Source organism: Micromonospora sp. CP22, from assembly GCF_009712475.1.
Lineage (GTDB): Bacteria > Actinomycetota > Actinomycetes > Mycobacteriales > Micromonosporaceae > Micromonospora.
The window spans coordinates 1-115,343 of sequence record NZ_VCJO01000010.1; the positions used below are offsets into that span (position 1 = coordinate 1).

The window sequence follows — 115,343 nt, forward strand, 5'->3', positions numbered from 1 at the left end:
CACCACTCCGCCGTCATTCCCGACGGCACGGGCGCGGTCGTCGGCCGTTCACCCGTCTACAACGCCCCCGACCCGCCACCCATTCCACCCCCAGCCAACCACCGCACCCGCTCCGCACAGCGCCAACCGGACACCCGACGCACCTGGTGCGAACCCACCCACGAACCAGGGTGCGGCGCGCACTGAACGGCACGAGCCGACCACACCCGCACCAGCCGGACAGGGCGGACCCAGACCACCCTTCGGCGACGGCTACGGCTCCCGGGGGGACACCGGACGGCAACGAAGATTTCTCATTTTCACCGGATCGAGGCCCAAGCCCACCTAGTGTTGGGCACACCGGTGCTAGTCACGGAGTTGGCCACCCGAACGACGTCCCACGCAGTCAGCGGACGAAAAGTGAGGGAAGACGCGTATGAAGGCAACAAGAGTTCTCATACCGGCAGCGGGCAGCATCGTCCTCGGCGCGCTGTTGCTGCCCGGCACCGCGCTGGCCGACACCACCGTGTCACCGGCCACCACGCCGGTCGGCGGAACCGTCGTACTGACCGCGACAACCTGCAACCCGGCGTCCGGCGACGCGATCTTCCACGTCACCGGGCCCGACCGCGACCAGAACGTCCGCTCCACCACCGCTGCGGCCGGCGGCGGCCTGAGTGCGGAGCTGTTCACCGCCGGGTTCACCCTCGGCACCTACACGGTGGCCGCCACCTGCGGTGACGGTACGCCCGATGGCAGCGCGACCTTCACGGTCACCCCGATCGGCGGTGCCGCGGCCGGTGGCCGTGACGGCACCGACGGAGCCGGGACGGTGGCCACCGGCGTCACCCTCCTGGCCACCGCGCTCGGCGGGGCCGTGATCCTGGCCCGGCGGCGTCGCCACGCCATCACCGCCGCGACACACTGATCCGCGGTTCACCCCATCCATCCTGCGGCGGGTGCCCGTACCGTGCTCCACGGTGCGGGCACCCGAGGTGAGGCCGCAGGCGAAGCCCTCCCCTCTCGCCCCGCCACGGCGGGCACCGGCGAACGGAGGTTCCCGTGCGGGCGTACCACCTGGGCAAGGTCCTGATCGTGGTGCTCGCGGTGGCGGGCCTCGCGCTGGTCGGCACGGGCGTGACCCGGTTGCCGGCCCGACCTCCGCAACCGTCCGGCGCGGCGGCTCCGCACCGGACGGCGCCCGCACCGGACCTGCCGCCGCTGTCCCGGGCCGACCCCGTCGAGGTGCGGATCCCCGCCATCGACGTACGCGCGCCGCTGGTCGCCGTCGCCGCCGACGCCGCCGGGGCGCTGGAGGTGCCGCCGCTGGACCTGCCCAGGGTGGCGGGCTGGTATCGGCCCGGCGTCAGCCCCGGCGAGACCGGCAACGCGGTGCTGGTGGGCCACGTCGACTCCCCCGCCGGGCCGGCCGTCTTCTTCCACCTGGGACGGCTGCGTCCCGGCGACATCATCGAGGTCGTCCGGACCGACGACCGGTTGGTGCGCTTCGCGGTGGACGGCGTCGAGGCGTACCCGAAGGATCGTTTCCCCACCGACCTGGTCTACGGCCCCGGCGAGGTGGCCGGGCTCCGCCTGGTCACCTGCGGTGGCCGGTTCGATCGGGACGACGGCGAGTACGTCGACAACGTCATCGTGTTCGCCACCCGGGCATCGTGAACCGCGTTTGACCGTCGGGCCCTCGGGAAGAACCGTCACCCCACGGCAGAAACCGAGGAGCGACGATGGCGCAGGCAGCACGGGCCACGAAGCGGACCGGCGCGAGCAAGGGCGGCCCGCCACCACGCAAGGTGGCGGCGAAGAAGGCGGCCACCAGGGCGAAGCGGGCCACCGGGGCCACCGCCGCGAAGACGCCCGACCGGAAGCCCACCCCGACGAGTACCCGCGTCGCCCGCAAGAAGGCGGTCTCCGCCACCGCCACCCCGGCCCGACGGCCCACCGCCAAGGCGACCGCAGCGAAGAAGACCGCTCCGGCCGGCAAGGCGCCCGCGAAGAAGGCGACGACACCGGCGAAGGCGTCCACCACGAGGGGACCGGCGACGAGCGCGAAGCGGGCACCGACGAGGAAGACCTCGGCCACCCAGGCCGCCGCCTCCCAGCCCCGTTCCGCCGGTACGGCACCAGCGAAACGGGGCAGCACGATGGAGACGTTCGGCAGCCGTCGAGGCGCTCGCAGCAGCGCCCGCTGACCCACCGCCCGAGGCCGATCGGCGGTCACACCGACGGATGGCGTGCGGTCGCCCCGATGCTCCCGGCCGACACCACGACCGGGAGGATGGTGCCGTGGCCAAGCGAGACAGACGAACAGGTGACCCGGCCGGGACGATCGGGACGTGCCCGTGCGGGCAGGGTCTTCCGTACGTGGACTGCTGCGGTCGGCTGCACCGGGGCGAGGCCGACGCGCCCACCGCCGAGGCACTGATGCGCTCCCGGTACGCGGCCTTCGCCGTGGGCGATACGGCCTACCTGCTACACAGTTGGCACTCGCGCACCCGGCCCCCACGGCTGCACCTCGATCCGGCCCAGCGGTGGACCCGGTTGGAGGTGCTCGACACCGAGGGAGGCGGACTGTTCGACAGCACCGGCACCGTACGGTTCCGGGCCCACTACCGGGAGGGACGCGAGCCGGGCACGGTGACCGAACGCAGCCGTTTCGTCCGCGAGGACGGCCGGTGGGTCTACCTGGACGACGAACCCGGCTGAAGCGAGTCACCCACCAGCGGCCTCCCGCCCGGCACGCGTCGTCTCCGGTCACCTCCCGCCAGCACCACCGCGATCACCAGGTACGGCACGGCGGCGACCGCGAACGCCACCGGGTTACCCGCCACGGTGGCGACCAGGCCGTACCCGGCGTACACGCCGATGACGGTCAGATCGGTGCCCATGCCGGCGAGCGAGGTGACGGTGGCCCGCCCCGGCCCGACGATCCGGTTCTGTAGCCGCGCCTCGGCCAGCACCGAGGCCAGTTGCAGGCCGCAGAAGGCCACCGCCAGCAGCCCGAAGGCGGCCGGGTGTCCGGCCAGCGCGCCGACGGCCAGGGCCACCGCCGAGCCGACCAGCAGCAGCGCGTACCCACGGTTGCCGAGGCGTTCCCCGGCCGGGGCGAGCAGACCGCCGATGATCTGCCCGACCGTGAGGACCAGGAGCAGCAGCGGCACGGTCGTCAGCGCGACGCCGGTGTCGCGGGCCAGCAGGGGCGTGTACTCGTCCAACGCGCCCCAGACCGCACCGACCCCCGCGACGAGCAGCACCGCCCGGCGCACCGACCGGTCGCCGCGCGCCTCGGCGATGCCCGCCCGGAGGCCCTGCCACCAGCCGAGTTCGTCCTCGTCCCCAGCCGGTGGCGCACCGGCGTGCGTCACCGTGCTCCCGGCTGTCGTCCCCGCCCCGCCTCCGACCGGGGCGGAGACGACGGTCCGACGGTGTTCCGGGAAACCCACGGCGGCCGCGCAGGCGAGCAGGCAGGCCGCGACGCTGGCCGCGCCCACCGCCGGATAGCCCCCGAACCCGAGCACCGGACCGGCGAGCACGATCGACCCCAGCACCCCGACGGTCCCGGCGGTACGCGCCCGGCCGATGACCCGGGCGTACCGGTCGGCGACACCGAGGCGGTCGAGTTCGTCGAAGACCAGAGCTTCTGTCGCGCCGGAGGCCAGCGCACCGCCGGCGCCCCAGAGGACGAACCCGACGGCGAACGCCGGATAGGACGGTGTGAGGATCCACAGGGCGAAGCCGGCAGCGGAGCACAGCGGCGCGAGGCAGAGCATCCGCCGTCGAGAGGTCGCGTCGGCCCAGGCTCCGGAGGGCACCTCGAGTGCGATGCTGGCCAGCGACCAGATGACGAAGAGCGAGGAGATCTGCCCTACCGACAGGCCGGTGTCGGCGAAGAGCAGCGCGTACACCGGGTAGAGCAGCACCAGGTCGGTGAGGAACGCGTACGCGTAGAGCGTGCCGGCCAGACGGCGGGCACGTGACATGGGCGAGGTCATCGAGGCCTTTCACATGGGACGGGTCACGGACGCCGGAGTCACGGTGCCCGTGGCGGCCCTCGGCCTCGGAGGTCGGATCAATGTCGCCAGGTCATGGCGCTGATGTTAGTGCATCCGGCGAACGGGTTTCACCCGCTGTCGCCCGCTGTCCGGGCGGAACGGGACCGCAGGTCGGCCCCGTTCCACCCGTCGGTCAGCGCTGCTCGTCGGCCTTCGGCAGGACGATGGTCGAGTCGCTGTCGGCGGCGTCCGGCTGCACCGGCACCGACGCGGGGGTGACCACCTGGGTCGCCTCCGGGTCACTCGCCGAGGCTGGCGACGAAGCCGGATTCTCGCGCGGCAGCGCCGTGGTCACGTCAGGGTCGGCGAGACGGTCGTGTTGCTCGGCATCGCCAGTGGCGTCCGGCTGCGTCGGCGGCGCGGAGGTGATCACCTGGGTCGCCTCCGGGTCACTCGCCGACGACACCGACGGCTGCGACGGAGCGGGATCCTGGCGCGGCAACAGCGTGGTCGGCTCGGGGTCGGGCCGGGTGACGACCTGGGTCGCCTCCGGGTCGGCGAGGTGGTCCACGGTGTCGTGACGGCCGGCGGAGTAGGCCCGGGCATGCTCGGCGATGGTCCGCGACTCCTGCTCGGCGCGGGCGAGCCAGGTCTCCCACCGGCTCTGCATCGGACGCACCAGACCGCCGCCGACCCCGACCACGAGGATGCCGCCGATGGTGGCCAGCACCGCGATCAGTACCGGGGTGGTCACCGCGGTGGCGACCCCGATCTGGTCGAGCGCGGCGATGACGCCGAGACCGATGATGAACGCCGAGGCGACGGTGGCCAGCAGCCGACCGTAGGACAAGCCGCCGAGAGCGGCGGAGATGATGTCCTTCACCGCACTGGCGATGGCGGCGGCGACGACCACGATGACGATCGCCACGAAGGCGCGCGGCAGCCAGGCGATGACCCCGCCGATCAGGTCGGAGATCGGGTTCGGACCCCAGATCCCGAAGGCCAGGTAGAGGGTGAGCAGCAGGATCCCGTAGTAGGCGAGCCGGGCGACGATGTCACTGGCGTCGTATCGGGATCGGGCCAGGGCCCGGCGGATGCCGCCGCGTTCGACCGCGCGGTCGAAGCCGACCCGTTCCAGCAGCCGGTTCACGACCTTCAGCGCGGCCTTGGCGACCAGCCAGCCGACGACCAGGATCGCCACGAAGGCCAGCGCCTTGGGCAGGAAGAGAAGTATCGAACGGAGGGTGTCCCCCACCGCGTCACCGAAGTTGTCTCGCATCGGATGGTCCTCCACAGGGGGCGGGTGACTCGTCTGGCCCGACCTACCCGACCGGCGGGAACCAGAAACACCGCCCCTCCGTGTGCGTCCGCCCGACTGACAGACTCCGACCCAGGACCGGGGTCCTGGGTCGGAGTCTGGGACGGGTCTTGTCGGGTGCCGATCAGACGAAGTTCACGTCACTGCACCACATGTAGGCCTGGTCGAGGTGCGAGGCCTGCCAGATGACGAAGACGATGTGGCGTCCGGTGTAACCGGAGGTCGAGACGTTGAACGAGATGTTCTGCGACGGCGCGTACCGGCCGGTCTGCGTGATGAAGTCGAGGTTGCCCCACCCGAGCTGCTGGGTGGTCGGGTCGAACCCCTGCTTGCTGACGTAGACGCGGAAGAAGTCGGCACCGTGGCTGGCCTGGTCGTACAGGTGGACGGTGAAGTTGCTGCCGACGTTGGTGGCCCGCCATGCTCCCGGCTGGTTCAGGCTGTTGTTGCGGGACAGCCCGTTGCTGCACAGCTGCCCGTCGGGCGTACGGGCCTCGAACTGCCCGCCGAGGCCGTCCCGCAGCGCGCTCATCCAGTTCCACATGGTGTCCGGGTTGGCCTGGAAAGCCTGGTAACACATCGGGTCCTGCTGCTGCATGTCCGGGTTCGTGTGCTGGCTGCCCCAGCTCTGCCAACACTGGTAGGCACGGGAGGCCGGGTTGATGATGGTGCCGTGCGCCTGGGCCGGGCTGGCCCACGGCAGCACACCGACGATCATCGCGAGCAGCACGGCAAACGCCCGAAGTGGCTGGCGGACGGCTGACCGGGATCCGCCGGTGTGATCGGGCCTGCGTGAACGCATGTGCGTCCTCCGTTCCTCGGTGGTATCGGTGTGGGAGCGCTTCCACCGACAGAGAAACATTGACGTACATGAATGTCAACAATGATCTTATTTGGTATCACTGTGGACTGAGGTGTCCCGAGTCGCCGCGAAAGCCCGCCAATGCCGCATCTACCTGCGACGATGGACCACTCCGACACCCTCTTAATCATCCGAAGAACTTCCAGGATCGAAACTTTCGGCGGTTGACTACGCACCGCCCATAGTGCATCGATCCGGCATCACCGTCCACCCGGACCCTGGACCCCACCCCAAGATCCGCGCAACTTCCCTGATGTTGCTGCATCAATAGGAGTTCAGGCAGCAACATCCCTGAAGTTGCGCGGATCTTGGGGTGGGGTGGGGTGGGGGTCAGCCTGGGCAGGTGTAGGAAACCTCGGTCGCCGCCTGCACGGGTGCCGGCGACACGATGTTCACCGTCGCGGTCTCGGTGGTGCTGCCCACCCCGGTGAAGGACCAGCGCAACGTCAACTCGACGCTACGCTGTCCCCACCCGACGCGCTCGGTGAGCAGGGCACCCGGCGCACTGCCGGTCCGCAACCACTGGTACTCGATCACCCCGGCGCGGCCGTTGGTCGAAACGGTGGCGACCACGTCGACGGTGACGTCGCAGCGCTCACCGGCCGGTCGGGGCACACTCGCGGTCACCTCGGTGATCTCCAACGGACTGAGCCGCTGCCAGATCCACAACCCCGCCACCACGAGCAGCGCGAGGCTCAGCACGCCGGAGAGCACGGCGGTCAGGCGGCGCAGGGTCGACGGCCGGCGCGGCGGCGGCGCGGCGACCGGCCAGGCCGGTGCCTCCGGTGGGGCCACCGGCACGCCGGGACCGAACCGCACCTCACCGCCGCCTACGCTGGTGGGTGCGGGAGCATTGCCGGTACGGGTGACGTCCGCCGTCCCCGCCCACGACGCCGTCGGCGCGCCGCCGCCACCCCACGCCGTGGTCGACCTGCCACCACCCGACGCTGTGGTCGGCTCCGCACCGCCAGATGACATGGTCGCCTCGTCGCCACCCCACGGCGTGGTCGACCTGCCACCACCCATCGCCACAGTCGGCTCGGCACGCCCCATCGCCGTGGTCGGCTCGCCGCCACCCCACGACACGGTCGCCTCGCCGCCACCCAACGCCATGGTCGGCTCGGCACCACCCATCGCCATGGTCGGCTCGGCACGGCCCAACGACACGGTCGGCTCGGTGGCGCCCCACGACATCGTGGGGGCCGGTCCGGAGGGCGGGTGTGCGGGCAGGGTGACGGATGGCTCGGCCGGCACCCGTTGGGTGGGCAGGGCCTGCGTGGCGTCGTCCGGCTGGTTCACCGCTGTCGTCTCCTGCGTTCGGTGGGTGCGTACGGGTTCCGGTCAGCCGGGCGTACAGAAGGAGTAGAGGGTCACGTACCCGGCCCCGCCGGTGGTGGTGTTCCCGGCAGCGTCGGTGGCCACGACCGACACCGGAATCCGAGTGCTGTCGCCGGGCCGAGGCAGATCACCGAGCACACCCCGGAACTGGCCGCTGCGCAGCGGAGCCATGCTCTGCTCGTACGCCCGCCCCTCCAGCGTGTAGCGCAGACGTACCCGCAGCTCATTCGGGCCGGTGGTGTCGTCGGCGACGAGCGCGGTGACCGTGCTCGAGGTCGGCCCGAACGGACAGCCCGCCGGATCCAGCTCGGTCGGACTCGCCGTGACCCGGTTGACGGTGGGCGCGGTGGTGTCCGACGGCGGCGCGGGGCTGGTCGACGACGTGGGCTCCGGCGTCGCGCTCGGGGTGGTGTCCGTCGGGCGTACCGACGGGCTCGGCTCGACCGACGTGCCGCCGGTCGGGACGGCTCCGGGGCCGGTCGGGGTGGGTGGAGCCGGGGTGTCGGCCGTCGGCTCGTCGACCGTGGGGGTGGGCTCCGGCGCGGCCGGAACCACGCCGGTCGGTGCGGTGGTCAGATCCGTGCGGGTCTCGGTGGACGCGGACCCGACCTCCGACGGGTCGTCCTTCGCCGCGTAGCTGAGCCCGGCACCACCGACCAGCATCGCGGCCACCAGGCCGGTGCCGACCAGGACCGCCCGGGACCGGCCGGTCCGCCGAGGTACGGACGGCTCGTCAACCGCCGTTGACGCTGCCGACGCGCTGAGGGTCGTGCTGGCCACGCTGATGCCGCCGCCGTTGCCGTCCGGGAACGGGAAGAGCGCCGCCAGCAGCGCCGCCCGACGCGCCAGCTCACGCCACCCGTGTTCCTCCCAGTCGGCTCCGTAGGCACCGACGGCCACCTCCTCCAGGTTGGCGAGGAAGACCTGCGCGGGTTGTGGCCGGTCATCGGGTCGTTTGGCCATCCCGGCGCGCAACAGGCCGTGCATCGGGCGCGGCGCCTGGTCGGCGGGAACCGGCGCGTTGAGGTGCTGCCCGCGCAGGGTGATCAAATCCCGCCCGTCGAACGGTGGGTGGCCGGTCAGGCATTCGAAGAAGGTGGCGGTGGCGGCGTAGATGTCGCAGGCCGGGCTCGCCGGGGCACCGGACCACTGCTCGGGGGCCATGTAGCGGGGGGTGCCGGTGACCGTGCCACCGGAGGCGGCACCGGTCGGCATGGCGATGCCGAAATCGGCGAGCTTGCTCGTGCCTTCGGCGGTCACCAGCACGTTCTCGGGTTTGTAGTCACGATGCACCACGCCCCGGGCGTGCGCCGCGCCGAGCCCGGCCAGGGAGCCCTTGAGTACGCAGAGCGCCGACTCCGGCGTGGTGGGGCCCTGCGCGCGCAGCATCTGGCGCAACGACACGCCGTTGACCAGTTCCATCACGATCGCCGCGCCGCCGGGTGCCTCGACGTACTCATACAGGCGACAGATGTACGGGTGGTCGATGTCGGCGAGCAGCCGCGCCTCGGCCCGGAAGTCGGCCCGCACCGGCTCGTCGTCAGCCGCCGCGGTCAGGTACTTGATCGCCACGGGAGTGCCGGTGGCGTCGTGGACGGCGAGGTCGACACTGCCGGAGGCACCGGCACCGAGCCGACGGACCGGGGTGTAACCGGATACCTGCCAACCGCTCATGTCGCCACTATCCGTCTCTGGCGCAAGTGGACACTGCCGCAGCACACGCGATCATTATCGTCACCGTCACCGGCGACGCCATCAGCCCGGTGGGTGTACCGACCCCACCGGGTGGCTGCTTGCTGACCCGTCCTGCGGGCACCGTGGCTGAGCTGCGGCGACACCTGCGGCACCGGCGGTTGACCGGGGTGTGCGAGCCGACCGGGGCCGCCCCGCACACCCACCCCGTCGACTCAGGACCCGACGCCGACTCGTCCGGCGGAGTCGGCGGCCACCACGACCGTCTCGGCCGGTACCGGCTGCCCGGCCGGTCGCACCCGCCGCGCCGGAAACGTGGACGGGTTGATCCCGACCGACGGGACCGGCCGCCACAGCAGGTTGACCCGGTGCCCTCCCGGACCCGACGGGCGTTGCCAGACCCGGTAGCCGAGTCGGCGATAGAGCCGGACGTCCTCGTCGCCGTGTACCTCCGCGTAGCTGGGCAGGCCGAGGCCGTCCATGTGCCGGTGACTGCCGGCGAGGACGGCGGCGGCCTGGCCGGCCCGGTCGGCGTCCGGCGGCGCGGCGAGGAACGCGAGGTGGTTGTGCGCCTCGACGGGACGCCGCGCCGCGAGGACGGTGTCGACCTGACGGAAACGCACGGCGTGCTCCCCGCCGACGTCGTCGAGGCGCTCGTCGTAGCGGGGCGGCGGCGGGATCGGGCGGTAGCGGTGGAACCAGACGGTGGCGGCGGTCCCGTCCTGGAGCAGGAACGCGTCGCCGAACAGCAGGGCGTGCTCGGTCCAGATACGTGCGACGGCGGCGATCACGGCGGGGCGTCGTCGCTCGTCGGGCACGAGCCAGGCGCCGAGCGAGGTCGGGGCGATCGTGGCGGTGAGCAGATCGACGATCCAGTCGAGATCGCACCATCGGGCACGGTTGACCGGCGGGGTGACGTGCATGGGCACTCCTGGGGAAGCGTGAGCTGGCGAGGACGTGGTTGTCCGGGCACCGCGCGACAGGCGGGTGGCCGGGACGGTCGGCGGCGTACGGCCGACGTGAGCTGGTGCCGCGCGACCGCGACGACGAGCCGGGCGGGCGCGCCGGTCAGGCCGGTCGGGTGTCCGGGCGTGGCGCGCGGGAGGGCCGGCGGCGGGTACGCGCCGACCGGGACACCCGACCGCTGAACGACGGCGGTGACCAGCCGGCCGCCGCCGTGTCCGCCGGGCCGTTGTGCGGGGTCGGGGTCTTGTCGACGCCGCTGCCGGCGGGTGCCGGGGACAGTGGCTTCTGGCCCGGCGAGCGCTCGGCCTGCCGGTCCCGGTCGGACTGGCCACCGTCGGCGACCTCGTCGCCGACCTGCGATCGGATGGCTGCTGCTGCCGGGACGACGCCGTGGCGGGTGACGCGGTCGGCGGACGGAGCCGGTGCGACGCCGCCTGGTCGCAGGTCGACCGGCCCCGGTGTGTCCGGCGGCGCGGGGCCGACTGCCGGTGCGCTCGACGCGGTGGGATCGGGTTGCGGGATCGGTTCCGTCGGCGTCGACGCCGGAGTGGGCTGGAGCGGGCCGACCACGGGTTCCAGGAGGTCGAGCACCGGCTCCAGCAGGTCGAGCACGGGCGTCAGGTCCGGCTGGCCCCGGGGCGGCTCGTCGGCCGCCTGGTCAGGCGGCGTTGCCCCGTCCCCCAACCCGGGGGCGGCCGGCACCACTGCCGGCTCCGACGGAGTCGGCTCGATCGACTGTGGATCGTGACGGGTCCGGTCGGGTAGTGGCGCGTCGTCCCGCGCCGGCTGCCCGCCGACAGAGCGCGTCGGCTGCTCTGCGGGCTCGGCGACGGCGGAAGGGCCGGACCGCTCCCCCGGCGGTGTCTGGTCGGAGGGCGGATCAAGCAGGACCCGGACGAGATCGGCAGCCGAGGTGGCCGGGGCGGCCGAGGTGGCCGGGGCCTCCGGCGCGGCGGCCGACGGATCCTCGGCGGCGTGGGCGGAAGAGGTCGCGGCGAGGTTGTAGGCGCACCAAGCCGCTGCGGCGACCACCGCCAGGAATCCAAGTCGGAGGATCACGGGTACGAGGCCACGCCGTCGTGTCGTCACCCGGCGCCTCCTGTACCCGAACAATCACCGCCCACCCGCGAGACACCCTAACTCACTGCGATCAAACGGTCACGGTCGATCGGCGTGTCGGTCATTGCGCCCCACTGGTACAACCAGTTGACGGGTTGATGTGTCCCGGGCCACACTGCGGAGCATGGAATTCGCCCCCGTGACTCGGGCCTCCGTCTCCGACCTCGTCTTCGGACAGTTGCGCGACGCCATCGTCAGCGGCGCCTACCGCACCGACGACCCCCTGCCCGGCGAGCGGGAGCTGGCGGCGGCCTTCCAGGTGAACCGCCACGCGGTACGGGAGGCCCTGCGCCGGTTGCAGCAGCTCGGCCTGGTCCGGGTCAGCCAGGGTGGCGCGACCCGGGTGCTGGACTGGCGGGTGCACGCCGGGCTGGACCTCGCCCTGTCGCTGGTGCGCTCCGGCGACGTCCTGCCGGTCGCCACCCTGGTCCGCGACATGATGGACATGCGCGCCTGCATCGGTGTGGACGCGGCCCGGCTGTGCGCCCGCCGCGCCGACGCCACCGCGCGGCGGCGGATCGTGGACGCGGTCGAGGAGTTCGCCGACCTCGCCCCCGACCTGACCGCCATGGGTGAGGCCAACATCGCCGTGTGGCGGCTCATCCTGGACGGCTGCGGCAACACCGCCTACCTGCTGGCCTTCAACAGCCTGGTGGCCGGTGCCCTGGCGGTGGCCGAGGTGCCACCGGCGCGACGCGCCACCGAGCTGCTCGACGTCACCGGGCACCGCCGGTTGGCCTCGGCCATCGCCGACGGCCGGGACGTCGAGGCCGCCGAGCAGGCCCGCTCCCTGCTCACCGCCCCGCTGACCGCGCCCACCAGAAAGGACAGTCGAGCATGATCCCCGCCGTGCTCTACGCCATCCCCGCGTTCCTGCTGCTCATCATCGTCGAGGCGCTGTCGTACCGGTTCGCGCCCGACGACACCGAGCGGGGCTACGAGGCCCGGGACACCGCCACCAGCCTCACCATGGGTGCCGGCAGTCAGGTCATCGGTGTGCCCTGGAAGCTGCTCACGGTCGGCCTGTACGCCGCCGCGTACACGATCTCACCGTTCAGCCTCTCCCCCGGCGACTGGTGGGTCTGGGTGCTGTTGTTCTTCGCCGACGACTTCGCCTACTACTGGTTCCACCGGGCCCACCACGAGGTCCGACTGCTCTGGGCGGGGCACGTGGTGCACCACTCCAGCGTGTTCTTCAACTTCTCCACTGCGCTGCGCCAGAGCTGGACGCCGATGACCTCGCTGCCGTTCTGGCTCGGCCTGGCCCTGCTCGGCATGCCGCCGTGGATGATCTTCCTTCAGCAGTCGATCAGCCTGCTCTACCAGTTCTTCCTGCACACCGAACGGATCACCGTGCTGCCCCGACCGATCGAGGCGGTGTTCAACACCCCCTCGCACCACCGGGTGCACCACGGCTCGAACACCGAGTACCTGGACCGCAACTACGGCGGCATCCTGATCATCTGGGACCGGCTGTTCGGCACCTTCCAGGCGGAGGGGGACACGGTCCGGTACGGCCTGACCAAGAACATCGGCACCTACAACCCGCTGCGGGTGGCGACCCACGAGTACGCGGCCATCTGGCGGGACCTGCGCACCGCCCGGTCCTGGCGGGAGCGGCTCGGTTACCTGCTGCGCCGCCCGGGCTGGCAGCCGGTCCGGTGAGCGCCGCGGTCGGCTCCGGCAACGGCCGGAGCCGACCGGCGGTGGTGACCACTGTGGGCTACCGGTGCCCCTGGTAGAGGGCGTCTATCTCGTCGGCGAAGTGCTCCCGCACGACCTCACGCTTGATCTTCAGGGTGGGGGTGAGTTCACCGTCGGCCTCGGTGAGATCCCGGGGCAGGATCCGGAAGGCCTTGACCTGCTCGGCTCGCGAGACGCTCCGGTTGGCCCGCTCGATCGCGGTCTCGATCTCCCCGCGCAGCGTCGGATCGTCGCGCGACGCCGCCACCGAGGCCCCGGAGCGTCCGTGCTGCTCCCGCCACCGCGTCCACGTCCGAGGGTCGACGGTGACCAGCGCGGCGACGTACGGGCGACCGTCGGCGACCAGCATCGCCTGGCTGACCAGCGGATGCTCCCGGATGCACTGCTCGATCGGTCCGGGGACGACGTTCTTGCCGGCGGCGGTGACCATGACCTCCTTCGTCCGCCCGGTGATCCGCAGGAAACCGTCGTCGTCGATGCGGCCGAGGTCGCCGGTACGCAACCACCCGTCGTCGGTGAACGCCTCCCGGGTGGCCTCGGGGTTGTTCCAGTAGCCGCCGAAGACCACTTCTCCCCGGGCCTGGACCTCACCGTCGTCGGCGACGCGGATCGCGACCCCGGGCAGTGGCCGACCGACCGTGCCGATCCGCATCGCCGTCGGCAGGTTCGCGGTCAACGCCGGTGAGGTCTCGGTCAACCCGTACCCCTCCAGGAGCGTGACGCCCGCACCCCGGAAGAAGTGCCCCAGCCGCTCCGCCAGCGGCGCGCCACCCACCATGGCCGTGCGGCACCGCCCGCCGAGGGCGGCGCGCAACCGGCGGTACGCGGCGAGGTCGAACACCAGGTGCGCCAGGCGAAGCAGCCCGCCCGGCCCGCGCGGCGTGTCCAACGCCCGGCTGTACCGCACGGCCACCCGCTCGGCGAGGCCGAAGAGCCATCCCCGGTGCGCGTCCTCGGCGGACTGTCGGGCATGGTCGTGCATCTTCTCGAACATCCGGGGGACGGCCAGGATGAACGTGGGTCGGAAACGGCGCAGCTGGTCGAGCACGCTGGAGAGGTCGGCGCTTTGCACCATCGTCGCCCGGATCCGCACCACCCCGATCTGGATCAGCCGGGCGAACGCGTGCGCCAGCGGCAGGAACAGCACCGTCGACGCACCCGGATGCAGCAGTTCGGGCAACACCGCGACGGCGTTACCGACGTCGGCCGAGAGGTTGCGGTGCGTCAAGACGCAGCCTTTCGGCGGCCCGGTGGTGCCGCTGGTGTAGACGATCGTGGCGATGTCGTCGCCGGTCACCGCGGTGCGGCGGGCGTCCACCTCGGTGGCGTCGACGGCACGGCCCCGCGCGACCAGGTCGATCAGGTCACCGGCGTCGATGCGCCAGGTCTGCCGCAGCTCGGGCAGCTCCGTCCGCATACCGGCGACTGCGGCGGCGTGGTCGGCGGTCTCCAGTACGCAGCCGACCGCGCCGGAGTCGCCGAGCATCCAGCGGATCTGTTCGGTGCTGGAGGTGTCGTAGATCGGCACGCTCACCGCGCCGATCGCCCAGAGGGCGTAGTCGACCATGCTCCACTCGTACCGGGTGCGGCTGAGCAGACCCACCCGGTCGCCCCGGGTGATGCCGGCGGCGACGAAACCTCGGGCCACCGCCAGCACATCGTCGCGGAACTGACGGCAGGTCACCGGCAGCGGGCCGCCGACGGAGCGGCGGACCGGCCACGACCGGGGGTCCGGGTCGGGCCGGATGAACTGCACCGCGTCCGGGTCCTCGGCCGCGTTGCGCCACACCTGCTCGGCCAGGCCGCCTTCGTCGCCCCTGACGATCGGCTCGACCGTTGTCTCCCGCACGCCCGTCCACCTGCCGTCGCGTCACCGCCGGCGTTGCCGCCACCGCCCTCCATGGTCGACCTCGACATCCCGCCGCGTCCCGGGAACCGGCAAACCCGGCCGCCCGCGCGGGCCTGCGGGCCGCCCCACCGCCCACGCCGCTGATCGCGCGGAGGGGGGCGTGGGCGGGGTGCGGGCGCTCAGGTGCGGGACGGGGACACGGGTAGCCCGAGTCGCACCACGGCGGCGGTGACCAACTCGTCGGTGGTGCCGCGCAGGTCGAGCACGAAACCCTGCTCGTCCGGGTGCAGCGGCTCCAGGGTGGCGGTCTGCGAGTCGAGCAGGCTCGGCGGCATGTAGTGCCCCGAACGCAGCGTCAGCCGCTCCCGGATGACCTCGGTCGGCCCGGCCAGGTGCACGAAGTCCACCTCCGGCGGCCCCTGCCGAAGCACGTCCCGGTAGGCGCGCCGCAGCGCCGAGCAGGCCAGTACCGTCGACACACCCTCCCGGTGGCGGGCGGCCATCCAGTCGGCCAGGGAACGCAGCCACGGCCAGCGGGCCGCGTCGTCCAGGGGGACGCCGGCCCGCATCCGGGCCACGTTCTCCGCCGAGTGGAACTCGTCGGCCTCGGCGAAGGTCAGCCCGGTCAGCGCGGCGACTCCCCGCGCCACGGTCGTCTTCCCGGCACCGGACACCCCCATCACCACCACGTGGCGGGTCGACCGGTCACCAGTCATGGACCGTGCCGTCCTGAAGCCGGTTGAACGGCAGGTACGCCGGCTGGTACGGGAACCGGGCGGCCGCCTCCTCGTCCAGTTCGACGCCGAGACCCGGCTGCTCCCCCGGGTGCAGGTAGCCGTCGGTGAAGGTGAACGACTGGCGGAACACCTCGTTGGTGAGCGGGCCGTGCCGCATGTACTCCTGGATGCCGAAGTTGTGGATGGCGAGGTCCAGGTGCAGCGCGGCGGCCATACCGACCGGGGAGATGTCGGTCGGACCGTGGATACCGGACTTGATCTGGTACTGGGCGGCGAAGTCGAGCAGCTTGCGCATCGCGGTGATGCCACCGGTGTGGGTGACCGCGGACCGCACGTAGTCGATCAGCTGCTCCCGGATCAGGGTCTGGTAGTCCCAGACGGTGTTGAAGACCTCGCCGATGGCCAGCGGCGTGGTGGTGTGCTGCCGGACCAACCGCAGCGCCTCCTGGTTCTCCGCCGGGGTGCAGTCCTCCAGCCAGAACAGGTCGTACGGTTCGAGGGCCTTGCCCAGCTTCGCCGCCTGGATCGGGGTCATCCGGTGGTGCCCGTCGTGCAGCAGCGGCAGCTCCGGGCCGAACTCGTTGCGCACCGCCTCGAAGACGCCGGGCAGGTGACGCAGGTACGCCCGGGTGTCCCAGTCCTCCTCGGCCGGCAGCGGGGTGCGCTGGGCCGGCTCGTAGTCGTAGCGCTTGCCGTCGGCGCTGGGCTGGGCGGCCACACCGTACACGGCGTTGATGCCCGGTACGGAGGTCTGCACCCGGATCGACCGGAACCCGAGGTCGAGGTGCGCCCGGATGGAGTCGAACAGCTCCGGCAGGTCCCGCCCGGAGGCGTGACCGTACGCCATGATGCCGTTGCGGGACGCCCCGCCGAGCAGCTGGTAGAGCGGCATCCCCGCGGCCTTGGCCTTGATGTCCCAGAGCGCGACGTCGACCGCGGCGATGGCGGCCATGGTGACCGGCCCACGCCGCCAGTAGGCCGAGCGGTACAGGAACTGCCAGGCGTCCTCGATGCGGTGCGCGTCGCGCCCGAGCAGCAGCGGCACCACGTGATCACGCAGGTACGAGGCGACGGAGAGTTCACGCCCGTTGAGCGTACCGTCACCGAGGCCGGTGATGCCGTCCTCTGTGGTGATCTTCAGTGTGACGAAGTTGCGGTCCGGGCTGGAGACGATGACGTCGGCGGCCACGATCTTCACGAGGGGTGCCTTTCTCCTGCGGGAACGTACTCAGCGGAGGGTGGTCCCGGCGGCGCTGCCGGTGAGGAGGGTCAACTCGTCGCGGCGGGGCAGTCCCTCCCAGTCGCCGTCACCGGCGACCGCGAAGGCTCCGAGGGTCACCGCGCGACGGAGCCGGTCGACGAGGTCCAACCCGTCGAGGTGTCCGGAGAGGTAACCGGCGGTGAACGCGTCACCGGCCCCGACGGTGTCCACGGCGGTCACCGGCACCGCCTCGACATGGACGACACCGTCGGTGGTGTACGCCCGGACACCGTCGGCACCGAGTTTCACCAGCACCGTCCGCACACCACGAGCCAGCAGGCCGACCGCCGCGCCGGGTTCGTCGGCATCGGCCGACGCGACCAGGTCCAGCTCGTCGGCGGAGGCCACCACGACCGAGGCGTACCCGGCCAGCGGGTTCAGCGCCTCCCGGGCGGCCTCGCGGGACCACAGCCCGGCCCGGTAGTTCACGTCCAGACAGACCGCGATCCCGGCCTCGGCCGCGGTACGCACCGCCCAGGCGGCGGCCGCGCGGGCACTGTCGGACAACGCGGGGGTGATCCCGGTCAGGTGCAGCATCCGTGGCCCGGCTGCGAGCGGGGCACGCAGATCCTCGACGTCGAGGGCGGAGCCGGCCGATCCGGCCCGGTGGTAGCGGACCCGGGACACGTCGGCGGTACGCCGCTCCAGGAACATCATCCCGGCGGGCCGGTCCGCGTCCCGGCGTACCCCGGCGACGTCGACGCCCTCGGCGCGGAGTTGGCGCAGCACGAACTCGCCCAGTTCGTCGTCGCTGACCCGGCCGACCCACGCGGACCGGTGGCCGAGCCGGGCCAGCCCGATGGCCACGTTCGACTCCGCGCCGGCCAGGTGCATGGTCAACGGTCCGCCCTGGGCGAGCGGCCCGGCGGAGCGCAGCGACACCAGCGCCTCGCCCACGGTGAGCAGGTCCGGCCCGGTCTTTGCGCTGGACGGGTTCATGACGTCGCCGCTCCGGCGACCGCCGCGAGGTGGGCGCGGGCCCGCTCGCGCAGCGCGTCCAGGTCGCCACCGGACGCGGCGTCGCCCACCAGCGGGCCGCCGACACCGACGGCGATCGCGCCGGCCGCCAGGTAACCGGGCAGTTCGGCCGGTCCCACCCCACCGACGGCGACGAACGGGATGTCCGGCAACGGGTCACGCACCGCCCGCAGATACCCCGGCCCGCCGACCGACGCCGGGAAGAGCTTGACCGCGCTGGCACCGAGTCGCATCGCGGTGAACGCCTCGGTGGGGGTGAGCGCACCGGCGGCCACCGGCAGGCCGCGTCGGGCCGCCTCGCCGATGGACTCGACCACGGCCGGGGTGACCACGAACTGGGCTCCGGCCGCGGCCACGTCGGCGACGTCGGCGGCGGTGAGCACGGTGCCGGCGCCGACCAGGCCGCCCGGCGCGGCGACCGCCCGCAGCGCCTCGATGGCCCGTGGCGCGTCGGGCGTGGTCAGCGCCACCTCGATGATCGACACACCCTCGGCGAGCAGGGCGGTGCCGGCCGCGATGGCGGCGGCGGTGTCGGTGCCCCGGATGATGGCCAGCAGCCGGGTCGCGGCGAGTTCGGCGGTGAGATCGACTGTCATGTCACCACTCCGCGTACGAGCCGTCGGGATGCCGGAACGTGGGGCTGCGCCAGGCGTGCCCGCGCTTGTCCGCCGCGCGTACCGCCTGCTCGTCGATCTCGATGCCCAGCCCCGGGGCGGTGAGGCGCTGCACGTACCCGTCGTCGAAGGCCAGCGGCTGCTGGTCGACGCAGTAGTCGAGTACCTCGGCGCCGAGGTTGTAGTGGATGCCGATGCTCTGTTCCTGGATCAGATAGTTCGGGGTGGCGAAGCCGACCTGAAGGCAGGCCGCCAACGCGATCGGTCCGAGTGGGCAGTGCGGGGCGAGTTGTACATCATAGACGTCCGCCAGTGCGGCGATCTTGCGTACCTCGGTGATGCCACCGGCGTGCGCGAGGTCCGGCTGGGCCACCGCGATGCCGGCCTGGAGCACCGGCAGGAACTCCTGCCGGTTGTAGAGCCGCTCCCCGGTGGACACCGGGGTGGTGGTGGACCGGACGAACTCGCCGATCAGGTGGGAGTTCTCCGGCACCACCGGCTCCTCCAGGAACAGCGGCCGGTACGGCTCCAGCAGCGGCGCGACGCGTCGGGCGTTGGCGAGGGTGAACCGGCCGTGGAAGTCCACGGCCACGTCACGGTCGTCACCGAGCACCTCCCGGGCCGCGGCGACCCGGCGTACCACCGCGTCGAGTTCGGCGACGGAGGCGAGCGGGCTCATCCGCCCGGAGGCGTTCATCTTCACCGCGGTCAGCCCGGCCTCCACCCGGGCGGCGATCTGGTCCCGAACCTCGTCGGGCTCGTCGCCGCCGACCCAACCGTAGACCCGGATGCGGTCGCGTACCGGCCCGCCGAGCAGTTGGTGCACGGGCGCGCCGTACCGCTTGCCGGCGATGTCCCACAACGCCTGGTCCAGGCCGGAGACCGCGCTGGCCAGGATCGGCCCGCCCCGGTAGAAGGAGGACTTGGTCAGCACCTGCCAGTGGTCCTCGATCCGCAGCGCGTCCCGGCCGACGAGCAACTCGCTGAGCTGCTCGACGGCGGTGCGTACGGTCTCGGAGCGGCCCTCGCAGGTCGCCTCGCCCCAGCCGACGATGCCGTCGGTGGTCTCCACCCGGACGAAGAGCCAGCGGGGCGCGACGAGGAAGGTCTCGACGCGGTCGATGATCGTCATGATCCGTCAGCCCTTCGTCGCACCGGCGGTGAGGCCGGAGACGATGTACTTCTGCACGAACAACGCGATGATCATGATCGGCAGGGTGACCACGGTGGTGGCGGCCATCAGCCCGCCCCAGTCGATGCTGGCGTAGCCGACGAAGTCGAAGATCGCCACGGGCAGGGTCTTGGTGTCCGCGCCGGAGAGGACCAGGGCGAACATGAAGTTGTTCCAGGAGAAGATGAAGGACAGGATGCCCGCGGTGGCGATGCCCGGCACGGACAGCGGCAACGTGACCCGGCGGAAGGCGCCGATGTGGGTGAGGCCGTCGACGAGCGCCGCCTCCTCCAACTCCTCCGGCAGGCCGTCGAAGAAGCCCATCATGATGTAGACGATCAGCGGCAGCGACACGAACATGTGGCTCAGGATCAGCACGCTGAAGCCGCCGACCAGGCGCAGGTTCGAGAAGACGTAGTACCAGGGCACCAGCAGCGAGACACCGGGAATGACCCGGGCCATCAGCACCACCAGCGCCGACTTGCGCATGTTGAACCGACTCATCGAGTACGCCGCCGGGACGCCGAGCAGCAGCGACAGCGCCGTCGCCGCGAAGGCCACCCAGAGGCTGTTCCCGATGAACTGCACGTAGTTGGCCTGTCGCAGCACCGTGCCGTAGTTGTCCAGAGTCGGCGTGAAGACCAGCGCCTTGGCGGAGTCGTAGATGTCGACGTTGGTCTTGAACGAGGCGGCGACCATCCAGATCAGCGGTGCCACCAGCGAGATGACCACGACGATCAGGGCGATGGTGCGGAACACCTTGAACGCGGCGCGTTGCTTCATCGTCCGGCCCCCTTCCGGCGTGCGGTCAGCGCCCACATCGAACCGATGATGATCAGGAAGAACAGGATCAGCACCGTCGAGGAGAGGCCGTACTCGTTGTAGTCGAAGCTCAGGCCGTAGGCGTACACGTTGAGCGTCTCCACCTCGTGGAAGGAGCCACCGCCCCGACCCTTGGTCGCGTAGAGGATGTCGAAGGTCTTCAGCGCGTCGATGCCGCGCAGCAGGACCGCCACGATGACGGTGGGCATCAGCAGCGGCAGCGTGACGTGCCGGAAACGCTGCCAGGCGCTGGCCCCGTCGATCATCGCGGCCTCCTGCGGCTCGTCGGAGAGCGAGGTCAGGCCGGCGAGCAGGATCAGTACGACCATCGGCGTCCACTGCCAGATGTCGATGAAGATGGTGGTGGGCAGCGCGGTGTGCTGTCCGGCGAGCCACGGCTGCGGGCCGATACCGACCCAGCTCAACGCCTGGTTGGCCAGACCGATGTTGGGGTCGAAGATGAGCCGCCACATCATGCCGACCGCGACCGGGGTGGCGACCAGCGGCAGCAGGATGGCGACCCGGACCCACTTCTCGCCGCGGAACGGCCGCCACAGCAGCAGGGCGATCGCCATGCCCAGGACGACCTCGAAGAACAACGCGGCTCCGGTGAACGCCGCGGTACGCCCCACCGCCGGCCAGAACCGGTCGGTGTCGGTGAGCACCTCGACGTAGTTACGGAAGCCGATGAACTCCGAGTCGGCGCGGACGGAGCCCGCCGAGTCGGTGAGGCTGAGGTAGGCCGTCCAGGCGAGCGGAAAGATGATCAGCGCGGCGACGAAGACCATGGCCGGGGCCGCGAAGAGCCACTTGCGATGGTCATTGGCCCAGCGTGCCCAGCCGGGCGTGTCGGGCATGACGGAGGCGCCGCGGGGCGCCTTCTCAGGGGCGGTGACTGCTGGCATCGGATCTCCGTGGTGGACAGGGCCGGGCGGGGGTGACAGGGCCGGTGCCCGGTCACCCCCGCGCGGACTCAGCGGGCCTCGTCGTCCAGGAACTTCTGGAATCCCTCGTTCGCCGCGTCGGCCGAGGCGGCCGCGTCCTTACCGGTGATGGCGTCGACGATCGGCTGCCCGACGATCTCCCGGGCCTGGGCGACCCGCTCGACCACCGGCCGGTCGTGGCCCACGCCGTTGGCGAGGCTCACGGTGATGGCGTCGGCCATGTCCTGCGGGTAGGTCGCGATGCCCTCCGGGTTCTCCCAGACGGAGGCGCGGGCACCCGGCACACCGGCCTTCTGCTGCTCCAGCGTCTGCTCCTTGCCGGCGGCCCACTCGATGAACTTCCAGGCGTTGCTCTGGTTCTCCGAGGCCTCGTTGACGGCCAGCGCCCAGGAGGGGATGTTGTACGGCTTCGAACCGGCCGGACCGGCCGGGAACGGCGCGAAACCGACGCTCTCGGAGACCTTCGACTTGGCCGGGTCGGTGGCGTTCTTGTAGAGCGAGTTCGCCTCGGTGTAGAAGGCGGCCTGCCCCTGGGTGAAGATCGCCATCGCCTCGGACCAGCTCATGTCGGTGCTGATGTTGGCCGGGCCGTGCTCGCGCAGCAGCTCGCCGTAGTAGGCGTACGCCTGCTTGGCGGCGTCGGTGTTGACGGCGGCCTTGCCGGAGTCGTCGACGAAGTCGCCGCCGAAGCTGAAGAGGAAGCTGGAGAACTGGGTGACGGCGGCGGCCTTGCCGGTACGCGACACGAAGCCCGCGACGCCCGGGTTGTCCGCCTTGATCTTGGCTGCCTGGGTCTTCAGCTCGTCGAGCGTCTGCGGCGGCGCGGAGAAGCCCGACTTCTCCAGCAGGTCCTTGCGGTAGTAGAGCACCTGCTGCTCGGTGATGATCGGAATACCCACCACCTTGTCCTCGTAGGTGGTGGCGCCCAGCGGCGACGCCTGGAAGTCGTCCAGGCCGAAGTCGGCGCTCTCCTTGGCCCGGTCGGTCAGGTCGGCGAGGTACTTGTTCTTGGCGAACAGCTGACCTTCCTGCAACGGCCGGTACATCATCACGTCGATGTCGCGGGAGCCCGCGTTGAGCTTGACGTTGTACTGGTCCGAGAGCTGGTCCTCACCGAGCTGGGTGACCTCGACCTTGAGCCCGGTCGCCTTCTCGAACTCCGGCAACGCCTGCCGGATGTTCTCGGTCCAGACGTGGTTGACCAGCGTCACCCGCACCGTGTCCGAGGCACCGCTGTCTCCACCGCCGCCGCAGGCGGACAGGGTCACCGCGGCCACCATCGCCAGAGATGTCCCAAATATTGATCGACGTCCCACGCCCGTCTCTCCTTCTGTCCTGGTCGCCGACTCGGGGGGACGAGCGCGACCTCGGCCTTTTACATCCGCTTAACGTCCGGATGCTAGGCCGAAAAAGCAGACTTAAACAAGGGGTAGACCTAACTGATACGATCCGAGCCGTGGATTTGACCTCTCCGGGGGCCGTACCCGCCCAGACCGCCCCCACCGAGGCCGGGCTGCACGGACGCGTCCTCGACCACCTCGGCACCGCCATCTGCGGCGGGGACATCGCGCCCGGAGCGGTACTCAACATCGACGACCTGGTGGACCGTTACGCGGTGTCCCGCTCGGTGGTCCGCGAGGTGCTGCGGGTACTGGCGTCGATGGGCTTCATCGAGACCCGCCGACGGGTCGGCGTCATGATCCGCCCGGCCGGCGACTGGAACGTCTTCGACCCACAGGTGATCCGCTGGCGGCTCGCCTCGGCCGGGCGCATCGCCCAGCTACGCTCGATCACCGAGCTGCGTACCGCGGTGGAACCACACGCCGCCTGGCTCGCCGCGCACCGGGTCGACCACGACGAGGCGAGCGATCTGGTCGGCCTGGCCGCCAAGATGTGGGCCGCGGGCAAGGCCGGCGACGAGGAGCGCTTCCTCAGCCTGGACATCGAGTTCCACCGCCGGGTGCTACGCGCCTCGGGCAACGAGATGTTCGTCAAGCTCCAGGACCTGGTGGCGGAGGTACTCACCGGCCGCCACCACTACCACCTCATGCCCCACCACCCACACGAGCAGGCGCTCCAACTACACGCCGACGTCGCCCAGTCGATTCAACGCCGCGACGGCGAAAGCGCCCGCCAGGCCATGAAACAGATCATGGAGCACGCCTTCGACGAGATGTCCTCGATGTGGGAGCATCCGCCCACCCCCCACCCCGCCTGACGCAGACCACCGTGGCGGCGGCTCCGGTCAGGTGGTGAGGCCGACCGGTCGAGCATCGGCCGGTCGGCGGGTGTCACCGTCGCGGCCGGTTGGTTCCGGGGTGCGTACGATGCGGCCCATGGCGTTGTTGCACCGAGCGGAGATCCGTCCCACCAAGCTGGAGCTGCTGGCAACCTGGCTGCCGACCCGTGACTGGTACGCGGGCAGCGGCGACGTGACGCGGGTGGCCGCGTACCGGTTCGACGATCCGGCCGGGCAGGTGGGCATCGAGACGCTGCTGGTCCGGGGCGGTGACGGTCCGGTGCACCAGGTGCCGTTGACCTACCGTGGGGCGCCGCTGGACGGTGCCGACGAATGGCTGGTGGGCACCACCGAGCACTCGGTGCTGGGCCGCCGCTGGGTTTACGACGCGGTGGGTGACCCGGTGTACGCGGGCGCCCTGGCCGCCGCCATCCTCACCGGCTCCGGGCAGGCCGAGGAGTACTTCGAGGTCGACGGCCGGCGGGAGGTGCGCGCGCCGAGCATGGACATCACCAGTGACGCCTCCGCCGCCGACGTGCCCACGGTCGGGACGGTGCGCCGGGTGGTCGACGGCGACCCGACGCTGATCGTCACCGACGCCGTCGAACTGGGGGTGATCCGCCGCCCCGGAGCCGCCGCCACCCCGACCGGCGCCACGTTGACCGGCACCTGGGACGACGTCAGCGCGCCGCTGGCGTACGCCGCGTCGCGCTGAGGCTGAACCACCGCGCACCCGGCGCGTGCCGCCCGGTCGCGCCTCGGCCCGGCGGGCCGGGCGACGCCGGTCAGGCCAGGATGACCGGGTTGGTCAGGGCCGCCGCCTGCCCGTCCGGATGACGCACCTCGGCCCGGACGAAACCGCTGTCCCGCGCGGTGGTCTGCCAGCTCAGCGTGCCCGATCCGGCGGTGGTGAGCCGCTCCCGCAGGACCGTGCCGCGTTCGGTGTGCAGACTGACCGTGCCGGACGGCACCCCGGACACCCGCACCCGTAGCTCGATCGGCTCGCCGTCGGACGCCAGGCGTTCACCGATCCCGGCCACCCGGTCGCCGGTCGCGGCGGTGAACTCCAGCTCCACGGCGGGCGAGCCGGCGATCCAGCTACGACCGGCGCGCAGCCCGGCGAGGACCGCGTCGACGCTCAGCTCCTCGGCGAAGACCACGGTGTGCGGCTTGCCGAGTTGGCCGGCCAGATGCACGTCGCTGTTGCCCACCGCCGGCCACCACCGCCCCCGGTGCACGTCGTGGCTGAGGTTGCGGCCCCACTCGGCCAACGCCGCCTCGTTGTCGGCGTTCCACGGCAGGTCCGAACGCCACTGTCCGTTCCACACCTCCACCGCGTCGAACCAGTGGTACGGGTAGCCGAGCGTCCCCGACTCGTACGGCGCGTAGGGATGCGCGGCCACGCAGAGTCCACCCACCCGGCGTACCTGTGCCAGGTGCCGGTCGATGGTGTCGTCACGTACCCCGTACCGCCACTCGACCTGCTGGCCGGGTGTGAGGCCGAGGGCCAGCCAGTGCCCGGTGCGGGTGGTGACCTCCTGACCGAGGATCACCAGCAGGTCGTCACCGGCGTGGCGGGCCCAGTCACCGTGCCCGGCCGAGGTGTTGTGCTCGGTGGTGGCGACGAAGTCGAGCCCCATCTCGCGGGCGGCGGTGACGAGCTGCTGCGCGGTGAGTTCACCACCGGCGGAGAGCACCGTGTGCAGGTGGACGTCGCCCCGATACCAGCCGGGGCCCCGGCCCGCCACCCGGCGGGCCGGAAAGCTCGGCTGGTCGAGGCCAGGTGTGCGCGCTTCAGCCACCGGAGGAACGTAGCAGCCGCTCCGGGGTGGCGAACGCGTAGCCCCGTGAGGCGACCAGCTCGGAGTCGTCCCGCTCCCAGGTCAGTTCGTCGACCACCTCGACGACGCCGGCGAGTGCGGCCGTGTGGTCGGCCACGATGCCGGCGAGGCTGCGGCTCTCGACGGTGCCGGACAACGTCACCACACCGTCCGCCACGGCGACCGTCACGGTCCTCGGGTCGATCCAGAGCCTCCGCAGAAGGTGGTCGGTGACGTCGGCGGCGATCTCGGAGTCCGGGCGGGTGTGGATCCGCAGCAGGTCCCGCCGGGACACGATGCCGACGAGCCGCTGATCGGCGTCCACCACCGGCATCCGCTTGACCTGCGCGGATTCCAGCCGTCGGGCCGCCGCGGCGACCGAGGCCGTCGGTTCGACCACGACCGCCGGCGCGGTCATCAGGTCGGCGGCGACCCTGGCCTGCGCCTTCGCCGCCACTCGGCGTACGCCGATGAGCCGGCGGTGCCGCTCGTCCCCGGCGGCTTCGATCTTGTGCAAGAGGTCGGCCTCGGACACCACGCCGAGGACCTGCCCGTCGGCGTCCACCACCGGCGCCGCGCTCACGCCGCTGCCCACCAACGCGTCCACCACCTCGCGGTACGAGGTGTCCGGCCGCACCGACACGACGTCGCGGGTCATCACTTCGTCGACTGTCCACTGTGTCTTCTTCTTGGGGGTGGTCATCGTCGCCTCCTTACTATCGCCAGGCTGCCACGCCACCGACCAGTTACCCAGAGGCGTTGGCCCTACCCGCGCGGGACCGTCTTCCCTCTCCTACCCAGGTAGGAGAGGGAACCCGACCATCGGTCGCGATCCGGGCCCGCAGTCGGGCGATGTCCACCGACGCACCGACCAGCATCTACAGGTATGACTGACAACCTGTCGCGGCGGTCGTACCGGCACCGCCCTCTGATGGTCTTCGTATCGGCGATGGCGGTGCTCGCCGTCGTCTGCGCGGTCGGCATCGTCGCCGACGAGCGGGTCCTGACCGGCGCGCCGATCTGGCTCAAGCCGTTCAAGTTCTCGGTGTCCTTCGTGCTCTACGGCGGCACCCTGGCCTGGCTGCTCGCCCTGCTGCCGCGCCGCAGCCGGGTCGCGGAGTGGGCGGTCACCGTGGTGGTCGCCATGGGTGTGGTGGAGATGATCATCATCGTCGGGCAGGTGCTCCGTGGCACCACCAGCCACTACAACGAGACCAGCGCGTTCAACGCCGCGCTGTGGCAACTGATGGGTGTGGCGATCATGGTGCTGTTCGTCGCGCACGTCGTCGTCGGCGTCGCGGTGCTGCGGCACCCGATCGCCGACCGGGCCGGTCGGTACGCGATCGGTCTGGGGCTCGGGCTGGCGGCGCTCGGCATGCTGGTGGCGGTGCCGATGACGATGCCGGCGCAGGCTCCCATGATCGAGGGCATCGCCGGGGCGCACAGCGTCGGCGTACCCGACGGTGGGCCGGGGCTGCCGCTGATCGGTTGGAGCACCACCGGCGGCGATCTGCGGATCGGGCACTTCGTGGGGCTGCACGGGATGCAGGTGATGCCGATCCTGGCGATGCTGCTGAACACCGTCACCGGCGGGCGGCTGGACGAGCGCACCCGAGCCCGGTTGATGCTCGTGGTGGGGCTCGGCTATGGCGCGTCGACCATCCTGGTGACCTGGCAGGCCCTGCGCGGTCAGCCGCTGCTGCGTCCCGACGCGCTCACCCTGGCCGTCGCCACGGCGCTGGTGGTCACGGTCGTCGCCGCCGCTGCCTTGGTGCTGGCGCGACGCCGGGCTCCGGCGACCGGAGTCGACCCCCGGGCGGAGCGGAGTGACCGGCGACCGCCAGAGCCGGGTTCGTCGGAGCCGGGTGCACAGGCGGCGGGGCCGCACCGTGGTCGGGGCGACGGTGCCGAGCGGATGGCGGTGGACGCATGAGCGCCGTGCTGTTCCCGCTGACCTTCGCGGTGGCGGCACCGTTCTGGATCCTGATGATCCTGGCGCCGAACTGGACGGTCACCCATCGGGTCGTCCGATCACCGCTGATCGTGGCACCGGCCGCGGTGATCTACGCGATCCTGGTGCTACCCGCGCTCGGGGAGGTCCTTCCGGCCGTGGCCTCCCCCACCCTGGACGGCGTACGGGAGTTGCTGGGCAGCGCCGACGGGGCGGCGGCCGGTTGGGCACACATGATCGCCTTCGACCTGTTCGTCGGCCGGTGGGCGTGGCTCGACGGGCGCAGGCGGACTGTTCCGCCACTGGTGATGGCACCGGTGCTGGTCCTGACGATCCTGCTGGGCCCACTCGGGTTGGTCGCCTACCTGGTCGTACGCACCAGGTGGGCGGCCCACCCGTCGGCCGCTGCCGACAGCGACCCGCACCACCTAGGCTGAGGGGCGTGGGCTGGATGGGACGGCTGTTCGACGCACGCGACAGCTTCACGCGGATGGCGCTGCTCGTCCTCACCGGCCTGGGCTACCTGTTCTTCGGCGTCGATGCGGCGCCGACGACCACCCAGTGGATCCTCGCCGCGTTCGCCTTCGTGGTCGGGTTGGCGCTGCACCACCGACCGCTGGTCAACCTGCTGGCGCAGATTGCGCTGCTGGCGGTCGCGATCTGGCTGATCGACGACTTCATGATCAACCAGGTGGGCGCCAGTTGGGCCCTGCTCGAACTGACCCTGGCCGCCCGCCGGAACCGGACCATCTGGCTGACGGCGGGGCTGTTGGCCGCCGTCGACCTGACCGATTCGATCGGCGATCCGTTGCCGCGCCTGCTCTCCGGTGTGTTCGGGCTGCTGCCGGAGGTCGGCGTACCACTGCTGCTCGGGCTGGTCATCCGCACCACCCGGGAACTCGGCCAGCAGTCGCGGCGGCGGGCCGAGGAGGAGCAGCGGCGGCGCGAGTCGGAGAGCCGCGCCGCGCGGGCCGACGAGCGCAGCGCCATCGCTCGGGAACTACACGACGTGGTCGCCCACCACGTCGCGTCGATGGTGCTGCGGGTCGGGGTGGCCCGGCACGTGCTGACCGACCTCGACCCACGGGTGGGCGCGGTCTTCGACGATGTGCACGGCACCGGCACCGCGGCCCTCGCCGACCTGCGCCGACTGGTCGCGGTGCTGCGCGACCCCGACGGGGTACGCGGTGACGCCGCGTTGACCGCGATCGACCCGTCGGCGGTGCCGGCCGCGCTCGGCGCCGCGGTGGACCGGGCCCGTCAGGCCGGGGTCAACGTAGTCGCCGACATCGACCCGGCGGTCGGCGCCCTCGACGCGGTACGCGGCCTCGCGGTGCTGCGCCTGAGCCAGGAGGCGCTGACGAACGTGGCCAAGCACGCCGGTGCCGCCGCCGTGGCGCGGCTGTCGGTCAGCGTGGTGGACGACGACGTGCACTGGGAGGTGACCGACGACGGATCCGGCTGGGTGCCCGACGCGGTGCCGGTCGGCGGCGGTCACGGCATCACCGGCATGCGCGAACGGGTCGAGGTCCTCGGCGGCGAGTTGACGGCGGGCCCGACCGGCACCGGGTGGCGGGTGGCCACCGTGCTGCCCGGCGGCCACCCGGTGGCCCGGTCGGCCGCCTCGACGCCGTCCCGGGACGGCGTTCCGGCCGCACGGTCGGCGGCGAGCCGAGATGTCGGGCCGCCGGACGCCACGTCACCGAACGACACCGACGGCAGCCGCACCGGCCCCGACGCGAAGGAGCGCACGTGATCCGGGTCCTGCTGGTCGACGACCAGCATCTCATCCGGGCGGGCCTACGCATGCTCTGCGACGCCCAGCCCGACATCGAGGTCGTCGGCGAGGCCGACAACGGTCGGGACGCGATCACCCTCGCCGCTCGGCTGGTGCCGGACGTCGTGGTGATGGACCTGCGGATGCCGGGCGTCGACGGGATCTCCGCGACCAGCCGGATTCTCGCCGAGCGTCCCGGTGCCCGGATCCTGGTGCTCACCACCTTCGGCGACGACGACCACCTCTACCCGGCGTTGGCGGCCGGTGCCTGCGGCTTCCTGCTCAAGGACGCGCCGCCGACCGACCTACTCGACGGTGTGCGCCGGGCCGCGACCGGCGACAGCCCGTTCAGCCAGGAGGTGCTGCGTCGGCTGGTGCAGCGGGCGGTGCACGCCCGCACCGGGACGCCGCCGTCGGTCGCCGGGTTGACCACCCGGGAGCAACAGGTGCTCGACCTGGTCGCCGACGGGCTGTCCAACGGGGAGATCGCCGAGCGGCTCCACATCGGCCTCACCACCGTCAAGTCCCACGTCACCAGTCTGATGACCAAGACGGGCAGCCCCAACCGGGTACGCCTGGCGCTGTTCGCCCGGGGGCTCTGAACGCACCGGGCGACCCGACCGGCGTCACCGGTGGGGAGCCGCGCGGCAGTGGTGCTGCCGCTCAGCCCCCGGCCATCGCGCCGAGCACGATGAGTGGCTCCTCACCGGAGACCACGCGTTCCGGCAGGGGCGTGTCGGGTGAGCAGTTCGACAGATCCTCCTCGCAGGCGTAGAAGCGGACGAAGGCACGACGTTTCCCGCTGTGCCGGTCGCGGATCGTGCCGAGCAGCATCGGATACCGCGCCTCGACGGCGTCGAGCACCCGGCGCTGGGTGGCCGGCCCGGGGCCGGCCACCTCGACACGCACCTCACCGGTCACCCCGGCGAGGGTCTTCAGGTGGGCCGGGAGCACGACCCGGATCACGGCAGCACCTGGACTTCCACGGACAGCACGGGCGGCAGGTCCCGGACGATCGGCGCCCAGCTGTCGCCGCCGTCGGCGGAGCGGTACACCTGGCCGCCGGTGGTGCCGAAGTAGATGCCGCAGGGGTCGAACGTGTCGACGGCCATGGCGTCGCGCAGCACGTTGACGTAGCAGTCGGCCTGCGGCAGCCCGACGGTCAGCGGCTCCCACTCGTCGCCGCCGGTGCGGCTGCGGTAGACGCGCAGCCGGCCCTCCGGCGGGTAGTGCTCGGAGTCGCTCTTGATCGGCACGACGTAGACGGTCTCCGGCTCGTGGGCGTGCACCGCGATCGGGAAGCCGAAGTCCGACGGCAGGTTGCCGCTGATCTCGCGCCAGTTCGCTCCGGCGTCGTCGCTGCGCATCACGTCCCAGTGCTTCTGCATGTACAGCGTGTCGGGCCGCGACGGGTGCTGGGTGATGTGGTGCACGCAGTGGCCGACCTCGGAGTCCTGGTCGGGGATCTCCCCCGACCGCAACCCCTTGTTGATCGGCGTCCAGCTGGTGCCGCCGTCGTCGCTGCGGAACGCGCCGGCCGCCGAGATGGCGGTGTAGATCCGTCCCGGGTGGACCGGATCCAGGATGATCGTGTGCAGGCACAGGCCGCCCGCGCCGGGCTGCCAGGACGACCCGCTCGGATGGTTACGCAGGCCGGTCAGCTCCGTCCACTTGCCGCCGCCGTCGGTGGAGACGTAGAGCGCCGCGTCCTGCGCGCCCGCGTAGACGGTGTCCGGGTCGTCGCGCGACGGTTCGAGGTGCCAGATGCGGGTGAACTCCCACGGGCGGGCGGTTCCGTCGTACCAGAGGTGGTCGCCGACCTCACCGGCGTAGGCGAAGTCGTTGTCGACGGTGGTCCAGCTCCGGCCGCCGTCGTCCGAACGCTGGATCAGCTGCCCGAACCACCCACCGGACTGGGAGGCGTAGAGCCGGTCCGGGTCGGCGGGCGACCCGGTGAGGTGGTAGATCTCCCAGCCGCCGAAGTGCGGGCCGTCGACTGTCCAACTGTCGCGTCTACCGTCCGAGGTCAGGACGAACGCACCCTTGCGCGTCCCCACCAGTACGCGTACACCACTCATCTGAGGTTCCTCTCGTCGTCGGCCGGCGGCGGTCGTCGCGACACCGGCCCATGGTCGGTCTACCTGCCGGGTACGACGAAAAGGACATCGGCGATCCGGACAACACCCGGCGCGGGTCGGTCCGACCGGTCCGCAGTCGGATGCCCGACACGCTCGACGTGCACTCGCATTCCGTCGTGGCGGCCCTTGCCCCGGGTAGTCGCGCCGACCACGATGGGATCATGACCGATGGATTGATCTTGCGGGTCGTGTCGGACGAGACGGTCAGCGACGAGGAACTGGCCGAGCACGCGCGCCATCTCAAGGAACACCTGAACCAGCTGCCCGGTGTCGAGGCGAGCGAGCAGACCGTTGCGACCGCGCCGGGTACCCGGGACACCGTGAGTTACCTCTTCGGCGTGCTGGCGCTCGCCGTGTTCACCGTACCGACGGCCAAGCGGGCGGCGGCGGACATCCGACACCTGGCCGAGGTCATCAAGCGTTACCAGGAGCGCAACAAGGGCAAGCGGCTGCGGATGACCCTCCCCGACGGCACCGAGATCGACGTACGGGACGTGTCGGAGAAGACCCTGACCGAGATGCTCAAGACGGTGTCGGTGCCCCGGCAGGGTACGGCGTCGATGCCCGAGAAGGTCGACGGTGACTGATCAGGTGCTCCGGTGAAGCGGGCGCTGCTGATCGGGGTGGGCAGTTACGTCAACGAGGCGCTGCCCACCCTCGACTCTCCCGCCAGCGACCTGAAGGACTGGTCGCGGCTGTTGCGGGATCCGACCCTCGGTGCCTTCGACGACGTACGCGACCTGCTGGACGCCGACTCGCACCGCCTCCAGATCGCCCTCTACGACTTCCTGACCAGCGCCGACCCGCACGATTTCCTGCTCGTCTACTACTCCGGCCACGGCCGGTTGCATCAGGGCAACCGGCTCTACCTGACCGCGACCGACACCGACCCCGAGCGGTTGCCGCCGACCTCGATACCGACCGACGAGTTCCGGCACTGGATCGACGAATGCCGGGCCGGCGAACTGGTGCTGATCCTGGACTGCTGCCACGCGGGGGCCTTCGGCGACCTGAAGCAACGCGGCGACCGCAGTCGCATCGTGGTGGTCTCCGCTGGGGCCACCGAGTTGGCCCACGAGGGCGACGGCCACAAGCAGCACGCACTGCCGTCGGCCTTCTCCGGCCCCTTCCTGGAAGGGTTGCGCACCGGAGGCGCCGACCGGGACGGCAACGGGATCATCAGCGTGCGGGAGGCGTTCGAGTACGCGGCCGTACGCATGGTCGACCGGGAACGCCGCCAGACGCCCCAAATGCGTGCCGCCGGGGTCGGGGACCTCATCCTCAGCAACGCGCCGCGTCGGCCCGAGCTGATCCCGGCGGACCTGCTGGCGCTCACCCACAGCCGGCTGGTGACGGCCCGGGTGCTGGCCGTGGACGAGTTGAGCAACTGGGCGTACGGCCACCAGCGCAGCCGGGAACAGCTGGTCGCCGCCGTCGAGACGCTGGAGACCCTGGAACGGGATCCGGCGGAACGGGTGGCCGAGCGAGCCCGCCAGGCGCTGTCGGGACGGCTGCGACACACCCGGGACGGGATGGCGGAGGATCTTGGTCCGCCGGAGCCGCCGGGCGAACCGGGCTGGGCCGCCGGGAGCACCTTCTACGAGGTGAACGTCCGGTTCTTCTACGACTCCGACGGCGACGGCCACGGTGACCTGCGGGGCCTCACCGAGAAGCTGGACTACCTGCGCCGGCTCGGCGTCGACTGCCTGCTGCTCAACCCGATCATGGCAGCGGCGACCCCGGGGGACGGTCGGGCGGCGGCCGACTTCGAGGCCATCGACGAGGGACTGGGCGCACCGTCGCACCTGCTGGAGCTGCTCAGCCTCGCCCACCGGCAGGGGTTGCGGGTGGTGCTCGACCTGGTCCTCAACCACACCAGCGACCAGCATCCGTGGTTCCAGGCGTCCCGCAGCGACCCGGCGGGGCCGTACGGGGACTTCTACGTCTGGAGCGACACCGGCGACGACTACGCCGAGGCCGACGACCCGTTCGGCAGCCACGGCGCGGGATGGACCTACGACAGCCGACGCCGCCAGTACTACTGGCACCGCTACGGCCGATCCGAGCCGGACCTGAACTACGACTCGCCCGACGTACGCGCGGCGATGCGCGACGTGATGGACTTCTGGCTGCGCCAGGGCGTCGACGGGCTGCGGCTGCTCACCGTCCCGTACCTCTTCGAGCGCACCGGCACCTCCAGCAAGGGCCTCGACGAGACCCACAGCTACCTGCGCGAGCTGCGGGCCTGGCTGGACACGGCGTACCCGGACCGGATCCTGATCGCCTGGAGCGAGGACTGGCCGGAACGCGCCGCCTCCTACTTCGGCACCGACGAGCACCCCGAGTGCCACCTGGTGATGTACGCCTCGCTGATGCCGAGCCTGCTGCTGGCGATGCGGCGGGAGGCACACCGCCCGGTGTCCCGGGTGTTGGCGCAGATGGGCGACCAGCCGGACGACCGGCACTGGGCGGTGTTCCTCCGCAACGGCGACGAGATGCCGCTGGGTCTGCTGCACGAGCGGGAACGCGACGACCTGCTGCACGCGTACGCCCCGCTGGCTCGGATGCGCGGCGCGACCGGCATCCGACGCCGCACGGCCACCCTGCTCAACGACGACCGGGGGCAGCTGGAACTCGCCTTCGCGCTGCTGTTGTCGATGCCCGGCGTTCCGGTGCTGTACTACGGCGACGAGATCGGCATGGGCGAGAACCTGGCGTTGCCGGGCCACCTGGCGTTCAACACCCCGATGCAGTGGGCTCCGGACCGCAACGGTGGCTTCTCGGCGGCCCAGCCGGAGAACCTGCCCGCGCCTCCGATCCACGAGTCGATCTACGGCTACATGGCGGTGAACGTGGAGAACCAGCTCCGCTCGCGTTCGTCGCTGCTGCACGTGGTCGAGAGGCTGATCGAGACCCGGCACGCCTGGTCGGCGTTCTCCCGCCCAGGCTGCCGGATCGTCCGCTCCACCAACCCGGCGGTCCTGGCGTTCCTGCGCGGTGAACCCGGCGACGAGGTGCTCTGCCTGTTCAACTTCTCCCGCTACCCGCAGACCACGGCCCTGGCCCTGACGTCACACGTCGGTCGGCGGCCACGCGAGGTGATGGGCGGTGCCGAGTTCCCGGTCGTGCCGGAGTCGGGCGAGTACGACCTCGGCATCGCCGGTCACGGTGTCTTCTGGCTCTCGATGGCGGGGTGAGCGCCGACGTGCTCCAGCTCGGCCTGCACGGCGCGGGCCCGGGTGAACCACCGGCGGTCCGGGTCACGACCGGTCTCGTCGTGCGTCGGCGGGCCAGATGACGGTGGTGGGGATGTCCCGCTCCCGGGCCCAGCCGACCGTCCGGTCGGTCGACGCGTCGTGGCTGCCCGGTTCGCCGTCCCAGACCGCCAGCAACCGTTGCACCCGCAGCAGCAACTGCCGGTTGGCGGCCACGTAGGCGGCGGTGCCGGACGTCCGGTGGCCGGTGTGGATCACCTCGGTCGCCCGGGCGAGCAGCTCGTCGAAGGCGGCCCGGCGCGACGGGGTGATGGTGTCCCGGTAGTCGGGGGCGGGCAGGATCACCTCGTACGTGCCGGCGCAGTCCAGGACCACCTGGGCGAAGATCTGGTCGGTGCCGGCGGCCAGGCAGGTGACCCCGTGCACCGGCCGGTCGCCGATCCGGCGCAGTTCGGCACGGATCGCCTCGGCGACCAACCGCTCGGTGGCCGGGGTCAGGTTGATGTGGCCGGTGACGCCGACGCGTACCGGTGCCCGATCAGGCGGCATCGGCTGCTCCTTCCCGCTGAGCGGGAACCGTGGGACTCAGCCGGATCAGCTCGAACCCGCTGTCGGACAGCACGTCGGGCAACGTCCGGATCTCCTCCCGGTTCTGTTCCTGCACGGCCGGGGGCAACTCGTCCCACGGCCGCAGCAGGGGGTGCCGGCGGCGGGCGTCGTCGCGCGGCTCGCCGTACGTCCAGCCCTCGGAACGCCGCTCCCGGCACCACCGTTCGTGTTCGAGCCGGGCGAGCTGCTCGATCCGGTCGTCGATGGCCCGGCCGGCGGCCGAGGCGTCACCGGCACCGCCGTGTCGGGGCGCCACCACGCAGCCGAGGTTCAGCAGCTTGGCGGCGATGTCCTGGACGTGGCTGCGGTTGGCGCGGCGCAGCGACTCCGGCAACCGGGACCAGGGCACCATGGCGGGCGCGTCACCGAGGCGTACCCCGGCTCGCTGCTGGGCGTACAGGTATCGGATGTGGATCTGCTGGGCGAGCCGTTCGGTGAGGTCCTCGGCGATCAGCCGGGCGTCGCACGCCTGCGTCAGCACCGGATACAGCCGCAGTTTGCCGTGCACCTCGTCGAGCAGGTCATGGCGGGCGTCACCGTGGAAGGCGGCGGCGAGCGCCGCCTGCCGGTAGACCGGCACGAAGACGGTGCTCCGCGCGCCACGCCAGAGCGCGGGAGTGTCCAACGCGAACCGCAGCCCGCTGATCTCGTCGGTGGCGCAGATGTAGATGCGGTCGTAGCTCGCGGCGACGAACTGGTCGAGGCCGACCATGCCGTCGATGGTCAGGTCGTACGCGGCCAACCGGCAGACCTGGTCGAGGAACGGGTAGCGGGAGGTGGCCAGGGCGAGTTCGGCCCGGGCGTCGGGTGCCACCAGGTCCACCCGCAGTCGACGGTCGGGTCCACCCTGGTCGACCTGGCGGGCCCGCCAGTGTCGGGCGGTCTCCACCAGCAGAGACCGGCGGAAGCTGCCGTCACCGGCGATGAGGACCGCGGTGGGGCGGTCGGGGGCCGACGGCAGCGGATGGTGCCGGTGCAGCGCCCGGGCGGCGATGTCGTCGACGTGGAAGTAGTCCAGCCGCAGCCGGCTGGACCCGGCCGCACCGAGCCGCCGGGCCTGCAACGACAGACACATCTCCGGGTCGTGGACCTGCACGTAGACCCGGGGCGGGTGTCGCCGGTCCTGGATCAGGTGGTTGGCGGTGTTGGCGATCGCGTGATTGCGGTCGTCGTCGTCGGTGCAGGCGTAGACGGTGTGCGCGCGGGGCAGGCCCGCGCCACGCAGCACCTCCTCGTTGGTCGGGTCGCCGACGACGCCGAGGTAGCGGCGTCGTCGGTACTCCAGCGGCCCGAACGGCTCGGAGCGTACGACGACCACCCGGTCGCCGTCGGCGTACAGCCGGTCGGCCAGCATGTGCGCGAACTGGGAGTCGCCACAGACGACGGCGTGGTCACTGGCCCGTCGGGCCCGGCGACGCCGGATCTCCGCCGCCAGCAGCAGTCGACCGGCCTCGGCCACCGCCAGCAGGGTGAACAGCGGGGCGACGAACCGGGCCACCTGCAACTGCCACGGATAGGGGCCCGGCTCCTCGAAGAGTTCGGCGCTGAGGAAGAACAGTTGCAGGTCGTAGTAGAGGATGTCGTACCGGTCGCCGATGGTGTCGGGGCGTACCTGCGACAGCCGTTCCAGGCCGACATAGCCGAGCACCGAGGCGACCAGTCCGATCACGCCGAAGACCAGCCGCAGCCACCACGCGGCGGGCCGGGTCGTGCCGAGGGTCGGTTGGGTCATCGCGGGGCTGCCGCGACCCGCCGGTGGTGCGGCCGCGCCCCGGGCCGTTGACGACCAGGTCGCCGCCCCAACCACCGGATTACGACCATGCGGGCCATGTTATTGGACGAAGTCGATCACCAGGGTCGGCGACGTGCCGGGCGGCCGGGTGGTTTTCGCAGGTGACGCCCTTTCTTCGAGGTCGAGCTGTCGGGGTTCAGCTCGACATGACCCGGGCGTGCAGGTCGGTGACGACCTTGCGGGCGGACTCGAACGCCCCGGCCTGCCAGGCGATGTAGTGGCTGAGGTGGTCACCGGCGAAGTAGACCCGACCGTCCGGCTCCAGCAGCCGGCCGTAGTGCCCGTTGGTACGCGACGGCCAGGACACCCAGCCGCCCTCCGAGTAGCGGGTGCGTTCCCAGGCCACCGAGAACGAGGTCTCCAACTCCGTCCGATACGCCTCGCCATGGATCTTCACGCCCTGCGCGACGGCGCGGGCCTCCCGCTCGGCGTGCGTCAGCGCCGCGTACGCCTGTGCGTTGGCCCCGAAGTTGTAGTAGCCGACCACCACGCCCTTCGCGCCGTGGTACCCGTAGGAGGGGTACCAGATGGTGGCGAGGTCCAGGTTGGTGTTGGTGATGCCGGAGTAGATGTTCTCGTCCTGCTCCCACCACCGTCGCCGGTACTGCAATCCGATCTTGCCGGTGGCGTTCGGGACCGGGTAGGCCAACGCGTCCCGGACCGGCTGGCTGAGATTCGACGGGATCTTGGCCAGCACCTGCGGTGGGATGGTGCAGACGCAGAAGTCGGCGGTGGCGGTGTGCGGCCGCCCGCCCGGTCCGTCGTAGACCACGGTGACCCCGGAGCCGGTGTTGGAGATCGAGCGCACCGCGGCGCCGTAGGTGATGAGGCGACGGCCCACGGCCTTTTCGAGGGCGTACGCGATGCGGTCCATCCCGCCGACCGGCTGGAACATCAACATCGCCTGGTCGTAGCCGAACTCGAAGGAGATGTACCGTCCGATGCCGCTGGCCAGGACGTCCGTCAGCGAATACGGGGCGAGTTTCGGAGTGCCCGCCTCGAAGCCGGCGCCCGGCTCCACCAGGTAGCCGCGCCGGTTGGTGCCCGCGTACCGCCAGCTGGCCGCCGGGTCGCCGGCCACCCGGCCGCCGATCGCGCCGAAACCGCGCAGGAACTCCAGCAGCCGTTCCTTGTCCTCACTCGTGAGGTACGTGTCGAGGGCACCCTGGTCGGTGGCCTTGGCGAGCAGTTCGGAGACGTACCCGTAGACGTCCGCCTTCGCCTCGCGGTGCCGGATCGGTCGACCGGACAACGCTCCGGCGTTCTCGTTGACGTAGTAGGCGTCGGCGTTCTGGTTGCCGAAGATCTCGATCGGCACGCCGAGTTCCCGGCAGTAGTCGAGGGTCACCATGTGCTGGGCGATGCGGGCCGGACCGGCGTTGAGGTACTGGCCGTCGGCGAAGCGGGCCCGTTGGGTACGCCCGTCCAGATCGGTCTCGGTGGTGCCGCCGCGCACCGTCCAGTTGCGCCCGCCGGGCCGGTCGCGCGCCTCCAGCAGCCGCACCCGGTAGCCCGCCTTGCCCAGCTCGTACGCGGTGGCCAGGCCGGCGATGCCGGCCCCGAGCACCAGCACGGACTTCGCCGAGCGGCCGGTCAGCGTGAAGTCGGACCGGTTCGGTGCCTGAAACGGTGGTGCCGCCTGCGCGGCGGGTGCCAGCCCGAGGGCACCCATCGTCCCGTAGAGCACCCCGGCCCCGCCGGACACCCCGACGGCCTGGAGGAACTGTCGCCGTGTCGTCGGTATCGTCACCGCCACCTCCCGCACAAGATCGATATCCGACGATCTCAACGGTGGGTTTCATCAATGCATCACTGTTGTTACACGTCGAGCAACGGCCCGGTGCGCTCGATTCCGCCGCCAGGTCGTCTCGGCGCGGCGATCTCACGGACGCTCAGACCGGCCCGTGTCCCCTCCCCGCCGGTCAGGTGGGGAGGGGACACGGGCCGGTCGGTCAGGCGGTGACCAGCGGGTCGTGGACCCGACCGAGGAACAGCGGCACACCGGTGACCCGGTCGTTGATGATGTACAGGAACGGCCGGTTCACGAAGAACTGCGGCCCCTGCGGGATCGACGGCGGCCGGACGATGACCGCCGACGCGGCTGCCGCCTCGACACCCTTCTCGTCCACCCCGATGTACGTCTCGTGCACCACGTCGTCGATGCACAGCGCCGGGTCGGTGGTGCTCATCCCGGTGAAGTCGGCGTGTTCCGTGAAGGCCGTGGGCATGCCGAGGCCGCTGAGCGCGGGGCCCAGTTGGGCCGGCAGGCGGAACGTCCACCGGGGCATCCGCAGTTGGATGTCGGTGTACTGGAAGCCGGCGAACAACGCGCTCAGCCACGCCCCGTCGATGTTGGCCTCGACGGTGGCGAGGTCATCCTGGTACGGCATGACGATGGCCATGGCCAGCCCGTCACCGGCGAGCGGCACGTTGACCGCGCGCCATCCGTCGCCCAGGACGTACCCCATCCGGTCGAACGGGCCGCGCATCATCGGCACCTGGACGACGGTGCCGTCGTCCCGGGTGAACGGTTCGTCCACCGTGGCCGTCAGGGCGAACGGGTAGTACCAGGCCGCCTTGAGGTAGGTCGTGTTGGTCAGCACCAGGCTGGTCTCGACGTTCACCGCGCCCGGGATCAGCAGCTCTGGGATCTTGTCGTTGGTCCGCTCGGACACCCAGGTGTTGATCTCCTGACGGGCGGCCTCCGGCGCGCCACGGAAGTCGACCGGGTGCGGCAGGGCACCGTAGTAGCCGGCCAGCGTGTCCTGGTAGGCGGATCGCAGCCCCAGATCGAGGCGGGTCCACACGGCGTTGGCCGTGATCATCCGGGGCTGCCGCGTGCCGTCGCCATCCTGGAACCGCTCGGCGAGCGACTGGTCGACGGTGTTCAGGCCGCTGTCCAGCGCACCTGGGCGCGGATGCGGCGCGTGCAGCACGGCATCCATCTCGTCGGCCGTGGTCGACCCGGCACCCGCCCTGGCCATCGCGAGCGCCAGTTGGACCGAGTAGGGCGCGCACACCACGTTGCCGCCGACCCGGTTCTCCGCCAGCGTGCGGTACAGGTCGGCGGTGAAGCCGCACACCGCGTTCGCGGCGGACTGCATCGTTGCCGGGTCGGGAGGCACGCGGGCCGGGACCGTCGATGGTGACGATCCGCCGAGCCAGGGATGACGTGGGGCGGTGGTCAGGGCTGCCGCCGCGAGCGGCACAGTCTGGAGGATCGATCGACGCGAAACCATGTTTCGACGGTATGTCAGCCACCGGGAAAAGCGCCAGATCTATCGAGAGTGGACTATGCCTTATTCATGACCACAACCTCACCACCGAGCGGGTGAATCAGACCGACAGAGGGGCGACTCCTGTCGCATCGCCGTCAGGAGCCACTTTGTCAAGTGATAGGCGTCTATGCTTTGAGTGTTCCGGCACCCCGGTCATTGCCATCCACGGCACACGGGAAGGTGACCCATGCCCGTCAACCACGCCCCGGTCAGGTTTCGCCCCCGACGGCCAGCGAAGGTGCTGCTCGCACTCGGCCTGCTCCTGGGCCTGGTCGCCAGCACCGCGCTGGTCAGTCCCGCCTCAGCGCGAGACGTCACGGCGTCGTCCGCCGACCCCCTCTGCAACTCCTCGGGTTTCAGCCAGCCGCCCGGCCCCCTCACCCCGATCGCCCTGACCTGGTCGCACATCGGCAGCCGGAGCAACAGCGGCACCACCTACCGGTACTGGATGGTGCAGGAGGTGTACACGTCGACAGTGGTGTATCGAAACAGCTATGTGGTCCGATGCTCCGGCACCACCCTGCTCTCCACCACCCTGATCCCGACGAACGGCGGCTTCGGCACCCCCTACTGCACCAGTTCCGGCGACTACAACCCGCCGGCATCGTCGACCACCGCACGGTACGTTGGACAACGCACCTCCCGAGAATCGGGGTTCATCGGCGCCCTGACGTTCCGATACTGGCACCGGGAATGGCTCTCGGTCGCCACCCTGAAATGGGTCTACGATTCCAGCTACGTCGTACGGTGCTGACCCACCGCGTCCCGCATCCCAGGGTCGGTGTTCACGGTCGCTGACGCTGGACGAGTCGACTGGTGAGGAACGGGCTCGGCGTGCCGTGCCAGAAGACCACCAACTCGTCCCGAGGGCGGGTGGCGGCGACGAACAACAGGGAACGGTCTCGCTGCCGTTCACGCTGATACCGCTTCGGGTCGGTGTCTCGGTACCGGTTGATCATCTGCCGGGGTACGAGACCGTCGCTGACCCCGGCGATGATCATGCGCTGGTATTCGAGGCCCTTGAACCGGTGCATGGTGCCGACATGGACGCCGTCGGGCTGCTTCGGGCCGTCGGGGCCGATCTCCACGGCAGGCAGCCCCTCGGCCTCCAACCGGCTGATCACGTCCGCCGCCAGCTCCCGTGTCGGTACGCAGATCGCCACCGAGCCGTCGACCGGGTCCTTCCACGCCCGCAACTGCGCGGCGATCAGATCCCGCTCCTGAGACCAGGTCGAGGCTCCCCGGAACACGGGCCGGGCACCCCTCAGCAGCGAACGGTAACCGGCCAGGTTCTCCTCGCCACCGTCCAGGTCGTCGTACACCTCGCCGGTCATGATCTGCAGGGCGTCGGCCAGGATCTGCCGGGTCGTCCGGTAGCTCAGGGTGAGTCGGGACGAGCGACCGCGGATGTTGATGCCGAGGCTGCTCAGCGTCACATGGTTGTCGTAGATGCGTTGGTGGGTGTCGCCGGTGAGGAACATGTCGTCCGGGCCGGGAGCGACCATCGCACGCAGCATCTTCCAATGGGCAGCGCTGAGGTCCTGCGCCTCGTCCACCACGACGTGCCGGTAGCGTGGGCGGTAGGAGGCGCTTGAGGACTCTCCACCGCCCGACGCCCGGTCGATCTCCAGACGTGCCGCCCGCTGTGCCACCTGCCGCCAGGTCCAGACGCTCCGGGTGTCGAGCCAGCTGGTGAAGCGCTCGGTCACCTGCCAGACCTGATCCCGCTCGACCCGGGTCAGACTCCGACCGCGGTTCGGGCGACGCGCCTTGAAGTAGTCGTTGCGCGAGTTGAGCACCTGGCCGAGGATGACGTGAGTCCACTCGGCCGCCAGGAACTCCGCGTCCCATCCGGATTCACCGGTCTCCAGCAGGAACTCGGCCCACAGCTCGGCGACCCGGCTGTCGTCGACGACGCGGCGACCACCGGCAGCCTTCGCCTCGGCCACCACGCGGCTGGCCAGCCGGTCGATATTGACGATGTCGACCCGTGCCACGAGTTCCTGTCCACCGAGGGCGAGTAGTCGAGTCCGCAGGTCAGCTGCGAGGTTGCGGTTGAAGGTGGTCAGCAGGATGGGCTTGTCGGTGCCCGGTGGAAGCTGCCGGGCAAGGTGAGCGACCCGGTGCAGCGCGACGATGGTCTTGCCGGTGCCGGGACCACCGCCAACCCGGGCCGGGCCGTTGTACCTCTTCTCCACCAGTTTGCGTTGAGTCGGGTGCAGGAAGATCTGCCACCGTTCGAACGCCTCGCCGATAATCGCCTGTAGCGCCTCGTCGTCCGAGGTGACCTGGGTGGCCGGGCGCCTGACCGCCGACTCGAAGTCCTCCGGGTCGATCGGCTCGTCGGCGCGGACCGGATCGGTGACCTGCTCACGCACCACCTCGTACGGGGTGCCGTCGAAGAGTGCGAAAAGCACGTCGGTGGTGAGCTGCGGGGCCCGGTCGAGCAGCTCCAGCAGGTCGGTCTCGCTGACGAGGTCACGGATCTGCGGCAGGAGCGGCTCGGAGACACCCAGCTCCAGCAACTGGGCGTCGGTGTACGCGTCGAAGAGTGGTTTGCGCGCGGGCTCCGGCTCGGGCTCCGGTGGCACCACCCGACCGACGATGCTGTCGCCGACCGGTGCCAGGTCGACGACCTCGATACCACCGGTGACCCGGTTGATCCGGTACGCGAAGCGCGACAGGTCGTCGTACACCTCGCGGCGATGCTTGACGGCGACGAGCAGGTAGTCGCGGGCGGCGATGTGCAGCAGCAGCGCCCGGTAGTCCCGGTTGACCCGGGCGGACATCAGCCGGGAGTCGCCACTGAGCGCCTTCAGTTTGAGCCCGGGGTTGTCCGGGTTGTGCCGGAACTTGTGCATGAACTCGTAGACCGCACCGATGTCCGCGCGGGTGAGCTTCATGACCTCCTTGTCGGCCCGGTCCAGCATCCGCAACGTCGCCCCGGCGCTCATCGGTTCTCTCCCCCATCCACGGCAAGCTGTGCGGCCAACTCCTCGACCGACCATTCGCGGGCGGTCCGCACGTGCCAGCCCGCCTCGGCGTACGCCCGGTCCCGGTCCTCGATCTCCGGATCACCGGACGGCCCGGTCAGCACGATCGCGACTCGCTGCTCGGGCCAGGCCAGTTCGGCCTGCCAGCCCTGGTCGCCCAGCTCATAGCCCACCACCGGGGTCGGCAGGTTCTGCCGAGCGAGCTGCTGTACGAGTGCCTCCAAGGTGCCCTCGTCCGGGTCCACGTAACGCAGGACGTCCCGCCACGGTGACGTGTCGTCGACCGGTGCCGCTCCGGTCGCCGCCGGCTGCGGAGTGGCGCCGAGCCACGTGGCGGTCTCCTCGTCCAGTGGCAAGGCGCGCTGAGTGAGCAGCAGACCGGTTCCTTCGGTGACCGCCAGCGACGCCGGGTCGAACGCGTCCAGGTCAGAGGTCGCGAGCTGGCCACCGTCTCCCCCGCCGTGGCCGAGGAACTGGATGACGTTTCCCCAAGCGAGCCAGGCAGCCCACCGTTCCTTGTGTCCGGCCTCAGCGACCGCGGCCGGCAGGTCGTCGACGACGGTCAGCGCCGACCAGGTCGGCAGTGGTTTACGTCGGCCGTCAACGATCACGGTCACCGCGCATCCGGCGTTGTCGTGGGCGCGGGCCACGATGATGTGTCGTTGCGCGGAAGGCGCCGGCAGCGGTGCGCCGCGCAGCGAGGCGAGCAGCCGGTCGCCGACACCGGCGGAATCGGTGGGGCTGTTGTCCCTGGCCTGCTTGAGCAGGCCCGCCAACACCGCCTCGGCCCTGCGCTGCCACCGGGTGAGGTCGGGGTCGGCGAGGAACCGCATCAGCTGCGCGATCGGGTTGACCCAGACGTTCGTTTCGAGTTCGTCCGGATCCGCGCCGGGCAGGAACTGCCGGTACCGTTCCCGGGCGACCTGCTTGCAGACTCCGCCGTACGGTGTCCACTGCCCCGGGCCGTCCAGGTTTCCCCAGGTCTTGACGTCGTCCCAGGTGGCGGCGAAGACCAGGTAGCCATGGGCCCGTAGCCGAGCACGTTTCTGTGCGTCGTCGGCGAGACGGTTGTACTGCGGTGTCGCGTGGTACTTGAAGCCGTCGAGGTAGACCACCACCTCTGGCGAGGGTGCGTCGAGGCGTTGGAAGTGAACGTCCGGGCGGGTGCCCTTGACCGTGTTCTGCAACTTCATCTGCCAGTGGGTCACGCTGTGCCCACCGTTGCCGACGAACCTCAGGTCGGCGATGCGGGCACCATCGTGATCACGACGTCGATCGATGCGCAGCCCGGAGCCGGGGGTCGCACCGTAGGCGAGCAACTTGGTCAGGAACTGCAACTCCAGTTCGCTCTCCACCTGGTGGATGAGCGAGATCTCGTCGGTGCGGGTGCCCTCCTCGACGTCCCAGTTGTCGAGGAGCTTGTCGAGCATGCCGAGCGCCTCGTCACGGCTCATCAGCGCGAAGTGCTCGTTGCGGGCGTAGCGCAGCAGGCACCGGTGGCACACCGGCTTAGCCTCCTGCCGGCACTCGCAGTCGGCGATCCGCTGCCGGGCCAGCTCCAGCACGGCACGGAACTCCTCCGGCTTCGCGAGCCGGTGAAGGTATCCGGTGCCCTGCGGCTGGGTGTCGTAGACGACCACGAAGTTGCGGGTACCGTCGCTCTGCCCATCCGGCATCGTGGCCGGCACAGCCTGCAGGTGTGCCGGGTCGCCGCCGTACTGGGCGGCGATGCCGAGGCGGATGGCGGCGGCGAAGGACAGCAGCCGCTCCTGCACCATCGCCGTCGCCGCGGGGATGAGGATCCGCAGCGCCTCCGTTTCCAACTGGTGAGCGAGGATCAGGTCGACGTGGAGGTCGGGCGTCGCCGCCGCCCGCCGGTACGGACACCAGGGTCGGTGGTGTTCCCCGCCCGGCACGACGGTCGCGCCGGAAGCCTGAGCGGCCACGTGCTGGCTCGTGGTCGGAAGACCGTCCACGGTGGTGCCACCACACGAGGTGCAGGTGTGGAACCGGTTGATCCGTACCTCGTCTCCGGCGAACAACTCGGCCGGCCGGTCGTAGCGCTGTGCCCCCAGGTTGAAGTGACGGATCATGGCATGTCGGCTGTAGTCGACGCCGAAGGTGTCGTGCGCGTGCCGCCAGGACGAGTCGACCTTCGCCGGGTCGATGTCGACCGCGACCGTGGTGGCGTAGAAGCGACGGTCGCGGTCGTCGCTGTCGTCGCGGATCCGGGCGTCATCTCGCTTGTCGCGGCTGTAGACGCGGGTCGGCTGGAGCACGTGGAAGAGTCGTCCGTGGTCGGCGATGCCCCGGTCGGCGCAGCGCGGGCAGGCGCTGCTGTCCTCCTTGGCCAGGTGGGTACGCACATAGCCGCACTGGGCGCAGACCCGCCACTGCTCGTAGGTGGGCCGGTCGGGCGGTCCGACGTCGAGTCCCGAGATCTCGTGCCGGTAGCCACGGACGTAGTAGCTGTTACCCGGGGCGATCTCGACGAGTGCCGGGCGGGCCGGCCGCGCGTACTCCCGCAGTTCGCTGTGGAACCGCCGGTCACCGTCGGTCTGTTCCTCCCAGGTGAGGGTGGCTTCGAGATCGGTACGGCTGTCGATGAGGGCGTAGTTGGGAAGCAGCCCGAACTCGACGAGGGTGCTGTGCGCGGCAGCCGCACTCACCTCTCGCAGGCGGCGGCGGACCGCACCTTCCTCCGCCTTGAGCATCCTGATCTCGCGGGCATGGTCGGGGTCGCTCTGCACGAGTGTGCCCCGGGCGTTGGCGATCTCCTGGAGCCGCCGTCGCAGGTCGGCCAGCCGCTCCTCCCAGGCATCGTCGGCCTCCTTCACCCGGTGGACGACCCCGTCGATCGCGAACTCGCGCAGTTGGTCGGCAGCGGCTGGCAGGACCTTGTCGCCGAAGAGCGCCAGGAAGTCCTCGACCAGCCGCAGACCATCGCCGCGTCCGGCTTCCGCGAGGTGGGTGAGCCAACCGCTCGGGCCGAACAGCAGGTGCGCCCGCCGGGGCATCGGCAACACCCCGGGCAGGCGACCGCGAGCGGCCAGGTCGATCAGGTGGGCGAGATACTGCCGGCGCAGGATCTCCACCGCGGAGAGGAAGCAGCCGGGTGGCACGATCTGCCCGGCGATCATGTCTCTCGGCTCGGTCAGGTAGTAGCGGTCCCGCTCGCTGCGACCGACCAGGGTGAGTACGAGTGCGTTGCCGCTCTTGCGGCCGGCACGACCGGCCCGCTGCACGTAGTTGGCCGGACCGTTGGGCAGGGACGCCAGCACGACGGCCGAGAGCGCCCCGATGTCGATACCCATCTCCAGGGTGGGCGTGCAGGAGAGCACGTTCGGGTCGGTGTACCGCGCGCCGTCGCGGAACTGCTTCTCCACGGTTTCCCGCTGGGCGCGGGTGAGCATGCCGGTGTGTTCGCCGGTGACCACCCGGAACACGGAACTTTCCAGGTACAGCCGTCGGTAGTAGTCGTCCGGCGCGGTGTCGTCGTGGGCGGCTTGGAGCCGCCCACGGCAGCGGTACTGCCGGCACGGCTGTCCGACCCAGTCGGCGACCCGGTCGGGATGCTCGGTCTGCTGCCAGTGACAGGTGTCGCAGCCGACTCCGGCGCGTACGGCCTGCGCGTCGTCGAGCCGGGTGACGCGCAGGTGACCGGGCATCAGCCCGTACACCGTGTTGCCGTCCTCGGTGTCACCGGCAGCGACGATGCCGGCGGCGGCGAGGGCCGGGAGTAGGCGGGTGAGGTAGGTGGCGGTGTCGCCGAGGTCCAGGCCGAGGCACCGTGCCGTCCAGTCCTGGTACCAGTTGCCCCGGGCGGTGATGGCGTCGAACTCGGAGCGGGACTTCGAGGAGGCCAGCAGGAACGCCGGTGCCGACACCCCCCTCGGGAAGGCGGGCATACCGGCCGGACGGCCACCCCAGATCTGCCATCGGGCACCACCCCGACGCAGGTACGGCACAAGCCACTCGTGGTAGACCGCGCCTCGGGTCCGCAGCCGTTCCAGCATGCCACGGAGGAAGGCGAGGTAGCGCCCGTCATCCGGCAGTGCGGCACCGAGTTGCCCGGGACCGGTGAGGTGTACGTCCCGACAGATGGCGACAGCGGTTGCGGGGTCGTCGAGCGCGACCTCCACCGCGACGCTGCGGGTCAACTCCAGGGTGCGGCCCTGCCGAGCGCGCAGACCGGTCTCCATAACCGTGGCGAAGACGAGTCGCTCACTGATCAACGACCAGGTTTCCCGGCTGCCGGTGTGCTCACCGGCGAGCAGACTGTCGACGCCGGGCTGGTCGTGCAGGTCGGGTGGGACGACGGTGGAGAGGATCTCCGGCTTCACCGCCTCCTCGATCATCTCGGCGAAGAGGTCGTCGAGTCCGACCGGTTGCCCGGGTCGCAGTCGGCTGGCGAGCAGCGAGCGCAGGGAGAAGGCGTACGACCGGTTGGCCACGAAACCGGCACGGTGTGCGGCGTCCTGGACCGAGTCGTTGAACAGCAGCGTCTTCTTCTCGCGCTCGTCCAGCTCGCCGCCGGTGAAGAGCTGGGTGATCGCCACTGAGGCGAGGGTGGCCAGGCCGGCGCCGAGGAACCGAATGCCGTGATCCATCTGGCAGGACGGGCAGCGGTCCTTCTCGGCCGCGTCGATCGTGGACAGGTCGCCGAGTACGACGATCGCGTCGTCGCTCTGTTCCCGGTCGCGCTGCGGGTCGAAGGGGCGCACCCGGCGGCCGAACTCCAGGACGAGCAGACCGCTGGGCCGCTGCTCGATCTCGTCGGCGGTGGCGGCGATCAGCGCGCGGACCCGGCGCTTGTCCCGGCCCACGCTAGCCCGGTAGATCTTGTCGGGGTCGGTCTCCATCTCCTGCGGGTCGCGTTCCGGAGACAGGGCCATCCAGCCGGACCGGCCGCAGTGCCGACAGTAGACGGCGGGCAGCCGGGGGTAGCGGTTGTCGGCGACCACCGCGTCTGCGTCGGGTGCGTACGGGTCCAACTCCCGGGGTGCTTCCCCGTACCAGCCGAAGCCAGGCTGGTGGGAGGTGCCGCGCAGCAGCCGTGAGACGGCGCGTACCCACAGATGCGTCTCAATGTTGAGCAGAGGGCGGCCCGGCACGTCCGGGTTCTGCGCCATGGACAGCAGCCCGACGAACCGGGCGAGAGCCTTCACGGTGACCTCGGGTCGGCTCTTCATGGCGCTGCCCCAGCCGGTGGCGTTCTTGCGTGGCAGCACATCGATGATCTCGTGCAGGGTGCCCGGCCGGTCCTGGAGCGAGTCGAGCACCGCCTTGGTCAACGGGTGCTGGCGCAGCAGCGCACCGAGGCGGGTGGGTTTGTCGAGGCAGGGTTCACCGAGCACCATCTCGGCGACCTCGGCCATCATCCGCTCCGGGTCGCGGTCGTCGACGGCGGCGAGCTGCTCGGGGCTGGGCAGCGGCAGGTTGAAGTCCTGGTTGGTGATGAACTCGCCCGGCTCGTAACGGTCCTCGCCCACCAGCGACGTGGTGTCGAAGGCGACGCCGAAGACCTGTTCGGCGACCTCGCGGATCGCGGTGCGGCCGTCCCGGCCGCCGCCCTCGCCCAGGGTGGCAGAGGTGGCGACCGGGCAGATCGGCCCGAGCGGGCGGTCCGGCTGGGCCAGGCCGAGGGCGGCGGCGAGGCGCCGCAGCAGCATCGCCACGTCGGTGCCCTGCGCGCCGTCGTAGGTGTGAAACTCGTCCAACACCACGTACGCCGGCTCGGCGTTCTCCCACAGCGGCAGGTCGTCGGCGCGCTGGAGCAGCAGGTCCAGCATCTTGTAGTTGGTGATCAGGATGTCCGGCGGAGTGCGGCGCATCTCCGACCGCTTGGTGAACACGTGCGGGTACTCGATCGCGGCGACGTCGCCGATGTACAGGCCGGCGGTCACCCCGGCCAGCGCCGGATCGGACAGCAGCTCGTTGATGCGCTGGGTCTGGTCGGTGGCGAGGGCGTTCATCGGGTACAGCAGGATCGCCTTGACACCGGGTATCCCCTGCTGCCGTCGACGTCGGCAGTGGTCGAGCACCGGGATCAGAAACGACTCGGTCTTGCCCGAGCCGGTGCCGGTGGTGATCAGCGTCGGCTCGGCCGCCTTCCCTTTGGTCGACAGCCGGGCGAACGCCTTCGCCTGGTGCAGGTAGGGCGTGAAGTCGGTGGGGGCCCAGTCCAGGCACGCCCGCCAGTCACCCTCGGCCGGCCGGAAAGGGGTGCGGATCCGCAGGTACGGGCCACGGAAGATGCCCTGCTCCGGGTGGGAGAGGAAGCCCTCCAAGCCCTGACGTACGCCCTCTTCGGTCAGGCCGAAGGTGGTTGTCAGGTACTGGGTGAGGGTCCGGCGCAGGGTGTCGGCGGCAATCGTCGGCCTCATGAGCGAATCACCCGGCGCATGCTACTCACCCCTCACCTGCGCCGAACTGGTCGACAAGCACGATCACGGCACGAGTCAGATTCACGACACCTCCGGTGCAAGCCACGCGGATCACCGTGCAAACCGAACCAGAAGGAGCACGACCTCGGCCGATCCGGCACACAGGCATGGTCAGCCGCCTCTTCGCGCCGCGTTGAGTGCTGCATTACCCTTTGTAACTTGTCTTGATCACGTACCGAAACGATGAGGTGACAGCTTCCGATGGTCGCAGCGGCCGAGACCACCCTTCAGGGCCTGCTCGAAGGCGCGAAGCAATACCAGGTGCCTCTCTACCAGCGCACGTATTCCTGGCAGGACCATCAGCTGGAACGTCTCTGGGACGACATTGCCCGGCTCGCCGACGATCGAGCCGAGAACCCCAAGACGACACACTTCATCGGCTCACTGGTGCTGGCGCCCAGCCCGAACAACGGCCCGGCCGGCATCGGCGACTTCCTCGTGGTCGACGGCCAGCAGCGGTTAACGACCCTGTCCATCCTGCTATGCGCGATCCGTGATCATCGGGTGGCCACCGAGGGCGACGAGCATCGCGACCGGCTCAACGACCAATACCTGATCAACAAATACACTCCGCACCGCCGGTTGAAGCTTGTCCCCACCCAGGCCGACCTTGACGCCTATCTCGCCTGCGTGGACTCTTCAGCGCAGATCGGTGGGGGTGCCGTCGGAGCCGCATACCAATACTTCCGCGACCGGCTCAAGCCAGCCGACCAGGCGCAGGTGCAGCGTCTGGAGGACGCGGTGATCTTCGGGCTGGCCCTGGTTTCGGTCGTCGCGCACGCCGACGACAACGTCTACCGGATCTTCGAATCGCTGAACAACACCGGTCTCAAGCTCACCCAGGCCGATCTGCTGCGCAATTACCTGTTCATGCGCCTACCCAATCGCAGCAAGACCGTCTACGACGCGCACTGGCTGCCGTTGCAGCGGCGACTCAGCTCACCCGAGTTGGAAGTGCTGTTCTGGCTGGATCTCGTGCACACGGATCCACGGATCACTCAGGGCGACACGTACGCGCGACAGCAGGCCCGGCTCGACCGGCTCAGCACGGAGGACGAGATCGAGGCGGAGGTACGCAGGTTCGCCCGCCTCGGCGCACTGCTGGAACTCATCCTGCGCCCGGAGAAGGAGCAGGACCCGGACGTAAGACTCCGACTGCAACGGCTACACGCCTGGGGTACCACTACCGTCTACCCGATCCTGCTGCACCTGCTGGACCGTCGCAGCCTGGGCACCGCGACCAGTGCAGAGGTCGCGTCGGCGATGCGGTACGTGGAAAGCTTCCTCGTCCGGCGACTACTGATCGGCCGGGCCACCGCGAACATCAATCGCAACCTGCTCTCCATCGTCACGGAGATGGACAAGAGCCAGCCGGTTGACCAGGCGGTGCACGCCTACCTGTCGGCCGGTCGCAAGTACTACGCGACTGACGCCGACGTACGTCACGCGGTGCGATCGCTACCCTTCTACACCAACGGCCGCGCGTCGCAGCGCACGCTGGTGCTGCGCTGGTTGGAGCAGTCGTACGGCAGCAAGGAACCGGTCCTGCCCGAGAAGCTGACCATCGAACACGTCCTGCCACAGAAGATCGGGCCGGAGTGGCAGCGGATGCTCGCCGCAGACCTCGAACCGCATGAGAACGTCAACGAGGTACACGAGGCACTCAAGCACACCTTGGGCAATCTCACTCTGACCGGATACAACGTGGAACTGGGCAACAGCCCGTTCGCGGTCAAGCGGGTCGAACTCGCCAAGAGCGGCGTACGCCTGACCCAGGACATAGTCGCCTGCGAACGCTGGGGTCGACCCCAGATCCAGGCACGCGCCGACGCTCTCGCCGAACGGATCATCAACGTCTGGCCGGGTCCCACCGGACAGGCGACCGACCAGTCCGAGGTGCGCTGGGATCTGATGGACAAGGCGCTTTCCGCTCTACCGGCCGGGTCCTGGACGACCTATGGGGACCTCGCCGCCCTGGTCGGCACCGCACCGCAGCCTGTCGGCAACCGGCTGCGCAGCGTGCCAGCACCCAACGCACACCGGGTGTTGCAGGTCGAAGGAACAATGGCCGCTGGTTTCCGGTGGCCAGACGGACGCACGGACGACCCGGTCGCGGTACTGCAAGCTGAAGGGGTCATGTTCGACCAGCACGGTCGCGCCGACCAGACCCAGCGCATCGACCTTGACGAGCTGGCGCAGCTGGTCGGGTTGGCACCCGATGAACTGCCGCGGCGGATGCCCCGGCCACGGCCCGGTGAAGGGCAGTCACTTGCCGACCGCTTCGTTGAGCAACTGGGCCTATTGCAGGACAAGGCAGTCGTCGAGGCCACGCTGACGCTGCTTGAACACTGGATCGAGTTGGGCGGCACGCTGCTTTACGGCGGTGCGGCAGAGACGTCCTGCTTCCTCATGGCCCGTGAGCGCGGCCACCGGGACGGCGATATCTGGCCGATGACGCTCTACCCGAGCGGGAAGGTCGAGGTGGTATTCCAGCACTTGGCCAACCGCACTCCCTTCGGGGATGTCGCACTGCGGGAGCAGTTCCGGCAACGGCTCAACCAGCTCCCCGACGTGAACATCGCTGCAGCGAAGCTCGCTCTACGCCCTGGCTTTCCAATTTCGATCCTCGCCGACAGCACCACCACGACGGCACTCGTGGAACATCTGCAGTGGTTCTACGAGCAAGCGCATCTGTCCGACCGACCAGACGAGACGCTCGCGGCTCTGCAATGAACGTAGCCGAGATCGTGCCTGTCCTCAGACGGGAGTGCCGCCGAAGGTTATGCCGCCGTGGACGTCGCGTGCCTGCACCACCGGCCCGCTGACATCACCGGACACCGTGTTCGTCACGTCTCCGTGGTTGTCCTCGACGATCGCCTGGACCTCTGCGAAGCGTGCGCGGAACTCGGCACCGAAGGTGGCGTCACGGCGGGCCTCCTGGTGCAGGAGCGCCGCGAGTCGATGGACCGCGTCGGGGGTGGGTTGCCGTAGGGCGACCTCGACCGTTTCCCACGATGCGGCTTCCCGTCGGAACCGGTGCCGAAGGAAGTCAGTCAGCCCGGTCACGGCGGACCGGGCGCCCTCGGCAAGGTTGGTGGTCACCCAGGCGACAAGTGTGGTCGCCGCCGCGAGCATGAGCGGATCGTCCATACCGCGCTCCCCGGTTCGCCATGATGCTCGAAGTCAGTTACCGAATGTAATTCAGGGCTCTGAATGTTACTCTGAGTATCCAGATCAGCGCATCTTGAAGGGAGGCGTCATGAGCGCACGTCGGTGGGAGGCGGATCCTTCTGCCCAGCTCAGCCGTCGTTGGGGCAAGTCCTCACACGAGCTGGGCAACACGTCCGGGGACGGCAGTTGTCCCGACATCTGGGAGTTGAGCAACGGCGATGTTGCGGTGATCGGGCAGGACCTCACCGACAGCTACCGAGATCGCCTGCCAGAAGGGGTCTCCGTCGACCCCGGCGAGCGGCTTATCATCATCCCCCGATCGACCATGCTCGCCGCGAAGGTGGACATCCCTGATGCATGACCTCCTCGACGGAGACCCGGGCGAGCTGCTGGCCCTCGACGCCTACTGGGCCGACTTCGACAAGCGATTCTGGACGACCGGCCAGCCCGGCTTCTGGAAGCTCGAACGACAACAAACGTTCAAGGAGCCCAATGACGAGGGCTGGCAGGCGTTCGCCGCAGGCCGGTGGGACGAGTCGCTGCGGATTCTCGACGCCCGACGTTCTGAGTTTGAGGACTACTACCGGCGCATAGCCGACGGCGGGTTCGCCACTCGACGGGTGCGGGTGGTGCAACAGCCGCTGACGCCGTACCTGCAATGGGAGCTGCATGTGCTGCGGCTCCGCCACGAATACGGCGGCCTGACCCGCGTGGTGGGGCCCGACCGCGTCGTCGCCGCGGAGGTCGATGGCCCGCTGCCGGAGATCTACACCCTCGGCACCGACGTGATGTACGAGGCGATCTACGACGCCGACGGAATACTCGAAGCGGCTCGGCGGTGGCGGAACCCACGTGTGGTGGTGCGGTGCCAGGAGTTCATCGAGTCCCTTTACCACGACGGTGAGCCGCTCGACGAGTACTTCGCGCGAGTGGTAGCGCCGCTGGAGCCGCCACGCCTGGACTGAGCGATGACCGACCGGGGCGCGGAGGCACAAGAACCGGACGCACAAGGACCGGCCGGACGAGGACCGGGCGGACAACCGTCGGACGAGCGAGGACCGCAGCATGTCAACCGGTCAGCGCTGTCCGGGCCCGCCGATCTCGTCCAGGCTCGTGACGTGTACGGCGGGGTGCACTTCCACTCCGGAAACTCCTCGCCCACGCACCCGCCGCCCCGGCAGTTGCCCGGCGACGTGCGCGGCTTCGTCAACCGGGTCAACGAACTGGACACTGGACCGGCTGCTCGCCGACGAATCCGTCCGGGCCGCCCTCGTCGTCATCTGCGGCACCGCCGGCGTGGGCAAGACGGCACTGGCGCTGCGTTGGGCGCACGCCGTACGCCAGCATTTTCCGGACGGCCAGCTCTACGCGAACCTTCGTGGCTACGATCCGGGTCAGCCCAGCCAGCCGGAGCAAGTGCTCGACCGCTTCCTGCGGGCGCTCGCACTGCTGCTCTGTGACGGGGACCGGAGCACCGTCGCCTCGACGTGGGGTAACCGCCGTGACCGGGGTCGGACCTCGCAGCGGTGGAGCCTCCCGACGATCGACGAAGGCATCAGGAAGTTCGAGGAGATCGTGCGAAGGAAGTTGCGGCAGCACTACTACGTGACAGGTGTCGGCGGTGATCTACCGATCGACCGGGTCCTGGGCCTGTTGTCGCACGACGACCTCCAGGTCGTCAGCAAGGCCCTGCTGCGCCGCCTGGTGCGAGACGACGACTTCCGCCGACTCTTCGCGCAGGACGCCCACCTGTACACACCGGGGGTCGGGCATCCCATCGACCCGCACGGCGTCAGGCAGGAGGCCCTGTTCGACCTGTGACCGCTGCGCCCGGGCCGCCTGCCGGGCTCGCAGGATCAACCGGTTGCGAATCTGCGCGGGCGACAGGTCGAAAGCGTTCATCGAAGATCGTCCGTTGGCGCGGTCTCGACCGGCTCACCACCAGATGGTGCCGGGTCGACCGGCGTCTCGAACCTGCCGTGGTTGCGCCCGCCGACCCGGCCCGCGTCGTAGCGGCGCGCACGCTGGTTCCGACCAGGTGCCGCCAGCCGCCCTTCAGGCAGCTCGTAGACGAGCGCGCCGTCACACCGCGAGGTCACCCGCAACTCTGGTACGACGTGCTCGACCGCCAGTCGCCGGAACCGACCCGGCACGTCTCCGTCAGGTATCGCCTGCCCGGTCAGGTCCAACGCGACCCTCCCGGGCCGCAGGAACCACTTCCATCGTCGCCCCATGTCAGACACACCTCCCCGGCGCGATTCCCGTTCTTCCCGACAGCCCGTGACGGGCCGCGCGGCGGCCGGTTCGGGGGAAGACCCGGCCGCCGCGCTGTGGCCATCAAAGGACAGTACGCAGGGAAAACGCAACGTCTGACGGCGCAATTGCGCGCGTTTTCGCCGACTTTCTTTACCGCAATCCCTCGATGTTGCACAGATGGATGGCAGAGTGTTGCATGGCCGCCAGCAAACCCGCCGCAGCCAACCGCGCGTGGCCCGCACTCGGAAACGCCAATGCCCGCGCATGGGAATTGCGCGACGATGACTGCCGTCAGGGGTGTCTTGTATGGTCAGAGACACAATCGCTCTCGTGCGGGCAGTGCTGGGAGCAACCAATTATTCGGCAACCGTTCCACGTTTCACCGATGGCGTCCGGATGTAACAAAATGCAACACGAGAGGGGTGGCCGATGGCCGACGACATGGGATCGACAGTCCCCAGGCGACAGCTCGGGCGAGCACTACGCGACCTACGCACCGAAGCACGCATGACCCTCGACGGCGCGGCCGAGGCCATGCAGTGCAGCCGACAGAAGATGTGGCGCATCGAGACCGGCCTCGGCCCCACCCGCGCCGTCGACGTCAAGGCCATGTGCGAGCTGTACGCCGCCACCCCCGAGCTGACCACCGCCCTCGTCGCCCTCGCCAACGAAACCAAAGCCAAGGGCTGGTGGCACTCCTACGGCGACGCCATCCCCGACTGGTTCGAGCTGTACGTAGGCCTCGAATCCGCCGCCTCCCGCCTGCGTGGGTTCGACGAGTCCCTGATCCCCGGTTTGCTTCAAACGGAGGCATACGCCAGAGGCGTCTTCCAGAACCGCACCGACATGAGCGACGACGACCTGGAGCAGTTCATCGGCGTCCGGCTTCAGCGGCAGGGGCTCCTGCGACGGCGGCTGCCGAAGGCACCCATGCTCAGCTCCGTGCTCGCCGAGTCGCTGCTGATCAAGCAAGTTGGCGATCGGACGGTGATGTCCGATCAACTACGCCACCTGCTCGACCTCACCGAACTGCCGAACGTCTCCATCCGCATCCTGCCTCTGTCCGCAGGGGCGCACTACGGCGCCCTTGCCGGGACCTTCATGATGCTCGACTTCCCCCTGACCAACCGGACCACGCCAGAGCCGTCCGTCATCTACAGCGAATCACTCACCGGCGCGCTCTACCTGGACCGCCCGGATGAGATCGCGGCCTACGAGAAAGTGTGGGCAAGCCTCGATCTGCTGGCCCTCGATGAGCAACAATCGAGGCATCTGATCAACAAGATCATCGGAGAGGTTCACCATGGCTAACCTGACCGACGCCCAGTGGCGCAAGAGCATCCACAGCGGCGACAACGGCGGCGCATGCGTCGAGGTCGCCGACAACCTCCCCGGCCTCGTTGCCGTACGCGACAGCAAGGACCCGGCCGGTCCCGCCCTCACCTTCTCCCTCACCGCCTGGAGCAGCTTCATCCGGTCAGCCATGATCAGGCCTTGAGGGGCAGCCGATAGTACTACCGACCCGAACTAAAGCGAGCAACGTGTTGAACGGAAAGTCGATACTCCTTCATGTGATCGGCATCGTGCTGGGGCTGCCTGGACGGCTAGGGGGTCCATTTTCGGGCCCCCACCACCAATGGGCGGGTACCTAGTTGTCAGGACTTCTATATCGTTGATTGTCGTTGCAGCACTACGGAAGACTGAGGGCTTCTCGACAATCTTGAAAGCAAAAAGATCGCGCGCGCAGGCCACTTCCCATCCTGCGTCCGGGCGAGGATGGAAACGCGATTTGACGGGAGAGCCGTGGGCGCGCGAAAAGCTTTGGTCGTTGGAATAGATGGCTACTCTGGGCGACATGCTCCGCTTGAGTGTTGCGTTAATGACGCGACGCAAATCTCAGGCCTGTTGGCCGAGGAAGAGTATGGCTTCGAGGTCACCACCCTAACTGAGGAATACGCCACTCGGCCCGCAATTATGAGATGGGCAGCAGAGGCCCGATCCAGCCGATCGGAACTAGTCCTATTCTACTTCTCCGGACACGGTGTTGCGACGGATCTTGGTACATATTTAGTCACAGCCGACAATGCAATGTACGACGAAGGCATCGAAATACAGAAGCTGATAACGGTGTTGGCGGGAGACCAGGAGGCTCGCCATGATACCTTAGTCCTCCTAGATTGTTGCCACTCTGGTGTCGGTGTCACACTCGACGAGACACAGAGTGGCACTCGACCCATTAGCAATGACGACCTTCGTGTCAACTTCGCAAACGAACGTGCTATTGCCGTCCTAGCCGCGTCACTGAGCAGTCAAGTGGCGTGGGAGCAAAAGAATCACGGCCATGGCGTCTTCACCTATCACCTACTCCAGGCACTCTACGGAGAGGCTGCCGATCACGAGGGCTTCGTGACAATCAACAGTATTTACGAGGTAATCTCTCGTAACATGAGTCAGCTCGTAAGCGATCGCGAGCGTCAGAAGCCCGTGTTCCGTGCCCATGTCCCTGGCCGCCTAGTTCTGGCCGCTGGAATGACTCCGTGCCTGGCACCTCCTGTACCCGAGGCGACCCTGCGGCAACTAGAGCAGGAGGGTCAGCAGATGCTCGACGCTTTTCTTCAGTTCAAGATGCAATACGGTTCAGCCGAATGGCGGAACAGTGGATACGAACTGGCATGTCGGAGGCTAGAACTTATCTACCAGTGGTTTGAAAAGCGTGCTGCACTAACTGGCATGCTCTCTCTCCCCGGGTTCCGCCAAAGCCGCGAAACCCTGAACCGGTACCGCACCGAGTTGGGTTTGGTCGAGACCGACATGCGGATTAAAGAAGGCGTCCTCAGTCGGCAGATTGGCACCGGCGGGTTTGGAACTGTCTGGCAAGTCGATGACAGGGATTCCGGCACCTCAATCGCATATAAAATTTACCATACACAGGAGATGCAGGACGCGACGAAGGTAAAACGTTTTACCAATGGTTACCAGGCGATGACCTTGCTGAGTCATCCGAATATCGTCAAAGTACATCGGTTCAGCAGTTGTCCCGTCGGGTTCACGATGGACTACATTGAGGGCGCAAATCTCCGCGATCTTGAACCGAAATTCAGCCTTGATGGCCCTGCTGTCCTGGTACTTCTCATCGATATAGCCGAGGCAGTGAAGCATGCGCACGACCATGATGTGATCCACCGGGATATTAAGCCTGAAAATATCGTGTGCCGTCTAAGCCCGGAAGCCCGGCAAGTTCCGTTCCTCACCGACTTCGACCTCGCCTGGTTCAGTACGCGCACACAAACGGCGACGCAACATGCTATCGGAGTCATTGCTTACGCGGCACCCGAGCAGTACAGCGCGTTCAATGCGAAAGCGTCGGGTGCCAAGACGCCCGCACTCGACGTCTTCTCGTTCGGCCAGCTTCTATACTTTTGTTTCACCGGAAAAGACCCCGACCCGGTAGATCTCTCCCGCAACTTGGAGACTCTTCAACGGGAAGTCAAGGGCATCGGTTCTAACGAGTTCGTCCGACAGATCGGAGGGCTGTACAAGGACTCCACTGAGTGGCACCCCGGCGACCGAATCCAAAGTTTTGAAGAGGTATTGAATCGATTGCGGCGGATTCAAGCGGAGCTGGAGAATACCGATACTGATATACGCCTTAGCGAGGACTCATTCTTGTCGGAGCTTATATACCAGCTTACTAGAGACCCACGCGAACCTGGTGATCCCAGCTTTATAAGCCACAGCGGTAACTGGATTGTCCATTTGGCATGGCACACAAAGCTCTGGCGCAAGGAAACAACGCCTGCTCTCGTGATCGAGTTCACCCCGCAAGGGAGAATCGGACTCGAAAATGTCAGTAATGAACAGATGCGCAGAGTACTCAATGAGCGGGTAAATAACAAGTTGCGCCACCACAAGCCCTTCGCCAATCTGCGGAAGGGAAACCGCGGCGCCTACCAGGTTTTTGTGGAGTTTGGCCCAGTCACGTTGAGTCGTAACGGTATCGAACCGGTCGCAGGTGCGATTCGCTCTACGTTGGAAGCGCTGGATGGCTGACCAAGCAAAGCGCTGGAACCGGCCGAGAGGTCGGACTACTGGGGGTGCCAGCCGGCGTCGACCGCATTTTGAAGCCGCTTACTGAAGACAGCGTGCGCTTGGCGATACTCGTTTTCCCGATCAGCCTTGTAGAACGGCGCGCTGTACCCCTCTGGAACCGGATTCCGCTCCAGATCATCGAGGTGCGCCATCAGTTGCTCGTAATGTTCCTTTGATTGGCCATACCCGAAAGTATACGGATCTGCCGCGATCTTTCGACCAGCACGGTCAAACCACATCTCGTGTTCCCGTTCAGTCAAGATGGGATAACGAGAGCGCAGCACTGCGAGCAGTTCCTCTACCTCGATACGCAGCCACACGGAAACTAAAGCGTCGATCTCGACTAACGCCGCTCGTCGCGCCCGTTCAGTCCGCAAGGGCGTATCCATTCTCCACTCGGGCCCGACCCCTCCTAGGGGTTCAAGCCCTTCCCATTGCGCCGACCAACCTTCGGTGGCCCACCCTTCCTCGTACAACTCAGACCACAGCTGTGAGTATGCGTCAGTTACGCAGTTCAGCCGTAGCGTACGGAGTAACAGACTTGTTGCCAATGGGTGTTGATCTTCGGGACTGGGAAAAGTTGCCGCAGTCCCTACATCGAGATGCCCACGGCCAGTGATTCGAAGCTGGTAGTCGAGGGGAAGCGCGGCCATAAATCCAGCCATGATCGCTGTCTTCCGGTTACTGCTTAACGCCATCGTGCGAACTGCATGCACATGGGAGGGGCCCGGAGGGACAATCGCCGCGAATAGTGAGCGCTCGATGTCGAACGCAATCATCTCTCGCCACGCCAGCCGGTAATAATCTGTGCAGCGCCGTTCACCCCAAAAATCCTGTCTAGTCCGATTCCTGAATTCAGCGCCAGAAAGGCTATAGTTCGTTCTTGGAATGAATCCAGGAGAAAGGCTAGTTAGGTCAACTGGATCCCAGTCGCTCCTGGCACGACAAGGCACGCGTGGCTGCTTTACCAGAGGTGCCGCAATCCCGAGATGCGGTCCCTGAATCACTAAGCCGCGAAGATCGGAAGGCACCTCTTGATCCCATCGGATCAACCCTTCCTTTTTTCCATTGGCCTCGTCGTAACCTCGGCTGATGTACGTTGCCTCGCTCGCGAGCCGACGTCTGACATTTGACAGGGCAGCAATGGCGCGCTCCTCTTCAACGGTAACGGGCTGCAGCAGGGGCGCACGTGTCGCAGGCCCTCCACGCTCGTCGTCCATTAGTCGCTGCCAGATGCCAAGCACACCCTCGTCAACATAGATCACTCGCGACCGGTGCGGCCGGTTATCCCACGATCCTTGGTAACGCTGTCCCGGCACTTCGCCACCACCGGGGTGATCCAAGGAAGACGTAAGGACCGACGCAGCATAAAGTCGACTTAGATGAAGAAACCCAATGGCGCCACGAGGTCCATAGATATGCACTCCAAATTCGGTACTCCTGGTCGCGTCCGCGAACGCCCAGTTGGCAGAGTTCACAAAGCCGGCGTGTATACGGAGGTGGCGATAGGCGGCCTCACGCAGTGCCCCCTCTTTGGTTCCAGAGAAATGGGTATCTGGATGCACAAGGCCAGCAGTACCCTGTACACCGATGCTGCTCCATACACGACACACCATCGCTCGGTAAAGATTGGGCTGAGTGCCCGCTAGCAGGGGATACGAGGCGCGACTTCCGAGGAACGCCACGGTGCCAGCGTTAGCTGTCAGTTCTTCCCGAAAGGCGACCCGAGGGCGAGACAGGCCTAACAGTCCTGCTTTTCGGCTGTGCCACGCATCAACTGAAGCCTTCTCAGTCAGCCGAAACCATGGAAGGTGCTCGGCGAGAGTGGCTGCCTCATCCCACCGTGGCCGGACCCACGGTGGGTTGCCGACCTGGAGGTCGAAGCCGCCGTTGGCGAACGCCTGCGCGAACGTCAGCTCCCAGTGGAAGAATCCCTGCTGCTCCGCGATCCGCTCTCCCGTCAGCAGCCACGGGAAGCGGTCGGTCAGCATCCAGGGCGAGTCAACGCCGATGACACCGTCGAGCTTCTGCTCGAAGTCGCTCATCTCGGCCAGGCTGTCGAGTTTGCGGGCGTAGAATCGTTCGGTGTCCTCGTCGGCATCGGTGCGGCCGATGAGCGCCTCCGCGAACGTAAGCCAGTCGTCCAGGTTGGTCAGTGGGACCTGCTTGCGGAGCTGTTCGGCCACGGTGGTCCGCCGGGTGCCGGTCGCCTTGACCGGCAACTTCACCTGTTGAGGCTGCACGTTGCCGAGGAGGTCTGCGACCTCGTAGACCACCGGCGCCTCGTACGCTGGCTCGTCCTTGACGTGGGCTACCTGGACGGGCGCGGCCGGGTAGGCGGGGTCGGAGCCGTCGAGCAGGCCGACCTTGTCCAGCGGCCAGAACCAGAGGGCGCACCAGACGTCCATCAGGGTCTTGAGCCGCCAGTACGGGGTGCCGGGTGCGGTCAGGTCGGCGAGGATCTTGTCCCGGGCCACCGCTTCGGTGACCGGCGGTAGGTCGTCGGCGCCCCACACCTTGATGTCGCGGCGGATCTCCCGTTCGGAGATGGCGAGGCGCTGCTGCACCAGCCCCCACAGGAACTCGACCCGACCGGCCAGCGCCTGCAAGCGCTTCACCTGGGAGTTCTTGCCCTTGGCGGACGGGGTGCGCTTCATCGCCGTACGCCAGGCTTTCAACCGGGCGGTCTCGGCCGGGGCGAGTTCGCGGGCCTCCTTCTCCCCCGCGACCGCGCCCCAGCCGTCGGCGGGGAGCAGGAAGTGGTGGATGCTGCCCTCGTCGATCGGGCCGTCGCGGAACGGTTTCTCGGCCGGGGCGGTGGTCAGCCACGACTTGTCGGCGAGCTGCTTCGGCTCGTACGTCTTGCGTCCGCAGCCGATGAGCGAGTTGCCGCGTCGCAGGTGCAGGCCGAACCAGGGGGCTTGCAGACCGGCGTGCATGACGTTGAGCCAGAGGGAGACCTCGGCCAGCTCGACGGCGGTGCGGTTCAGGTCGACGCCGTAGCAGTTGTGCAGCGCGACGTACGCCTTCACCCGCTGGAGTTCCAGGTGGTACTGCTCCGGGTCGAGGGTGGTGTCGAGTTCCTTCTGGCGGCGGCGCAGGTATTCGGCGGCGACCTGGTTGATGGCCTCGTTGAGGAACGCGCCGGAGCCCAGCGCCGGTTCGCAGATGGTCCAGTCGAGCAGCTCCCGGGCGGGCGTGACCGTGTCGTCCTGGTCGAGGCGGTACTTCAGGGCCAGTTGGACGGTGACCTCGGTCAGCGACTGCGGGGTGTAGTAGGAGGCGCTGGTCTGCCGGTCCCGACCGGCGAGCCGGTAGACGAACGCCCCGGGGGCGTAGCTGACTCGGCTGCGCACCCCCGTGTACGGGTCCTCCTTGTAGACGAAGACGTTGTCGTCGTACTCGTCGGCTTTGGAGGCGGGGATCATCCACGAGCCGTCCTTCGGGTCGCCGTTCTTGGCAACCTCGTAGAGCTGCTCGGTGGCGACGAACCCGGTGTACGACATCAGGCCCTCGTAGACCGCGCCGAGCTGGTTGATGCCGAGCTGGGCGTACGAGATGAAGCCGCCGCGGCGCTTGCGGCCGCCCTTGGTGAGCATCAGCCGGCGCAGCACCTGGTAGAGGACCTTGTTGCGCAGCCGGGTGTCGATGGTCGGCGCGTCCGCGTCGTCCTCGTCGTCGCTGTCCGGCACGGGGATGAGGCGGCCGATGAGCTTGGTCTTCTCCGGCAGGAAAAGGTCCGACTTCATGGGTTCGAAGCGCAGGCCCTCGCCCTCGCTGGCGTGCTCGTCGACCTCGGCGCCAGCACGCGGGCGGTGGCCGTCGTTGACCATGCGGAACAGCAGGTCCAGCGACTCGTACAGGTGGAAGCCGTCCTCAACGGAGGGGGCGAGCCGACGGCTGACCAGATCTCCGAGGCGGGCCAGGCTGTAGCCCTCGACGTACTGCGGGTCGTTGACCGGCAGCACCCCCAGCTCGGGGCGCGCCTCGGCGTAGAGCAGAAAGAGGATCCGGTAGAGGTAGCGCAGCGCTTCCCGGCCCAGGTCCTTGGCCAGTTCGTCTAGCGTCATCACGTCCTGCGGCTGGTAGCCGGCCTGGCGGATGCGGTCGAGAATCTCGTTGGCGATGAGTTCGACGGATACCTTCAGCCCTTCGCGCAGCTCGCCGGAGACGCCGACGGCGTGCTGACGGGAGCCGGCGACCAGGTCGGCGAGGGGTTCGGTGCCGCCCTCGGCGGGTGGGCGCAGCGAGTCCGCACCGAACAGGGCGGCGACGACGTCGTACTCCTTGTCGTCGTTGCGGGCGTAGAGGGTGTCCAGGCTGACGGCCAGGTAGCGGCCCTCACCCCAGGCCGCCCGGTCGGCGAGCGTGATCACGCCGCCGCTGAGGATCAGCACATACCGGGGCGGTTGTTCGGCTGCGAAGAGCCAGGATGCGAGCTTCGCGCCGGTGGTGATGGTCTCGTTGCCGGGCAGGGTGACCTCATCGAGCAGCCGACCCGCGCCGTCCTGGTCCTGGGCGGCCTCGGCGTCGACAGCCCAACCGCAGTCCAGTGCGACGATGCCGTGCGCCGCGCCCATCTCGGCGTGGGCGACGCGGATCTCGTGGTCGTGGCCGGCGCGCTCGACGATGATGGTCTGCGGCTGCGGCTCGAACCCGAACGCCGTCAACAGCTCCTGGTGCAGCTTGCGCAGCCGCTCCGGGTCGAAGAACTCGTCGTCGGCCAGCTCGGCCTTCGCGTCGAAGTAGGGGCGGCGCATGCCCCGCAAGCCGGTGCGCGGCGTCTGCTCACCGGCCTTTTCCCGCTCCGCCCACTGCTTGGCCAGGCCACCCTTGACGGTGGTGGGCAGGATCTCGGCCAGGTAGTGCGCGGACAGGTACTCGCCTCGGTTGGTCAGCGACTCGAAACTCATGCGGCACGCTCCGGAGACGGGACGAGGACGGCGAGGACGCGCAGCAGCGGATCACCGGCGGTTTCCAGGCGGTCGAGCAGGTCATGCTGCTCGGCGACGGTCGCGGTGACCCGCTGGCGGCGCTTCTCCCGGTGTACGGCAGGCAGCTCGTCGAGGAGGCTGGCCTGCGCGAAGTGCGTCAACTGGTCGCGGTAGCGCTTCAGCGGCTCGGCGTTGGCCGCGTCCCACTCGGCGCGCTTGCTCTCCAGGTGCCGCCGGGCCACCTCGACGGCCTGCGGCAGGAGTTGCGTGAGTGGCTCGACGGCGACGGACTCCGCGCGGTTGACCATGTGCGGGCCGACACCGGCCGCGCGCAACACAGCGTCCATCGGCGCGATGACCGGCTCGCCGGGCAGGCCGGAGACGGCCATCCACTGCACGACGGTGGGCTGGCCGAGACGGTTGGCGTAGACGCCCTGCACCAGGAAGACCGGCGCGTCGACGTCGGCGGTGAGCACCGGTGCCTGCTGGCGGCCAAGCCGGATGAGCACCTTGTCGACCAGCCAGTCCACCATCGGGTGCACGTCGCTGAGGAAGGCGATCTCCGGCCACATCGGGGTGCGGCTCTGCCGGGCCTCGTCGAGCTTGCGCTGGGCGAGCCGCCGATCGAAGGTGACCTTCAGTCGCAGGTCCTCGCCTTCCCGGTGGGCGCGCAGGTAGGAACGGGGCAGGTCGGTGAGCCGGTGCACCAGGTCGTCGGGGGCGAGGAAGGTCAGCAGTTCCTCCTCCCGGCGCAGGTCGATGCGGTCCTCCGGCCGATCGTCGTAGATCTCGCTGAGCGCGGCGTCGACGAAGTCGCGGGTGGAGTCGAACAGCTTCGGCACCCGGGCGCGGAGCACGTCGGCGTTGACCGGTGCGGTGCCGACCTCGCCGAACAGGTCGGCCATCACGTCGACCTCGGCGTGCGCGGCCTCGTACGACTCGTCCACGGTGCGGCCGTTGAGCAGGTCGCGGACCAGCCGGTCCTCCTCGGCCTTCGCGTCGTAGAGGCCGGTGGCGGCCTCGACGCTGCCGAGGCTGCGGTGAGCGTTCTCCTCCCGGTGGAGCAGCTTCTCGGAGACCGTCCGGTCGTCCTTGGCGTCCTCCCGGCTGGAGGTGAGGATCAGTGCCCGGAACTGCGGCCGGTGGCGCTGCCCGTACCGGTCGATGCGGCCGTTGCGCTGCTCGATGCGGATCAGGCTCCACGGGATGTCGTAGTGGATCAGGTGGTGGCACTGCTGGTGCAGGTTGACGCCCTCGGATGCGACGTCGCCGGTGAACAGCAGCCGCACCTCGCTGCCGGCCAGTTCGAACTCTTGCAGGATGCGTTGCTCGTCGGTGTCGGCGACTCCGCCGTGCAGCACCCGCACGGCATTGGGCTTGAGGCCGAGCAGTGCGGGGACGGTCTCGGCCAGCCACTTGATGGTGGGCACCCGCTCGGAGAAGACCACCACGCGGGTGTCGCTGCCCTTGCCGACACCGATCCGCTTCAACTCGTCGACGAGGTGGGTGAGTTTGCTGGAGTCGCGGTCGATCATCGCCGAGGTCAGCTCCGCGAGTCGATCCAGCGCCGTCCGTTCGGTGCCGGTCGCCTTCTTGCGTCGGTTGGTCACCGTCTCGTGCAGCGCCCGGTGCGACGACAGGAACGACTTCAACAGGGTGTACGGGAAGAGTCGGTGCTGGCCGGTGATCGCCTCGTCGCTCCACTTGCCGGCCAGCCACACGTCGGTCAACTCGTCGAAGATCTGCTCCTCGGCGTGGGTCGCCGGGCAGTGCACCGCCTGGGAGGGGCCACGGTCGGCCCAACGGTCGCCCATCTGGTCGCGTACCTCCGGGCTGATCTTCGTGCGCCGCAGGTAGAGGTGGGCGATGTCCTCGGCCCGGTAGTCCCTCGGGTTGGCGATCGCGGCCGGGTCGAGCAGGGAGATCAGCTGGGCGAAGGACTCCTTGTCGCCGTTGTGCGGGGTGGCGCTGGCCAGCAGCAGCGCGTCGGTCTTCGCGGCGAGCCGGCGGGCCAGCTCGTTGCGCTGGGTGCCCTTGTTGATCAGGTTGTGTGACTCGTCGATGACGACCGCGTCCCAGGTACTGGCGTCGAGGTGGTGCCCGAACTGACCGGCGTCCTTGAGGGTGTCGACCGAGATGATGGCCCGCTTGAAGTAGGTGAACGGGTTCCGCCCGGCGGGTATCTCCTGCTGGATGCGCTGGATGCCGGTCGAGTCCAGCCGAACCAGGGGGATGGCGAAGCGGGTCCAGAGTTCCCGCTGGAACTGTTCGAGCACCTGCTGCGGCGACACCACCAGGATGCGGTCGCCCCGGCCCCGGCGGATCAGTTCGGCGAGGATCAGCCCGATCTCCAGGGTCTTGCCGAGCCCGACCACGTCGGCGAGCAGGATGCGGGGACGGAGACCGGACAGGGCCAGCTCGACCGGGCGCTGCTGGTAGGTCAGCGGGTCGAGCAGGAACCGATCGGCCAGGGCCAGACCGCGTTCGGTGCGGGGCAACGGCGTACGCCGGAACACCGCCTCCAGGAACAGCCGACTCTGCCGGAACCGCGAGGAGGTGTCCCGTACCAGCACGGTGTCTTCCGGACGCATCGCCTGGATGTCGTCGAGGCCGTCGAAGAAGGTCGCCTCGACGTCCTGCACGAACTCGGAGACACCGACCGCCTTGATCATGGCGCCGTCGGCAGTGCCGGTCTTGACGCTGCGTACCAGCCATTCCTCGTCCCGGACGACGATGCGGGAGCCCGGGGCGAAGGCGTCCTGGGTGGTGGTCATCGTTACGGCCTTCCTAGAGGGTGGCGCGGCGGGCGTACCGGCGGCGCAGCCTGTCGACAAGCCACTGCACATCGGCCTGTCCGGTCGGGCCGGGCTCCACGAGGGTGGTGGCCGGTCGGGATTCCTCGACAGTCGGCTCGACTGTCGTCACGCCCTCCGGATCCTGCTGGGGATCGTCCAGGTCAGGGGGCACCAGCAGTTCGGTCTCGCCCACGTAGGTCAGTGCCGCCACCTGCCGGCGCAGGTCCACCACGTTCGTGCCGCCGGCTGTGGTGGCGACGGCAAGCAGCCGACTGCGTACGGTGTCGAGGCTGGGCCGGGCGGTCGGGTCGTGGGCGAGCATCGCACCCAGCAGCGGGGCCAGCTCGCCGGGCACACCACTGAGGTCGGGCAGGTCGCTCGGCTCGGTGATGCGCAGCAGCAGGTTCCAGGAGTTGCTCTGCGGGTAGAGGGTGTGCCCGGTCAGCGCGAAGACCAGCGTCGCGGCGAGGCCGTAGACGTCGACGGCGGTGGTGAGGTCCCGTTCACCGCGTACCTGCTCGGGCGACATGTAGGCGGGGGTGCCGACCATCGCGCCCGGTTCGGTGAGGTAGTCGTTGCGATCGACGAGGACGGCGAGGCCGAAGTCGATGAGTTTCGGACCGTCCGGTCCGAGGATGATGTTGTGCGGCTTCAGGTCGCGGTGCAGGATGCCGGCCTGATGCACCGTGGCCAGGCCCTCGGCCAGCATCGCGCCGACCATGGCACCGTGTGGTGTCGGCAGCGGCCCCTGGGCGTCGACGTGCTGACGCAGCGTGGCACCGGGGACGTACTCGACCGCCAACCAGGGCGGATCACCGAAGGGGTCGGCGTTCTCCAGCCGCGCCACTCGGGAGCCGTAGACCAGCTTCAGGCTCTCCACCTCGGCGGCGAACCGCTCCTGCATGGTCGGCGCGTCCAGCAACTGCTTCTTGATGACTTTGATGGCGACCCGCTCCGCCGTCGGCGACACCGCGAACCACACGTCGCCCATGCCACCGGACCCGAGCGGCTTCACCAGTCGATAGCCGCCAATGTTGCCCAGTGCCACCAGTCCTCCTCACGACGCCCCCGTACGACCATCGCCTCCCGTCGGTTCCAGCCGCGCGCCGGGTCGGGGACGCATGACCGTACAACGAACGGCAACCCGTGGGCCAACAGCCGATCCGCTCGTTTCTCCTGGCCAGTCACCCTGACGGGGACAGAAAAGCGCAGGACGTGAGCCGGTCCGGCCGGTCGATCCTCGGGCTCGCCACACCGCAGTCAGATATCTGACGGTCACCCCTTTGGCTGTTACTCCTTCACGTACCGGCGACAGGGACGTCAGGTGATCCGTTCGCACTCGGAATACGACGTGCCGCGTCTTGTCGGACCCCCGTCGTAGCGTGGGGCGATGAGCGACATGGAGGCGATCGTCCGGCGGGCCTGCCTGCGTCTTCCCGAGGTCAGCGAACGGCTGAGCCACGGCACCCCGACCTGGTTCGTCCGGGGCAAGAAGTCGTTCGCCACCGTCTGGCCCGACGGCCACCACCAGGACGATTTTCCGCACCTGTGGTGTGCCGCGCCGCCGGGCTCTGCGGCGGAGTTGATCGCGGAGGATCCGCGGACCTACTTCCGCCCGCCCTATGTGGGCCATCGCGGCTGGGTCGGGGTACGCCTCGACACCGGCATCGGTGCGGCCGAGCTGGCCGAGGTCATCGAGGACGGCTACCGGGCGGTGGCACCTCGGGCGCTGCTCGCCCGGCTGGCAGGTCCGCAGAGCCCCGCGTCGTAGCGGCCTGACCGTTGCGCGCGGGGCCCCGCCTGCGCCGGGCGTGCCGGTCGGGCGGCGGTCAGCGGCTGACCCGGACCGCCAGTCGGTCCAGGTAGGACACCTGCAACCAGACGAGTATGGCCAGGAACAGCAGGAGGAGCGGAAGCGGCAGGACCGCGCCCAGTGCCAGTTCGTCCGCCGGGATCCGCATGGTGTTGATGTCCGTGATGACGCTCAGCGGTGCCGGTCGGCGGGGTGGCTGCGCCGCGAGCCACGGCCAGAGCACCTGTCCGGCGCTGACCAGCCAGGTGACCACACCGACCAGCACGACCATCGGCGCGGCCGGGGCGACCATGCTGCGGACGAAGCTCCCGCCCGCCCGCCAGCGGGGCTCCAGCCCACGGAACAGCACGGTGAACAGGAACAACGCCGGGATACTCACCCAGCCGGGCGGCATCGCGCCGAGGAACGTGCCGATCTGTCCGGCGTCGCGGGTCCGCAGGTACGCCTCGATGGCCAGTGGTCCGGTGCCGACGAACAGCCACGGCGCGAACGGCAGGAGGAGCAACTCGCTGAAGCGGCCGAGCGGGCGCAACCCCCCGATGGCGAACCCGCCGAGTGCCGCGATGGTGATCGTGACCAGCGCCGACACCAGCGTCGGCAGCCACGTCAACGTCAGCATCTCGGCCAGGTCGGGAGACGGCATCGGCGCGACGTCGTTGGTGTACCGCAGGCTGCGGCGCAACCACGGCCACGCCGCCCACAGCATGACACCGACGAGGAACACGCCCGCTACGACCAGCCCGATCCCGCTCTTTCGGCGGCCGCCCTCCGCCGCCGCGCTCGAATCGGTGGTGGTGTGGTTGTCGTTCTCGCGGTCGGCGGCGCGGTCGACGGTTTCGATCCGGATGCGACTGGCCAGCAGCAGCGCCGTCGCGGCCAGCCCCAGCAGGGCCAGCGGGATGAGCAGCAGTACCGCGGCGGCCGAACCGCCACCGAGGTCCATCCTGATCAGGGAGGCCATCACCACGTGGGTGAGCGGAACCTCGGTCCGGACGGTCAGCAGCGGCGCGGTGAAGCTCTGCAACGTCGCCGCGAGGATCCCGAACAGCAGCAGGCCGGCGACGGTCAGCGCCGCTGGCAGCGCGTCTCGGCGGTGCCGCCGACCACGCATCGTGGCGAGGAATGCCGTGGTGGCGACCGCCATGACCAGCCCGGCGGCACCGACTGCGGTCAACTCCGCGAGGGTGGCCCACGGACGGGCGCCGATCTCGGCCGGCTCCAACCGGTCGAGACGCCAACCCACGAGCAGCGCCACCGGCGCGTACCCGGCGACCGGCACGGCAAGGAGCGCACGGGTGGCCCGCCTGGCCGAACGCCCGGTGCGGTCGGCGAGCAGCGCCAGCAGCGGCGCCACCAGCAGAGCCAGCGCCAGCGGGACCAGCGTCAGCACCAGGGTCCAGCCGAAGTCCGCGACGATTCCCCGTTCGAGGAGTCGCTGGTAGTTGTCGGCACCGACGCTCTGCACCGGGCCGCGCAGGTTGTCTCGGGTCGTCGAACGCCACACGGTCAGCGCGGTGGGTATCAGGTACGACCACACGAGGGCGAGCAACGCGGGAATCAGCAGGACGAATCCGATGCCGATCCGGGCACCACTGCCCAACCCACCAGGGGCCACCTTCGCCGGGGGTGCTGCGATGCTCATGATGCTCCTTGCCTCGTCGAGCCCTGGCCGGACCTGACGATAGGCGTGATGATCAACCGACGCCACGATTCAGACCGATGAAGATCGCCGGAATCGCGTCGATCGGGTACGGGCACCCGCCAGCGGTGGGTACGCGTACTCAGCGTGGGTGGGTGCGCGTGCTCAGCCCGGGGTGATGCCGAGGCTGGCCAGGACGGCCCCCTGGTAGACGGTGACCGGTTCACCGGTGCCGTCACGGCGGACGATCACCACGGTGTCGAGGGGGCCCGGTCGCGGTCCGGCCCTGGTGGAGCGCAGTGAGATCAGCAGGTGGCCGGTGTCGGGGGTGAGGATCACCGTGTCGATCCGCTGGTCGGGTCCGGCGCCGGTGGGTACCTCGGTCCGGCTGCCGGAGCTGTCGGTCACCAGCAGTCGGTCCGCCCGTTCGTCGCCGTTGTCGTCGGTCAGGGCGTGCCAGACCGCGCCGTCACCGAGGGTCGCTCGGGGGGTGGCTCCCGGTGGGGCGCTGGTGACCGTACCGTCGGGGCTGAGGGTGAGGATCGTGCCGTCCGGTTGGAACGACGCTGTCGCCACCGACGCGGCGTTGGTCGGCGCGGCGTCGTCGGCGCGCACCGTCACCGACGACGCTGCGGGGGTGTCCGGATGGACGGTCGCGGTCGCGGTGGACAGCCGCACCGACCAGGTGCGGCTGGGGCGGGGGGCCCGATGGCCGACGTCGGGCGCGGCCGCCAACTCCACGACCAGGGCGGTGTCGCCGGAGACCGTAGCGGTGACCGAGCCGGTGACCGGCGGCAGTTGGGTGCCGGATCGGTCCGGTGTGCCGTCGACCACCGGGGTGACCGTGCCGGAGGCCAGGTCGAGCACGGCGATCCGTCCGGTGCCGGACCGGGTGTCCACCACGAGCGCGCGCCGCCCGTCGGGGGCGAAGGCCACCTCGCCGACCAGGGTGAGCAGGCTACGCGCCTTCTTGTCCGGGGTGACCAGGCTGATCGTCCGGTACTTGTCGGAACGGTGCAGCACGGCGAACCCGCCGCTGGTGAAGACGCCGGGTACGTCCCGTCCACTGACCGTCACCGTGGGCTGTGACCGGCCGGTCTTGGTGTCGGCGATGACGAGCCGTGGGGGGCGCTCGGTGGTCAGCGCGGCCAGGTAGCGGCCGTCCGCCGAGGCGGCGATGGGATGTGACGGCATCGCGATGGCCGGACTCGCCGCCCCGGACTTCAGGTCGATCGCGCCGTAACGCTCCCCCGCCCGGTCCTGCCACACCACACCGCCACGGGCGATCGTGCAGGTGGCCTCGACGGCGGGCCGGGTGGTCGTGCCGTCACCGGTCACCGCGAGACATCGCGATGCGGTCACCGACAGCGCGTCGGTGACGCCTGTCGCCCGCCGGGCGTACACGTGGTCGGGCAGGTTGGTCTCGCGCAGCCGACCGCCGACGAGCAACGCGTCCCGGCGGTCGTCCCCCAGCCCTCTGGCGATGGTCGGGTAGCGGGGATCACCGAAGGCGACCTCGGCGTGCCGCCGGTCGGGTTGCCGGTCGGCCAGGTCGTCGCCGAACTGTTCCACGGTGAGCAGGCCGACCAGGTCGGTGCGCCGATCGTCCGCGACGGGCACCGCCAGCACCGCCGGGCCGAGCCCGCGCACCTCGGTCGGCACCGATGCCACCCGGACCGGCAGCTCGGTCGGTTCCGCTCCGGTGCAGCCGGTGACCACAGCCAGCACCAGCAATCCCGTCAGCCCGGTCCAGCGCGTTCCTCTCATGCCCGCCATTGTGATCACCTACGCAAGTCGAGCCTTGCGAAGGTTCGACCGACGGCAGCGGGCGCGGTTCGTGGGACCGCGCTTGTCCGACCGGTGACGGTGCCCCTACCGTCACGGTATGGTGCGCCGGCTGACACTGTGGACGGTCTGCGCGACCGCCTGGTGGCTCGGGTACGCCTGGATCAGCGCCCGCAACTACCACCAGATCACCACGGAGTGGGGCATCTACCTCCCGTGGTCGGAGGTGCTCACCGCCGAGCTGATCACTGCCGGGCTGTGGATTCCGCTGACCGTTCTCGCCCTCGCCCTGTCGACCCGGTTCCCGCTCGGTCGGCCGACTCCGGTCGCCGTGGGTCTGCACCTGGCCGGGCTGGCGGTGGCGGTGCTCGGACGCTCGTGGGTCGTGCACCGGCTCGACGAGTGGTTGGGCTGCTGGCCGGCCCTGCCGATGCTCGCCGAGTTGGCCATCGACCAGCGTCCGCAGCACGCGTTCACGTACGTGATGCTGACCGGTGTCGGTCACGCGCTGCACTACGCGGCGGCGCACCGGCGTCGCGAGGCCGAGCTGGCCCGCGCCGAGGTGGCGCGGCTACGCGCGCAGATCCGCCCGCACTTCCTGTTCAACGCGCTCAACACCATCGCGGCCGTGGTGCACGACGACCCGGACCGCGCCGAACGCATGGTCGTCGACCTGGGGGCGCTGCTGCGGCAGGCCCTGGAACACGGCGACGACCGGCCGGTGCCGCTCTCCACCGAACTGGATCTGACCCGCTGTTACCTCGACATCGAACAGCAGCGGTACGGCGAGCGGCTGCGGGTGTCCTGGGATGTCGCCCCCGACGCGGCGGAGGCGCTGGTGCCGCCACTGGTGCTCCAGCCGCTGGCCGAGAACGCCGTCCGGCACGGACTCGCGCGGCGGGCCGGTGGCGGCGAGGTACGCATCGTCGCGCACCGTCACGACGACACGCTGCGGCTGATGGTCGAGGACGACGGTGCCGGTCCGCGTGCCGGAGCCGGTTCGGAGGGCATCGGGCTGGCCAGTGTCCGTACGCGACTGCGTGCCGCGTACGGCCACCGGGGCGAGCTGACGGCCGGCGCGCGGCCGGGCGGCGGGTTCCGGGTGGTGCTGCGCGTGCCGTGGCGGTCGGCCGGCGGGCAGCCGCTGGCCGTGTCGTTCCCGGCGGGCGTACGGTGATCCGGGCGTTGGTGGTCGACGACGAGCCGCCGGCCCGCCGACGGCTGATCGCGCTGCTCGGGCACCATCCGGACGTCACCGTGTGCGGTTCGTGCGGCAGCGCCGACGAGGCGGTGCACGCGATCACCGTGGACCGGCCGGACGTGGTCTTCCTCGACGTGGCGATGCCGGGCGCGGACGGCTTCACCGTGCTGGACGAACTCGCCGACCCACCGGCGGTGGTCTTCGTGACCGCGCACACCCGGTACGCCACGCGTGCCTTCGACGTCGCCGCGGTGGACTATCTCGTCAAGCCGTACCACCGGGAACGGTTGGCGATGGCGCTGGACCGGCTCCGGGCGCATCTGCGACACCGTCGACCTGCCGTCGGGCGGCTCGCTGTCGGCACCGGCGGACACACCCGCCTGCTCGATCCGGCGGAGGTGGACTACCTGCGGGCCGACGGCAACTACGTGCGCGTGTACGTCGGCTCCGCCAGTTACCCGGTGCGGGCCACCCTGACCGCCCTGCTGTCCACGCTGGACAGCACCGCGTTCCTGCGGGTGCACCGGTCGCTGGCGGTACGCCTCGACCGGGTACGTGACGTGCAGACCCTGCGCCACGGCGAGTTGGCGCTGCGGCTGCGCAACGGGGCGTTGCTGATCTCGGGACGGAGCTACCGCGACGAGGTGCGGCGGGCACTGGGCCTGCACACCTGACCGCTCCCGTTCGTCCCCCGTCCGCTCCCGTCCGTCACATCGGCGGGTCGCGGCCGGGGCGTACGACGACACCATCGATTCATGCGTGCTTACCTGGCGTCGGTGGTGACCGTGGCGCTGCTGGGATGTCCGGGCGGTTCGGGACCGTGGGACGAACCGCCCGGTACCCCGGAACCGGTCCTGCCCGGCGTCATCTCGACCGACGCGTACGAGTGGCGGCTGGCCGTGTCGCCGGACCGGAAAACCGTGTACTTCCCGCGCAGCGAGGGTTTCTTCCCGGCCACCCGCCAGGCGACCATCATGGTTTCCCACTGGACGGGCAACGGCTGGTCGGCGCCGACGGTGGCGCCGTTCTCGGGACGGTACCCGGACATGGACCCGTTCCTCAGCCCGGACGGGCGAACCCTGCACTTCTCCTCGATCCGCCCGGTCAACGGGCAGGAGCGCACCGACGCGGACCTGTGGCGGGTGCGGCGTACGCCCGATGGCCGCTGGGGTGAGCCGGAGCACCTGGGGCCGGTCAACAGCCCGGCCGACGAGCTGTACTCGTCGGTCGCCGCCGACGGCACCCTCTACTTCGCCAGCGAGCGGGCCGGTGGCCTGGGAGGCTGGGACATCTACCGGGCACGACCGCGACCGGGTGGTGGGTACGGCCCGGCGGAGAACCTGGGCGCGCCGGTCAACACGGCCGGTTGGGAGTTCAACCCGACCATCACCGCGGACAATCGGCTGCTGCTGTTCACCGGCTTGGACCGGTCCGGCGGGGCGGGCAACGGCGACATCTGGGCCAGTCGCCGGGTGGCCGACGGTTGGTCGCGGCCCTCCGGTGTCGGGTCGGTGGTGAACACGGCGGCCGACGAGTACCACCCGTCACTGTCGCCGAACCAGGACCGTCTCTTCTACGTCGTAGATGGAGACATTCACCAGGTGGCGTTCGACGCGCTGGAGCTTCCCCGCTGACGGTCCCGGTCAGTGGCCAGCCGACGAGCCACCACGGCGGCTTCCCGGAATCGGGGGGTGGAGCCGCCACCCGAGGCCCGCGGACAGTCTGCTGTCCGCGGGCCTCAACCCGCCCGAGCAGGCGGGCCGAACGGACGGGCGGGCCGAACGGCCCCGGAGCTGTTCGACCGATTGAGCTTCACCTTCTGTGATGGTCACGGTCCGTATCGGACCTCCCGGCCAGTCGGGTAACCGAAGTCCACGCTTTGCTCTGCTTCAATCCACGCAACTACGCCGGAGCAGCCCCGATGAAAATCGGGCACACGACAGCCACCGTCGGTTCAATGACAGAGCGTGACTGTTGCGTATTTTGAAGCAGAGCAAAGGGCGCGCGGGTGATAGGGGCGGCAGGGCTGGCGGTTACTCGATGTGATGGCGCTCGGGGGTGCTGGGCTATCGCAGTCGGCGGGCGGGGAAACGCATCGGTGGGTCGGCGATCGCGGACTGAGCGGCCACCAACTGGAGCTCCCGGGTACCGGCCGCCAGCGTCGCCTCCAGCACCGCGAAGATCGAGGCGGTGGTGCGTTCCAGCGCCGTGGCGGGCGACCCGGTGGTGGCCAGGTGCGCCAGGTATAGGGCGGCGGTGACGTCGCCTCCGCCGTTGGGGTAAATCGGCAGCAACGGGGTGGTCACCGCCCAGGCGCCGGCGTCCGAGACGGCCACCACCTCCAGCGAACCGGCAGGAACGTCGTCATGCACCACGCTGGTGACCAGGACGTGCCGAGGTCCGGTGGCGCGTACCGCGTCGACGGCCGCGAGCAGGTCGTCCACCGAGTTCGTCGGGCGGCCGGCGAGGAACTCCAACTCGAACTGGTTGGGGGTGACGATGTCGGCGCGGGGCACCACCACGTCGCGCAGGTACTCCGGAATGCCGGGCCGGACGAACATGCCCCGGCCGACGTCACCCATCACCGGGTCACAGCAGTAGAGGGCGTCCGGGTTGGCGGTCTTGACCAGGGTCACCGCGTCGAGGATCACCGCTCCCATCGCCGGGTCACCCTGGTAGCCGGAGAGCACCGCGTCGGCGTCGCCGAGCACACCACGATCGGCGATGCCGGCGATCACCTCGGCGACCGCCGAGGGCGCCAGCAGCGGACCCCGCCACGCGCCGTACCCGGTGTGGTTGGAGAAGTGCACGGTCAGCACCGGCCACACCTCGTGACCGAGCCGTTGCAGCGGGAACACCGCAGCCGAGTTGCCGACATGGCCGTAGGCGACCGACGACTGGATGGACAGGATCCTCACCGTCCCATCATGGTCGACGGCGGTTGACCGGCCACGACCCACTCCGGAACTATCGCCCGTCGCGCAGCGTGAGGACGTACCGGGCGGTGTACGCGACCGCCCGGTCGGCATCGTGGGACAGCTCGGCGAGGGCACGTGCGGCCGTGGGCCCGGGGATGTCGGCGAGCGCCTGCGTCAACCGGCTGCGCACCGGCGAGGCGACTCCGTCGGTGCCGAGGCGCTCCACCAGCCGGCCGGCGATCTGCTCCGCCACGGCGGGATCACCGGCCAGCGCGGTCAGGGCGTCGGCCGCGTCCGCCTCGTTCGTCTCCTCGACGACCATCTCGACCAGGGTCGGGATGGCCTCGGTCACGCCACGCGCCCCGAGCGCCAGCGCGGCGTACCGGCGCACGACCGGGTCGGGGCCCACCAGGGCGTCGCGCAGCAGCGCGGTCGCGTCGTCGCCCGGGATCTCGGCGATGGACTTGACGGCTCGTTCCCGCACCTCTGCCGTGGGTGCGTCCAGGCCCTCCGCCAGCGGCTCCAGCACGTCGTCGACGGACTGGGCGAGAGCCCAGCGGAGGGCCCCGGCGACGTTCGGATCCGACTCGCTCAACGCCGCCTCGACCAGTGCCTCCACCGGCACCGGCACCTCGCGGACCGAGGACAGGGCGGCGCTCTGGCGCTTCCCGGCGTTCTCCGAACCGAGGGCCTGGAGCAGGGCGACGATCTGGAGGACGTCCGCCCAGTCGGTCGGTTGCGCGGCACCGATCCGACGCAGGCGGGTGAGCAGTTCCGTCTCGGCCGCGATGCGTTCCCGGGTCTGGCGGATCATCTCGTCGACGAGCCGCGCGGGCGTGAACCCCGGGTCGTCGAGCGCACGCTTGACCTCACGCAGCGACAGCCCCAACGACCGCAGGCTCTCGATGTGGAAGATCCGCCGGATGTCCTCGTCGGAGTATTCCCGATAGCCGGACCCGGTGCGGCCGGTCGGCCGCACCAGGCCGAGCGACTCGTAGTGCCGGAGCATGCGGGCGCTGACGCCGGACCTCCGAGCCACATCACCGATCAGCACCGACGATCACCGGCTCCGCTCGTTCTCGCCGAGGGCCACCACGCGCTTCGCCTCCTCGATCGCGAACTCGAAGTCGGCGTCCGGGTCGTCGAGCAGGCGTTCGGTGGCGATGGCGTGCTGGCACACCCCGGGGTCGGCGTGCCGCGCCGCTTCCCGCAGGATCGGCTCGATCAGTTCACCGAGCGCGACCAGCGCCCGACTCAGGCTAACCTGCGTCTGACGCCCGCCGCGCCCGAGTTGGGTCGTCAACACCTCGGCCAGGGCCGACTCGGCACCGTCCGGCACGAGCACCACCGCCGCCCGCCAGGCGCTGCGGGCCACCTCGTCGTCGGTGTCGGTCAGCAGTTCCCGGGTGATCGCCGGCCAGGCCCGCCGGTCTCCGATCTTGGACAGCGTGTGCAGCGCCTGGCTGCGGGCCTGCGCCTCCGGGCGGCGCAGTTCCCCGACGAGCGCGGGGACGGTCAGCGCGGCCGGGTGGCGGGTGAGCGCCCAGGTGAGCATCTCGCGTACGTAGAACTCGGGCTCGACCGCGCAGCGCTCGACGAGCGGGTCGACGAACCGGTGGTCCGGGGTCGTGCCGGCGGCCAGCGCGGCGCGCAGCCGCACCGACGCGTCGTGGTGTCCCAGCCCACGCAACATCCGTGTCGTGTCCGGGGTCAGCTGTGGTGTGCTCATCGCGACCACCTCCTCGACACAGTGAAGACCTTGTCACTCTGTCAAGGTCAAGCCGTGGGTGACCGCGCCCACCTCGCCCGGCCCATCCCCGATCTCGGGTTTACCCCCGGTGCAGACTGGAGATCACGAGCGTGAGGCTCGACTACGAGGGGGATCACGCGTGTCCGACAACGCCACCGACCGGCATCACCACACCGACGACCGCCCGGCCGACGTCACCGACCCGCTGCTGTGGCGGCTCGCCCTGGATGTCGCCGACGCGCACGCGCCGAGCGAGGACGGCGGCTGCGTCCACCTGCTCTGCTCCGGCCAGGAGTGGCCCTGCGAACCGTGGCAGCAGGCCCAGCGGGCCCTGAACCTCGCCCAGGGCGGTGCGGCCGACGAGGCGTCGGCAGCCACCTCCCCGCAGGAGGGCACCTGGTCTGCCCCGGCGACTCGACCGGCCTGGTCGACCGACCACTCCCACCACGAGTCGGCCGCCGCCTGACCGGACGACCGCGAGGAACCGGACGACGGTCGGCACCGTCAATGTAGCGTTGACGGATGCTCGACCCGCTCGACCGACTCGCCGACATCCCCGGCGTCCGGGAACGGCTTGACGACACCGAACTCGACCTGATCGACCAGGCCCGGCAGGCCGGTGCGACCTGGAACCAGATCGCCGAGGCCCTCGGCCTGGGCAGTCGGCAGGCCGCCGAACAGCGCCGCCAGCGGCTGGCCGCCGCGCGACGAGCCCGCCGCGCGATGTCCGACCGGGGTTGGCCCGCCGCGACCGGATGCCGTCGTACCCCTCCCCCGTGCCGGCCGGTCAGCCCGGCTGACCCGCACGACGACCTCGGAGCGGGTGCACCGTACTCGTCGACGGTGCCGGTGGGTCGTCAGACGCGATCGAAGGTGATGTCGAAGTCCTTCCGCCAGGACGTGCCCCGGTCCTCGGACGCCTCCCAGCGGCCGACGATCCGGTCCTGTTCGACCTCGGCGACGAACCGCTGGTGGAAGTCCGGGTCCTCGCGGATCAACGTCCAGCGGCCACCGTCGAAGGTCATGGCGAACTCGCGGCAGACACCACGGCCGTCCTGGTAGAGCGCGACGAACCGGTCGTTCGCGTCGCTACGGCCGAGCACGAGACCCATCTCGGAACGCGGCCCATCGCCTCCCTCGATCTCCGACCGTACGACCAGGAGCGACTCGCCGAGCCACTCGACTGTGGTGGTGCCCGACATTTCGGCACCCGACGTATCGAGGAAGACCGCATTCGAAATGGTCGTCGTCCATGCGCCGACGAGGCCGCCGAGCCTCGCCATCTCGGTGTTGCGCATCATTGCATCCAATCGTTGCGCGTGCTCGAACGCGCCGCCGACAAACGGCGGCGCGACGCGGGCCGGCTGCGGGGATCCACAGTACGGGGCCGGATGTTGAGCCGCTCGTGACGGTCCAGGTACCGACCGATGGTCGCACGGACGTCAGGCTGTCGCGGCCCGGCTCACTGCGGCGCGGCGGCCGTCTCCTCAGCGTCCTGCGCCCAGTCGACGGCACCGCTGGCGGTCAAGACTCCGATCTGCGGCGCGCCGCTGTCGGGGCGGGCGTCGTCGAAGGCCGGAACTCCGCCGGTGATGGTGCCGACCGCGACGGCGGGAGCCGGGCGGTCCGGATCCACCAGCACTCGCACTCATGCCGACGAGAGAGACCCGGCCCGCTGCCGGGATCGGGTCGGTGCCGATCCCGGCGGCGGGCGCGATTCTCGACAGTGCTCCGGCTACAGGGTGCGGGCGAGGCGGTCGGCGAGGATCCGGGCGAAGCGCGACGGGTCGGCCAGGTCACCGCCCTCGGCGAGCAGCGCGGTGCCGTAGAGCAGCTCGGCGGTCTCGGCCAGGGAGTCACCCGACTCGCCCTGCTCGTGCGCCTTGCGCAGGCCGGTGACCAGCGGGTGGGTCGGGTTGATCTCCAGGATGCGCTTCACCTTCGGCACCTCCTGCCCCATCGCCCGGTACATCTTCTCCAGCGTCGGGGTCAGGTCGTGGGCGTCGCCCACCACGCAGGCCGGTGAGGTGGTCAACCGGGACGACAGCCGGACCTCCTTGACCGAGTCGGCCAGCACCTCGCTCATCCAGCTGAGCAGGTCGGCGTACTCGGTGCGCTGCCGCTCGCGTTCGGCCTCGGCCTCGGTGCGCTCCTGCTCGGTGTCCAGGTCGACCTGCCCCTTGGCGATCGAGCGCAGCGTCTTGCCGTCGTAGCTGCCGACCCGCTCGACCCAGACCTCGTCCACCGGGTCGGTGAGCAGCAGCACCTCGTAGCCCTTGGCGCGGAACGCCTCCATGTGCGGGGAGTTCTCGATGGTGGCCCGGTTCTCGCCGGTGGCGTAGTAGATGTCGGTCTGCCCCTCGCGCATCCGGTCGACGTAACCGGCGAGGTCGGTCAACTCGGCCGGGTCGTGGGTGGAGGCGACCGACAGGATCTCCAGCAGGGTGTCCTTGTTGTCGGTGTCCTCGATCAGCCCCTCCTTGACCACCGGCCCGAACTCGGTCCAGAAGGTGCGGTACCGCTCCGGCTGGTCGGCCTTGAGGTCCTTGACCGTGGCGAGCACCTTCTTGACCAGGCGGCGGCGTACGGCCCGGATCTGCCGGTCCTGCTGGAGGATCTCCCGGGAGATGTTCAGCGACAGGTCGTGGGCGTCCACCACGCCCTTGATGAAGCGCAGGTAGTTGGGCATCAGCGCGTCGCAGTCGTCCATGATGAACACGCGCTTGACGTACAACTGCACGCCTCGACGCCCCTGCGGGGAGAACAGGTCCAGCGGCGCGTGGGTGGGGATGAACAGCAGCGCCTCGTACTCGAAGGTCCCCTCCCCCCGCATGTGGATGGTCTCCAGCGGGTCCGCCCAGTCGTGGCTGACGTGCTTGTAGAACTCGTGGTACTCGGCCGGCTCGACCTCGCCGCGCGGACGGGCCCACAGCGCCTTCATCGAGTTGAGCGTCACCGTCTCGGTGGTGGCCGGGGCGTCGTCCGCGCCGGGACGTTCGACGGTCATCCGGATCGGGTGGGCGATGAAGTCGGAGTAGCGCTTGACGATCTCCCGGATCGTCCACTCCGCCGTGTAGTCGTGCAGGTTGTCCTCGGCGTCGGCGGGCTTGAGGTGCAGGGTGACCGCCGTGCCCTGGGGCGCCTCGTCGAGATCGGTGATGGTGTAGGTGCCCTCGCCGGAGGACTCCCAGCGCGTACCGCCGGTCTCACCGGCCCGCCGGGTGACCAGCTCGACCCGGTCGGCGACCATGAACGCGGCGTAGAAGCCGACCCCGAACTGACCGATCAGCTCCTGCGACGCGCCGGCGTCCTTCGCCTCACGCAGTTGGCGCAGCAGCTCGGCGGTGCCGGACTTGGCGATGGTGCCGATGACGGAGACCACCTCGTCGCGGCTCATGCCGATGCCGTTGTCCCGCACGGTGAGGGTACGGGCGTCCCGGTCGACCTCGATGGCGATGTGCAGGTCGTCGGTGTCGACGGCGAGATCCTTGTCGACCATCGACGCCAGGCGCAGCTTGTCCAGCGCGTCCGAGGCGTTCGAGATCAACTCTCGGAGGAAGACGTCCTTGTTCGAGTAGATCGAGTGCACCATGAGCCGGAGCAACTGACGCGCCTCGGCCTGGAACTCCAACGTCTCGGCCCGGTCGTTCACACCAAGTCCTTTCCGATCGTCGCCACGGTTGTTCGCGGAAAGGATACGAGCCGTCGCGCTGCGCGTGCCTCAGGTGGTCGGTGGACGGATGCCGACGGAGAACGGACCCACCCGGTCGGGGCCCGGGACAGCCGGACGCCGCCCGCCCCGGGACGGGACGGGCGGCGTCGCAGCGATGGTCAGCGGCGGCGACGGCCGTAGGTACCGGCGACCAGCGATACGCCGACGGCGGCGAAGGCGATCTGGATGAACAACTCGATCCAGTCGATGCCGGCGGTGTCGTCGACACCGAGCACCCCGGCGACCAGCGTGCCGAGGATCGCGGCGACGACACCGATCAGAATGGTCAGCAGGATCGGGATGCGCTGACGACCCGGTACGACGAGCCGACCGAGGGCGCCGATGATCAGACCGATGATGATTGCGGTGAAGAAGCCACTGATTTCCACGAGAGCGTCCCTCCGACGTCCGAGTTGAGCGTCAGTGTGTTGCCCTACCCTGTCGGGCTGTCAAACCCCACCACCGGCCTCCGTCGGCTTTGTCACGCAACCGTCGCGCAATCGCAGAAGACCCGTCATCCGGATGCTCAACGAGGGTTGATCAGTACCGCGTAGTCGGCTGCGGTGAGCGGCCCCGAGGAGAGCGAGCCGTCCGCCCGGGGGACGCTCAACGGCGCGCCACCCTCCAGGAACAGCACCGCCTCGACGTCGGTCCGCGCGGTCAGCGTACAGACGATCTGCCCGTACGCCAGCCGTCCGTCACTGCGGCCGGTGTCCACGGCGGTCAGCACGACGGTGACCCGGGCCACCCCGTCGACGAGTTCGACCACCGCGCTGGTGAAGGCTCCCGGCAGGGCGCTGGTCAGCCCGTCGTCGCGCTCGGCGGGGGTCGGCCCGGCCAGCAGGCCACGTAGTTGCGCGTCGACCTCGGACACCTGGTCGACCCGGCGGATCACCGGCACCAGCCGGTCGTCGCTGGCGAAGTAGAGCATCTCGGTCACCGCGCCGGTCTCGGCGGCCGTGGGGGCCGCACTGGCGCTGGCCGGGAAGGGCACCGGCGGTGGGGTGACCGTGCGGGGCCGGTCCTCGCCGGGTACGCCGCAGGCACCGAGCAGCAGGAGCGCCACGGCGGCCACCGCCGCAGCCCGGACGGCGAGGCCGGACCGGACGGCGTGCCGGGACCGGGCGACGTACTCGCGGCGGCCTGGGGCGGTACGGGTCACGAGATGCTCCCGGGCAGGGTGACGCGGAACCGGGCACCACCCTCGGGGCGGTCGCTGACCGAGGCTTCCCCACCGTGCGCGGCGGCATGCTGGGCCACCAGCGCCAGTCCCAGGCCGGTGCCGTCACCACCACCGCGATAGTTGGCCGCCCGACCACGGACGAAACGATCGAAGATCACCTCACGGTCCTCCATCGGCACTCCCGGGCCCTCGTCGTCTATCTCGATCACACCCGTGTCGGTCGCGTGGGACAGCCGCACCGCGATCGGTCCGGCACCGTACCGCTCGGCGTTGTCGAGCAGATTGGTCAACATCTGGGTGACCCGGCGACGGTCCACCCACCAGGTCGCGGGTGTCCCCTCCGCCACCTGCACCATCGACTCCGGCAGGTCCCGGCCCTGGCACGCCTGCCGGGCCAACTCCGGCAGGTCCACCGGTTCCCGGTGCACCGGCTGATCGCCACGAGCCAGGTCCAGCAGGTCGTTGACCAGCCGCTGGAAGCGGTCGATCTCGTCGGCGACCAGCCGGGCCGCGGTGGCGGTCCGCTCGTCCTGGTTCTCCCGACGGCGGGCGAGCACACTGGCCGCCGCGGCGAGCGTCTGCAACGGCGAGCGCAACTCGTGGCTGACGTCGGCGGCGAAGCGCCGGTCCCGGTCGATCCGCCCGGCCAACTCGTCGACCATCCGGTTGAAGGAGGTGGACAGGCGGGTCAGGTCCGGATCGGTGTCCGGGGCGAGTCGGGTGGTGAAGTCCCCGGCCGCGATCCGCCCGGCGGCGTCGGCGACGGCGGTCAGCGGGCGCAGCCCGTGCCGGGTGGCGTACCAGCCGAGGGCCGCCCCCGATCCGGCCACCATGATCGCCACCGCGGTCAGCGCCAGCGCCAGCACCTGGAAGGTCTGCTCCAGCTCCCGCAGCGAGGCGATCTCGTAGAACGCGGTCGACTCGGACAGCGGCACGCCGACCAGCATCACCGGGTGGTCGTTGACGCGGACCCGCTGCACCGCCGGCTCGCCCGCCGCGACCAGCTCCTGCAGCCGGGTCGGCACGACGCTGGTGAGCCCGTTGTCGGCGCTGCGGGCGTACCACTCGCCGTTGAGCAGCACCAGCGGTCGCCGCCCGGTGCCGGTGTCCAGCGCCCGGAGCGCCTCGGCGACGTCCGGGTTCTCGGCGTTCAGCCCGGCGTGGACCACCGCCGCGTCGTAGTACGCCGCGCGCAGCAGGGTGCGTTCCCGCTCGTCGAGCAGGGTGCGGCGGGTCAGCTCGTACGACACCAGGGCCATCGAGGCGGACAGCAGCAACGCACCGATCGCGAACGCGGCGGTGACCCGGGCACGCAGTCCGAGGCGTCTCATCGTTGCAGCTTGTAGCCCAGGCCGCGCAGCGTGACCAGGTGCCGGGGGTTGGCCGGATCCGCCTCGATCTTCTGCCGCAGCCGACCGACGTGCACGTCGACCAGCCGTTCGTCGCCGCTGTCGTACCCCCAGACGCGGCTGAGCAGTTGTTGGCGCGAGAGCACCCGGCCGGCGTGCTCGGCCAGCTCGCACAGCAGCCGGAACTCGGTCCGGGTGACCGCGACCGCCTCGCCGGAGCGGCGCACCTCCCCCGCCTCCGGGCTGACCTCCAGGTCACCGAAGGTGAGCACCGGCACCGGCTCCGGGCCGTCCTGCGCGGTCACGGTGCGGCCCCGGCGGCGCAGGGCGCGCAGCCGGGCGGTCAGTTCCTTGATCGCCACCGGCTTCACCACGTAGTCGTCGGCACCGGCCTCCAGCGCGGCGACGATGTCATGCGTGTCGTCGCGGGCGCTGACCACGACGATCGGCACGTCGTCGTCGCGGCGCAACTGGCGGATGCCCTCGAAGCCGTCGATGCCGGGCAGCATCAGGTCGACCAGGACGTAGTCGGCGGGATCCCGACGCTGCATCCGCAGCCCCTCCTCGGCGGTGGCCGCACCCCGGGCCTCGTAGCCCTCGTCCTCCAGCGCGAGCAGCAACGCCAACCGGATCCGGTCGTCGTCCTCGATCACCAGTACCGCTGTCATACCGGAATCATCCCCAAGCCCTCACCACCGGGCCAACCGCGACCGGCATCCGGGTGTTTTGTCACGCAACTGTCATCGGTCCGCGAATTGGCCGCCAACCCCGCTGGGCAGGGTGAGAGCCATTCGGAGACAGCAGGAGAGGGGGTCTTCGCCGTGACCGCACCACGACGCCCCGAGTGCTCGGTGCCGCTGGTGGAGGTGTCCATCACCGAGTTCGACCTGGCCTGCCTACCGGAGACCGGCGCGGTCCTCGACCAGCTCCTGGCGCTGCGCCCCCAGCAGATCGTGATCGACCTGGCCGGCTGCCGGCACATCGACGCCGCCGCCATCGGCCTGCTGCTCGACGTGCACCGCCGGATGGTCCGTGCCGGCGGCGTGCTGGCGGTACGCAATCCGAACCCGCGCATCACCCGCATCCTGCAGACCGCCCGGCTGGACCAGATCCTGCCGGTGCACACCGACGCGGCCGCCGCGGCCGCCCCGGTCACCGAGGTCGGCCCCACACCGGCCGACGTCACACCCGGCGTGACACCGCCGACGGGCACGGTGCCGAGGGCCGTCGCGTACGGCCGCGCCGCCGTCACCGCGCGCACCTGACCCGCCATCGCAGCCGACGCATCAGACCGCGAGCACAAGGAGCAGCATGACCAGCGCCGGGATCGTCACGGCCCTCGCCATCGGCCTTGCCGTCGGTGCGCTGGGGCGGTTGGTCCTGCCCGGCCGTCCGAGCGTGCCGCTGTGGCTCACCATGACCATCGGCGCCGTTGCCGCGCTGCTCGGCGCCATCACCGCCTGGCTCGCCGGTGTGCAGGGCTTCAGCCTGGTGGGCCTGGTCGTGCAGGCCGGGCTCGCGGCCGTCGCCGTGGTCGTCGCGGTGGCCACCACCGGTAAGGAACACTCCGACTCCCGGTGAGGAGTCCGCACGGCGACGGCGTCCTTCGCCCGCCGCCCCGAGTCCCGTACCCCGGCCGAGCAGCCGTGGCACCGGAGAGGAAGCAGGATGACCGTCGTACCGGACGACAACCTGATGACCCTGATCTGCGACGTCTGCGGTGAGACCACCACCGGGAACGCCTGTGTGCTGCCCGACGCGGAGGTCGTCTGGACACTGGTCTCCGACCACGGGTGGAGCGGTTCGCCGTTCGCCACCGGTCCCCACCGCTGCCCCCGGTGCAGTGCGTTGCCGCCGGGCGCCCCACCGCACGGCGACGGCGCCGGTGCTGCCGCGGAGCCGGCGGTGCCCGCCGACGGTGCGCTCGACCAGAACTCCGGCGAGGAGTTGCGGGCCGCGCTGCGGGCCGCGTACGACGTGAGCGGGACGGTGGTGGTGGACCTGACCCGGGTCCAGGTCATCGACTCCGTCGGGCTGGGCATGCTGGTCCGGGCACACCGGGACGTCCGGGACCGGGGTGGGCGGCTCTGCCTCGCCGCGCCGTCGAGGTTCATCCGCACCGTGCTGCACACGATGAAGCTCGACGGGGTCTTCCCGATCTTCGACAGCCTCGACGTGGCCCTCGACCAGTTGCGGGCGGCGGCGCTCCAGGACGCCCCCTCCGCCGGCATCCAACCGGTCGACGTGACACCGGCCGACGTGCCACGCCCCACCACCGAGGCCCGTGCCACGCCCAGCCCTCGCCGTCGCCGCCCGACCCGCCGCGTCTCCGTCTGACCCTGATCGGCGAGTCTGACCCTGATCGGCGAGACAGTTTCCCGGCGTCCCGATTGAACCGATCCGCCACCTCCTCCGTACCTCTGGGCGAAGGGAGTGGCCCATGAAGCGCCTGACCCCGTTGCTCACCCTCCTGTCGGGGGCGGTGACGGCTGCCGTGCTGTTCACGATGAGTGCACAGGCATCCCCGCCGGGCACCCAGCCCGCGGCCGACGGTGCCCCACCGGCTGCCGCACCGGCCGAACCCGCCGATGTGGAGCCCGACGCCGACGACGACGTCGACCCGGCCGCGCCCGGGGACGAGCCGGGCGACATCGACGCCGACGCCCGGCGTCCGGCGGGTACGTCACCGCCGACGGAACCGGACTCCTCGTCGGGCGGCACCGAGGTGAACTCGGTCGAACAGAACTGGATCGGTGAACTCGAGAACGGGGCCACCATCGCCATCACCGTGAAGAACGGCAAGGCCGAGGCGTACGTCTGTGACGGGCGGAGCATGGAGTTGTGGCTGTCCGGCACGGTACGGGACGGCAAGATCGAGCTGACCGGTAAGGACGCCAAGCTGACCGGGGTCATCCGGGGTGACCGGGCCAGCGGCGAGATGGTCGTCGGCGTCCGGCGTTGGAAGTTCACCGCCCGGCCCGACGACACGGCGGTCGACGACGCGGTGGTGAAGTCCGGTCCGGGAACCGCTCCGGCGATCTACCGGGTGACCGAGGCGACCCGTAAGGGCGGCTACGACGGTGGCTGGATCATGTTGCCCGACGGCACCCAGATCGGCATCGTCACCTGGAACGGCAAGCCGATTCCGGCACCGCCGTTGGACCCCGCCTTCAACAGCACGGTGGTCGACGGCGTGACGCTCGTCGCCGAGCCGGTCATCCCCGGAGGGCGGTGATGTCCCAACACCGGCATGGCGGGACCCGCACGGTGCCCCGCCGGGCGGCCGAACCCACGGTCGAGGTGATGCGTGACTTCGGCGGCCCCGCGCCGAGCGCGCCGAGGCAGCGGCCCTCGCTGCTGGTCCCGCTGGTCGTCGGGGCCGGGGTGGCGGTGGCGCTCGGTGTCTACGGGCGCACCCACACCCCCACCGGCATCGCGGTCAACGTGGCCGGCTTCTCCTCCCCGCTGACCGTGAAGGTGTGGCTGGGCACCGGGGCGGCCTTCTTCGCCGTGATCCAGTTGCTGTCCGCGTTGTCGATGTGGGGTCGCCTCGGCGGCTTCTCCCCGAGTTGGGCCGGCGCGGCGCACCGCTGGTCGGGACGGATCGCCTTCCTGCTCACCGTGCCGGTCGCGGTGCACTGCCTCTACGCGCTCGGCTTCGCCGACTACGACACCCGTACGCTGCTGCACTCCCTGCTGGGCTGCTTCTTCTTCGGCGTGTTCGCCACCAAGATGCTGACCCTGCCCAAACGCGGCCTCGCCGGTTGGGTGCTCCCCACGGTCGGCGGGTTGGTGTTCGTCGCCCTGATCGGCATCTTCCTGACCTCGTCGGTCTGGTACTTCACCACGTTCGGCGTCCAGTTCTGATCCCCCGGAAAGGCAAGGCACCTCAGATGAACCACGAGCAGGCTGGCTGCTGCCGGTCGCGACGAGCCCTGCTGGCCGGTACCGGCGCGGTGGGCGTGGCCGCGTTGACCGGTTGCGCGACCTACGGTGAGCCGGCGGCGGCACCCGCACCACCGGCCGCCCCGGCCGCCGGTGGGTCCAGCGCCGACCCGTCCGGCGCCGCTTCCCCGGGTGCCGATGGTGCCGACGCCGCTCCGCCGGCGCTGACCACGCTGGCCGACATCCCCGTCGGCGGCGGCGCGATCTTCGCCGACGCCGGTGTGGTGGTGACCCAGCCGACCGAGGGGACCATCAAGGCGTACTCGGCGACCTGCACCCACCAGGGCTGCACGGTCACCTCGGTCACCGACGGCACCATCGTCTGCGGCTGCCACAACAGTGTGTTCGACATCGCCGACGGCTCGGTACGCAGTGGCCCGGCGCGGGCGCCGCTGCCGGCCGCGAACGTCACCGTCGACGGTGACGCCATCCGGTTGGCCTGACCGGGCGTCCGGCGATGCGAACGCGGTGACGCGGCCCACCCCAGGCCCGGGCCGCGCGGGGCCGTCCGAGGTGCGTCACGACGCCCCCGGACGGCCCCTGCCCCACCCGCGATCCGCAGGGTGGGGCAGTCGACCGCAGGTCAGGACGCGGTGCAGGTCAGCCCGGTGGGCGTACCCGATCCGTTGCCGGTCAGGCCGAAGGTGGTGCTGGTGTCGGCGGCGAGTTGCCCGTTGTAGGGCTCGTTGCGCACCGTCACCGTGTCCCCGTCGGTGGTGAGCCGGCCGTTCCACAGCGACGCGATCGTGGTGCCGGCGGGGGCGGTCCAGGTGACCGTCCAGCCGGTGATGCCCGCCGTGCCGGTGTTTCGCACCGTCACCTCCGCCTGGTAACCACCTTGCCAGGAGTTGGTCACCCGGTACGTGGCGGCGCAGCCGGCGTCGCCGTTGCCGTTGCCGTTGTCGGCCGGGGTGGTGACGGTCGTCGGCGGTGACGCCGTCGAGGTGTTGCCGGCCGCGTCGCGGGCCCGGACGGTGAAGGTGTAGCTGGTCGACGGGCTCAGGCCGGTTGCCCGGTAGCTGGTTCCGGAGACCGTGGCGACCACAGTGGCCGGCGCGGAGCCGGTGGCCCGCAGCACCTCGTAGGAGGTGACACCCACGTTGTCCGTGGCGGCCGCCCAGGTCAGGGTGGCGGCGGTGGCGGTCACGTCGGTGGCGGTCGGCTGGCCGGGCGCGGTCGGGGCGGTGGTGTCGCCGGGGCCGGGGCCACCGGCATAGCGCTCGGCGAGGCTCATGCCGGTGGTGGAGTCGGCGCCGCCGAGGCGCACGTCGTGGTCGAGGCCGACGAACTTGCCGTTGTGCTGCCACAGCGCGGGCTTGAGCATCTGGTTGTACTTCGTCTCGTCCCAGCTGGCCCAGTCGTCGAGCAGCAGGCCACCGGTGTCACCGGAGTTCGGGTTGAGACACCAGAAGGTGTGGTGGATGCCGTTCTCGATCATCAGATCACGCAGTGCCGCCATCCAGCGGTCCTGGCGGGCGTCCTGCCCGAGCCGGCCGCCCCACTCCCCGATCAGCAGCGGCGCGATGTTCTGCTCGTGGATGTAGAACCAGTTCGGCCGCCACACGTCGTTGGTCAGCGAGTCCTTGTCGAAGTCCCCGGCGAACCACGGCTGCTCGTAGACCAGAGGCCCGTAGTCGTGCGGTGAGTAGACGAGCTGGTCCTGTCCGGCGCCGAGGTCGACCGGGTGTTCGGCGACGCCGCGCAGGTTGCCGCCCCACCAGTTGTAGTGGTAGTTGGGGCTGAGATCGGGGTTGGTGTTGGGCGAGTCCCAGGTGGCCCCGGCACGCGGGTAGACCTCGATGCCCTCGCAGAGGATCAGCAGGTTCGGGTTGATCGCCAGGATCCGCCGGCCCGCCGTCTCACACGCGTACTTGAAGTTGTCCTGGTCGGTGCTGGAGTCCCACTTGGCCCGCTCGGGGTCGTTCGGGGTCCCGTGTGGCTCGTTCTTGACGTCCATCGCGACGATGGTGTCGTTCGTCCGGTACCGGGTGGTGATCCATTCCCAGCCCTGGAAGAACTGCTCCGCGGTGATGCTGCCCTTCCACCACACCGGATAGACGTGGCCGGAGTTGTCCGCCTCGGCGCTGTGCACGTCGAGCATGACCTTCAGGCCGTACTTCTCGCACAGGTCGAGCCAGTGGTCGAAGACCTGGAGGTTGTTCAGGCCCTCCAGCTCCGGGTTGACGTACGTGTTGATGTTGGGCCGGATGGTCTGCCCGGCCTTCCACTCCAGCAGCAGTTGCGTGGAGATGGGCACCCGGACGATGTTGATGCCACGCTGGGCCATCTGGCGGGTGATCGATTCGAGGTTGCCCGACCACAGGCCGTGGAAGACCCGCTCGCTGGCGTTGAAGCCGAACCAGTTGGCCCCGGTGAGCCAGACCTCGTTTCCGGCCTCGTCGACGATCCGGTTGCCGTCGGTGTGCAGCCAGTCGGCGGTGGCCGCGGCGGCGACGGCCGGTTCCCCGACCGTCGGGGCCGCGGTGGCGGCGGGTGCGGCGGCGGCCGCGCCGAACAGGACGACGGCCGCCGCCGCGACGGCCGTGATTGTGGTACGTGCGGACATGCGACTTCCTCTGAGGTTGGTGACGAGGAACGTCGACGACGACCCGTGCCCAAGGGTCGTGGGAGCGCTTCCATCGACACCCTAGGCGGTCTTGGCCACCAGGGGAAGCGTCACACCGCGAGCGCCTCCCGAACCGTGTGTTCCGCGGTGGCACCGCCGTCCCCGGCGGAGGTGACCCGACCGGACTCCAACACGTGGTAGCGGTCGGCCACCCGCAGCGCGAACCCGAGATGCTGCTCGACCAGGAGGACACTGAAACCGGTCTGTGCGATGAGCGCCACGATCCGCTCCTGGATCTCGGCCACCACCGACGGCTGGATGCCCTCCGTCGGCTCGTCGAGCATCAGCAGCCGGGGCCGGGTGATCAGCGCCCGGGCGATGGCCAACTGTTGACGCTGGCCGCCGGAGAGCAGCCCGGCCCGCCGACGCAGCAACGGCGGCAGCGCCGGGAACAGGTCCAACACCTCCGCGGTGGCCGCCGCGCCGTCACGCCGACCGTCGGCCACCAGGCGCAGGTTCTCCGCCGCGGTCAGGTGCGGAAAGCACTGCTGCCCCTGCGGCACGTACGCGATCCCCCGGGCGACCCGTTCGTGCGGGGAGAGCCGGGTGATGTCCTCACCGTCCAGTTCGACCCGTCCGGCGCTGGGGCGCAGCAGGCCGGCGGCCACCCGCAGCAGAGTGGACTTGCCGGCGCCGTTGTGGCCGAGCACGGTGGCGACCCCGTCGGCGGGTACCGCCACGTCGACGCCGTGCAGCACCCGGCTGCGCCCGTAACCGGCGTGCACGCCACGCATCGCGAGCATCATGCCTCCGTGTGCGTCGGGGCCGACCCGGCGTCGACCGGGTGACCGAGGTAGACCTCCTGCACGCGTGGATCGGCCTGCACCTGGGCCACGGTGCCCTCGCTGAGCACCCGACCGGCGTGCAGCACGGTGACGGTGCGCGCGAAGCGGCGCAGGAAGTCCATGTCGTGCTCGATCACCACCACGGTGCGGTCCTGGCTCACCTTCTCCAGCAGTCGCCCGGTGGCGTCGCGTTCCTCGTGGCTCATGCCGGCGACCGGCTCGTCGAGCAGCAGCAGGCGGGCGTCCTGCACGAGCAGCATGCCGATCTCCAGCCACTGTTTCTGCCCGTGGGCGAGAGTGCCGGCCAGCTGGTCGGCCCGGCCCGCCAGGCCGATCACGTCGAGGGCCTCGGCCACCTCGTCGGGCACGCTGTGTCGGCGACGCAGCAGCGTCGTCCAACCGCGCCGGGCACCGGCGGCGATGTCGAGGTTCTGCAACACGGTCAGCCCCTCGAACACCGTCGAGGTCTGGAAGGTGCGGCCGACACCGAGCCGACTGATCCGGTGCACCGGTCGGCCGAGCAGTTCCCGGTCGCCGAAGCGTACCGAGCCGGTGGCCCGTGCCAGCCCGGTGACCGCGTCCACCAGGGTGGTCTTACCGGCACCGTTGGGTCCGATCAGGAACCGGATGTCGCCGGGAGCGACGTCGAGGGAGACCCCGTCGACGGCGGTGAACCCGTCGAAGCTGACCCGCAGATCACGCACGTAGAGCCCGTGCAACTGGCTGCTCATGCCGACTCCTCCCGCCGCCGCAGCCGTAGCCGACCGAACCGGCGCGGGCGCGCCGCACCGTCGTCGCGGCGGCGGGCCAGGCCGACCAGCGAGGCCAGGCCGCCGGGTAGGAACGCCACCACCACCACGAACAGCAGGCCCTGAAGGTACGTCCAGGTGCCCGGGAACCGCTCCGACAGGGCGGTACGCGCCCAGGCCACGGCGACCGCGCCGAGCACCGGACCGAGCAGCGTCGCCCGACCGCCCACGGCGACGCCGATGACGAACTCGATGGAGGGCACGATCCCGATCAGCGCCGGGGAGATGATGCCCACCGCCGGCACGAACAGCGCACCGGCCAGCCCGGCCATGCCCGCCGCGACCACGTAGGCGACCAGTTTGACCGTCGCCGGGTCGTAGCCGAGGAACCGGACCCGTTCCTCGGAGTCGCGCACCGCCACCAGCAGTTCACCGTAGCGGCTCTGGATCAGGTGCCGGGCCAGGGCCAACAGCGCCAGCAGGGTGCCGGCGATGATGAAGTAGACCATCCGCTGGTTGACCGGGTCGTCCAGGTCGTAGCCGAAGAAGCCCTGGATGTCGGTGAGCCCGTTGGTGCCACCGGTGGTGCCCTGCTGGCCGATCAGCAGGATCACCATGGCGGCGGCGAGTGCCTGGCTGAGGATGGCGAAGTAGGCGCCCCGGACGCGGCGGCGGAAGACCAGCGATCCGAGCACGAAGGCCACCGCCATCGGCAACAGCACGGTGGCCGGCAGGGCGAACCAGGGGCTGGCGAACGGTCGCCACCACAGGGGCAGTTCGTCGAGTTGCCCGTACAGCAGCATGAAGTCGGGCATGTTGCCCGGGCCCGCGTCGGCGAGCTTGAGGTGCATGGCCATCGCGTAGCCGCCGAGGCCGAAGAAGACCCCCTGGCCGAGGGTGAGCATGCCGCCCCGACCCCAGGCCAGGCCGATGCCGACCGCGACCATGGCCACGCAGAGGTACTTGGCCAGCAGGGAGAGCCGGAAGTCCGACAGCGCCAGTGGCGCGACGGCGAAGAGCAGGGCCGCGCCGAAGGCGAACCCGGCGGCGGCCCGGAACCGGTGCCGGGACGGACCGGCCGTCGGTCTGCTCGGTGGGATCGGGGCGGGGTCGGCGGTGACGGGATCTCGGACGACGGCTGTCATGCCAGGCTCCTGGTGCGCAGGGTGAACATGCCCTGGGGTCGCCACTGGAGGAACGCGACGATGGCGATGAAGACCATCACCTTGGCGACGCTGAGGGTGGTGAGGTACTCGCCGGCGGCCTGGAGCACGCCCAGCGCGAAGGCGACGATGACGGTGCCCTTGAGCTGGCCGATGCCGCCGACCACGACGACCAGGAAGGCGTCGATGATCAGGTTGGTGCCCATGGTGGGGCCGATCGGCCCGAGCAGGGTGAGCGCCACCCCGGCGATGCCGGCCAGGCCGGATCCGATGAAGAAGGTCATCCGGTCGACCCGGGCGGTGGCGATGCCGGAGACGGCGGCCAGGTCCCGGTTCTGCACGACGGCCCGGATCCGGCGGCCCAGCGGGGTGAACCGCAGGGCGACGGTCAACGCGACGACCGCGCCACCGGCCAGGGCGAGGATGAACAACCGGTTGTTGGCCACCGTGATGCCGCCGGGCAGCCCGATGTTGCCGGTGAGCAGCTCCGGGGCGCGGGTCTGCACGTTGGGACTGCCGAAGATGTCCCGGGCGAGCTGTTGCAGGATCAGCGACACCCCCCAGGTGACCAGCAGGGTGTCCAGCGGGCGGGCGTAGAGTCGGCGGATCAGCAGGAACTCCAGCAACACGCCCATCGCGCCGGCCACCACGAAGGCGACCGGCAGAGCGACCAGCAGCGACCAGCCGGCCGCGGTGATGACCTGTTGCAGGACGTACGTGGTGTAGGCGCCGGCCATGATGAACTCACCATGGGCCATGTTGATCACGCCCATCTGGCCGAAGGTGAGGGCCAGACCGAGCGCGATGAGCAGCAGCACCGCCCCGATGCTGACGCCGGTGAAGAGTTGACCGAAGAGAACTGTCACGGTGCGTACTCCGAACTGGTGGTGGGGCGGTTCGGGCGGGACCTGAGTCCCGCCCGAACCGGTTGCCGCCCGGCTAGCTCAGGCCGCCGGCCCACGGGTAGCTCTTGAGGTACGGGTCGGGGGTGATCGGCTCGCCGGAGTTCCAGACCTCGGTGATCAGCCCGTCCGCGCCGACCTTGCCGACGCGCGCCGTCTTGGCGATGTGCTGGGTGGCACCGTCCACGGTGACCAGTCCTTCGGGCGCCTCGAAGGTGATGCCGTCAGCGGCCTCGCGGACCTTCTCCACGTCGAAGGCGCCGGCCTTCTCCACCATCGCCTTCCACAGGTAGACCGAGACGTACGCGGCCTCCATCGGGTCGCTGGTCGGCTTGTCCGCCCCGTACTTGGCCTTGTACGCCGCGACGAACTTCTCGTTCGCCGCCCCCGGGGTGGTCTGGTAGTAGTTCCAGGCGGTCAGCTGCCCCTCCAGGTACTGGGTGCCGATGCTCTTGACCTCCTCCTCGGCGATCGACACCGACACCACCGGCATGGTGGCGGCGGTCAACCCGGCGGACTTGTACTCCTTGAAGAACGCCACGTTGCTGTCGCCGTTGAGGGTGTTGAAGACGGCGTCCGCGCCGGAGGACTTCACCTTGTTGGTGATGGTGCCGAACTCGGTGGATCCGAGTGGGGCGTAGTCCTCCCCCAGCACCTTCATCCCGTTGGCCTCCGCGTACGCCTTGATGATCTTGTTCGCGGTGCGCGGGAAGACGTAGTCGGAACCGACCAGGTACAGCGACTTGGCGCCCTGCGCCTTGAGGTAGTCCAGGCCCGGGACGATCTGCTGGTTCGTCGTGGCTCCGGTGTAGAAGATGTACGGCGACTGCTCCAGCCCCTCGTACTGCACCGGGTAGAACAGCAGCGCCTTGTTCTTCTCGAACACCGGCTTCACCGCCTTGCGGCTGGCCGACGTCCAGCAGCCGAAGACGGCCGCCACCCGGTCCTCCCGGATCAGCTTCTCGGCCTTCTCGGCGAAGGTCGGCCAGTCCGAGGCACCGTCCTCACCGACCGGTTCGATCTTCTTGCCGAGTACGCCCCCGGCTGCGTTGATCTCCTCGATCGCCAGCATGATCGAGTCCCGGACGGTGACCTCGCTGATGGCCATCGTGCCGGACAGCGAGTTGAGCAGGCCCACCTTGACGGTGTCGCCGGAGACGTCGGCGGCGACTCCCGCCGAGGTGTTCCCGTCGGTGGTCTTACTGCCGCACGCGGCCAGCGCGGCCGCGGCGACCAGGGTCATGGCACCCGCCAGGATGCGGCGGCCCCGGATCAGTGTCATCAAAGCTCCCTGCGTCGCGTGTGACGTCAAGTCAGTGCCCGGGGGCGATCATCGACCCCGAGTCGAAGTGCGGATCTGTCTAACTGCGGTGCGGTCCGTCGGAACATTGGGCGCTGTCCGATATGGCGGGTGGACGCCGATCGAGCAGCGATTCGAATATCGGGCAGGGAAAGCTTCGATCCGTTTCATTGCGCGGATGTTTCCCGGCGCTCAATAGACTGTTTCCGCTGGCACAGACCGCCCTGATCGCGGGCACGAAAAATGCCGGCACCTCACCGGAGAAAATCGGCGAAATGGCACCGGCGCACGATTGTCAGCCACAGTCGACTGCAATTTCCGTCCATCACCGGACGGTGGTGACATCCGGCTCGACGGCCGGATGCTTCACGTAGGAAGTATCTTTGCCCCCGGCTGTCGGGCGTGTCAAGGCGCGATCCGGTCACGCCACGGAGATCACAGTTCAGCCAGGACGGTGAAGTCCAGCCCGTCGGCCTCGGCGAGGTAGATGCGCTGGCGGACGTGCCGTTGGCGCAGCCGCAACTCACCCCTCGGCCCGTCGTAGGACACCACGTCGGCGGCGGCCTCCACCGCCCGCACGTCCAACGTGCCGGCCTTGGCGATCAACGCGGCCAGCAGCATGACGCCCTCGTAACAGGACTCGCCGAGGCTGCCCAGCGGCGGCGCCTCCAGCCCGAAGCGGCGACCGAAGCTGCCGTGGAAGTCGAGATTCTCCTGGGTCACCAGGCCGGCGAAGAAGCCCGCCGTGCTGAACAGCCCACGAGTGTTGGCGGCACCACTGGCCAGCAGCATGTTCTCGTCCATCAGGGTGCTCAGCCGCAGGCACCGCTGATCCAGGTCGGCCCGTGCGAAGGCCCGGTTGAACCGGACCGCGTCCGCACCCACCAGCAGCATCAGCACCGCGTCGGCGTCGCTGTGCTCGATGCGGCGCAGCACCTCGGCGTAGTCGTGCGTCTCCAGGGGCAGGAAGTGCTGGCCGACGACGCGTCCGCCGCTGCGCAGCGCGTACCGGTGCGCCGCCCGGGTCGTCCGGCGGGGCCAGACGTAGTCGTTGCCGACCACGAACCAGCGCCGCACCCCGAGATCCCCGGCGAGCACCCGCATCGCCGGCCACAGCTGCGCGTCCGGCGTCTCGCTGGTCAGGAAGACACCCTCGGTACGCTCACCACCCTCGTACAGCGCGGTGTAGACGTACGGCACCCGGTGCGCGATACGCGGTGCCACCGCCTGACGTACCGAAGAGATGTGCCAGCCGGTGACGCCCTGGACAGCGCCCATCGACACCAGCGCCTCCACCTCGGCGGCCACCTCGGCCGGCGGCGCCCCGCCGTCGACCGGCACCAACCGCAGTTCCCGGCCGAGGACGCCGCCACGGCGGTTCAACTCCTCGACGGCGAGCTGCGCACAGAGTTCACAACTCGGGCCGAACATGCCCGCCGGCCCACGCATCGGGTAGACCAACGCGATGCTGACCACGCCACGGTCGACGGTCAGCCAGGACGCCCCAGCGGTGATGCTCTCCCCCGCCTGCGGGCGCCCGGACCCCGGTGCCGGCGCGGACATGAACACATGGTGGCCGCCGTCGCTGGTGAAGACCAGCCCTCCCCAACCAGCGGGACATCTCGGTACCATGACGGCAACTCGCGAGGCGGGAGTGCCATGTCAGACCTTCCCGGTTCCGCAGCCGACCTGCTACCCCTGCTGACCCGCGCCGAGCGGTTGCTCTCGCGCCGGGTCGGCACCGTGCTCTCCGCCGAGTCGCTCAGCATCGAGGCGTGGCGGGTGCTCTGCCTGCTCGCCGACGGTCTCGGGCACCCGATGAGCGAGGTGGCCGCCGAAGCGTCGCTGCCCCCCGGCACCCTGACCAAGCTGGTCGACCAGCTCGTCGACCGCAACCTCGTCTTCCGCCGGGTCGACCCGATCGACCGTCGCCGCATCCGCGCGTACCTCACCGCCCGGGGTCGTAGCGAACACGCGCGGGTCGACGCGCAGATCCGCGCCCACCTCGCCGGCCTCGACACGACCGACGACACCTACCTGGCCAGCCTGCTCGACGCCCTCATCGCCCGGCTGAACGCCGGCCACCCCACCCCGGCCCACACCTCCGCCTGACCACACCCCAGCCCTGCCAACGCGGAGGGCCGGAGTGGACGTCAGCCGCCGTTGACCGGGCGGAACCTCCGGACCACGTTCGAGGTACCCGCGCAGGGTGTGCGCGTCCGGTGCGGTGGCGCTCCACAGGGTCGCCGGGCCACCGGCCAGCGGTAGCCGGGCCCAGGTAGCGCCCACGGCGGGCGGTTCCACCGGGTGGGACGGGTCCACGACCAGCAGCGAGCCGGTGGCGGACGCGCCGGCCAACACCGCCGGTCCGGCCCAGCCGGGCGCGTTCGACCCCACCGCCAGAGACTGCCGCAACAGTGGCCGCCCGGCCAGGTCGACCCAGGTGTTGATCTCGACGTCGCCGGGCCGCTCGCCGTGTCGCCCGCAGATCAACTCGTCCCGCCAGTGCAGGGCGCCGCCCTCGGCGACGTCCACCTGGGAATCCGCGACGTGCGCGCAGCCCGCCGCCGCGATCAGTTGCTCGGGCAGCCAGAACAGGGCCGCCCGGTCGGCGACGGTCGCCCGGACCAGCGTCCGGGAAACCGCGCCGGGGCGGCCCGGCAACGCGATCGACGCGGCCACCGTGTGCACGCGGACCACCGCGCCGGGGCCGACCTCGATGTCCAGCCGCAGGTCGTCGCCGGCGAGCGGACCGGCCGCCCCGCCGACGACGTACACCGTGACGCCACCGCCGGGGGACGGCACCTGGCGCAACAGCAGCGGGCTCTCCCCGCGCAGCTCGGTTGCGATGGTGCGGCCGTGCCGGTCGGCGCGGGCCACCAGCCGGGCGGTGGCCCGCATCAGACCTGCCCGGCGGCGGCCGCCAGGACCGGCGCGGCCTGGTCCGTGCCGGGCATCGCCGCCCGGTGGTGGGCCAGTTCGTGGCGGATCCAGGCGGCCACCCGGGTGGCCAGCGGATCCTCGGTGATGGACTGGAACACCGTGGGCAGGTCACCCCGGCGGGCGCGGGCGTCCCGGTCCATCACGGACAGGTCGGCGCCGACCATCGGCGCCAGGTCGGTCTTGTTGATGACCAGCAGGTCGGCGGCGGTCACCCCCGGTCCGCCCTTGCGCGGCACCTTGTCGCCGCCGGCCACGTCCACCACGAAGATCTGCCGGTCGACGAGTCCTCGGCTGAACGTCGCGGTCAGGTTGTCACCGCCGCTCTCCACCAGCACCAGATCCAACGGTCCCAACGCGTCGGCCAGTTCGTCGATGGCGTCGAGGTTGGCGCCGATGTCGTCGCGGATGGCGGTGTGCGGGCAGCAGCCGGTCTCCACCGCCCGGATCCGCGTCGGGTCGAGCACCCCCGCCCGCTTGAGGAAGTCGGCGTCCTCGGTGGTGTAGATGTCGTTGGTCACCACGGCCAGGCGCAACTCGTCGGCGAACGCCCGACACAACGCCGCGACCAGGGCGGTCTTGCCGGAGCCGACCGGCCCGCCGATGCCCACCCGCAACGCCCGCGCGGCGGTCGGTAGCGGGGCGTGCGGATCCACCCCCGGCTCGGGGTGGGTGTGGGGAACGGACTCGTCGTGGTCGAGTTCAGGACGCAAAGAGACGCACCTCCCAGGTGACATGCGCTTCGGCATGGATATCGGCGAGCGGAGCGGCGGCGGCCGGCAGCCGCTCCGGTGGTTCCTCGGCGGCCCGCGCCGCCCGCGCCGCGACCGCGTCACAGGCATCGGCGAGCCGCACCAACAGCGCCTGGACCTGGTACGGGTCCAGGCCGAGCAGTCGTACGGCGGCGCTGGCCGAGCCGGTCACCGTCGCGTGGGCGGCGACGGTGGCCACCTGCGGCGGGTCGAGACCGGCGGCGGCACCGACCAGCCCCAGCACCAGCGGCTGGTGCGGACCGTCCGAGGTGGCCGGCAGGTCGTCGAAGACCGCCTCCGGCCAGATCTCCCGACCCGCCCGCCGCAACGCCCGGCCCTGCCGGCGGGAGACCGCGCGCTGGGCCGGCGAGGCGGTCCGGGCGTCCAGCTCGGCGTCGAGCCGGACCAGCGTGGCGCGACGCGACGGGCCATCAGGGCGGGGGTCACCCGCCGGTCGGTCGCCGTCGACGGCCCGGCGACCGACCGTCGACGACCCCGGCGGCCCGACGGCCGCCCGGCAGGACGCCGCGGCGAAGGCCGCCGCGACCAGCCCGGCGGTGGCGAGCCGCCCCCGCAGGTACTCCCCCAGCGTGGCCAGATCGGTCACCCGCCCCGCGGCGACGGCCGCCTCCAGGCCCGACGAGTGGGCGTGTGCCCCGGCCGGGAAGCGACCGTCGGCGAGGAGCAGCAGCATCGTCGGGGTGGCCATCAGAACAGGAAGTACCGCTGGGCCATGGGCAGTTCGGACACCGGATCGGGTTCCACCACCACGCCGTCGATCCGCACGGTGAAGGTGTCCGGGTCCACCTCGATGCGCGGCAACGCGCCGTTCTCCGGCAGATCCGTCTTGCCCCGGGACCGTACGTCGGTCACCGGCACCACCCGACGCCGCACGTCCAACCGCAGCCCGGCCTCCAGCGCCGCGGGGGCCACGAAGGCCAGGCTGGTGGCGGCGGCAGCCCCGCCGTACGCGCCGAACATCGGCCGGGGCAGCATCGGCTGCGGGGTGGGGATCGAGGCGTTCGCGTCACCCATCTGCGCGTACGCGATCATGCCGCCCTTGATGACCAGGTGCGGTCGTACGCCGAAGAAGGCCGGCTCCCACAGCACCAGGTCGGCGAGCTTGCCCGGCTCCACCGACCCGATCTCGTGGTCGAGACCGTTGGCCATGGCCGCGCAGATGGTGTACTTCGCGACGTACCGGCGGGCCCGGCGGTTGTCGGCGGCACCGTCGCCGGGCAGGGCGCCCACCCGGGCCTTCATCACGTGCGCGCTCTGCCAGGTACGCAACACGATCTCCCCGATCCGACCCATCGCCTGCGAGTCGGAGCCGATGATGGAGATCGCCCCGAGGTCGTGCAGCAGGTCCTCGGCGGCCATCGTGGAGGGCCGGATGCGGCTCTCGGCGAAGGCCAGGTCCTCCGGCACCGCCGGGTTCAGGTGGTGACAGACCATCAGCATGTCGAGGTGCTCGGCGAGGGTGTTGCGAGTGTACGGGCGGGTCGGGTTGGTCGACGAGGGCAGCACGTTCGGCTCACCGGCGACGGTGATGATGTCCGGCGCGTGCCCGCCCCCAGCCCCCTCGGTGTGGTACGAGTGGATCGCCCGACCGCCGATGGCGCGCAGCGTGTCGGCGACGAAACCGGCCTCGTTGAGGGTGTCGGTGTGGATGGAGACCTGCACGCCGGAGGCGTCGGCGACCCGCAGGCAGGCGTCGATCGCGGCGGGCGTGGTGCCCCAGTCCTCATGCAGCTTGAACCCGCCCGCTCCGGCCCGCAGCTGCTCCCACAGCGCCTCCTCCGCCACCGTGTTGCCCTTGCCGAGCAGCAGCACGTTGACCGGCAACGAATCGAGGGCCTCGTGCATCCGGGCCAGGTGCCAGGCGTTCGGGGTGACCGTGGTGGCGCGGGTGCCCTCCGCCGGCCCGGTGCCACCACCGACCAGGGTGGTGACCCCACTGGCGAGCGCCTCGTCGACGATCTGCGGGCAGATGAAGTGCACGTGGGTGTCGACCGCCCCGGCGGTGAGGATCCGACCGTTGCCGGCGATCACCTCGGTGGCCGGGCCGATGACCAGGTCCGGGTGGACGCCGTCCATGGTGTCCGGGTTGCCCGCCCGGCCCAGCGCGACGATCCGACCGTCGCGCAGCCCGACGTCGGCCTTCACCACACCCCAGTGGTCGAGGACGACCGCCCCGGTGATGACGGTGTCCAGGGCCCCTTCGGCGCGGGTGGCCCGGGACTGCCCCATCGACTCACGGATCACCTTGCCGCCGCCGAAGACCGCCTCGTCGCCACCGGCGCAGTGGTCGTGTTCGACCTCGATCAGCAGGTTGGTGTCGGCCAACCGGATCCGGTCGCCGGTGCTCGGTCCGTACAGGGCGACGTAACGGTCCCGATCCACGGTGCTCATGCCGGCGCTCCACTTCGTCGCGGGCCGCCCTGCGGCACCGCGCTGATCCGTTCGCTCATGCCTGCCGTCCCCCGTCCAGCGCCCCGGCGCACTCGCCCCGCAGGCCCGGCACGATCCGGGCGCCGCCCAGCGGCACCAGGTCCACCGGGCGGCTCACGCCCGGCTCGAAACGCACCGAGGTGCCGGCCGGTACGGCGAGCCGCTGCCCCCAGGCGGCGTCCCGGTCGAAGTCCAGCGCCGGGTTGGCCTCGGCAAAGTGGTAGTGCGATCCGACCTGCACCGGCCGGTCGCCGGTGTTGACCACCGTCACCACCGTCACCGGCCGCCCGGCGTTGATCTCGACGGGTCCGGTCGCCGGCAGGATCTCCCCGGGGATCACGGGATCGGGTGGTGCACCGTCACCAACTTGGTGCCGTCCGGGAACGTCGCCTCCACCTGCACCTCCCTCAGCAACTCGGGGATGCCGTCCTGCACGTCGTCGCGGCTGAGCACGGTGCGGCCGGAGGCCATCAGGTCGACCACGGACTGCCCGTCGCGGGCGCCCTCCAGCAGGAAGGCGGTGATCACCGCGACGGCTTCCGGATAGTTGAGACGCAGGCCGCGTTCCCGGCGTCGCCGGGCGACATCGGCCGCCACATGGACGAGCAGACGGTCCTGCTCGTGGGGAGTGAGATACACGGGTGCTCCCGGTGGGTGTCCGCGCCCCCGGCGCACCGTCGGCTCGGCGCCTCGACGCGCCGCCGCACGGTTCGGGGTTCGCCCAGCCGGCGCGCCACCACGCGCGTCGAGCCCGGGAGTTCCACCCTCCCGGCCCACGTGGTGGACCACCGGCGGTGTCTTCGGATGCGGACCGCACCGCCCACCGCTGAGCAGACCGTAAGGGATCGCCCGGCCCGTCGGCAACACCCGCCGATGGCCGCCACCCCTGAGCCACCCCGGCGGTGACCTGCCCGGGTTCCCCGGACGCCGGACGCGCTCGCGCCTCCCACCCCAGGTCAGCGCGCGGCGTGAGGGGCCTCATATCGGGTGGACGCGGCCCGGTCACCTGGTGCTAGCCTCGGCCGCAGGTCATGAGTGCCAGCGTCAAGCCCCGGCTTGCTGGCCGGCAACCCTCCTCCGCGCAGGGGTGCCCCGGGTGAGGACCAGGCACCGGAGCGTCCGGTGCAAGCGTGGCCTGGGTCCCCAGGTCATCACGACCTTGAGGAGAACCATGTCGTACCGCAGTCGACCCGCTCCCGTCGCGGCCTGTCTCGCCCTGACCCGACGTCGGCACGTCGACATGATGCGGGTGTGCAGCGCCGCGTGTAGCTGACCGCGTCGCTCCCGGTCACCGATCCCCACCCGGTCGGCAGACCACCTCCCGCTGCGTCATCGATTCCATCCCAGCGGTCCGTCCTGCGGCGGACCGTCGGTGCGGCACGTCCGTGCCCGCCGCAGCTCAACCAGGAGACACCTGTGCGATTCCTTCCCGCCCTGACCCGTGCCGCCGCCGTCGGCGTCGCCGCGATCCTCGCCGCGACCACCCTGACCGCCTGCGGCTCGAACTCCGCCGACAGCGCGGCCGACAACCCGTACAACCTGCTTCAGCCGGGCGTGCTGCGGGCCGGCACGCTCACCGACGCCCCGCCGAACGTGTACCTCAAGGACGGCAAGTTCACCGGGTTCGACAACGACCTGCTGGTCGCCGCCGCCGACAAGCTCGGGCTGCGGGTCGAGTTCGTCGGCACCGACTTCTCGGGCCTGCTCGCCCAGGTCAACAACCGCAAGTTCGACGTCGGCAGTTCCTCGATCACCATCACCGAGGCGCGCAAGAAGACCGTGGACTTCGGCAACGGGTACGACTTCGGGTACTTCGGGCTCGACGTGCCCGCCGGATCGGCGTTGCGCAGCTTCGACGAGCTGCCCGGCAAGCGGGTGGTGGTCGTGCAGGGCACCGTCCAGGACGACTACGCCACCACCAAGGGCCTGAACCCGGTACGCGTACCCGACTACAACGGCGCGATCAACCAGCTCAAGGCGGGTACCGCCGACGCGTGGATCGCCCCCGCCGAGATCGGTGAGAAGACCGCCGCGGACAGCGGCGGCAAGATCACGGTCGCGGCGAAGGAGCTCAGCCCGGCACCCACCGCGTACGCCTTCGCCAAGGGCAACGACGCGCTGCGCGAGGCGCTGAACAAGGCCCTCGACGAGGTGATCGCCGACGGCACCTGGACCCGGTTGCAGCAGCAGTACTACCCGGACCGGCCGATCCCGGCCGACTTCACCCCGGGCAGCGGCGACGTGGCGGTGCCCTCGGCGTCGCCCGCCTCCTGAACCAGGGCCACGAGCGAGCAGGGCGGAGGTTGACCGTGGATCCGTTGCGCACCCTGTGGGAGACGTTCTTCGACTGGGAGTCGATGCGTGAGGCGCTACCCGAGATGCTCACCGTCGGGTTGCCGAACACGCTGATCCTGGCGGTCACCGCCGCCCTGCTGGGCTCGGCGCTGGGCATCCTGCTGGCCGTGGCGGGCATCTCGCGTACCCGCTGGCTGCGCTGGCCGGCCCGGGTCTACACCGACGTGTTCCGGGGTCTGCCGGCAGCGGCGACGATCCTGCTGATCGGGGTCGGGCTGGCCCCGCTGGGGATGCAGGTGTGGGGGCCCAACCCGTACCCGCTGGGAATCCTGGCGCTGTCGCTGATCGCCGCGGCGTACATCGGCGAGATCTTCCGCTCCGGCATCCAGTCGGTGGAGGCCACCCAGTTGGAGGCGGCCCGCGCGTTGGGGTTCTCCTGGCGCGAGGCGATGCGGGTCGTGATCATCCCGCAGGGCATCCGGCGCATCCTGCCGGCCTGGGTGAACCAACTCATCGCCCTGATCAAGGACTCCAGCCTGGTCTACTTCCTCGGCCTGCTGGCCAGCCAGCGGGAGCTGTTCCGGATCGGGCAGGACTACGCCGCCAACACCGGCAACCAGTCGGCGCTGCTGCTGGCCGGGCTGTTCTACCTCGCCCTGACGGTGCCGCTGACCCACGTCGTCAACTGGATCGACCGGCGGCTGCGGCAGGGCCGCCCGACGGCCGGGCCGACCGACGACGACCCCGACGACCTGGACCTGGCGCTGCCCGGCGCCGCCGGAGGAAATCAACGATGAGCACCTCGGTCAGTCTGAGCCTGCGCGACGTGCACCTCGCCTTCGGGCGTCATCAGGTGCTGCGCGGAGTGGATCTGGACGTGGCGCGCGGCGGCACCGCGTGCGTGATCGGCCCGTCCGGGTCGGGCAAGTCCACCCTGCTGCGGACGGTGAACCGGCTCCTCGAACCGGACCGGGGCGACGTGCTGCTGGACGGACGCAGTGTGCTGCGCGACGACCCGGACGCGCTGCGGCAGCGCATCGGCATGGTGTTCCAGCAGTTCAACCTCTTCCCGCACATGAGCGTGGAACGCAACATCACCCTGCCGCTGCGCCGCATCGGCAAGCTCGGCGAGGACGAGGCGGTGGCTCGCGCCCGAGCCGAACTCGACCGGGTCGGACTGGCCGCGAAGGCCGACGCCCGACCCGCGCACCTGTCCGGTGGGCAGCAGCAGCGGGTGGCCATCGCCCGGGCGTTGGCCATGCGGCCACAGGTGATGCTCTTCGACGAGGCCACCTCCGCACTGGACCCGGAACTGGTCAAGGGGGTGTTGGCGCTGATGGCGGAGCTGTCCGCCCAGGGCATGACCATGGTGGTGGTGACCCACGAGATGGGTTTCGCCCGCCAGGTCGCCGACACCGTCGCCTTCATGGACGCCGGGGTGGTGCTGGAGGCCGGCGAACCCCAGGCCCTCTTCGAGTCGCCGCAGCACCCCCGGCTGCGCCGCTTCCTGTCCCAGGTGCTGTGACCTCCGACCGCCCCTGGTCAACGACGGCGCCCGGCGAGGATCGCAAGAGTCTCCCGGCGCACCTCGTCGGGCTCCCGCACGAGGCGTCGGTGGCTGAACCTGACCACCAGGATGCCGACGGTGGCGAGCAACGCGTCGCGCCGCAGGTCGATCTCGCGCTGGCGGGTATCGCCGTGTGAGCTGGCACCGTCCAGCTCGATGTCGACCCGCTCCTGCTCGGCGAACAGGTCCAGGTACATGGTTCGTCTGCCCACCCGGACGCGTACCTGACGCATCAGCACCGGCAGGTCAGGACCGGTGAAGACGCGGTCGTGTCCCCAGATCTCCAAGGGGCTGCGGCAACCCGCGTCGAGCCGGTCGATGAGTGCGGACAGCGCCGCCCGTCCGGTCGTCTTCGGGGCAAGCGCGCCGCGGAGCCGGTGGCCCGTGGTCAACCGGTCGTTCACGGCGCGGACAACCGGCCCGATGCGGCTCTCCTCGGGCAACAACGACCACGAGCGCACCAACGCCTCCTCCAGCCGGACGAGCGGTACGCCCCGTCGCACCACGACGTGTGGCGGTTCCGCCGCGAATGCCCTCCGATGCCGCACCACCAGGCTCTCCCTGCTCCGCAGGCCGGTACCGGCGGGCACGTCGAGGTACACCGGCTCGCCGGCTGGTTGGGGCCGGAGGCCGTACACGTCCAACGCGGTCAGCGCGCTCAAGGCCGCCCGGCCGTCGGCGTACGCGAGCGCCGCCCGTCGAGCGACCTCGGGTGTCACCCGTGCGAGCACGCTGGCCGACTCCGGGCCGGCGAGCAACGAGCCGTCGACGTAGACCGCCGGCAACACGCGACGCAGCCAACCGATGCGGTACGCCCGCCGCAGCGTCCAGGGCGGTACCACCTCGAGTGCGCGGGCGCGGGTCACCACACCGCCACCGGCCTCGACGAGCGATCGGAGCACGGCATCCACACCGACCGAGCCTGCCCCACCCCACCCCGCCCCCACTGCCCCCCTGTGGACACCGCACCCCCTGTGCACAACGCACCGCTCCAACGCCGCGTGTGGTAGGGGTCCTTGATCGTTTGCAGTCGAGTGACCGTGCCAGCGGCGTGTCGAGTCAGTCGACTGCAAACGATCAAGTCTGAACCGGCCGGGTCAGGTGGGGGTGTCGCGGCGGCGGAAGGTGGTGAGGCCGAGCCAGAGCAGGGCGGCGGCGATCGCGGTGAGTGCCACCAGGGGCAGGACGGTGAGGTCGGCGGCGGGCACGGACGGCACATGGGTGTACGGGGAGAGGTTCAGCGCGGTCTGTGGCAGGTCCAACGCGGCGCCCAGTTGGCCGAGCAGCAGGAAGACGATCAGCACCGCCCAGCTGGACGCGACCGACCAGCGTGGCAGCGCCCCGAACAGGGCGGTCACCACCCCGGCGACGACCAGCAGTGCGGGGAACCACAGCAGGGCCGCACCGGTCAGCTCGACGGTCCAACCGGCCGGATCTCCGGCGGCCAGCCCGTACCCGAGCCCGGTGGTGGCACCGGCCAGCAGCATCAACGCCAGCGCACCGAGCGCGGCGGCGGCCACCTGCGTGGTCAACCACCGGGTGCGGCTGACGGCGGTGGCGAGCAGCGGTTCGAGGATGCCGTCCGACTCGTCGCCGCGTACCCGCAGCAGGGCCTGCACCACGTACGCGCCGATGGTCAGCGCGAACAGCCCGAGCATCGCCGCCAGGAAGGCATCGCGCAGTTCGTCCCCGCCACCGAGTTGGGCGATCGCCTCGGCGGCGGCCGGGTTGTCGGCGATCATGTCGTCCACCTCGTGCCCGGCCAGTCCCATGGCCACGCCGAGCACCGCCACCGCGATCGCCCAACCGGTCAACGCGCCACGGTGCAGTCGCCAGGTCAGCCCGGCCGGGCTCAGCAGCCCGGCGGCGGCCCGGTCCGGCCCCCGTCGCGCGGCGAGCAGGCCGGCGCCGACGTCACGGCGTTCGGCCAACGCGTACGCGATGGCGACCCCGGCGACGAGCAGGGCGGTCGGCAACGCGAGCACCCACCACCGTTCCGCACCGAAGGCGCGGACCTGGGTGCCCCAGCCCAGCGGCGACAGCCAGGTGGGCCAGGCGCTGTCCAGCAACCCGTCGGCGGAACGCTCACCGAGCACGTCGCCGGCGGCCCGGAGCAGGAACGTCACGCCGACGGTGGCGGCGGCGAGAGCGTTGGCGCCCCGGGAGGTCACCGACAGTTGGGCGGTGACGGCGGCGACACCGGTGAAGGCGAGACCGACGCCGGTGATCGCCGCGGCGGCGGCCACCGACCCGGCGGCGGGTAGCCCGGCGCCGACGAAGGCGACCGCGAGCAGCGCCCCGGCGAGGACGTTGGCGCCGACCACGACGACCAGGGCGGCGGTGAGCAGGGCGTACCGGCCGACGGCGGCGGCACCGAGCAGTTCGGCCCGGCCGGTCTCCTCGTTCTGCCGGGTGTGCCGGATCACCGCGAAGGTGCTCAGCAGCGCGGCGAGCACGGCCAGGGTGAGGTACGTCTCGGCGACCACCACCGCGCCGAGTTCGGTGCTGGCCACCGGACCGTTGAAGGCGCGGGCGACGACGCTGGTGTTGGCCACCTCGACGTAACCGAGGCGGTTCTGCTCGTCGGGGTAGATGCCGGCCACGCTCTCGGCGAGGGCGTAGCCGAGCAGCGGGGTACCGAGCGCCCAGACGACCAGGCGCACCCGGTCGCGCCGCAGTGCGAGCCGGGCGAGTCGGCCGGTGCCGGTGAAGGCGCTCATCGGGTGGCTCCGCTCGCCGCTCGCGGATCGTCGGTGGTCTCGCCGTAGTGCCGCAGGAACAACTCCTCCAGGGTGGGCGGTGTGCTGGTCAGCGCCCGGACCTCGAAGCGGACCAGGTGCGCCAGGAGGGTGTCGAGGTGTTCGGGTTCGACCTCCAACCGGACGCGCCCGTCGACCGGGCGGACCTCGTGCACGCCGGGTAGGTCCGTCAGGCCGGTCACCGGGCGTCCGGTCTCGACGGTGACCGTGGTACGCGCCAGGTGCCGCAGCTCCGACAGGGTGCCGGCCTCCACGATCCGCCCCTCCCGGATGATGCTGACCCGGTCGCAGAGCGCCTCGACCTCGGCCAGCACGTGGCTGGAGAGCAGGACGCTCGCGCCGGCCTGGCTGAGTCGGCGGACCTCCTCCTGGAACACCGCCTCCATCAGCGGGTCCAGCCCGGACGTGGGTTCGTCCAGGATGTACAGCTCGACGTCGGAGGCGAAGGCGGCGACGATGGCGACCTTCTGCCGGTTGCCCTTCGAGTAGGTGCGGCACTTCTTCGTCGGGTCCAGGTCGAAGCGGCGCAGCAGTTCGTCGCGCCGACGCCGGTCCAGCCCGCCGCGCAACGCGCCGAACAGGTCGATCGCCTCGCCGCCGGAGAGGTTGGGCCAGAGGTTGACGTCACCCGGCACGTACGCCAGACGCCGGTGCAACGCGACCGCGTCGCGCCACGGATCGCCGTCGAGGATGCGGACCTGCCCGGAGTCGCGGCGCAGCAGACCGAGCAGGATCCGGATGGTGGTGGACTTACCCGAGCCGTTGGGCCCCAGGAATCCGTGCACCTCCCCCGGCTCCACGGTGAGGTCGAGCCCGTCGAGCGCGCGTACGCCGCCGAAGGTCTTGACGAGGTTTTCGATGGAGATCACGGACATGGGTCCTCCCGCCGTACCGGTGTCTACCGAACCACTCCACTGACCGATGGTAAGGGATCGGCGCGAGTGGTCCCGTCCCTCGGTCAGCGGTGACTTAGGCTGGGACCATGACCGTGGAGGAGGCGGACAGCACCCGCGACCGGATCCTGCGCACCGCGTTGAGCCTCTTCTCCGCGCAGGGATACCAACGCACCTCCCTGCGGCAGATCGCCGAGCGGTTGCGGCTGACCAAGGCGGCCATCCTCTACCACTTCCCGAGCAAGTCACACCTGCTCATCGCACTGGCCGAACCGCTGCTGGGCGACCTGGAGGCGCTGCTGGAGCACGCCGAGGCGCTGCCGGGACGCCAGGCGAGGTGGACCCTGCTGGAGGGCTGGGTGGACACCATGCTCAAGCACCGCGGCCCGCTGGGCATGCTCTTCCACGATCTCGCGCTGGTCGAACGGAGCAGCACGTACCACCGGCTGCTGCGGATCGTCATGCGGGCCAACGAGATCGTCGCGGGGCCGGACGCCAGCCGACGGGAGCGGGTCCGGGCGGTCCAGGCGATCGGCGTGTGCAGCGATCCGGTGGTGTTCCTGATCGACGTGCCGGCGTCGGCGCTGCGGGCCGACATGCTCGACGGCGTCCGCCGCCTGCTGGGCGAGACACCGACCGACACGGAGGCGGTGACCGGCACGAAGACACCGCCCGGCACGGAGACACCGCCCGGTGCGGAACCGCCGCCCGGCACGAAGACACCGACCGGCGCGGAGGCGGTGACCGGCGAGACCTCTGACGCGGCTGGCGGGGTCGCCGAGGCGGTTGCCGCGACGCCCGGCCGGGTGGGCCGGCGACGGCCGGGACGGCCCCGGTCGATGAGCCCGGAGCAGGCGCGGGCCGCCCGCCGGATGCACCTCGCGGGCACCCACTCGGCCGACGAGATCGCCGCCGAGTTCGGCGTCTCGCGCGCCACCGTCTACCGACACCTCGACGCGCCGGACGATAATGAGACAGTTCTGAGATAGTTCTGAGACGGGACGGCTCGGCCGGTGGTGGCCCCCGGACGCGTCGCGGGCCACCACCGGCGCAGGTCACCGCAGCAGGTCGATCCCGGCGTACGTGCGCTCGTGCGCCGGGAAGTCCTCGTCGGTGTGCGGCGCGTAGATCCAGGTACGCAGCGACTGCGCCGCCGTGTCGATCTCGACCAGCCGCACCGGGTTGGTGCGCCGGGAGTGGAAGGTCTGGAGGAAGGAGTAGACCCGGTTGCCGTGCACGCCGGTGTCCACCCGGGAGGCCGCCGTTCCGGTGTGGCCGGAGAAGACGAACCGGATGTTGGGATACTTCGCCACCAGGTTGTCGAAGACGTACTGCGGACTGGTGGATCCGTAACCGGCCGACTGCCCGATGGTGGCGTCGCTCTCCAGGTAGTGATGGGTGACGATCACGACGTTGTGCCGGGGATGGGCCGCCACCACCGACTGCGCCCAGGCGACGGCAGCCCGGCGGGGCCACAGTTCCAGGCTCAGCACCAGCCACCGCACCCCACCTGCGGTGTAGGTGGCGTACGCGTTGTCCACCTTGCCCGCCTCGAACTGGCCGCCCACCGCGCCGAACCGGGCGGCCGTGAAGTACCGGTTGAACACCGTCGTGTCGCGCAACAACTGCCCGGCGGGTCGACGCAGTTCCCCACCCGGGCCAGCCGACTGGGTGTCGTGGTTGCCGATGGCGAGGGTGTACGGCATCCCGGCCGTCTCCAACGGACGCAGCGCGGCGCGCGCACGTTCGTACTGCACGTGGTCGGCGGTGTCGTAGTTGACCACGTCACCGGAGTGCGCGACGAAACGCAGGTCGAGGGCGGCGCGCTGGGCGACCAGCCAGTCCACGCGCTGGCGCAACCGGGCGTCGCCGGCGGTCAGCACCTCCTCCTGCGTGTCCGGGACCACGGCGAAGGCGAACCTCGTGTCGATGACCGGTGGCTGCGTCCGCACGTACGCCAGATGCGCGTTGCGGTCACACGTGCCCGTGTACCGGTCGTTGACCAGCTCGATCCGGACGTCGTGCCGACCCTCCGGCAGTTCCCCGCCGACCGGGTAACTCCCGTAGTCGGTGGCGCTGGTCACGGTGATCTCGCCGACCGGGTCGCCACCGACCTTGACCCGCAGCGTCGGCCAGCCGTCGCAGTGGTCCCCGATCGCGCCGACGACCAGGCGACCCGCGCCCGGCACCGAGATGGTGGCGTAACTGGCGTTGTGCCACAGCGTGGCGTGGGTGCCCGAGGGCGGCCTCGGCGTGCCCGTCGCCGGCTGGATCGAACCGTTGACCACGGTGAACGGTGACGCGGCGGGTGCCGCGCCGGCCAAGACACCGGCCGACAGTACGACCACGACCGCCATGATCCCGCGCGTGATCCGCATGGATGCCCTCCCTGTCCACACCTCCGGCAGATGCCGGACATCGGGATGCTAAGGCAGACCTACCGGACATCCCGGCATCCCAACGATGGACACGCAGTGACGTAATCCATCCGAAACGTGATCGACCGCACGTCTCTTGATCAGTCGACGTCCACCCAGTCCAGAGTGCGCTGCACCGCCTTGCGCCAACCGGCGTAGCCGGCCGCGCGCTGCTGCGGCGACCAGGACGGTTGCCAACGCCGACTCTCGTTCCAGTTCTCTCGGAGTTCGTCGGTGTCCCGCCAGAATCCGACGGCCAACCCGGCGGCGTACGCCGCGCCGAGGGCGGTGGTCTCGGCGACCACCGGCCGACTGACCGGCACGCCGAGGATGTCCGCCTGCAACTGCATACACAGGTCGTTGACGGTGACGCCGCCGTCCACCTTGAGGCACTCCAACGCCACGCCCGAGTCCTGCGCCATCGCCTCGGCCACGTCGCGGCTCTGGTAGCAGATGGCCTCCAGCGTCGCCCGCGCGATGTGCCCGTCGGTGTTGTAGCGGGACAGACCGACGATCGCGCCCCGGGCGTCGGAGCGCCAGTACGGGGCGAACAGGCCGGAGAAGGCCGGTACGAAGTAGACCCCGCCGTTGTCGTCGACCTGGCGGGCGAGATCCTCGCTCTGCCCGGCACTGCTGATGATCTTCAGCTGGTCACGGAGCCACTGCACGGCCGAACCGGTGACGGCGATGGACCCTTCGAGGGCGTAGACCGGCGGCTGGCCGGCGAACTGGTAGCACACGGTGGTGAGCAGCCCGGCCTCGGACCGGACGATCTCCGAGCCGGTGTTCAGCAGCATGAAGTTGCCCGTACCGTAGGTGTTCTTCGCCTCGCCCGGCGCGAAGCAGACCTGCCCGACGGTGGCGGCCTGCTGGTCGCCCAGGTCCGCGGTGATCGGGACGGCACCGGCGAACGGGCCGTTGGGCAGCGTGACGCCGTAGGCGTCCGGATCGGACGACGGCACGATCCGGGGCAGCATGGCGCGTGGGATGTCGAAGAACGACAGCAGCTCGTCGTCCCAGTCGAGGGTCTCCAGGTCCATCAGCATGGTCCGGCTGGCGTTGGTGGGATCGGTGACGTGCGCGCCGCCGTCGACGCCACCGGTGAGGTGCCAGAGCAACCAGGTGTCGGTGTTGCCGAAGATCGCCTCGCCGCGTTCGGCGGCGGCCCGCACCCCGTCGACGTTCTCCAGAATCCACTGGATCTTGCCGCCGGAGAAGTAGGTGGCCGGCGGTAGACCGGCCTTGCGCCGGATGACCTCACCGCGCCCGTCGCGTTCCAGGGCGGAGGCGATCCGGTCGGTCCGGGTGTCCTGCCAGACGATGGCGTTGTAGTACGGCAGACCGGTGCGCCGGTTCCACACCACCGTCGTCTCCCGCTGGTTGGTGACGCCGAGGGCGGCCAGGTCGCTGGCGGCCAGGCTGTGCGTGTTCAACGCCGTACGCACGACCGTCTGGGTCCGTTCCCAGATCTCCAGCGGGTTGTGCTCGACCCAACCGGCGCGCGGCAGGATCTGCTGGTGTTCGAGCTGGTGGCGACCGACCTCGTTGCCACCGTGGTCGAAGATCATGAACCGGGTGCTGGTGGTGCCCTGGTCCACGGCGCCGACGAAATCCGCCATCCGGTTCTCCTTGTCATGGTCCTCGTTGCGGTGCGGGCCTCGGGTAGATCCTTCCCGATCTCCGCGCCGCCCACCATGCGCGCCTGAGGCACCGGTCAGGTGGCCGCGCACTCGGGCGGTCGACCCACCCGGCGCGGCGGCGGATCCGGTCGGGCAGCGGCGGGAGCTACGCCGCCGGGCCCGGTCCCCAGGCCGGTGGCGGGGGCGGCGCCGGATCATTGCCCCTCGGCAATAGTCGCGGATATCGGTGGACAACGTACTCTGCCTGCATGAACAACCTCAGCCCGCCGGACGCCCCGGATCCTGGCGATCCGTCCTGCGGGGGCGAGGAGGCGGTCGCGCTGCTGTCCGAGTCGTTCACCGCGCAGACCGTGACGGCGTTGCGGCACCTGCTCAGCGCGCGGGTGGCCGCCGCCGGTCTCACCGGCGACGTGGCCGAGGATCTCGTCCTGGCGGTGCACGAGTTGGTCACCAACGCCGTGCTGCACGGCGGGGGTCGCGGGCGACTCCACCTGTTCCGGCGGGCCGACCTGCTCGTCTGCGAGGTCACCGACCATGGTCAGGAGTCCGGCGGGGACCTGCCGGTGAACCTGCCGGCGACGAACAACCCCGGGGGTCGTGGTCTCTGGCTCGCCCACCACCTGACCGGGGCGTTGACGCTGACCCGCCGACCCGACGGCCTGACCGCGACCGTCACCGCGAGCCTGCCCGCCGCACCGCCGACCGCGCCCCAGCCGCAGCCGCAGCCGCAGCCGCAGCCGCAGGTTGCCACGGACCGGCCGCCGTACCCGTAAGTCCGACGGCCGGTCTCGCGAGCGTCAGGAGAACGCGACGCGGGTCCGCCGGGGCGGGGCCCCGGCATTCCGGTCAGCCGATCCCGTGACCCGCTGCCGATCCCCGAGGGTCAGCGGTTCTGCTTCTGCTGGCACGGCACGCAGAACCGCGCGTGCGGCAGGATCTCCAGGCGTTCCCGGGGGATGTCCGTGCCGCACTTCTCGCAGCGGCCGTAGCCACCGGCGGTGAGGCGCTTCAACGCGCCCGAGATCTGCTCGATGCTCTGCCGGGTGGCGGCGATCAGCGCGGCGTTGGTGTGCGCCTGCGCCGGATCGCCGGTGTCGGCCGTCAGTTGGGTCAGCCGAGCCGTCTGGGCCTCGAACTCGTGATTCAGCGTCGACTCAAGGTTGGTGAGCCACTGCTGGTCCTGAACGTCGGTCCGTTCACTCATGTCGGTTCCTTCCCGGAAAAAGAAAAAGGGCCGAAGCTGTGCGCTTCGCCCTTGCCGTCACGTGTTGGTGAACGGTTTCCGGAGGGCTCCGACCGGCGGGACGGGGCTGACCAGCCCGCGCGGGGACTCGACGCGCCTGCGCGCGCAGCACGACCGGCGCCGCCGCCGTGACGGCGGCGACGCGGGTGAGCAGCACGGCGGGTCGCATCAAACCACCATAGGCCGCGGCGCGCAGGAAGCCAATGCCGATCTGCGCCGCACCTGACGTACCGGCACCAACACCGCCGAACCGGTACGAGGGCGGATCAAAGTCGCTAAGGTTGCCGTGGCGGAGGAGTTCGGGCAGCACTTCGCCATCGGCGCGGACCCCGCCCGGCGGCAGCCCGTGGCCGGGCACGGCCAGCAGGAGGTGCCGGATGTCGGAGGCTGTGCACACCTTCTTCGACAACTTGGTCAGAAGCGGGGGTCGGATGCTGCGCCAGATCTCCGGCACCATGCGCTTCGACCTGCGCTATCCCAACCGGGTCGACCACTGGAACCTCCGCATCGACCAGGGTCGGATCACCGTGACGCACGGTGGGACACCGGAGGTGGACACCGTGATCCACACCGACGAGGAACTCTTCCTGCGGATGGCGCACGGCGAGGTCAAGCCGGTGCCCGCGTGGTTACGCAACGACTTCACCGCCGACGGAGAGTTCCGCCTCGTGATGGTGCTGGAGCGACTGTTCGCACCGCCGC

Annotated in this window: 103 protein-coding genes, 2 pseudogenes and 1 riboswitch (1 of these 106 running past the window's edge); of the genes and pseudogenes, 40 read left to right on the top strand and 65 right to left on the bottom strand. The window is 70.2% G+C overall.

Annotated features, from left to right (window positions below; genetic code table 11):
• From FF096_RS26715 to FF096_RS17300, 3 genes are all read left to right on the top strand, one after another.
• On the top strand, positions 1-186 hold a 186-nt coding region (locus tag FF096_RS26715), incomplete at its 5' end, for a hypothetical protein (protein WP_230462701.1).
• Between the two features lie 229 nt (positions 187-415).
• Complete coding sequence (locus FF096_RS17295; RefSeq protein ID WP_155219548.1) at positions 416-907, top strand: hypothetical protein; 492 nt, start codon at positions 416-418, stop codon at positions 905-907.
• Between the two features lie 134 nt (positions 908-1,041).
• On the top strand, positions 1,042-1,656 hold the full coding sequence (locus FF096_RS17300) for a class F sortase (protein ID WP_309223476.1): 615 nt from the start codon (positions 1,042-1,044) through the stop codon (positions 1,654-1,656).
• Here the strand turns inward: FF096_RS17300 and FF096_RS17305 are convergent.
• A complete protein-coding gene (locus FF096_RS17305; RefSeq protein ID WP_155219551.1) occupies positions 1,628-2,215 on the bottom strand; it encodes a hypothetical protein in 588 nt (195 codons plus the stop codon). The two genes, FF096_RS17300 and FF096_RS17305, sit on opposite strands and share 29 nt — an antisense overlap.
• A gap of 65 nt (positions 2,216-2,280) precedes the next feature.
• On the opposite strand from FF096_RS17305, the gene FF096_RS17310 reads away from it, so the two are divergent.
• Positions 2,281-2,700, top strand: coding sequence for a YchJ family metal-binding protein (locus tag FF096_RS17310; protein ID WP_309223477.1), 420 nt, complete (start codon positions 2,281-2,283; stop codon positions 2,698-2,700).
• Here the strand turns inward: FF096_RS17310 and FF096_RS17315 are convergent.
• From FF096_RS17315 to FF096_RS17345, 7 genes and pseudogenes are all read right to left on the bottom strand, one after another.
• Positions 2,676-3,986, bottom strand: coding sequence for an MFS transporter (locus FF096_RS17315; protein ID WP_155219554.1), 1,311 nt, complete (start codon positions 3,984-3,986; stop codon positions 2,676-2,678). The two genes, FF096_RS17310 and FF096_RS17315, sit on opposite strands and share 25 nt — an antisense overlap.
• Before the next feature lie 529 nt (positions 3,987-4,515).
• Positions 4,516-5,265, bottom strand: a pseudogene (locus tag FF096_RS17320) (hypothetical protein); the annotation flags it as partial.
• Positions 5,266-5,428: 163 nt separating this feature from the next.
• Positions 5,429-6,034 (bottom strand): lytic polysaccharide monooxygenase, encoded by a 606-nt coding sequence (locus FF096_RS17325; protein ID WP_309223478.1) that lies wholly within the window; start codon positions 6,032-6,034, stop codon positions 5,429-5,431.
• Positions 6,035-6,496: 462 nt separating this feature from the next.
• Entirely contained in the window at positions 6,497-7,465 is a 969-nt protein-coding gene (locus FF096_RS17330; protein WP_309223479.1) for a hypothetical protein, read from the bottom strand.
• A 42-nt stretch (positions 7,466-7,507) separates the two neighbouring features.
• Positions 7,508-9,178, bottom strand: a complete 1,671-nt coding sequence (locus FF096_RS17335) for a serine/threonine-protein kinase (protein WP_155219560.1) — start codon at positions 9,176-9,178, stop codon at positions 7,508-7,510.
• A gap of 233 nt (positions 9,179-9,411) precedes the next feature.
• Complete coding sequence (locus FF096_RS17340; RefSeq protein ID WP_155219563.1) at positions 9,412-10,119, bottom strand: hypothetical protein; 708 nt, start codon at positions 10,117-10,119, stop codon at positions 9,412-9,414.
• Positions 10,120-10,264: 145 nt separating this feature from the next.
• Positions 10,265-11,221, bottom strand: a complete 957-nt coding sequence (locus FF096_RS17345; protein ID WP_155219565.1) for a hypothetical protein — start codon at positions 11,219-11,221, stop codon at positions 10,265-10,267.
• A 184-nt stretch (positions 11,222-11,405) separates the two neighbouring features.
• Here FF096_RS17345 and FF096_RS17350 point away from each other — a divergent pair, with 184 nt between their 5' ends.
• Both FF096_RS17350 and FF096_RS17355 read left to right on the top strand, forming a co-directional pair.
• Positions 11,406-12,122 (top strand): FadR/GntR family transcriptional regulator, encoded by a 717-nt coding sequence (locus FF096_RS17350; RefSeq protein WP_155219568.1) that lies wholly within the window; start codon positions 11,406-11,408, stop codon positions 12,120-12,122.
• A complete protein-coding gene (locus tag FF096_RS17355) occupies positions 12,119-12,946 on the top strand; it encodes a sterol desaturase family protein (RefSeq protein ID WP_155219571.1) in 828 nt (275 codons plus the stop codon). Before FF096_RS17350 ends, FF096_RS17355 begins: the two co-directional genes overlap by 4 nt.
• Positions 12,947-13,004: 58 nt before the next feature.
• Here FF096_RS17355 and FF096_RS17360 read toward each other — a convergent pair whose 3' ends face one another.
• The 9 genes from FF096_RS17360 to FF096_RS17400 form a co-directional block, all read right to left on the bottom strand.
• Positions 13,005-14,834 (bottom strand): AMP-dependent synthetase/ligase, encoded by a 1,830-nt coding sequence (locus FF096_RS17360; RefSeq protein WP_309223480.1) that lies wholly within the window; start codon positions 14,832-14,834, stop codon positions 13,005-13,007.
• 179 nt (positions 14,835-15,013) lie between these two features.
• Entirely contained in the window at positions 15,014-15,550 is a 537-nt protein-coding gene (locus tag FF096_RS17365) for a gluconokinase (protein WP_155219574.1), read from the bottom strand.
• Entirely contained in the window at positions 15,540-16,769 is a 1,230-nt protein-coding gene (manD, locus tag FF096_RS17370) for a D-mannonate dehydratase ManD (protein ID WP_309223481.1), read from the bottom strand. The genes FF096_RS17365 and manD overlap by 11 nt, the downstream gene beginning before the upstream one ends.
• Positions 16,770-16,799: 30 nt before the next feature.
• A complete protein-coding gene (locus FF096_RS17375; RefSeq protein ID WP_155219578.1) occupies positions 16,800-17,771 on the bottom strand; it encodes a sugar kinase in 972 nt (323 codons plus the stop codon).
• Positions 17,768-18,406 carry a bifunctional 4-hydroxy-2-oxoglutarate aldolase/2-dehydro-3-deoxy-phosphogluconate aldolase gene (locus FF096_RS17380; protein WP_155219582.1) on the bottom strand — a complete coding sequence of 213 codons (639 nt, stop codon included), beginning with the start codon at positions 18,404-18,406 and terminating at the stop codon, positions 17,768-17,770. Before FF096_RS17380 ends, FF096_RS17375 begins: the two co-directional genes overlap by 4 nt.
• A gap of 1 nt (position 18,407) precedes the next feature.
• Entirely contained in the window at positions 18,408-19,556 is a 1,149-nt protein-coding gene (dgoD, locus tag FF096_RS17385; protein WP_155219585.1) for a galactonate dehydratase, read from the bottom strand.
• 6 nt (positions 19,557-19,562) lie between these two features.
• Positions 19,563-20,378, bottom strand: a complete 816-nt coding sequence (locus FF096_RS17390; RefSeq protein ID WP_155219588.1) for a carbohydrate ABC transporter permease — start codon at positions 20,376-20,378, stop codon at positions 19,563-19,565.
• Positions 20,375-21,322, bottom strand: coding sequence for a carbohydrate ABC transporter permease (locus FF096_RS17395; protein WP_230462702.1), 948 nt, complete (start codon positions 21,320-21,322; stop codon positions 20,375-20,377). The genes FF096_RS17390 and FF096_RS17395 overlap by 4 nt, the downstream gene beginning before the upstream one ends.
• 68 nt (positions 21,323-21,390) lie before the next feature.
• Entirely contained in the window at positions 21,391-22,629 is a 1,239-nt protein-coding gene (locus FF096_RS17400) for a sugar ABC transporter substrate-binding protein (RefSeq protein WP_309223482.1), read from the bottom strand.
• A 188-nt stretch (positions 22,630-22,817) separates the two neighbouring features.
• On the opposite strand from FF096_RS17400, the gene FF096_RS17405 reads away from it, so the two are divergent.
• Both FF096_RS17405 and FF096_RS17410 read left to right on the top strand, forming a co-directional pair.
• Positions 22,818-23,579 carry a FadR/GntR family transcriptional regulator gene (locus FF096_RS17405; RefSeq protein ID WP_309223483.1) on the top strand — a complete coding sequence of 254 codons (762 nt, stop codon included), beginning with the start codon at positions 22,818-22,820 and terminating at the stop codon, positions 23,577-23,579.
• A gap of 118 nt (positions 23,580-23,697) precedes the next feature.
• On the top strand, positions 23,698-24,315 hold the full coding sequence (locus tag FF096_RS17410; RefSeq protein WP_155219594.1) for a hypothetical protein: 618 nt from the start codon (positions 23,698-23,700) through the stop codon (positions 24,313-24,315).
• Positions 24,316-24,385: 70 nt separating this feature from the next.
• On the opposite strand, the gene FF096_RS17415 is transcribed toward FF096_RS17410, so the two are convergent.
• Together FF096_RS17415 and FF096_RS17420 are read right to left on the bottom strand one after the other, a co-directional pair.
• Entirely contained in the window at positions 24,386-25,402 is a 1,017-nt protein-coding gene (locus FF096_RS17415; protein WP_309223484.1) for a CehA/McbA family metallohydrolase, read from the bottom strand.
• Positions 25,395-26,123, bottom strand: a complete 729-nt coding sequence (locus FF096_RS17420; protein ID WP_155219597.1) for a CBS domain-containing protein — start codon at positions 26,121-26,123, stop codon at positions 25,395-25,397. Before FF096_RS17420 ends, FF096_RS17415 begins: the two co-directional genes overlap by 8 nt.
• Positions 26,124-26,306: 183 nt before the next feature.
• Between FF096_RS17420 and FF096_RS17425 the strand changes: the two genes are divergently transcribed.
• From FF096_RS17425 to FF096_RS17440, 4 genes are read left to right on the top strand one after another with little or no spacing between them, the layout of a single operon-like run.
• A complete protein-coding gene (locus FF096_RS17425; protein ID WP_309223485.1) occupies positions 26,307-27,353 on the top strand; it encodes a hypothetical protein in 1,047 nt (348 codons plus the stop codon).
• Positions 27,350-27,808, top strand: coding sequence for an ABA4-like family protein (locus FF096_RS17430; protein ID WP_155219600.1), 459 nt, complete (start codon positions 27,350-27,352; stop codon positions 27,806-27,808). The genes FF096_RS17425 and FF096_RS17430 overlap by 4 nt, the downstream gene beginning before the upstream one ends.
• Before the next feature lie 5 nt (positions 27,809-27,813).
• Complete coding sequence (locus FF096_RS17435) at positions 27,814-29,127, top strand: histidine kinase (protein WP_309223486.1); 1,314 nt, start codon at positions 27,814-27,816, stop codon at positions 29,125-29,127.
• The gene (locus FF096_RS17440) at positions 29,124-29,750 is read left to right on the top strand and encodes a response regulator transcription factor (RefSeq protein ID WP_309223487.1); all 627 of its coding nucleotides are present in this window, start codon (positions 29,124-29,126) and stop codon (positions 29,748-29,750) included. The genes FF096_RS17435 and FF096_RS17440 overlap by 4 nt, the downstream gene beginning before the upstream one ends.
• Before the next feature lie 61 nt (positions 29,751-29,811).
• Here the strand turns inward: FF096_RS17440 and FF096_RS17445 are convergent, their stop codons facing one another.
• Complete coding sequence (locus FF096_RS17445) at positions 29,812-30,114, bottom strand: MoaD/ThiS family protein (protein WP_309223488.1); 303 nt, start codon at positions 30,112-30,114, stop codon at positions 29,812-29,814.
• Entirely contained in the window at positions 30,111-31,226 is a 1,116-nt protein-coding gene (locus FF096_RS17450; protein ID WP_155219603.1) for a sialidase family protein, read from the bottom strand. The genes FF096_RS17445 and FF096_RS17450 overlap by 4 nt, the downstream gene beginning before the upstream one ends.
• Before the next feature lie 221 nt (positions 31,227-31,447).
• Between FF096_RS17450 and FF096_RS17455 the strand changes: the two genes are divergently transcribed.
• Positions 31,448-31,873 carry a hypothetical protein gene (locus FF096_RS17455; protein WP_155219606.1) on the top strand — a complete coding sequence of 142 codons (426 nt, stop codon included), beginning with the start codon at positions 31,448-31,450 and terminating at the stop codon, positions 31,871-31,873.
• Positions 31,874-31,885: 12 nt separating this feature from the next.
• Positions 31,886-34,483 carry an alpha-amylase family glycosyl hydrolase gene (locus FF096_RS17460; protein WP_155219610.1) on the top strand — a complete coding sequence of 866 codons (2,598 nt, stop codon included), beginning with the start codon at positions 31,886-31,888 and terminating at the stop codon, positions 34,481-34,483.
• Between the two features lie 63 nt (positions 34,484-34,546).
• On the opposite strand, the gene FF096_RS17465 is transcribed toward FF096_RS17460, so the two are convergent.
• The 4 genes from FF096_RS17465 to FF096_RS17480 form a co-directional block, all read right to left on the bottom strand.
• On the bottom strand, positions 34,547-35,050 hold the full coding sequence (locus FF096_RS17465; RefSeq protein ID WP_155219612.1) for a hypothetical protein: 504 nt from the start codon (positions 35,048-35,050) through the stop codon (positions 34,547-34,549).
• On the bottom strand, positions 35,040-36,842 hold the full coding sequence (locus FF096_RS17470) for a RyR domain-containing protein (protein ID WP_155219615.1): 1,803 nt from the start codon (positions 36,840-36,842) through the stop codon (positions 35,040-35,042). The genes FF096_RS17465 and FF096_RS17470 overlap by 11 nt, the downstream gene beginning before the upstream one ends.
• A gap of 196 nt (positions 36,843-37,038) precedes the next feature.
• On the bottom strand, positions 37,039-38,652 hold the full coding sequence (locus FF096_RS17475; protein ID WP_309223489.1) for a flavin monoamine oxidase family protein: 1,614 nt from the start codon (positions 38,650-38,652) through the stop codon (positions 37,039-37,041).
• A 202-nt stretch (positions 38,653-38,854) separates the two neighbouring features.
• Positions 38,855-40,141 (bottom strand): serpin family protein, encoded by a 1,287-nt coding sequence (locus FF096_RS17480; RefSeq protein WP_155219621.1) that lies wholly within the window; start codon positions 40,139-40,141, stop codon positions 38,855-38,857.
• Between the two features lie 226 nt (positions 40,142-40,367).
• Here FF096_RS17480 and FF096_RS17485 point away from each other — a divergent pair, with 226 nt between their 5' ends.
• Positions 40,368-40,934, top strand: a complete 567-nt coding sequence (locus FF096_RS17485) for a hypothetical protein (protein WP_155219624.1) — start codon at positions 40,368-40,370, stop codon at positions 40,932-40,934.
• Positions 40,935-40,965: 31 nt separating this feature from the next.
• Here the strand turns inward: FF096_RS17485 and FF096_RS17490 are convergent, their stop codons facing one another.
• Both FF096_RS17490 and FF096_RS17495 read right to left on the bottom strand, forming a co-directional pair.
• Complete coding sequence (locus FF096_RS17490; RefSeq protein ID WP_155219627.1) at positions 40,966-43,134, bottom strand: UvrD-helicase domain-containing protein; 2,169 nt, start codon at positions 43,132-43,134, stop codon at positions 40,966-40,968.
• Positions 43,131-49,559, bottom strand: coding sequence for a DEAD/DEAH box helicase (locus FF096_RS17495; RefSeq protein WP_155219630.1), 6,429 nt, complete (start codon positions 49,557-49,559; stop codon positions 43,131-43,133). The genes FF096_RS17490 and FF096_RS17495 overlap by 4 nt, the downstream gene beginning before the upstream one ends.
• Positions 49,560-49,820: 261 nt before the next feature.
• On the opposite strand from FF096_RS17495, the gene FF096_RS17500 reads away from it, so the two are divergent.
• Positions 49,821-52,352: a DUF262 domain-containing protein gene (locus FF096_RS17500; protein ID WP_155219633.1), complete on the top strand. Its 2,532-nt coding sequence runs from the start codon at positions 49,821-49,823 to the stop codon at positions 52,350-52,352.
• Between the two features lie 24 nt (positions 52,353-52,376).
• Here the strand turns inward: FF096_RS17500 and FF096_RS17505 are convergent, their stop codons facing one another.
• Positions 52,377-52,769 carry a hypothetical protein gene (locus tag FF096_RS17505; RefSeq protein WP_155219636.1) on the bottom strand — a complete coding sequence of 131 codons (393 nt, stop codon included), beginning with the start codon at positions 52,767-52,769 and terminating at the stop codon, positions 52,377-52,379.
• 109 nt (positions 52,770-52,878) lie between these two features.
• On the opposite strand from FF096_RS17505, the gene FF096_RS17510 reads away from it, so the two are divergent.
• The 3 genes from FF096_RS17510 to FF096_RS27505 all read left to right on the top strand — a co-directional run bounded on the left by FF096_RS17510 (position 52,879) and on the right by FF096_RS27505 (position 54,611).
• Positions 52,879-53,151: a hypothetical protein gene (locus FF096_RS17510; protein ID WP_155219639.1), complete on the top strand. Its 273-nt coding sequence runs from the start codon at positions 52,879-52,881 to the stop codon at positions 53,149-53,151.
• Complete coding sequence (locus tag FF096_RS17515; protein WP_155219642.1) at positions 53,144-53,755, top strand: DUF6879 family protein; 612 nt, start codon at positions 53,144-53,146, stop codon at positions 53,753-53,755. Before FF096_RS17510 ends, FF096_RS17515 begins: the two co-directional genes overlap by 8 nt.
• Positions 53,756-54,086: 331 nt before the next feature.
• The gene (locus tag FF096_RS27505; RefSeq protein ID WP_196222562.1) at positions 54,087-54,611 is read left to right on the top strand and encodes a hypothetical protein; all 525 of its coding nucleotides are present in this window, start codon (positions 54,087-54,089) and stop codon (positions 54,609-54,611) included.
• Positions 54,612-54,688: 77 nt separating this feature from the next.
• On the opposite strand, the gene FF096_RS17525 is transcribed toward FF096_RS27505, so the two are convergent.
• Complete coding sequence (locus tag FF096_RS17525; protein WP_155219647.1) at positions 54,689-55,024, bottom strand: hypothetical protein; 336 nt, start codon at positions 55,022-55,024, stop codon at positions 54,689-54,691.
• Between the two features lie 451 nt (positions 55,025-55,475).
• On the opposite strand from FF096_RS17525, the gene FF096_RS17530 reads away from it, so the two are divergent.
• From FF096_RS17530 to FF096_RS17540, 3 genes are all read left to right on the top strand, one after another.
• A complete protein-coding gene (locus FF096_RS17530) occupies positions 55,476-56,357 on the top strand; it encodes a helix-turn-helix transcriptional regulator (RefSeq protein WP_155219650.1) in 882 nt (293 codons plus the stop codon).
• Positions 56,350-56,544: a DUF397 domain-containing protein gene (locus FF096_RS17535; RefSeq protein WP_155219653.1), complete on the top strand. Its 195-nt coding sequence runs from the start codon at positions 56,350-56,352 to the stop codon at positions 56,542-56,544. The genes FF096_RS17530 and FF096_RS17535 overlap by 8 nt, the downstream gene beginning before the upstream one ends.
• Before the next feature lie 278 nt (positions 56,545-56,822).
• On the top strand, positions 56,823-59,096 hold the full coding sequence (locus tag FF096_RS17540) for a caspase family protein (RefSeq protein WP_155219656.1): 2,274 nt from the start codon (positions 56,823-56,825) through the stop codon (positions 59,094-59,096).
• A 35-nt stretch (positions 59,097-59,131) separates the two neighbouring features.
• Here the strand turns inward: FF096_RS17540 and FF096_RS17545 are convergent, their stop codons facing one another.
• The 3 genes from FF096_RS17545 to FF096_RS17555 are packed head-to-tail and all read right to left on the bottom strand — an operon-like array spanning position 59,132 to position 67,912.
• On the bottom strand, positions 59,132-64,048 hold the full coding sequence (locus tag FF096_RS17545) for a class I SAM-dependent DNA methyltransferase (RefSeq protein WP_155219659.1): 4,917 nt from the start codon (positions 64,046-64,048) through the stop codon (positions 59,132-59,134).
• On the bottom strand, positions 64,045-66,843 hold the full coding sequence (locus tag FF096_RS17550) for a helicase-related protein (RefSeq protein WP_155219662.1): 2,799 nt from the start codon (positions 66,841-66,843) through the stop codon (positions 64,045-64,047). Before FF096_RS17550 ends, FF096_RS17545 begins: the two co-directional genes overlap by 4 nt.
• A gap of 13 nt (positions 66,844-66,856) precedes the next feature.
• The gene (locus FF096_RS17555; RefSeq protein ID WP_309223490.1) at positions 66,857-67,912 is read right to left on the bottom strand and encodes a serine/threonine-protein kinase; all 1,056 of its coding nucleotides are present in this window, start codon (positions 67,910-67,912) and stop codon (positions 66,857-66,859) included.
• A 342-nt stretch (positions 67,913-68,254) separates the two neighbouring features.
• Between FF096_RS17555 and FF096_RS17560 the strand changes: the two genes are divergently transcribed.
• A complete protein-coding gene (locus FF096_RS17560) occupies positions 68,255-68,635 on the top strand; it encodes an MmcQ/YjbR family DNA-binding protein (RefSeq protein ID WP_155219664.1) in 381 nt (126 codons plus the stop codon).
• Between the two features lie 58 nt (positions 68,636-68,693).
• Here FF096_RS17560 and FF096_RS17565 read toward each other — a convergent pair whose 3' ends face one another.
• On the bottom strand, positions 68,694-70,319 hold the full coding sequence (locus FF096_RS17565; protein ID WP_155219667.1) for a sugar ABC transporter permease: 1,626 nt from the start codon (positions 70,317-70,319) through the stop codon (positions 68,694-68,696).
• 162 nt (positions 70,320-70,481) lie between these two features.
• The gene (locus FF096_RS17570) at positions 70,482-72,083 is read right to left on the bottom strand and encodes a hypothetical protein (RefSeq protein WP_155219670.1); all 1,602 of its coding nucleotides are present in this window, start codon (positions 72,081-72,083) and stop codon (positions 70,482-70,484) included.
• 118 nt (positions 72,084-72,201) lie between these two features.
• Between FF096_RS17570 and FF096_RS17575 the strand changes: the two genes are divergently transcribed.
• The 3 genes from FF096_RS17575 (at position 72,202) to FF096_RS17585 (ending at position 74,936) form a co-directional block, all read left to right on the top strand.
• Positions 72,202-73,278, top strand: a complete 1,077-nt coding sequence (locus FF096_RS17575) for a sensor histidine kinase (protein WP_155219673.1) — start codon at positions 72,202-72,204, stop codon at positions 73,276-73,278.
• The gene (locus tag FF096_RS17580; RefSeq protein WP_309223491.1) at positions 73,275-73,976 is read left to right on the top strand and encodes a LytTR family DNA-binding domain-containing protein; all 702 of its coding nucleotides are present in this window, start codon (positions 73,275-73,277) and stop codon (positions 73,974-73,976) included. Before FF096_RS17575 ends, FF096_RS17580 begins: the two co-directional genes overlap by 4 nt.
• Before the next feature lie 81 nt (positions 73,977-74,057).
• The gene (locus FF096_RS17585) at positions 74,058-74,936 is read left to right on the top strand and encodes a PD40 domain-containing protein (RefSeq protein ID WP_155219676.1); all 879 of its coding nucleotides are present in this window, start codon (positions 74,058-74,060) and stop codon (positions 74,934-74,936) included.
• Positions 74,937-75,368: 432 nt separating this feature from the next.
• Here the strand turns inward: FF096_RS17585 and pdxY are convergent, their stop codons facing one another.
• From pdxY to FF096_RS17600, 3 genes are read right to left on the bottom strand one after another with little or no spacing between them, the layout of a single operon-like run.
• The gene (gene pdxY / locus FF096_RS17590; RefSeq protein WP_309223492.1) at positions 75,369-76,220 is read right to left on the bottom strand and encodes a pyridoxal kinase PdxY; all 852 of its coding nucleotides are present in this window, start codon (positions 76,218-76,220) and stop codon (positions 75,369-75,371) included.
• Between the two features lie 49 nt (positions 76,221-76,269).
• Positions 76,270-77,274 carry a MerR family transcriptional regulator gene (locus FF096_RS17595; protein WP_309223493.1) on the bottom strand — a complete coding sequence of 335 codons (1,005 nt, stop codon included), beginning with the start codon at positions 77,272-77,274 and terminating at the stop codon, positions 76,270-76,272.
• A 6-nt stretch (positions 77,275-77,280) separates the two neighbouring features.
• Entirely contained in the window at positions 77,281-77,949 is a 669-nt protein-coding gene (locus tag FF096_RS17600) for a HEAT repeat domain-containing protein (RefSeq protein ID WP_155219682.1), read from the bottom strand.
• Positions 77,950-78,109: 160 nt separating this feature from the next.
• Between FF096_RS17600 and FF096_RS17605 the strand changes: the two genes are divergently transcribed.
• Positions 78,110-78,436, top strand: coding sequence for a hypothetical protein (locus FF096_RS17605; RefSeq protein ID WP_155219685.1), 327 nt, complete (start codon positions 78,110-78,112; stop codon positions 78,434-78,436).
• 38 nt (positions 78,437-78,474) lie between these two features.
• On the opposite strand, the gene FF096_RS27510 is transcribed toward FF096_RS17605, so the two are convergent.
• The 8 genes from FF096_RS27510 to FF096_RS17645 all read right to left on the bottom strand — a co-directional run bounded on the left by FF096_RS27510 (position 78,475) and on the right by FF096_RS17645 (position 84,882).
• Positions 78,475-78,777: a hypothetical protein gene (locus FF096_RS27510; protein WP_155219688.1), complete on the bottom strand. Its 303-nt coding sequence runs from the start codon at positions 78,775-78,777 to the stop codon at positions 78,475-78,477.
• 50 nt (positions 78,778-78,827) lie between these two features.
• A complete protein-coding gene (locus FF096_RS17615) occupies positions 78,828-79,172 on the bottom strand; it encodes a hypothetical protein (protein ID WP_155219690.1) in 345 nt (114 codons plus the stop codon).
• A 260-nt stretch (positions 79,173-79,432) separates the two neighbouring features.
• Positions 79,433-79,618 carry a hypothetical protein gene (locus tag FF096_RS26730; protein WP_230462703.1) on the bottom strand — a complete coding sequence of 62 codons (186 nt, stop codon included), beginning with the start codon at positions 79,616-79,618 and terminating at the stop codon, positions 79,433-79,435.
• A gap of 87 nt (positions 79,619-79,705) precedes the next feature.
• Positions 79,706-81,562 carry a molecular chaperone HtpG gene (gene htpG, locus FF096_RS17625; RefSeq protein WP_196222569.1) on the bottom strand — a complete coding sequence of 619 codons (1,857 nt, stop codon included), beginning with the start codon at positions 81,560-81,562 and terminating at the stop codon, positions 79,706-79,708.
• A 239-nt stretch (positions 81,563-81,801) separates the two neighbouring features.
• Positions 81,802-82,071 carry a GlsB/YeaQ/YmgE family stress response membrane protein gene (locus FF096_RS17630; protein WP_309223495.1) on the bottom strand — a complete coding sequence of 90 codons (270 nt, stop codon included), beginning with the start codon at positions 82,069-82,071 and terminating at the stop codon, positions 81,802-81,804.
• 137 nt (positions 82,072-82,208) lie between these two features.
• Positions 82,209-82,757, bottom strand: a complete 549-nt coding sequence (locus FF096_RS17635) for a GerMN domain-containing protein (RefSeq protein ID WP_309223535.1) — start codon at positions 82,755-82,757, stop codon at positions 82,209-82,211.
• Positions 82,758-82,840: 83 nt separating this feature from the next.
• Entirely contained in the window at positions 82,841-84,196 is a 1,356-nt protein-coding gene (locus FF096_RS17640) for a HAMP domain-containing sensor histidine kinase (RefSeq protein ID WP_155219692.1), read from the bottom strand.
• Positions 84,193-84,882 (bottom strand): response regulator transcription factor, encoded by a 690-nt coding sequence (locus FF096_RS17645; RefSeq protein ID WP_155219695.1) that lies wholly within the window; start codon positions 84,880-84,882, stop codon positions 84,193-84,195. Before FF096_RS17645 ends, FF096_RS17640 begins: the two co-directional genes overlap by 4 nt.
• Positions 84,883-85,035: 153 nt before the next feature.
• Between FF096_RS17645 and FF096_RS17650 the strand changes: the two genes are divergently transcribed.
• The 6 genes from FF096_RS17650 (at position 85,036) to FF096_RS17675 (ending at position 88,602) form a co-directional block, all read left to right on the top strand.
• Entirely contained in the window at positions 85,036-85,479 is a 444-nt protein-coding gene (locus FF096_RS17650) for an STAS domain-containing protein (RefSeq protein ID WP_309223496.1), read from the top strand.
• Positions 85,480-85,525: 46 nt separating this feature from the next.
• Complete coding sequence (locus tag FF096_RS17655) at positions 85,526-85,795, top strand: GlsB/YeaQ/YmgE family stress response membrane protein (RefSeq protein ID WP_155219701.1); 270 nt, start codon at positions 85,526-85,528, stop codon at positions 85,793-85,795.
• 87 nt (positions 85,796-85,882) lie between these two features.
• The gene (locus FF096_RS17660) at positions 85,883-86,551 is read left to right on the top strand and encodes an STAS domain-containing protein (protein ID WP_155219704.1); all 669 of its coding nucleotides are present in this window, start codon (positions 85,883-85,885) and stop codon (positions 86,549-86,551) included.
• 103 nt (positions 86,552-86,654) lie between these two features.
• Positions 86,655-87,449, top strand: coding sequence for a hypothetical protein (locus FF096_RS17665; protein ID WP_155219706.1), 795 nt, complete (start codon positions 86,655-86,657; stop codon positions 87,447-87,449).
• A 68-nt stretch (positions 87,450-87,517) separates the two neighbouring features.
• A complete protein-coding gene (locus FF096_RS17670) occupies positions 87,518-88,081 on the top strand; it encodes a DUF6529 family protein (RefSeq protein WP_196222571.1) in 564 nt (187 codons plus the stop codon).
• A 26-nt stretch (positions 88,082-88,107) separates the two neighbouring features.
• Entirely contained in the window at positions 88,108-88,602 is a 495-nt protein-coding gene (locus FF096_RS17675; RefSeq protein WP_155219711.1) for a Rieske (2Fe-2S) protein, read from the top strand.
• A gap of 140 nt (positions 88,603-88,742) precedes the next feature.
• Here the strand turns inward: FF096_RS17675 and FF096_RS17680 are convergent, their stop codons facing one another.
• From FF096_RS17680 to FF096_RS17710, 7 genes are all read right to left on the bottom strand, one after another.
• On the bottom strand, positions 88,743-90,725 hold the full coding sequence (locus FF096_RS17680) for a cellulase family glycosylhydrolase (RefSeq protein ID WP_155219714.1): 1,983 nt from the start codon (positions 90,723-90,725) through the stop codon (positions 88,743-88,745).
• A 110-nt stretch (positions 90,726-90,835) separates the two neighbouring features.
• The gene (gene urtE / locus FF096_RS17685; RefSeq protein WP_230462704.1) at positions 90,836-91,519 is read right to left on the bottom strand and encodes an urea ABC transporter ATP-binding subunit UrtE; all 684 of its coding nucleotides are present in this window, start codon (positions 91,517-91,519) and stop codon (positions 90,836-90,838) included.
• 8 nt (positions 91,520-91,527) lie between these two features.
• A complete protein-coding gene (gene urtD, locus FF096_RS17690; RefSeq protein WP_155219722.1) occupies positions 91,528-92,301 on the bottom strand; it encodes an urea ABC transporter ATP-binding protein UrtD in 774 nt (257 codons plus the stop codon).
• Positions 92,298-93,464, bottom strand: a complete 1,167-nt coding sequence (gene urtC, locus FF096_RS17695; RefSeq protein ID WP_230462705.1) for an urea ABC transporter permease subunit UrtC — start codon at positions 93,462-93,464, stop codon at positions 92,298-92,300. Before urtC ends, urtD begins: the two co-directional genes overlap by 4 nt.
• Positions 93,461-94,348 carry an urea ABC transporter permease subunit UrtB gene (gene urtB / locus FF096_RS17700; RefSeq protein ID WP_309223497.1) on the bottom strand — a complete coding sequence of 296 codons (888 nt, stop codon included), beginning with the start codon at positions 94,346-94,348 and terminating at the stop codon, positions 93,461-93,463. Before urtB ends, urtC begins: the two co-directional genes overlap by 4 nt.
• Positions 94,349-94,421: 73 nt before the next feature.
• Positions 94,422-95,666 (bottom strand): urea ABC transporter substrate-binding protein, encoded by a 1,245-nt coding sequence (gene urtA, locus FF096_RS17705; protein ID WP_196222564.1) that lies wholly within the window; start codon positions 95,664-95,666, stop codon positions 94,422-94,424.
• A 453-nt stretch (positions 95,667-96,119) separates the two neighbouring features.
• Positions 96,120-97,247, bottom strand: coding sequence for a substrate-binding domain-containing protein (locus tag FF096_RS17710; protein ID WP_230462706.1), 1,128 nt, complete (start codon positions 97,245-97,247; stop codon positions 96,120-96,122).
• A 255-nt stretch (positions 97,248-97,502) separates the two neighbouring features.
• Here FF096_RS17710 and FF096_RS26735 point away from each other — a divergent pair, with 255 nt between their 5' ends.
• Positions 97,503-97,796: a MarR family winged helix-turn-helix transcriptional regulator gene (locus FF096_RS26735; RefSeq protein ID WP_230462718.1), complete on the top strand. Its 294-nt coding sequence runs from the start codon at positions 97,503-97,505 to the stop codon at positions 97,794-97,796.
• A gap of 120 nt (positions 97,797-97,916) precedes the next feature.
• On the opposite strand, the pseudogene FF096_RS17720 reads toward FF096_RS26735, so the two are convergent.
• The 6 genes and pseudogenes from FF096_RS17720 to FF096_RS17745 all read right to left on the bottom strand — a co-directional run.
• Positions 97,917-98,585, bottom strand: a pseudogene (locus FF096_RS17720) (urease accessory protein UreD); the annotation flags it as partial.
• A complete protein-coding gene (gene ureG, locus FF096_RS17725) occupies positions 98,585-99,337 on the bottom strand; it encodes an urease accessory protein UreG (protein ID WP_305070132.1) in 753 nt (250 codons plus the stop codon). The gene ureG and the pseudogene FF096_RS17720, both read right to left, overlap by 1 nt.
• A complete protein-coding gene (locus FF096_RS17730) occupies positions 99,327-100,085 on the bottom strand; it encodes an urease accessory protein UreF (RefSeq protein ID WP_155219731.1) in 759 nt (252 codons plus the stop codon). Before FF096_RS17730 ends, ureG begins: the two co-directional genes overlap by 11 nt.
• Entirely contained in the window at positions 100,085-101,788 is a 1,704-nt protein-coding gene (locus FF096_RS17735) for an urease subunit alpha (protein ID WP_155219734.1), read from the bottom strand. The genes FF096_RS17730 and FF096_RS17735 overlap by 1 nt, the downstream gene beginning before the upstream one ends.
• A 55-nt stretch (positions 101,789-101,843) precedes the next feature.
• Complete coding sequence (locus FF096_RS17740; RefSeq protein WP_309223498.1) at positions 101,844-102,167, bottom strand: urease subunit beta; 324 nt, start codon at positions 102,165-102,167, stop codon at positions 101,844-101,846.
• Positions 102,164-102,466, bottom strand: a complete 303-nt coding sequence (locus FF096_RS17745) for an urease subunit gamma (RefSeq protein WP_309223499.1) — start codon at positions 102,464-102,466, stop codon at positions 102,164-102,166. Before FF096_RS17745 ends, FF096_RS17740 begins: the two co-directional genes overlap by 4 nt.
• Positions 102,467-102,854: 388 nt before the next feature.
• A riboswitch (SAM riboswitch) is annotated at positions 102,855-102,964 on the top strand.
• 279 nt (positions 102,965-103,243) lie between these two features.
• Between FF096_RS17745 and FF096_RS17750 the strand changes: the two genes are divergently transcribed.
• From FF096_RS17750 to FF096_RS17760, 3 genes are read left to right on the top strand one after another with little or no spacing between them, the layout of a single operon-like run.
• Positions 103,244-104,101 carry an ABC transporter substrate-binding protein gene (locus FF096_RS17750; protein WP_309223500.1) on the top strand — a complete coding sequence of 286 codons (858 nt, stop codon included), beginning with the start codon at positions 103,244-103,246 and terminating at the stop codon, positions 104,099-104,101.
• A gap of 35 nt (positions 104,102-104,136) precedes the next feature.
• A complete protein-coding gene (locus tag FF096_RS17755; protein WP_309223501.1) occupies positions 104,137-104,919 on the top strand; it encodes an amino acid ABC transporter permease in 783 nt (260 codons plus the stop codon).
• Positions 104,916-105,647 carry an amino acid ABC transporter ATP-binding protein gene (locus FF096_RS17760; RefSeq protein WP_155219742.1) on the top strand — a complete coding sequence of 244 codons (732 nt, stop codon included), beginning with the start codon at positions 104,916-104,918 and terminating at the stop codon, positions 105,645-105,647. The genes FF096_RS17755 and FF096_RS17760 overlap by 4 nt, the downstream gene beginning before the upstream one ends.
• 17 nt (positions 105,648-105,664) lie before the next feature.
• Here the strand turns inward: FF096_RS17760 and FF096_RS27320 are convergent, their stop codons facing one another.
• From FF096_RS27320 to FF096_RS17775, 3 genes are all read right to left on the bottom strand, one after another.
• Positions 105,665-106,591, bottom strand: coding sequence for a DUF559 domain-containing protein (locus FF096_RS27320; protein WP_309223502.1), 927 nt, complete (start codon positions 106,589-106,591; stop codon positions 105,665-105,667).
• Between the two features lie 195 nt (positions 106,592-106,786).
• Positions 106,787-108,409 (bottom strand): ABC transporter permease, encoded by a 1,623-nt coding sequence (locus FF096_RS17770; RefSeq protein ID WP_155219748.1) that lies wholly within the window; start codon positions 108,407-108,409, stop codon positions 106,787-106,789.
• On the bottom strand, positions 108,406-109,323 hold the full coding sequence (locus FF096_RS17775; protein ID WP_155219751.1) for an ABC transporter ATP-binding protein: 918 nt from the start codon (positions 109,321-109,323) through the stop codon (positions 108,406-108,408). The genes FF096_RS17770 and FF096_RS17775 overlap by 4 nt, the downstream gene beginning before the upstream one ends.
• Before the next feature lie 107 nt (positions 109,324-109,430).
• On the opposite strand from FF096_RS17775, the gene FF096_RS17780 reads away from it, so the two are divergent.
• On the top strand, positions 109,431-110,330 hold the full coding sequence (locus tag FF096_RS17780) for a TetR family transcriptional regulator (protein ID WP_155219753.1): 900 nt from the start codon (positions 109,431-109,433) through the stop codon (positions 110,328-110,330).
• A 66-nt stretch (positions 110,331-110,396) separates the two neighbouring features.
• Here FF096_RS17780 and FF096_RS17785 read toward each other — a convergent pair whose 3' ends face one another.
• On the bottom strand, positions 110,397-111,719 hold the full coding sequence (locus FF096_RS17785) for a carbohydrate-binding domain-containing protein (protein WP_155219756.1): 1,323 nt from the start codon (positions 111,717-111,719) through the stop codon (positions 110,397-110,399).
• 140 nt (positions 111,720-111,859) lie between these two features.
• Positions 111,860-113,377: a glycerol kinase GlpK gene (gene glpK, locus FF096_RS17790; RefSeq protein WP_155219760.1), complete on the bottom strand. Its 1,518-nt coding sequence runs from the start codon at positions 113,375-113,377 to the stop codon at positions 111,860-111,862.
• A gap of 269 nt (positions 113,378-113,646) precedes the next feature.
• Between glpK and FF096_RS17795 the strand changes: the two genes are divergently transcribed.
• Positions 113,647-114,171, top strand: coding sequence for an ATP-binding protein (locus FF096_RS17795; RefSeq protein WP_155219763.1), 525 nt, complete (start codon positions 113,647-113,649; stop codon positions 114,169-114,171).
• 110 nt (positions 114,172-114,281) lie between these two features.
• On the opposite strand, the gene FF096_RS17800 is transcribed toward FF096_RS17795, so the two are convergent.
• Positions 114,282-114,602 carry a TraR/DksA C4-type zinc finger protein gene (locus tag FF096_RS17800; RefSeq protein WP_155219765.1) on the bottom strand — a complete coding sequence of 107 codons (321 nt, stop codon included), beginning with the start codon at positions 114,600-114,602 and terminating at the stop codon, positions 114,282-114,284.
• On the bottom strand, positions 114,595-115,098 hold the full coding sequence (locus FF096_RS26360; protein WP_196222565.1) for a hypothetical protein: 504 nt from the start codon (positions 115,096-115,098) through the stop codon (positions 114,595-114,597). The genes FF096_RS17800 and FF096_RS26360 overlap by 8 nt, the downstream gene beginning before the upstream one ends.
• On the opposite strand from FF096_RS26360, the gene FF096_RS26365 reads away from it, so the two are divergent.
• Positions 115,073-115,343, top strand: partial view of an SCP2 sterol-binding domain-containing protein gene (locus tag FF096_RS26365; RefSeq protein ID WP_196222566.1) — the 5' portion only. 119 nt of this gene lie beyond the right edge of the window; 271 of the gene's 390 nt are visible here — the first part of the coding sequence; it begins with the start codon at positions 115,073-115,075; the stop codon falls past the right edge of the window. The genes FF096_RS26360 and FF096_RS26365 overlap by 26 nt on opposite strands.

Bases quoted from the DNA above. Each gene is read 5' to 3' on its own strand.
- urtA (WP_196222564.1), bottom strand. From the start codon at position 95,666: ATGACACTGATCCGGGGCCGCCGCATCCTGGCGGGTGCCATGACCCTG.
- FF096_RS17680 (WP_155219714.1), bottom strand. From the start codon at position 90,725: ATGTCCGCACGTACCACAATCACGGCCGTCGCGGCGGCGGCCGTCGTC.
- FF096_RS17355 (WP_155219571.1), top strand. From the start codon at position 12,119: ATGATCCCCGCCGTGCTCTACGCCATCCCCGCGTTCCTGCTGCTCATC.
- FF096_RS17295 (WP_155219548.1), top strand. From the start codon at position 416: ATGAAGGCAACAAGAGTTCTCATACCGGCAGCGGGCAGCATCGTCCTC.
- FF096_RS17490 (WP_155219627.1), bottom strand. From the start codon at position 43,134: ATGAGCGCCGGGGCGACGTTGCGGATGCTGGACCGGGCCGACAAGGAG.
- FF096_RS17450 (WP_155219603.1), bottom strand. From the start codon at position 31,226: ATGAGTGGTGTACGCGTACTGGTGGGGACGCGCAAGGGTGCGTTCGTC.
- FF096_RS17375 (WP_155219578.1), bottom strand. From the start codon at position 17,771: ATGAACCCGTCCAGCGCAAAGACCGGGCCGGACCTGCTCACCGTGGGC.
- FF096_RS17465 (WP_155219612.1), bottom strand. From the start codon at position 35,050: ATGCCGCCTGATCGGGCACCGGTACGCGTCGGCGTCACCGGCCACATC.
- urtE (WP_230462704.1), bottom strand. From the start codon at position 91,519: ATGCGTGGCGTGCACGCCGGTTACGGGCGCAGCCGGGTGCTGCACGGC.
- FF096_RS17430 (WP_155219600.1), top strand. From the start codon at position 27,350: ATGAGCGCCGTGCTGTTCCCGCTGACCTTCGCGGTGGCGGCACCGTTC.
- FF096_RS17655 (WP_155219701.1), top strand. From the start codon at position 85,526: ATGACCAGCGCCGGGATCGTCACGGCCCTCGCCATCGGCCTTGCCGTC.
- FF096_RS17525 (WP_155219647.1), bottom strand. From the start codon at position 55,024: ATGGGGCGACGATGGAAGTGGTTCCTGCGGCCCGGGAGGGTCGCGTTG.
- FF096_RS17485 (WP_155219624.1), top strand. From the start codon at position 40,368: ATGCCCGTCAACCACGCCCCGGTCAGGTTTCGCCCCCGACGGCCAGCG.
- FF096_RS17795 (WP_155219763.1), top strand. From the start codon at position 113,647: ATGAACAACCTCAGCCCGCCGGACGCCCCGGATCCTGGCGATCCGTCC.
- FF096_RS26735 (WP_230462718.1), top strand. From the start codon at position 97,503: ATGAGCGAGGTGGCCGCCGAAGCGTCGCTGCCCCCCGGCACCCTGACC.
- FF096_RS17335 (WP_155219560.1), bottom strand. From the start codon at position 9,178: ATGAGCGGTTGGCAGGTATCCGGTTACACCCCGGTCCGTCGGCTCGGT.
- FF096_RS17505 (WP_155219636.1), bottom strand. From the start codon at position 52,769: ATGGACGATCCGCTCATGCTCGCGGCGGCGACCACACTTGTCGCCTGG.
- FF096_RS17510 (WP_155219639.1), top strand. From the start codon at position 52,879: ATGAGCGCACGTCGGTGGGAGGCGGATCCTTCTGCCCAGCTCAGCCGT.
- FF096_RS17425 (WP_309223485.1), top strand. From the start codon at position 26,307: ATGACTGACAACCTGTCGCGGCGGTCGTACCGGCACCGCCCTCTGATG.
- glpK (WP_155219760.1), bottom strand. From the start codon at position 113,377: ATGGCGGATTTCGTCGGCGCCGTGGACCAGGGCACCACCAGCACCCGG.
- FF096_RS17420 (WP_155219597.1), bottom strand. From the start codon at position 26,123: ATGACCACCCCCAAGAAGAAGACACAGTGGACAGTCGACGAAGTGATG.
- FF096_RS17770 (WP_155219748.1), bottom strand. From the start codon at position 108,409: ATGAGCGCCTTCACCGGCACCGGCCGACTCGCCCGGCTCGCACTGCGG.
- FF096_RS17760 (WP_155219742.1), top strand. From the start codon at position 104,916: ATGAGCACCTCGGTCAGTCTGAGCCTGCGCGACGTGCACCTCGCCTTC.
- FF096_RS17560 (WP_155219664.1), top strand. From the start codon at position 68,255: ATGAGCGACATGGAGGCGATCGTCCGGCGGGCCTGCCTGCGTCTTCCC.
- FF096_RS17500 (WP_155219633.1), top strand. From the start codon at position 49,821: ATGGTCGCAGCGGCCGAGACCACCCTTCAGGGCCTGCTCGAAGGCGCG.
- dgoD (WP_155219585.1), bottom strand. From the start codon at position 19,556: ATGACGATCATCGACCGCGTCGAGACCTTCCTCGTCGCGCCCCGCTGG.
- FF096_RS17410 (WP_155219594.1), top strand. From the start codon at position 23,698: ATGGCGTTGTTGCACCGAGCGGAGATCCGTCCCACCAAGCTGGAGCTG.
- FF096_RS17365 (WP_155219574.1), bottom strand. From the start codon at position 15,550: ATGACTGGTGACCGGTCGACCCGCCACGTGGTGGTGATGGGGGTGTCC.
- FF096_RS17390 (WP_155219588.1), bottom strand. From the start codon at position 20,378: ATGAAGCAACGCGCCGCGTTCAAGGTGTTCCGCACCATCGCCCTGATC.
- urtC (WP_230462705.1), bottom strand. From the start codon at position 93,464: ATGACAGCCGTCGTCCGAGATCCCGTCACCGCCGACCCCGCCCCGATC.
- FF096_RS17340 (WP_155219563.1), bottom strand. From the start codon at position 10,119: ATGCACGTCACCCCGCCGGTCAACCGTGCCCGATGGTGCGATCTCGAC.
- FF096_RS17615 (WP_155219690.1), bottom strand. From the start codon at position 79,172: ATGTCGGGCACCACCACAGTCGAGTGGCTCGGCGAGTCGCTCCTGGTC.
- FF096_RS17780 (WP_155219753.1), top strand. From the start codon at position 109,431: ATGACCGTGGAGGAGGCGGACAGCACCCGCGACCGGATCCTGCGCACC.
- FF096_RS17660 (WP_155219704.1), top strand. From the start codon at position 85,883: ATGACCGTCGTACCGGACGACAACCTGATGACCCTGATCTGCGACGTC.
- FF096_RS17455 (WP_155219606.1), top strand. From the start codon at position 31,448: ATGACCGATGGATTGATCTTGCGGGTCGTGTCGGACGAGACGGTCAGC.
- FF096_RS17470 (WP_155219615.1), bottom strand. From the start codon at position 36,842: ATGACCCAACCGACCCTCGGCACGACCCGGCCCGCCGCGTGGTGGCTG.
- FF096_RS17530 (WP_155219650.1), top strand. From the start codon at position 55,476: ATGGCCGACGACATGGGATCGACAGTCCCCAGGCGACAGCTCGGGCGA.
- FF096_RS17575 (WP_155219673.1), top strand. From the start codon at position 72,202: ATGGTGCGCCGGCTGACACTGTGGACGGTCTGCGCGACCGCCTGGTGG.
- FF096_RS17515 (WP_155219642.1), top strand. From the start codon at position 53,144: ATGCATGACCTCCTCGACGGAGACCCGGGCGAGCTGCTGGCCCTCGAC.
- FF096_RS17480 (WP_155219621.1), bottom strand. From the start codon at position 40,141: ATGGTTTCGCGTCGATCGATCCTCCAGACTGTGCCGCTCGCGGCGGCA.
- FF096_RS17785 (WP_155219756.1), bottom strand. From the start codon at position 111,719: ATGCGGATCACGCGCGGGATCATGGCGGTCGTGGTCGTACTGTCGGCC.
- FF096_RS17600 (WP_155219682.1), bottom strand. From the start codon at position 77,949: ATGAGCACACCACAGCTGACCCCGGACACGACACGGATGTTGCGTGGG.
- FF096_RS17640 (WP_155219692.1), bottom strand. From the start codon at position 84,196: ATGAGACGCCTCGGACTGCGTGCCCGGGTCACCGCCGCGTTCGCGATC.
- FF096_RS17395 (WP_230462702.1), bottom strand. From the start codon at position 21,322: ATGCCAGCAGTCACCGCCCCTGAGAAGGCGCCCCGCGGCGCCTCCGTC.
- FF096_RS17350 (WP_155219568.1), top strand. From the start codon at position 11,406: ATGGAATTCGCCCCCGTGACTCGGGCCTCCGTCTCCGACCTCGTCTTC.
- FF096_RS17665 (WP_155219706.1), top strand. From the start codon at position 86,655: ATGAAGCGCCTGACCCCGTTGCTCACCCTCCTGTCGGGGGCGGTGACG.
- urtD (WP_155219722.1), bottom strand. From the start codon at position 92,301: ATGAGCAGCCAGTTGCACGGGCTCTACGTGCGTGATCTGCGGGTCAGC.
- FF096_RS17800 (WP_155219765.1), bottom strand. From the start codon at position 114,602: ATGAGTGAACGGACCGACGTTCAGGACCAGCAGTGGCTCACCAACCTT.
- FF096_RS17735 (WP_155219734.1), bottom strand. From the start codon at position 101,788: ATGAGCACCGTGGATCGGGACCGTTACGTCGCCCTGTACGGACCGAGC.
- FF096_RS17315 (WP_155219554.1), bottom strand. From the start codon at position 3,986: ATGACCTCGCCCATGTCACGTGCCCGCCGTCTGGCCGGCACGCTCTAC.
- FF096_RS17730 (WP_155219731.1), bottom strand. From the start codon at position 100,085: ATGGCCACCCCGACGATGCTGCTGCTCCTCGCCGACGGTCGCTTCCCG.
- FF096_RS26360 (WP_196222565.1), bottom strand. From the start codon at position 115,098: ATGGTGCCGGAGATCTGGCGCAGCATCCGACCCCCGCTTCTGACCAAG.
- FF096_RS17710 (WP_230462706.1), bottom strand. From the start codon at position 97,247: ATGTCCGCGCCGGCACCGGGGTCCGGGCGCCCGCAGGCGGGGGAGAGC.
- FF096_RS17380 (WP_155219582.1), bottom strand. From the start codon at position 18,406: ATGACAGTCGATCTCACCGCCGAACTCGCCGCGACCCGGCTGCTGGCC.
- FF096_RS17545 (WP_155219659.1), bottom strand. From the start codon at position 64,048: ATGAGTTTCGAGTCGCTGACCAACCGAGGCGAGTACCTGTCCGCGCAC.
- FF096_RS17585 (WP_155219676.1), top strand. From the start codon at position 74,058: ATGCGTGCTTACCTGGCGTCGGTGGTGACCGTGGCGCTGCTGGGATGT.
- FF096_RS17535 (WP_155219653.1), top strand. From the start codon at position 56,350: ATGGCTAACCTGACCGACGCCCAGTGGCGCAAGAGCATCCACAGCGGC.
- htpG (WP_196222569.1), bottom strand. From the start codon at position 81,562: ATGGTGCACTCGATCTACTCGAACAAGGACGTCTTCCTCCGAGAGTTG.
- FF096_RS17570 (WP_155219670.1), bottom strand. From the start codon at position 72,083: ATGAGAGGAACGCGCTGGACCGGGCTGACGGGATTGCTGGTGCTGGCT.
- FF096_RS17675 (WP_155219711.1), top strand. From the start codon at position 88,108: ATGAACCACGAGCAGGCTGGCTGCTGCCGGTCGCGACGAGCCCTGCTG.
- FF096_RS17565 (WP_155219667.1), bottom strand. From the start codon at position 70,319: ATGAGCATCGCAGCACCCCCGGCGAAGGTGGCCCCTGGTGGGTTGGGC.
- FF096_RS17645 (WP_155219695.1), bottom strand. From the start codon at position 84,882: ATGACAGCGGTACTGGTGATCGAGGACGACGACCGGATCCGGTTGGCG.
- FF096_RS17550 (WP_155219662.1), bottom strand. From the start codon at position 66,843: ATGACCACCACCCAGGACGCCTTCGCCCCGGGCTCCCGCATCGTCGTC.
- FF096_RS17540 (WP_155219656.1), top strand. From the start codon at position 56,823: ATGGAAACGCGATTTGACGGGAGAGCCGTGGGCGCGCGAAAAGCTTTG.
- FF096_RS17495 (WP_155219630.1), bottom strand. From the start codon at position 49,559: ATGAGGCCGACGATTGCCGCCGACACCCTGCGCCGGACCCTCACCCAG.
- FF096_RS17775 (WP_155219751.1), bottom strand. From the start codon at position 109,323: ATGTCCGTGATCTCCATCGAAAACCTCGTCAAGACCTTCGGCGGCGTA.
- FF096_RS17670 (WP_196222571.1), top strand. From the start codon at position 87,518: ATGCGTGACTTCGGCGGCCCCGCGCCGAGCGCGCCGAGGCAGCGGCCC.